This window comes from uncultured Aquimarina sp. (genome assembly GCF_947492405.1).
Classification (GTDB): Bacteria; Bacteroidota; Bacteroidia; order Flavobacteriales; family Flavobacteriaceae; genus Aquimarina.
Genome location: NZ_CANLMP010000004.1, coordinates 403,700 through 519,042, shown reverse-complemented (window position 1 = coordinate 519,042; position 115,343 = coordinate 403,700). Strand labels below are relative to the sequence as shown.

The 115,343-nt window shown below is 33.4% G+C and carries 82 protein-coding genes, 1 tRNA gene and 1 riboswitch (2 of these 84 running past the window's edge); of the genes, 61 read left to right on the top strand and 22 right to left on the bottom strand.

All coding sequences use genetic code 11. The features are described 5' to 3' along the window. The 3 genes from Q0829_RS16840 to Q0829_RS16830 all read left to right on the top strand — a co-directional run. Nucleotides 1-1,990: the 3' portion of a glycoside hydrolase family 3 N-terminal domain-containing protein gene (locus Q0829_RS16840; protein ID WP_298545326.1), read on the top strand. Its footprint begins 284 nt before the window's first position; 1,990 of the gene's 2,274 nt are visible here — the last part of the coding sequence; the start codon falls outside the window, past its left edge; the stop codon is at nucleotides 1,988-1,990. Between the two features lie 137 nt (nucleotides 1,991-2,127). Further along, on the top strand, nucleotides 2,128-4,914 hold the full coding sequence (locus Q0829_RS16835) for a LuxR C-terminal-related transcriptional regulator (protein ID WP_298545324.1): 2,787 nt from the start codon (nucleotides 2,128-2,130) through the stop codon (nucleotides 4,912-4,914). 21 nt (nucleotides 4,915-4,935) lie between these two features. After that, nucleotides 4,936-5,949, top strand: coding sequence for a LacI family DNA-binding transcriptional regulator (locus Q0829_RS16830; RefSeq protein WP_298545321.1), 1,014 nt, complete (start codon nucleotides 4,936-4,938; stop codon nucleotides 5,947-5,949). A gap of 24 nt (nucleotides 5,950-5,973) precedes the next feature. On the opposite strand, the gene Q0829_RS16825 is transcribed toward Q0829_RS16830, so the two are convergent. Then, the gene (locus Q0829_RS16825) at nucleotides 5,974-7,005 is read right to left on the bottom strand and encodes a LacI family DNA-binding transcriptional regulator (RefSeq protein WP_298545319.1); all 1,032 of its coding nucleotides are present in this window, start codon (nucleotides 7,003-7,005) and stop codon (nucleotides 5,974-5,976) included. Between the two features lie 708 nt (nucleotides 7,006-7,713). On the opposite strand from Q0829_RS16825, the gene Q0829_RS16820 reads away from it, so the two are divergent. From Q0829_RS16820 to Q0829_RS16785, 8 genes are all read left to right on the top strand, one after another. Continuing rightward, on the top strand, nucleotides 7,714-9,384 hold the full coding sequence (locus Q0829_RS16820) for an alpha-glucosidase (protein WP_298545316.1): 1,671 nt from the start codon (nucleotides 7,714-7,716) through the stop codon (nucleotides 9,382-9,384). A 295-nt stretch (nucleotides 9,385-9,679) separates the two neighbouring features. After that, on the top strand, nucleotides 9,680-12,643 hold the full coding sequence (locus tag Q0829_RS16815) for a TonB-dependent receptor (protein ID WP_298545313.1): 2,964 nt from the start codon (nucleotides 9,680-9,682) through the stop codon (nucleotides 12,641-12,643). Between the two features lie 22 nt (nucleotides 12,644-12,665). Then, complete coding sequence (locus Q0829_RS16810; RefSeq protein WP_298545310.1) at nucleotides 12,666-14,147, top strand: RagB/SusD family nutrient uptake outer membrane protein; 1,482 nt, start codon at nucleotides 12,666-12,668, stop codon at nucleotides 14,145-14,147. Between the two features lie 87 nt (nucleotides 14,148-14,234). Continuing rightward, a complete protein-coding gene (locus tag Q0829_RS16805; protein ID WP_298545308.1) occupies nucleotides 14,235-17,555 on the top strand; it encodes a VCBS repeat-containing protein in 3,321 nt (1,106 codons plus the stop codon). Then, nucleotides 17,548-20,874 carry a VCBS repeat-containing protein gene (locus Q0829_RS16800; RefSeq protein WP_298545305.1) on the top strand — a complete coding sequence of 1,109 codons (3,327 nt, stop codon included), beginning with the start codon at nucleotides 17,548-17,550 and terminating at the stop codon, nucleotides 20,872-20,874. The genes Q0829_RS16805 and Q0829_RS16800 overlap by 8 nt, the downstream gene beginning before the upstream one ends. A gap of 25 nt (nucleotides 20,875-20,899) precedes the next feature. Continuing rightward, a complete protein-coding gene (locus Q0829_RS16795) occupies nucleotides 20,900-24,169 on the top strand; it encodes a VCBS repeat-containing protein (RefSeq protein WP_298545302.1) in 3,270 nt (1,089 codons plus the stop codon). Nucleotides 24,170-24,209: 40 nt separating this feature from the next. After that, a complete protein-coding gene (locus Q0829_RS16790; protein ID WP_298545300.1) occupies nucleotides 24,210-25,553 on the top strand; it encodes a vanadium-dependent haloperoxidase in 1,344 nt (447 codons plus the stop codon). A gap of 1 nt (nucleotide 25,554) precedes the next feature. Continuing rightward, nucleotides 25,555-26,454: a hypothetical protein gene (locus Q0829_RS16785; RefSeq protein WP_298545296.1), complete on the top strand. Its 900-nt coding sequence runs from the start codon at nucleotides 25,555-25,557 to the stop codon at nucleotides 26,452-26,454. Nucleotides 26,455-26,478: 24 nt separating this feature from the next. Here Q0829_RS16785 and Q0829_RS16780 read toward each other — a convergent pair whose 3' ends face one another. After that, nucleotides 26,479-27,393, bottom strand: coding sequence for a phosphatase PAP2 family protein (locus Q0829_RS16780; RefSeq protein ID WP_298545293.1), 915 nt, complete (start codon nucleotides 27,391-27,393; stop codon nucleotides 26,479-26,481). Between the two features lie 196 nt (nucleotides 27,394-27,589). Here Q0829_RS16780 and Q0829_RS16775 point away from each other — a divergent pair, with 196 nt between their 5' ends. The 28 genes from Q0829_RS16775 to cobN all read left to right on the top strand — a co-directional run bounded on the left by Q0829_RS16775 (nucleotide 27,590) and on the right by cobN (nucleotide 58,408). Beyond that, on the top strand, nucleotides 27,590-28,006 hold the full coding sequence (locus Q0829_RS16775) for a RidA family protein (RefSeq protein ID WP_298545291.1): 417 nt from the start codon (nucleotides 27,590-27,592) through the stop codon (nucleotides 28,004-28,006). 49 nt (nucleotides 28,007-28,055) lie between these two features. Then, entirely contained in the window at nucleotides 28,056-28,892 is an 837-nt protein-coding gene (locus tag Q0829_RS16770) for a rhodanese-like domain-containing protein (protein WP_298545289.1), read from the top strand. A 126-nt stretch (nucleotides 28,893-29,018) separates the two neighbouring features. Then, nucleotides 29,019-29,816, top strand: a complete 798-nt coding sequence (locus Q0829_RS16765; RefSeq protein WP_298545288.1) for an AraC family transcriptional regulator — start codon at nucleotides 29,019-29,021, stop codon at nucleotides 29,814-29,816. Nucleotides 29,817-29,898: 82 nt separating this feature from the next. Further along, on the top strand, nucleotides 29,899-30,873 hold the full coding sequence (locus Q0829_RS16760; protein ID WP_298545285.1) for a YpdA family putative bacillithiol disulfide reductase: 975 nt from the start codon (nucleotides 29,899-29,901) through the stop codon (nucleotides 30,871-30,873). Nucleotides 30,874-31,025: 152 nt separating this feature from the next. Continuing rightward, complete coding sequence (locus tag Q0829_RS16755) at nucleotides 31,026-31,475, top strand: YHS domain-containing (seleno)protein (RefSeq protein ID WP_298545283.1); 450 nt, start codon at nucleotides 31,026-31,028, stop codon at nucleotides 31,473-31,475. 151 nt (nucleotides 31,476-31,626) lie between these two features. Then, entirely contained in the window at nucleotides 31,627-32,013 is a 387-nt protein-coding gene (locus Q0829_RS16750; protein ID WP_298545281.1) for a hypothetical protein, read from the top strand. Nucleotide 32,014: 1 nt separating this feature from the next. Further along, nucleotides 32,015-32,557, top strand: a complete 543-nt coding sequence (locus Q0829_RS16745; protein WP_298545278.1) for an NAD(P)H-dependent oxidoreductase — start codon at nucleotides 32,015-32,017, stop codon at nucleotides 32,555-32,557. 33 nt (nucleotides 32,558-32,590) lie between these two features. Next, complete coding sequence (locus tag Q0829_RS16740) at nucleotides 32,591-33,409, top strand: class I SAM-dependent methyltransferase (RefSeq protein WP_298545276.1); 819 nt, start codon at nucleotides 32,591-32,593, stop codon at nucleotides 33,407-33,409. A gap of 464 nt (nucleotides 33,410-33,873) precedes the next feature. Continuing rightward, the gene (locus Q0829_RS16735) at nucleotides 33,874-35,337 is read left to right on the top strand and encodes a cobyric acid synthase (RefSeq protein ID WP_298545274.1); all 1,464 of its coding nucleotides are present in this window, start codon (nucleotides 33,874-33,876) and stop codon (nucleotides 35,335-35,337) included. Then, complete coding sequence (locus Q0829_RS16730; protein ID WP_298545272.1) at nucleotides 35,331-36,338, top strand: aminotransferase class I/II-fold pyridoxal phosphate-dependent enzyme; 1,008 nt, start codon at nucleotides 35,331-35,333, stop codon at nucleotides 36,336-36,338. Before Q0829_RS16735 ends, Q0829_RS16730 begins: the two co-directional genes overlap by 7 nt. Beyond that, the gene (cbiB, locus tag Q0829_RS16725; protein ID WP_298545269.1) at nucleotides 36,329-37,270 is read left to right on the top strand and encodes an adenosylcobinamide-phosphate synthase CbiB; all 942 of its coding nucleotides are present in this window, start codon (nucleotides 36,329-36,331) and stop codon (nucleotides 37,268-37,270) included. Before Q0829_RS16730 ends, cbiB begins: the two co-directional genes overlap by 10 nt. Beyond that, on the top strand, nucleotides 37,263-37,793 hold the full coding sequence (locus tag Q0829_RS16720) for an ATP-binding protein (RefSeq protein ID WP_298545266.1): 531 nt from the start codon (nucleotides 37,263-37,265) through the stop codon (nucleotides 37,791-37,793). The genes cbiB and Q0829_RS16720 overlap by 8 nt, the downstream gene beginning before the upstream one ends. Before the next feature lie 15 nt (nucleotides 37,794-37,808). Then, a riboswitch (cobalamin riboswitch) is annotated at nucleotides 37,809-38,016 on the top strand. 82 nt (nucleotides 38,017-38,098) lie between these two features. After that, complete coding sequence (locus tag Q0829_RS16715) at nucleotides 38,099-38,899, top strand: (2Fe-2S) ferredoxin domain-containing protein (protein ID WP_298545264.1); 801 nt, start codon at nucleotides 38,099-38,101, stop codon at nucleotides 38,897-38,899. A 2-nt stretch (nucleotides 38,900-38,901) separates the two neighbouring features. After that, entirely contained in the window at nucleotides 38,902-40,443 is a 1,542-nt protein-coding gene (gene cobA / locus Q0829_RS16710; protein ID WP_298545261.1) for a uroporphyrinogen-III C-methyltransferase, read from the top strand. Nucleotides 40,444-40,553: 110 nt separating this feature from the next. Continuing rightward, nucleotides 40,554-41,492, top strand: coding sequence for a sirohydrochlorin chelatase (locus tag Q0829_RS16705; protein ID WP_298545258.1), 939 nt, complete (start codon nucleotides 40,554-40,556; stop codon nucleotides 41,490-41,492). A gap of 2 nt (nucleotides 41,493-41,494) precedes the next feature. After that, entirely contained in the window at nucleotides 41,495-42,199 is a 705-nt protein-coding gene (gene cobI, locus Q0829_RS16700) for a precorrin-2 C(20)-methyltransferase (protein WP_298545256.1), read from the top strand. After that, nucleotides 42,196-43,572, top strand: a complete 1,377-nt coding sequence (gene cobJ / locus Q0829_RS16695; RefSeq protein ID WP_298545254.1) for a precorrin-3B C(17)-methyltransferase — start codon at nucleotides 42,196-42,198, stop codon at nucleotides 43,570-43,572. The genes cobI and cobJ overlap by 4 nt, the downstream gene beginning before the upstream one ends. Nucleotide 43,573: 1 nt before the next feature. After that, nucleotides 43,574-44,215 carry a 5,6-dimethylbenzimidazole synthase gene (bluB, locus tag Q0829_RS16690; protein ID WP_298545252.1) on the top strand — a complete coding sequence of 214 codons (642 nt, stop codon included), beginning with the start codon at nucleotides 43,574-43,576 and terminating at the stop codon, nucleotides 44,213-44,215. After that, nucleotides 44,216-45,412: a precorrin-6y C5,15-methyltransferase (decarboxylating) subunit CbiE gene (gene cbiE / locus Q0829_RS16685; protein ID WP_298545250.1), complete on the top strand. Its 1,197-nt coding sequence runs from the start codon at nucleotides 44,216-44,218 to the stop codon at nucleotides 45,410-45,412. A 3-nt stretch (nucleotides 45,413-45,415) separates the two neighbouring features. Next, nucleotides 45,416-47,257: a precorrin-4 C(11)-methyltransferase gene (gene cobM, locus Q0829_RS16680; protein WP_298545248.1), complete on the top strand. Its 1,842-nt coding sequence runs from the start codon at nucleotides 45,416-45,418 to the stop codon at nucleotides 47,255-47,257. 15 nt (nucleotides 47,258-47,272) lie between these two features. Then, a complete protein-coding gene (locus Q0829_RS16675) occupies nucleotides 47,273-48,028 on the top strand; it encodes a precorrin-6A/cobalt-precorrin-6A reductase (protein WP_298545246.1) in 756 nt (251 codons plus the stop codon). Continuing rightward, complete coding sequence (gene cbiD / locus Q0829_RS16670; RefSeq protein ID WP_298545243.1) at nucleotides 48,025-49,110, top strand: cobalt-precorrin-5B (C(1))-methyltransferase CbiD; 1,086 nt, start codon at nucleotides 48,025-48,027, stop codon at nucleotides 49,108-49,110. The genes Q0829_RS16675 and cbiD overlap by 4 nt, the downstream gene beginning before the upstream one ends. Further along, the gene (locus Q0829_RS16665) at nucleotides 49,107-49,823 is read left to right on the top strand and encodes a hypothetical protein (protein WP_298545241.1); all 717 of its coding nucleotides are present in this window, start codon (nucleotides 49,107-49,109) and stop codon (nucleotides 49,821-49,823) included. Before cbiD ends, Q0829_RS16665 begins: the two co-directional genes overlap by 4 nt. Beyond that, the gene (locus tag Q0829_RS16660) at nucleotides 49,820-51,490 is read left to right on the top strand and encodes an AAA family ATPase (RefSeq protein ID WP_298545239.1); all 1,671 of its coding nucleotides are present in this window, start codon (nucleotides 49,820-49,822) and stop codon (nucleotides 51,488-51,490) included. The genes Q0829_RS16665 and Q0829_RS16660 overlap by 4 nt, the downstream gene beginning before the upstream one ends. Further along, the gene (locus Q0829_RS16655; protein ID WP_298545237.1) at nucleotides 51,487-52,797 is read left to right on the top strand and encodes a cobyrinate a,c-diamide synthase; all 1,311 of its coding nucleotides are present in this window, start codon (nucleotides 51,487-51,489) and stop codon (nucleotides 52,795-52,797) included. Before Q0829_RS16660 ends, Q0829_RS16655 begins: the two co-directional genes overlap by 4 nt. A 3-nt stretch (nucleotides 52,798-52,800) precedes the next feature. Next, nucleotides 52,801-53,385, top strand: coding sequence for a cob(I)yrinic acid a,c-diamide adenosyltransferase (locus Q0829_RS16650; RefSeq protein ID WP_298545235.1), 585 nt, complete (start codon nucleotides 52,801-52,803; stop codon nucleotides 53,383-53,385). A 178-nt stretch (nucleotides 53,386-53,563) separates the two neighbouring features. Continuing rightward, the gene (gene cobW, locus Q0829_RS16645; protein WP_298545233.1) at nucleotides 53,564-54,643 is read left to right on the top strand and encodes a cobalamin biosynthesis protein CobW; all 1,080 of its coding nucleotides are present in this window, start codon (nucleotides 53,564-53,566) and stop codon (nucleotides 54,641-54,643) included. An 18-nt stretch (nucleotides 54,644-54,661) separates the two neighbouring features. Beyond that, nucleotides 54,662-58,408 (top strand): cobaltochelatase subunit CobN, encoded by a 3,747-nt coding sequence (gene cobN, locus Q0829_RS16640; RefSeq protein ID WP_298545231.1) that lies wholly within the window; start codon nucleotides 54,662-54,664, stop codon nucleotides 58,406-58,408. Nucleotides 58,409-58,528: 120 nt separating this feature from the next. Here the strand turns inward: cobN and Q0829_RS16635 are convergent. Next, nucleotides 58,529-58,601, bottom strand: a tRNA-Phe gene (locus tag Q0829_RS16635). 187 nt (nucleotides 58,602-58,788) lie between these two features. Between Q0829_RS16635 and Q0829_RS16630 the strand changes: the two genes are divergently transcribed. The 6 genes from Q0829_RS16630 (at nucleotide 58,789) to Q0829_RS16605 (ending at nucleotide 66,543) form a co-directional block, all read left to right on the top strand. Beyond that, nucleotides 58,789-59,520, top strand: a complete 732-nt coding sequence (locus Q0829_RS16630) for a type III pantothenate kinase (RefSeq protein WP_298545228.1) — start codon at nucleotides 58,789-58,791, stop codon at nucleotides 59,518-59,520. Continuing rightward, nucleotides 59,517-60,761, top strand: coding sequence for a hypothetical protein (locus tag Q0829_RS16625; protein ID WP_298545227.1), 1,245 nt, complete (start codon nucleotides 59,517-59,519; stop codon nucleotides 60,759-60,761). The genes Q0829_RS16630 and Q0829_RS16625 overlap by 4 nt, the downstream gene beginning before the upstream one ends. Nucleotides 60,762-60,777: 16 nt before the next feature. Beyond that, entirely contained in the window at nucleotides 60,778-62,148 is a 1,371-nt protein-coding gene (locus tag Q0829_RS16620; RefSeq protein ID WP_298545226.1) for a tetratricopeptide repeat protein, read from the top strand. Beyond that, nucleotides 62,148-62,705 carry an LPS export ABC transporter periplasmic protein LptC gene (lptC, locus tag Q0829_RS16615; RefSeq protein WP_298545225.1) on the top strand — a complete coding sequence of 186 codons (558 nt, stop codon included), beginning with the start codon at nucleotides 62,148-62,150 and terminating at the stop codon, nucleotides 62,703-62,705. Before Q0829_RS16620 ends, lptC begins: the two co-directional genes overlap by 1 nt. A gap of 203 nt (nucleotides 62,706-62,908) precedes the next feature. Next, nucleotides 62,909-64,177, top strand: coding sequence for a hemolysin family protein (locus Q0829_RS16610; RefSeq protein ID WP_298545224.1), 1,269 nt, complete (start codon nucleotides 62,909-62,911; stop codon nucleotides 64,175-64,177). 290 nt (nucleotides 64,178-64,467) lie between these two features. Then, nucleotides 64,468-66,543: a peptidylprolyl isomerase gene (locus Q0829_RS16605; RefSeq protein WP_298545223.1), complete on the top strand. Its 2,076-nt coding sequence runs from the start codon at nucleotides 64,468-64,470 to the stop codon at nucleotides 66,541-66,543. Nucleotides 66,544-66,628: 85 nt separating this feature from the next. Here the strand turns inward: Q0829_RS16605 and galE are convergent, their stop codons facing one another. The 9 genes from galE to Q0829_RS16560 form a co-directional block, all read right to left on the bottom strand. Then, the gene (gene galE, locus Q0829_RS16600; protein WP_298545222.1) at nucleotides 66,629-67,651 is read right to left on the bottom strand and encodes a UDP-glucose 4-epimerase GalE; all 1,023 of its coding nucleotides are present in this window, start codon (nucleotides 67,649-67,651) and stop codon (nucleotides 66,629-66,631) included. 95 nt (nucleotides 67,652-67,746) lie between these two features. Next, entirely contained in the window at nucleotides 67,747-69,393 is a 1,647-nt protein-coding gene (locus tag Q0829_RS16595) for a solute:sodium symporter family transporter (protein ID WP_298545221.1), read from the bottom strand. A gap of 52 nt (nucleotides 69,394-69,445) precedes the next feature. Continuing rightward, the gene (glpK, locus tag Q0829_RS16590; RefSeq protein WP_298545220.1) at nucleotides 69,446-72,625 is read right to left on the bottom strand and encodes a glycerol kinase GlpK; all 3,180 of its coding nucleotides are present in this window, start codon (nucleotides 72,623-72,625) and stop codon (nucleotides 69,446-69,448) included. A 224-nt stretch (nucleotides 72,626-72,849) separates the two neighbouring features. After that, nucleotides 72,850-74,616 carry a glycoside hydrolase family 36 protein gene (locus tag Q0829_RS16585; RefSeq protein WP_298545219.1) on the bottom strand — a complete coding sequence of 589 codons (1,767 nt, stop codon included), beginning with the start codon at nucleotides 74,614-74,616 and terminating at the stop codon, nucleotides 72,850-72,852. 30 nt (nucleotides 74,617-74,646) lie between these two features. Continuing rightward, nucleotides 74,647-78,006, bottom strand: a complete 3,360-nt coding sequence (locus tag Q0829_RS16580) for a VCBS repeat-containing protein (RefSeq protein WP_298545218.1) — start codon at nucleotides 78,004-78,006, stop codon at nucleotides 74,647-74,649. A gap of 106 nt (nucleotides 78,007-78,112) precedes the next feature. After that, complete coding sequence (locus tag Q0829_RS16575; protein ID WP_298545215.1) at nucleotides 78,113-79,702, bottom strand: RagB/SusD family nutrient uptake outer membrane protein; 1,590 nt, start codon at nucleotides 79,700-79,702, stop codon at nucleotides 78,113-78,115. Nucleotides 79,703-79,723: 21 nt separating this feature from the next. Then, complete coding sequence (locus tag Q0829_RS16570) at nucleotides 79,724-82,795, bottom strand: TonB-dependent receptor (protein WP_298545212.1); 3,072 nt, start codon at nucleotides 82,793-82,795, stop codon at nucleotides 79,724-79,726. A 280-nt stretch (nucleotides 82,796-83,075) separates the two neighbouring features. Next, entirely contained in the window at nucleotides 83,076-84,092 is a 1,017-nt protein-coding gene (locus Q0829_RS16565) for a GntR family transcriptional regulator (RefSeq protein ID WP_298545210.1), read from the bottom strand. A 43-nt stretch (nucleotides 84,093-84,135) separates the two neighbouring features. Beyond that, entirely contained in the window at nucleotides 84,136-84,822 is a 687-nt protein-coding gene (locus tag Q0829_RS16560) for an NUDIX domain-containing protein (RefSeq protein WP_298545208.1), read from the bottom strand. A 167-nt stretch (nucleotides 84,823-84,989) separates the two neighbouring features. Between Q0829_RS16560 and galK the strand changes: the two genes are divergently transcribed. Both galK and Q0829_RS16550 read left to right on the top strand, forming a co-directional pair. Further along, nucleotides 84,990-86,150, top strand: a complete 1,161-nt coding sequence (gene galK / locus Q0829_RS16555) for a galactokinase (RefSeq protein WP_298545206.1) — start codon at nucleotides 84,990-84,992, stop codon at nucleotides 86,148-86,150. Beyond that, nucleotides 86,131-87,177, top strand: a complete 1,047-nt coding sequence (locus Q0829_RS16550; RefSeq protein WP_298545203.1) for a UDP-glucose--hexose-1-phosphate uridylyltransferase — start codon at nucleotides 86,131-86,133, stop codon at nucleotides 87,175-87,177. Before galK ends, Q0829_RS16550 begins: the two co-directional genes overlap by 20 nt. 15 nt (nucleotides 87,178-87,192) lie before the next feature. Here Q0829_RS16550 and Q0829_RS16545 read toward each other — a convergent pair whose 3' ends face one another. Next, nucleotides 87,193-87,648: a GAF domain-containing protein gene (locus Q0829_RS16545; protein ID WP_298545202.1), complete on the bottom strand. Its 456-nt coding sequence runs from the start codon at nucleotides 87,646-87,648 to the stop codon at nucleotides 87,193-87,195. A 90-nt stretch (nucleotides 87,649-87,738) separates the two neighbouring features. Here Q0829_RS16545 and Q0829_RS16540 point away from each other — a divergent pair, with 90 nt between their 5' ends. The 8 genes from Q0829_RS16540 to Q0829_RS16505 all read left to right on the top strand — a co-directional run bounded on the left by Q0829_RS16540 (nucleotide 87,739) and on the right by Q0829_RS16505 (nucleotide 98,144). Then, on the top strand, nucleotides 87,739-88,203 hold the full coding sequence (locus tag Q0829_RS16540; RefSeq protein ID WP_298545200.1) for a hypothetical protein: 465 nt from the start codon (nucleotides 87,739-87,741) through the stop codon (nucleotides 88,201-88,203). 122 nt (nucleotides 88,204-88,325) lie between these two features. After that, nucleotides 88,326-92,006: an efflux RND transporter permease subunit gene (locus tag Q0829_RS16535; protein WP_298545198.1), complete on the top strand. Its 3,681-nt coding sequence runs from the start codon at nucleotides 88,326-88,328 to the stop codon at nucleotides 92,004-92,006. 77 nt (nucleotides 92,007-92,083) lie between these two features. Beyond that, the gene (locus Q0829_RS16530; protein WP_298545197.1) at nucleotides 92,084-93,352 is read left to right on the top strand and encodes a TolC family protein; all 1,269 of its coding nucleotides are present in this window, start codon (nucleotides 92,084-92,086) and stop codon (nucleotides 93,350-93,352) included. 79 nt (nucleotides 93,353-93,431) lie between these two features. Beyond that, nucleotides 93,432-93,995: a DUF3347 domain-containing protein gene (locus Q0829_RS16525; RefSeq protein ID WP_298545195.1), complete on the top strand. Its 564-nt coding sequence runs from the start codon at nucleotides 93,432-93,434 to the stop codon at nucleotides 93,993-93,995. Then, entirely contained in the window at nucleotides 93,992-94,714 is a 723-nt protein-coding gene (locus tag Q0829_RS16520; protein ID WP_298545192.1) for a MauE/DoxX family redox-associated membrane protein, read from the top strand. Before Q0829_RS16525 ends, Q0829_RS16520 begins: the two co-directional genes overlap by 4 nt. Nucleotides 94,715-94,729: 15 nt before the next feature. Beyond that, complete coding sequence (locus Q0829_RS16515; RefSeq protein ID WP_298545190.1) at nucleotides 94,730-95,428, top strand: PepSY domain-containing protein; 699 nt, start codon at nucleotides 94,730-94,732, stop codon at nucleotides 95,426-95,428. A 5-nt stretch (nucleotides 95,429-95,433) separates the two neighbouring features. Then, the gene (locus Q0829_RS16510) at nucleotides 95,434-97,155 is read left to right on the top strand and encodes an efflux RND transporter periplasmic adaptor subunit (protein ID WP_298545188.1); all 1,722 of its coding nucleotides are present in this window, start codon (nucleotides 95,434-95,436) and stop codon (nucleotides 97,153-97,155) included. Nucleotides 97,156-97,385: 230 nt separating this feature from the next. Then, on the top strand, nucleotides 97,386-98,144 hold the full coding sequence (locus Q0829_RS16505; RefSeq protein ID WP_298545186.1) for a M15 family metallopeptidase: 759 nt from the start codon (nucleotides 97,386-97,388) through the stop codon (nucleotides 98,142-98,144). A 166-nt stretch (nucleotides 98,145-98,310) separates the two neighbouring features. On the opposite strand, the gene aceB is transcribed toward Q0829_RS16505, so the two are convergent. Further along, on the bottom strand, nucleotides 98,311-99,909 hold the full coding sequence (gene aceB, locus Q0829_RS16500; protein WP_298545183.1) for a malate synthase A: 1,599 nt from the start codon (nucleotides 99,907-99,909) through the stop codon (nucleotides 98,311-98,313). Between the two features lie 180 nt (nucleotides 99,910-100,089). Between aceB and Q0829_RS16495 the strand changes: the two genes are divergently transcribed. Both Q0829_RS16495 and Q0829_RS16490 read left to right on the top strand, forming a co-directional pair. Then, nucleotides 100,090-101,601: a helix-turn-helix domain-containing protein gene (locus Q0829_RS16495; protein ID WP_298545181.1), complete on the top strand. Its 1,512-nt coding sequence runs from the start codon at nucleotides 100,090-100,092 to the stop codon at nucleotides 101,599-101,601. A gap of 18 nt (nucleotides 101,602-101,619) precedes the next feature. Further along, the gene (locus Q0829_RS16490) at nucleotides 101,620-102,483 is read left to right on the top strand and encodes an alpha/beta hydrolase (protein WP_298545178.1); all 864 of its coding nucleotides are present in this window, start codon (nucleotides 101,620-101,622) and stop codon (nucleotides 102,481-102,483) included. 12 nt (nucleotides 102,484-102,495) lie between these two features. On the opposite strand, the gene Q0829_RS16485 is transcribed toward Q0829_RS16490, so the two are convergent. From Q0829_RS16485 to miaB, 8 genes are all read right to left on the bottom strand, one after another. After that, complete coding sequence (locus Q0829_RS16485; protein ID WP_298545176.1) at nucleotides 102,496-103,269, bottom strand: hypothetical protein; 774 nt, start codon at nucleotides 103,267-103,269, stop codon at nucleotides 102,496-102,498. A 237-nt stretch (nucleotides 103,270-103,506) separates the two neighbouring features. Next, nucleotides 103,507-105,144, bottom strand: coding sequence for a chaperonin GroEL (gene groL, locus Q0829_RS16480; protein WP_298545174.1), 1,638 nt, complete (start codon nucleotides 105,142-105,144; stop codon nucleotides 103,507-103,509). 35 nt (nucleotides 105,145-105,179) lie between these two features. Beyond that, nucleotides 105,180-105,455, bottom strand: a complete 276-nt coding sequence (locus Q0829_RS16475) for a co-chaperone GroES (RefSeq protein ID WP_219007873.1) — start codon at nucleotides 105,453-105,455, stop codon at nucleotides 105,180-105,182. Between the two features lie 147 nt (nucleotides 105,456-105,602). Then, nucleotides 105,603-105,938, bottom strand: a complete 336-nt coding sequence (secG, locus tag Q0829_RS16470; protein WP_298545169.1) for a preprotein translocase subunit SecG — start codon at nucleotides 105,936-105,938, stop codon at nucleotides 105,603-105,605. A 9-nt stretch (nucleotides 105,939-105,947) separates the two neighbouring features. Beyond that, the gene (locus Q0829_RS16465) at nucleotides 105,948-106,913 is read right to left on the bottom strand and encodes a hypothetical protein (RefSeq protein ID WP_298545168.1); all 966 of its coding nucleotides are present in this window, start codon (nucleotides 106,911-106,913) and stop codon (nucleotides 105,948-105,950) included. Nucleotides 106,914-106,933: 20 nt separating this feature from the next. Further along, nucleotides 106,934-107,434, bottom strand: coding sequence for an LptE family protein (locus Q0829_RS16460; RefSeq protein ID WP_298545166.1), 501 nt, complete (start codon nucleotides 107,432-107,434; stop codon nucleotides 106,934-106,936). Nucleotides 107,435-107,489: 55 nt separating this feature from the next. After that, a complete protein-coding gene (locus tag Q0829_RS16455; protein ID WP_298545164.1) occupies nucleotides 107,490-108,752 on the bottom strand; it encodes a sigma-54 dependent transcriptional regulator in 1,263 nt (420 codons plus the stop codon). Nucleotides 108,753-108,789: 37 nt separating this feature from the next. After that, nucleotides 108,790-110,235 (bottom strand): tRNA (N6-isopentenyl adenosine(37)-C2)-methylthiotransferase MiaB, encoded by a 1,446-nt coding sequence (gene miaB, locus Q0829_RS16450; protein ID WP_298545162.1) that lies wholly within the window; start codon nucleotides 110,233-110,235, stop codon nucleotides 108,790-108,792. 138 nt (nucleotides 110,236-110,373) lie between these two features. Between miaB and Q0829_RS16445 the strand changes: the two genes are divergently transcribed. From Q0829_RS16445 to gldK, 4 genes are all read left to right on the top strand, one after another. Then, nucleotides 110,374-111,156: a hypothetical protein gene (locus Q0829_RS16445; protein WP_298545160.1), complete on the top strand. Its 783-nt coding sequence runs from the start codon at nucleotides 110,374-110,376 to the stop codon at nucleotides 111,154-111,156. Nucleotides 111,157-111,357: 201 nt separating this feature from the next. Next, nucleotides 111,358-113,859, top strand: a complete 2,502-nt coding sequence (gene topA / locus Q0829_RS16440; protein WP_298545156.1) for a type I DNA topoisomerase — start codon at nucleotides 111,358-111,360, stop codon at nucleotides 113,857-113,859. 12 nt (nucleotides 113,860-113,871) lie between these two features. Then, complete coding sequence (locus Q0829_RS16435; RefSeq protein WP_298545154.1) at nucleotides 113,872-115,035, top strand: formimidoylglutamase; 1,164 nt, start codon at nucleotides 113,872-113,874, stop codon at nucleotides 115,033-115,035. A gap of 110 nt (nucleotides 115,036-115,145) precedes the next feature. Next, nucleotides 115,146-115,343, top strand: the beginning of a protein-coding gene (gene gldK, locus Q0829_RS16430; RefSeq protein WP_298545152.1) for a gliding motility lipoprotein GldK. Its footprint extends 1,176 nt past the window's final position; 198 of the gene's 1,374 nt are visible here — the first part of the coding sequence; the start codon lies at nucleotides 115,146-115,148; the stop codon falls past the right edge of the window.

Below are 115,343 nucleotides of genomic sequence, written 5' to 3'. Positions count from 1 at the left end.
TGGTTCAATACTTAACACTCCAGGAGTGCCTTTGTCAAGACAGGATTGGTATAAAACTATTAAAACCTTTCAAGATGAGGCGGCAAAAACACCAAGGCAGATTCCAATTATTTATGGAATAGATGCCATTCACGGAGTAAACTATACTATCGGAGCCACATTATTTCCGCAACAAATAGGATTGGCGGCAACTTTTAATAAAGATCTGGTAAAAGAAGCAGCAAAAATATCTGCTTATGAAACCAGAGCTTCTTCGATTCCTTGGAATTTTTCTCCTGTTTTAGGTTTAGGGAGAAATCCGTTATGGCCAAGATTGTGGGAAACATTTGGAGAAGATGTGTACTTAGGGAAAACCATGGGTGTTGCTATGGTAGAAGGGTATCAGGGAACATTAGGAGATCCGAATACCGTTGCTTCCTGTATGAAACACTATTTAGGGTATAGCGTTCCACTTTCTGGTAAAGATCGAACGCCAGCATGGATACCAGAGAGAGAGCTAAGACAATATTTTTTACCAGCATTTAAAGAAGCAGTAGATGCAGGGTCGGTAACTTTAATGATTAATTCTGGAGAAATTAATGGCGTTCCCGTGCACGCAAGTAAGTTTTTGCTAACAGATGTATTAAGAGGCGAATTAGGTTTTGATGGCATAGCGGTTACAGATTGGGCAGATATAAATTACCTTCATACACGACATAAAGTAGCAGAAACTATTAAAGACGCAATTAAAATGTCTGTTAATGCAGGAATAGATATGAGTATGGTGCCTCATGATTTTGAATTCGCAGAATTATTGGTGGAACTTGTAAAAGAAGGAAGTGTTTCTGAAGAAAGAATCAATAGTGCAGTTTCTAGAATCTTAAAAGTTAAAATGCAATTAGGATTGTTCGAAAATCCAGTAACAGATCCAAAAAAATATCCAGATTTTGGTTCGGATAAATTTGCTGCCGTGAGTAAGAAAGCAGCAGTAGAATCGTTTACATTATTAAAAAATAAGGACAATATCCTTCCTCTAGAAAAGAGTGCTAAAATATTAGTAACAGGTCCAACTGCTAATACTATGAGATCGCTTAATGGAGGCTGGTCTTATAATTGGCAAGGTAGCGAAGCTGATAATTATGCAAAAGATAAGAATACAATTGCAGAAGCTTTTACGAATTTAGGTAATGCTACATTTATACAAGGAGTTTCTTTTGAAGGAGAAAGTAATATTGATGCAGCAGTAAAAGCTGCAAAACAAAGTGATGTAATAGTATTATGCTTAGGAGAGAACTCATATACGGAAACTCCAGGAAATATAAATTCCATCTTGATGCCGAAGGATCAAATCAACTTGGCAAAAGCACTGTCTAAAACTGGGAAAAAAATAATACTTGTTCTATTAGAAGGAAGGCCAATTATTTTTAATGAAATAGAACCGTTAGTTGATGCAGTTTTTATGGGATATTTACCAGGTAATCATGGAGCAGATGCTTTAGTAGATTTATTATTTGGGATGGAAAATCCATCAGGAAGGTTACCTATTAATTATCCAAAACATCCGCACGCGTTTGTGAATTATAATCATAAACACTCGGATAATATTTCTGTGCCTAATTATTATGAATCTGATTACGATCAGCAATATGAATTTGGAGATGGATTATCTTATACTAGTTTTGAATATACCAATTTATCGATTAGTTCTGCAGAAATGGATCAGAAGGGATCAATTGAAGTTTCTGTAGATATTACTAATACAGGAAGTAGAAAAGGAAAAGAAACTGTGTTACTTTTTATAAGTGATCTATATGCCAGCATTACACCAGAAGTTCGTGCACTAAAAGGATATGATAAGATAGCATTGAATAAAGGAGAATCTAAAAAAGTTTCATTTACAATCACAAAAGATGAATTATCCTTTGTTAATGAAAATTTAGAAACAGTTGCGGAACCAGGTGATTTTGAAATTAGAATCGGAGATTTAAAGAAAAAAATTAAGCTTAAATAACTGCCTAGACTTAGTGTCTGTCTTTTTGGTAAATTAGCATTGATGACTTATTAATATTTTATAAACAAGTAGTTTGTAAAATGTGTTAAGATTTTAATGGTATATTTGATAAGCTTACTTATGTAAAAACTCATCTAATGTATCGTTTTTTTATTATACTTTGTTGTTTGTCCTTTTCGGTTTATTCCCAATCTATAAAGAATAAAACACTTCCTAAAATTACCCATTATGATACTAAAAACATGGGGTTTAATGCTCAGTCTTGGGATATTAAGCAGGATGAGAATGGCTTGATTTATATTGCGAATGGTAATGAGGTTTTGATATTTGACGGAACCGATTGGACTTCTGTAGCGACTAATCCGGAAATGGTTAATAGAAGTCTACTTGTTAAGAATAAAGATACAGTTTATTTTGGGGCAGATGGGCATCATGGTATGTTAATTAAAAATGGTTACGATAACTACCATGTACAGCCATTAAGGAATAGCAAAAAAGATGTTGTAGCCGATATTGAAGAATATTGGAGGACTCATTTTATTAATAACGAAATCGTTTTTCAAACCTTCAGAAATTTATATGTTAATCAAGATAATATCATTACTAAAATACCGGCTCCTTATCGGTTTAAATGGAGCTATAAGGTAGATGATCAAATATATGTAAACGACCTTAAGTATGGTGTTTTTAGATTGCAGGAAACTAACCTGATCCCAGTAATTAGTGACTCTAATTTAAATGAGAATATTATTGGAGTTACTAAGGTTAATGAAGATCTAATTATTATAACGGATACCAAAGGGGTATATAAACTTGTTGGGAATAGTTTGATTCCTCTTGATTTTTTAATGTCTGATGAAGTAGAGAAAGCTCAGATCTTTTCTTTTCTAAAACTTAGTGATAATAGAATAGCGCTTGGAACTGTTTCTAATGGCTTGTATATAATAGATCTTAAAACAGGAGAAATAAATAATATTAATAAGCGAAATGGATTACAAAATAACACGATACTTTCTATATATCAAGATGACGAAGATAATCTTTGGCTTGCATTAGATTACGGTGTAGATTATGTGAAATTGAACTCTCCTCTTACTTATTATTATGATTATTATGGGGATCTGGGATCCACTTATGCTGTAGTTAAGGAACAAAATCTAACTTATTTAGGAACTAATCAGGGACTCTATGTTACAGATAATATCTCAGGAAATTCTAATGATGCATTAGAATTATTACTTAACGGACAAGTCTGGAATATTGAAAGAGTTGAAGATGAAATTTATGTTGGACACGATAAAGGTGCTTATGCTTTAAATGGAAAGGTCCTGGCAAGAATGGGAGAAGATTTGGGTGCTTGGAATTTTCGAAAATTTGAAGTGCCAGGAAAGAATAATGTTATCGTTTCTGGAAATTATAACGGAATCTCCTTGTACCAAAGAATTGATGATAAATGGGAAGGATATAAATTAAAAGGTTTTGAGAAATCAGGTAGATATTTAGAAGTTGATGAAGAAAACAATCTTTGGGTGGCTCTAGGAACTGATGGTGTATTTAAGTATCGTTTGGATTACGATAGTAAGGAATTAAAAACCCTTGAGTTTTATCCGGTAAGTGATTTTGACGGAAAAAGGATATCCCTTTCAAAAGTTGAAAATAAGATTGTTATAACATCAAACTTTCATTCTTATACCTATTCTAGTGATGAAAATGCTTTTGCAAAATCTGAAATCGGTTTAAACAAAGGATACGCTCCGAGAATACTTAAAAAAGAAGATGAAACCTGGTATGTAGATAATGATAAAGTGGTGGTAGAGGATCAAGATGGTCTTACCGCTCTACCGGAACTAAAAGATCAGTTGATACCTGACGTTCTTAATGTTTTTTCATTGAGTAAAAAGAATAAAATCATTCCTGTTTTTAATGGTTACGCCATGTATTCCAAAGGTAAAAAGACGATAACCAGAAATATTAAAAGTGATGTGTTAATCAGAGATTTCGTTTCAGTGAATAGTGGGAAATCATACGTGTTTGATTCTGAAATACCATTTTCCGATAATGATCTTAAGATTAATTATGCACTACCCATATATGGTCAGGAAATAGCATATCAAACTCGTCTAAATGATAATGAATGGAGTGAGAAAACTACTGCAACAGAACAAACCTTGTTTAATCTCAAAGAAGGAAAATATACGTTTAAAATAAGAGCTAAATACAATGGTGATTTTAGGGAAAGTACTTTTAGTTTCAGTATAAAACCTCCTATTTATAGAACACATTGGGCATATGTTTTGTATCTGCTATTATTGTTGCTATTGATTATTTCGGTAATCGGGATTAATCGATATAAAATGAAGAAGCAAGAACGAATTTTGTTAGAACAAAAAGCAGAAAAACTTCAAAAACAGGAGGAGGAACATAGAGCTCAGAAATTAGAACAGGAGCATAAAATTATTGAGTTAAATAATTCTAAATTACAAGATGAGATAAAAGCAAAAAGTAGAGAGCTTACTCAGATTGCCTATGTTAACTTAAATAAAAATAAGATTCTTAAGAAGATAAAGGACAAAATTGTCAAAGTGCAAGGTTCTTCTGCTCAGAAATTGCCAACTAATAGCTATAATGAGTTGGTAAGATTAGTGGATTATTATATTACTGATAAAGAAAGTAAGTTGTTTGAGATTAATTTTGATAAGTCACATCAAGAGTTTTATGAAAAACTTTCTAAAAATTACCCTAACCTTACTTCCAAGGATTTAAGGTTATGTGCATACCTTAAAATGAATCTTTCTTCAAAAGAAATAGCTCCACTATTAGGAATAAGTTCACAAAGTGTCGATGTTAGCAGACATAGATTAAGAAAAAAGCTTAATTTAGGCTCCAAAGATAATTTGACTAATATTCTTATAAGTCTAAAATAAGAAATTTCTAATAGTAAGGTCATGAGGAAAAAGGTTACCCTAAAACAGCTTGCAAAAGAATTGAACCTATCCATTTCTACAGTTTCTAAATCATTAAAGAATGATTCAGAAATTAGTCAGAAAACCATTAATAGAGTTCATGAATTAGCCAATTTTTATAATTATAAGCCTAACGCGTTAGCCGTAAGTTTAAAAAGTAATAAGACAAATACCATCGGAGTTCTATTGCCCGAAATTCTAAATCATTTTTATGCAAAAGTTTTATATGGTATCGAACAGGAAGCTTCTAAAAATGGATATAAGATCGTTACCTGCATAACTAATGAGTCTTATGAAAAGGAGGTTGAATATGTAGAAATGCTTAATTATAGCAGTGTAGATGGATTTATTCTCGCATTGAGTAAAGAGACACAAATGCTTAATAAGCTAGATCATTTTAAAGATTTAAAAAGGGATAATGTTCCTTTGATCATGTTTGATAGGGTAAGTGGAGAGATAGATTGCGATAAAGTAATTGTTGATGATAAAGATGCATCAAAAACGGCCATACAACATTTAATAAAAACTGGATGTAAAAAAATAGCAGTGATTTCTACCATTTTTGATCTTAGTGTGGGGAAATTAAGGTTAGAGGGGGCTCTAGAAGAAGTTTCACTACACGATAATGTATCATTGATTCAATTGCCTATAAATAATGTAGAGACCGAAGAAAATGAAATAGAATCATTTCTTAAGAATAATGAAATAGATGCAGTACTTGGGTTGGATGAGACTGCAGCGGCTATAGCAATAAATATGGCTAATAAATTGGGATATAGTATACCGAAGGAGATTTCGGTAATAGGTTTTACAGATGGTTTACTATCAAAACACTCTTATCCTAAACTAACTACAGTGTCCCAGCACGCAGAAGATTTGGGTGCAAAAGCAGCAAAAATGTTACTCGACAGATTATCTAATACATCAGATACTAATTATCAAACAAATACAGAGGTTGTAAAAACTTCTTTAATACTTAGAGATTCTACGAATTGATAATATTCAATTACAAATGATTTTTTAAGTACTTTCTCTTTCAGTTAATCTAGTTTCTAGTCGAACTATTGTTTTCTTATGATCCATCTCATCAGGTTCGTTAAGTTGATTGATAAGAAGTTCTGCAGCTTTTTGACCCATTTCAAAACTTGGTTGAGATACGCATGTCAAAGTTGGAACAAATACTTCTCCAAGGCCTAAGTCTCCAAAGCCGATTACAGCAACTTCTTCAGGTATTTTTTTACCTGTTTTAAGTAAAGTTTTCATAGTTAGTAAGCCGTAATTGTCTGTACATGCAAAAACTGCGTCAGGCGTAATAGATAAATGCCTAAAAAAATCAAGGATTTCTTTATCTTCAAATTCTCTATGAAGAGAGTTGCAATGCAAAATTAGTTCTTTGTGGATTGGAATGTTATATTTAGTTAACGCTGCAATAAAACCTTTATATCGATCTTGGAATACCTTCTTTTCCTTTATGCCACCAATGAAAGCAATTTTTTTCTTTCCTTTTTTTATTAAGAATTCTACAGCTTTAAAAGAAGCTCTCTTGTCATCTATTATGACATGGTCCGCTCCAGAAACCTGTTCTCTAATATTGTCAAATAATACCATTGGCATTCCTTTATTGATCAAGTCGTTTAGGTGAGCTACATTTTCAGTTTCATGTGTAGGTGATAAAATAATGCCATCTACCAAACCTCTTTCAAAGGAGATCAGGTTTTCTTTTTCGAATTGATATGAGTTTCTAGAAGAGCTAATTAGTATTTTATAATTATGATTTCTGGCATATTGGTCAATCCCTCTGCACACTTCAATAAAAAAAGGTTCATCGTATCGAGGAATCAGAACCCCGATAATATTAGTTTTTCCCGAACTAAGACTTTTAGCGATTTGATTAGGCATATACCCCATCGATTTCGCTGTATTAAATACTTTTTCCCGAGTGCTTGGTTTTACTCTTGGGTTTTCATCTAAAGCACGAGACACTGTTGCAATAGAAACATTAAGTTTTCTTGCGATATCCTCAAGCTTTACTCTTCTTTTTTTAAAACCCATTAAAATTAATATTAAAAAATTATCAATAAATCTCTTATTTTGATAAAAAAACAATAATACAAACGTTTGTATTTTTTTTAGTAGAAGATTTACTTTTCTAGGATGCTATTTGTTATGTAATTTGTAGTAATATGAATTAGCACAAAATAATACAGTATTAAGATTGATTAAACATAAGTATATAAAACCTTCCCCAAAATAAAATATTCAAATCTCGGTATTTGAATCACCTACGCTAATTTATGATAAATAATGTTATGACCTGTGTTTTTTTAAGAAATTGAAAAATGGTTTGATAAGAAGTTTATTGGTTGTTTTTTTATGATTGTATAGAAAAAAATTAAAGATGTGTCTATATAAAATCTATACTTAATCGTTTACATTCTTTATATGTACCTTCTTTATACATCTTATTGATATTGATTAATTGTTTGATTATCAGATTTTTAAAGTACATAAATAACCATTTAAGCTGTATTGTATAGTTAATGTAAAGATTTAGATATTTGAAATTCTATGTGAATAATATTGTAGTTTTGATAAAAAAAGAACTTAACATGTATCGATATTGATATATTTTAACTTTTTTTTTATTAATTCAGTTGTATGTACTGTTTTTTGAGAAAAAACTAATTAAAATTGATTTAATAGTATCTGAATCCTTTTATAAGTAAGAATTATTATTGTTTAAAAAATAAAATTTATTAAGTGGAGCTTACTTGGTTTAAAAAAGGAACAATCTATCAAATATACCCTAGGAGTTTTAATGATAGTAATGATGATGGTATAGGAGATTTAAGAGGGATTATCCAAAAGTTGGATTACATAAATAGTTTACATATCGATATTATATGGTTGAGTCCGATTTTTAGTTCGCCAAATGACGATAACGGATATGATATAAATGACTATTGTTCTATTATGCCAGAATTTGGTACAATGGATGATTTTGATGAGTTATTAGAAGAAACTCACAAAAGAGGAATGAGACTGATTTTGGATCTGGTAGCTAATCACTGTTCTGACGAGCATAAATGGTTTGAAGAGGCTAAGAAATCAAAGGATAATCCATATAGAAATTATTTTCATTGGAAAAAACCTTCAATAAATGGTGGTCCTCCAAATAATTGGAAATCTTTTTTTGGTGGAAGTGCTTGGGAATTAGATGAAGTTTCAGGAGAATATTATTTACATCTTTTTACTAAAAAACAACCTGATCTAAATTGGGAAAATTCTAAAGTAAGAGAAGAGATATATGATGCAATGCGTTTTTGGTTAGATAAAGGGGTTGATGGATTTAGAATGGATGTTATTCCTTTGATATCTAAACCTGAAGGTTATCCAGATGCACCTGAAGTGGGTTTTAGAAAAATTATTGAAAATGTGTATGCTAATGGACCTACGGTACATCAGTATCTTAAAGAAATGAATGAAGAAGTGATCAGTAAATATGATGCTTTTTCATTGGCAGAAGGAGTTGGGATTAACGAGGACAATGTTGGTCTTTATGTGAACAATGATAGAAATGAATTAGACATGTTGTATCATTTCGATATTCTGGAATGTACAATAGTAAATGGGAAATTTGAAGAAGTTTCTCCGTTTGACCTAGTCCAAATGAAACAGATATTTAAAAAATGGAGGGATGCAATACACGAAACAGGCTGGATTGCTAATGCCTTGGGGAATCATGATTTTGCACGTATGGTATCTAGGTTTGGAGATGATAAAAAATACCATAAAGAATCTGCTAAGATGTTAATGACTATGCTATCGACTCAAAACGGCACATTAAATATATATCAGGGAGATGAGATAGGAATGACTAATATATCATTACTTAATATTGAAGAAGTAAGAGATATACAGTCATTAAATTTTTATAAAGAAAATAAAATAACTCATAAGTACACAGAGGAATTGGCTTTAGAGATGATTAATAAGGAAGGTCGTGATAATGCAAGAACTCCGGTGCAGTGGAATAGTGATGATATAAATGGAGGTTTTTCTAAAAAAGAACCTTGGTTAAAAGCTAATCCTAACTATAAAGATATTAATGTAAAGGATCAGGACGAAGATCCTAATTCTATATTAAATTTTTATAGAAGTTTATTGAAAATAAGAAAAGAACACGATGTATTCGTGCATGGTGATTTCCAAGAAATAGAATTTAATAACCCTAAGTTGTATATATACAAAAAGAACCTTGGCAAAGAGAAAATTATGGTAATGCTTAACTTCAATAACTCTGAAGAGTCATTTGATGCTAGTAGTATAAATGAAGTTGAGATTCTTGCAAATAATTATGAAAACTTAGACATCGAAAGCAATAAAGTTGTCTTGAAGCCATATCAAGGGGTAATATTAGATTTAAAATAAAATTGAATTATAACAAAGATGAATCAAGTAGAAAGTGAAATTAGTTTTTGTTTGTTAGCGAAGGAGTTTTTCTGATAGGAACTCCTTTAGAAGAGGTAACATAGGGGCATCTTAAAATTGTAACTTTTGTTTTCAAATATTTATTTGTAGTTACTAACGTGTCGATTGTTCTAGTAAGACAAAGGCGCCCCTGTTACTTGTTTTTCTTAAGAAAAAACTAATTTTTTAACGGTAAAAGTATTAATAATTAACAACTAAATATTTAAATTTAATCAAACTCTAAATTATGAAAAGTATGATACTCAAAAAACTCTTGTTTCTTTTGGTATTTATTTCGGGGAATATGATGTTTGCACAAATCACGGTTACAGGGGTGACTTCTGATGCAAATGGTCCAATACCTGGGGTAAATGTCTTAGTAAAGGGAACCTCGAATGGGGCGGTTTCAGATTTCGATGGGAACTATACACTAAATAATGTGGCAGAAGACGCTGTTTTAGTTTTTAGCTATATCGGATTCGAAACTCAGGAAACGGTAGTTAATGGACAAACAGTTATTAACGTTACTTTAAAAGAAGACGCCGCTAAACTAGACGAGGTGATAGTGGTAGGATATGGATCAATTAGATCTAAAGACGCTACAGGGGCAGTAGCTACGGTAAAATCCGAAGATTTCAATCAAGGTATTATTACCTCTCCAGAACAATTAATTCAAGGAAAAACAGCTGGGGTTCAGATCACACAAACCAGTGGGGAGCCTGGAGCAGGTGTTAATTTAAGAATACGAGGAACATCCTCAGTAAGAGCAAATAACAATCCACTTTATGTGGTAGATGGTTTTCCTTTGAACGGAGCAGATACTTCTGCAGGAGCTTCAGGTTCTGATATTGGGGCTTCAGCAGCTACAAACCCTTTAAGTTTTCTAAATCCAAATGATATAGCAAGTATAGATATACTTAAAGACGCATCAGCAACCGCAATATATGGTTCACGTGGTGCGAATGGAGTTGTTTTAATAAGTACTAAGAGAGCAAAACAAGGAGTACAACTTTTAGAATTTAATACATCCGTTTCTTCTAGTTCAGTAAGTAATACATTAGATATATTGGATAGAGACCAATTTCTGGATGCTCAATCAAGATTAGGAGCTGATTTATCGGTATTGGATTTAGGAGGAGATACAGATTGGCAAGATTTTATATATAGAAATGGTTTTAGTTCAGAATACCATGCTGCTTTTGGAGGTGGTGGTGAGAATGGAGGGTACCGTTTTTCTGTAGGATATATTAATCAAGAAGGGGTTGTAGAAAAATCTGGATTAGAAAGATTGACGGCTAGATTTAATGCAAAATATAATTTTTTCGATGATAAATTGAAAATGAATGTTCAGTTAAACGTTTCTAATGTTGATATTGATAAAGTACCAATTACAGATGATGCAAATGCGAGAGGAGATTTAATTTCTGCGGTGTACTATTCAAATCCTACATTATCACCTTTTGATGAGAATGGAAACCCATCATCAACAGGATCTCTAGAACAATTGAATCCAGCAGCAATTTTAGGGTTTTCCAGAATTAATACAAAAACCTTAAGAACTCTTAGCAACTTTTCGCTAGAGTACTTCTTTATCCCAGAGCTTTCTTTTAAAACGGCGATAGGAGTAGATAGGTCAATCTCTAAAACAGGTTCGGCTTTTTCATCTGAATTCGAATTGACGAATACACAAGGACTTGGTAGAGCAAGAGTTGATGATCTAAGTTTAACTTCTGTGCTTTGGGAAAACTATTTTACTTATCAAAAGGACTTTGAAAATAGTAGTCTTAATGCATTATTAGGATATTCTTATCAACAATTTAGTACTGATGTAGATGCATTGATTGCTGCGAATTTTAGAGAAACAGATCCAGGTTTAATGCTTAATAACATTGGATCAGCACAGGTTTTTGGAGGAAATTCTGGTAACTTTACAGATGAATTACAATCTTTTTATGGAAGAATAAATTATTCTTTATACGATAAGTATCTGTTTACGGGAACATTAAGAGCAGATGGATCTACCCGATTTGGTCCTAATGAAAAGTATGGGTATTTCCCATCCTTTGCATTTGCTTGGAGATTATCTGAAGAAGACTTTATTCCAGATGCTTTTTCTGATCTAAAATTACGACTAGGATATGGTATAACTGGTAACCAGGAGATTCCTTCTAATCTTTATGTAGAAAGAGTACGTTTTGATGAAGGAACTATAGATAATGATGGTAATTTTGTGCCAGGAGGCCAGTCTACAGTGGCATTTAGAAATCCTGATTTAAAATGGGAGGAATCTACTCAACTTAACTTCGGTTTAGATTTTGGTTTTTTTGGAAATAGATTATCTGGATCTTTAGACGTATTTAGAAAAGAGACCACAGATTTATTAACACAAATTACTAGTGCACAACCAGCAGTAAATCCTTTTGTTTGGAAAAATATTGATGCTACTATAATCAATCAAGGTGTAGAATTATCTCTTAATTATAGAGTAATAAGTAATGAAAATTTTAGCTGGGATACGAGTTTTAATATTGCATTTCTTGAGAATGAAGTAACTGATTTCAATGAAGCTCCTATTAATACAGGTCAAATAGATGGTCCAGGTTTAACCGGAGCATTTGCACAACAGATAGCCGATGGGCAACCTTTATATGCATTTTTCCTAAGAGAATTTATCGGATTTGATGAAAATGGAATTGCACAATATGAAGGAGGAGATGTTCAAAAATTTACAGGGGATAGTCCACTTCCTAAGTATAACTTAGGTTTTTCAAGTAATATGACCTATAAGAACTTTGATTTAAATTTATTCTTTACAGGGCAATTTGGACACAAGATTTATAACAATACTGAGAATGCTTTGTTTTCTGTAGCAAATCTTTCACAAGGTAGAAATGCTACCACGGATACTGCAGCCCTTATTGGTACAGAAGATCCTTTTAATGCTGCAGATGTTTCAACTAGATACCTGGAAAGTGGTGATTTTTTGAGACTACAAACAGCAACGTTAGGTTACACGTTAAATCTAGATAAGTATAAATGGATTAATAAGGCAAGGCTATTTGTAAATGCTCAGAATTTATTTGTAATCACTAGTTACAGCGGTCAGGATCCGGAAGTGTCTATTAATAAGCAGATTAACGGAGTGCCATCAATAGGAATTGATTATACAGCATTTCCACGAGCAAGAACGTTTACGTTAGGATTAAACGTGACTTTTTAATATATTTAGAATAAAAACGATCATGAAAAATTTAAAAACAAAAAATGTTGTAAAACTCATCTTGAGTGTTGCAATTTTATCGATAGGTTCTTGTACAGATTTAGAACCTGTTTTTGACGATTCTGTAGCTGTAGAAGATGCTTCTGGAGCTTTTGCAGGGGTTGATCCAGCTAATTTCTTGGAATCAGCATATAATGACATCGAAGGTATGGGAGATCAGGCAAATACTTACGCTTTATTAGAAGTGTCTTCTGATGAATTAGTAGTGCCAACCCGTGGAGCCGATTGGGGTGATAATGGTGTTTGGAGAACCATGCATCAACATAATTGGGATGCTAATCACGTTCATGTATTAGCAGCTTGGAATAATCGTAATGCAGCTGTTTTCAGATGTAATCAGATTATAGCACCAGAATCAAATGCATCACCAGAACAATTAGCACAAGCAAAAGCATTACGTGCATTGAACATGTTCTATGTGATGGATTTCTTTGGTCAAGTTCCTTTTAGAGGAGTAAATGATGGTGTAGATGTCGATCCTGTTGTATTTACAAGAGCAGAAGCTTTTGATTTTATTGTTCAGGATCTTACCGAAGCATTACCTGATTTAGCAGATGCTAATTTATCTGACATTTATACAGTGAATAAAGCTTTTGCTCATTTCCTGTTAGCAAAATTATACATAAATAAACAAGTGTATACAGGTAGTGCCGACGCAACGGATTATACCAAAGTAATTGAAAATAGTGATGCAGTTACCGCTCAAGGATATACCTTGGATTCAGATTATTTCGGGATATTCATACCGGGTCATACAAATCAAGAAATTATATTAGCTTTAGATACTTGGACTGGAAATAGAGTATGGAATATATTGCAGTCTTCTCAAGGAGGATGGAATGGTTTTGCTACATTGGGTGAAGTGTATGATTCATTTGAAAGTAGTGACATTCGTTTAGGAGATACAGGTACTGCAGGTGTAGGAAGAGGGATGCTTATTGGTCAACAATTTGCTCCCGATGGAACAAAACTAACGGACAGGAGTGGAGCTGATTTAGTTTTTACCAAAGACTTTCCTAATGGAATTAGTGGTAATAATGAAAGAACAGGTGTAAGGCCAATGAAGTATTCAAATACTACCGATGGAGTGCCATCACCAGGGAATGGTACAGTAGTAGCAAGATATGCTGATGTACTTCTTATGAAAGCAGAAGCAATTATGAGAGGTGGTACTTCTGGAGAAACTGCAGAGAGTATTCTTGATGATTTGAGAACACTACGTGGAGCAACTGCCGCTGGAAGTTATACTATGGAAGAATTACTGGATGAGAGAAGAAGAGAATTATGGATTGAGGGATGGAGACGAAATGATCAAATACGCTTTGGTACATTTAATGGTACTTGGGATATGAAAACAAATACAGAAGAGTTTAGAGTATTGTTTCCGATACCAGCATCTGCTGTAGCAACAAATCCAAATTTATCTCAAAATACTGGTTATTAAGCAGGTTTATAGAATTTTTTAAAATAGAACAGAGCCCTTCAATATTGAAGGGCTCTACTAATTATTATATTGCACAAAAAATCAAAATTGATTACTCTACTTAAGAATATTAGCACTTGCATATTTCTAATTACTCTACTTACATCTTGCAAAAGTGATGAGAAGACTTATTTTTTTGAACTTTTATCAAATAAAAAAACAGGGATCAATTTCCAAAATCAGTTAAAAGATACTCCAGAGCTTAATATACTTACATACTTATATTACTATAATGGAGGTGGTATTGGGGTAGGAGATTTTAATAATGATGGTTGGGAGGATTTATATTTTGTTTCTAATCAAAATGAGAATGAGCTGTATATCAATCAAAAGAATTTTAGCTTTAAAGAAGCTACTCCAAGTATTCTGAAAGATAAAGAAGGATGGTCTACCGGTGTTACTGTAATCGATATTAATCACGATGGGTTACAAGATATATATCTATGCAAAGTAGGAAATTATAAGGAGCTAAAAGGAAAGAATAAGTTGTTCGTAAATCAGGGATTAGATGATAATGGGATTCCGATTTTTAAAGAAGAAGCATCTTTATATAATCTTGATATTTCTAGTTTTTCTACACAAGTTAGTTTTTTTGATTATGACCTTGATGGTGATTTAGATATGTATCTCTTAAACCATTCGGTGCATCCTAATCGAACTTATGGAAGAGGCACTAAAAGAAAACAAATAGATTCATTATCGGGTGATCGATTATATCGAAATGATGATAATAGGTATGTAGATGTCTCTAAAGAGGCAGGCATTTTTCAAGGAGCTATAGGATATGGTTTGGGGATTGCTACAAGTGATATTAATAATGATGGATATCCGGATATTTATGTTGGGAATGATTTTTTTGAAAACGACTATTTATATGTTAATCAAAGCGATGGTACTTTTAAAGAAGTTATTACTTCAAATTTAAATACAATACAGCATACATCTCACTTCTCCATGGGTACTGATATTGCTGATATTAATAACGATGGATGGTCTGATATTCTATCACTAGATATGTTACCAGAAGATTTAACAACTTATAAATCATCGGGGGCCGAATATGGATTCACAATATATAATCAATATCTTAAAAATGGATATCAACCACAGTATATGCAAAATGCGTTACAGTTAAACAGAGGTAATAATAACTTTAGTGAAATTGCTTTTTTTTCTGGGATTGCTGCCACAGAATGGAGCTGGGCGCCCTTAATAGGAGATTATGATAATGATGGTTATAAAGACATTTTTATTTCTAACGGAATAAAAGGAGCAACCAATGATATGGATTTTATAAGTTTTATTGCTAATGATAATATTCAGAAACGTGTCAATAAAGGAATGACAAAAGAAGACTTAGCATTGGTTAAAGAATTGCCTGATAAGAAAACTGTAAATTACTTCTATCGTAATAATGGAGATTTGACTTTTGAAGATGTTTCTGATGTGTGGTCAGAGAATATAACATCGTATAGTAATGGGACAGTGTACACTGATTTAGATAATGATGGGGATTTAGATATTGTCACTAATAACATTAATGAGAATGCTTTTGTGTACGAGAATCATGTAGATACTTTAGAAAACAATAATTATATAAAGCTAAAATTAAAAGGAATAGCACAAAATCTACACGCTATAGGAGCTAAAGCAACAATTTATACAGATAAAGGTTTGCAAGTCTCAGAGGTGTATACAACAAGAGGTTACTTATCATCCGTTTCACCGATATTGCATTTTGGATTAGGAGATAGTTCAGGTGTAGATTCTATAGGAATTAGATGGTCTGATGGAGATAGATCTGTGTATAAAAACATTTCAATAAATACGACAACTACCTTAAGTAAAGTTGATGTTTACGCTGGTATCTCTAATCTTAGCGAACCTCCATATACTTTTAAAAATGATTCTATACGCATAAAGTTTAGACATCAGGATTATGAAACTAAGGATTTTAGTACAGAGCCTTTAGCACCTTATGCAATATCTAATGAAGGTCCTCATATATCCATAGAAGATATAAATAAAGATGGCTTAGAAGATGTTTTTGTTCCAGGAGGAAGATTTAAAGCAGGAAAATTGTTTTTACAAGAAATATCCGGAAAATTCAATGAAATTGAACAACCCGATTTGGAGCTATATAAGAAATATGAAGATGTAGATCAATGTTTTTTTGATGTAGATGCAGATGGTGATTTAGATCTAATTACAATTTATGGAGGTAATGAAAAACATTCTGGATATGAGACGAGCCCAAAACTTTTTATTAACGAAAATGGTGAATTTAAAGTAAACCCAAGCGCTTTTCCAGATATCAGAATAAATGCTTCGGTAATTGTTACATCTGATTTTGATCAAGATGGTGATCAAGATGTTTTTATAGGAAGTAATAGTATAGCCGGATCTTATGGGAAGTCTCCAAAAAATTATCTTTTTCAGAATAATGGAAAAGGAAGTTTTAAAGAAATCACTTCGGAAATAGCTCCGGATTTATATACTATCGGACAAGTGTTTGACGCAAAGTTTATCGATGTCAATAATGACAACTATCAAGATTTAGTAGTAGCAGGACACTATATGCCAATAACAATTCTAATCAATAATGGAAAAGGAAGCTTTAAAAAAGAGGTAATATCTTCTTTAGAAAAAACAAACGGTTGGTGGAATTGTATTGCAGTTCATGATATGGATCAAGATGGAGATGTAGATATTATTGCGGGTAATTGGGGACTTAATAGTCGCTTAAAAGCTTCAGAAAATGAACCAATACAATTATATCTTAATGATTTTGATGCTAATGGTAAGATAGATCCAATTGTGACCTACTTTTATCAAGGGAGAGAAACACCAATTGCCACCAAAGATGAATTAACTAAACAGATACCACAACTTAATAAGAAGTTTTTATCATATAAAGCATTTTCCGAGGCCAATTTCAAAGATTATTTTTTAAAAGAAAAAGTTGATCAGGCAGAAAAAAAACAAGTATTTACACTTAAGACGATATATTTTGAAAACAAAGGCAATCTAGATTTCATACAGCACGATTTGCCTTGGGATTCACAAGTGTCTTCTGTTCATGACATATTGATTCATGATATAAATGATGATCAATATCCTGATATAATTCTCGGTGGTAATACCTATGAGATCAGCACACAATTAAGTAGATTAGATGCATCTTATGGAGTTGTGCTTTTAAATGATAAAAAAGGAAGCTTTGTAAGCTATAAAAACACAGATTTGAAGGTTAATGGAGCCGTTAGATCCATTAAAACAATCAAGATTAAAGAAGAGGAATATTTTCTATTTGGTATTAATAACGACAGTGTCCAAGTTGTAAAAAAAATAAAGAAGAAACATGAATAAGTTCCTATATAGCGGTCTTATAGTGCTACTATTTTTTTCTTGTTCAGAAGAAAAAATAGAACAGAAACCAGTAGAACAAAGGAATACTTTGTTTACCAAACTCACTCCTGAAAAGACAAATATTGATTTTGTTAATCAGGTTAATAATGAAAAAGACCTCAATATCTTTACCTACAGAAATTTCTATAATGGAGGTGGCGTAGCTATTGGTGATATTAATAATGACGGTTTGCCTGATGTATATTTAACCGCTAATCGAAAAGAAAATAAACTATATCTCAATAAAGGAGATTTCACTTTTGAAGATATTTCTAAATCTTCAGGTACTACAGGAAAGAATTCTTGGTCTACAGGAGTAGTCATGGTGGATATCAATGCAGATGGATTATTGGATATTTATGTTTGTAATGCAGGTAATGTAAAAGGAGATGATCAAAAAAATGAACTTTTTATAAACAATGGTCCTTCGGCAAGTTCTGGGGCTATAACATTTACAGAAAGAGCAGCAGAATATAATTTGGCTGATAGTGGATTTACTACCCATGCTGCATTTTTTGATTATGATAAAGATGGAGATCTGGATGTATATATACTTAACAATAGTTTTATCCCAGTAAGTAGTTTAGGGTATGTAAACAAACGTAACCTTAGAGCAAAAGATTGGGATGTTCCAGAAATTCTAAAAGGAGGAGGAGATAAACTACTAAGAAATGATGATGGAGTGTTTACAGATGTAAGTAATACTTCAGGAATATTAGGAAGCCTAATTGGTTTTGGATTAGGAGTAACGATAGGAGACGTTAATAAAGATCTACTTCCAGATATTTATGTGTCGAATGATTTTTACGAAAGAGATTACCTCTATATCAATAAAGGTGATGGGACATTTAGTGAAGAAATTAAGGATTGGGTCAAACATCTTAGCCTCTCTTCGATGGGAGCGGATATGGCAGATATAAATAACGACGGACATCCAGAGATTTTTGTAACTGATATGCTACCTGAAGGTGATAAACGATTAAAAGAGACAAGTTCTTTCGAAAATTATGATTTGTATAAACTAAAGAAAAGCAGAGATTTTTATAATCAATATATGCAAAACTCACTGCAGCTAAATAATGGAGACAATACATTTTCGGAAATCGCTTTTTATAGTGGAGTAGCAAAAACAGATTGGAGTTGGGGAGCTTTATTATTTGATATGGATAATGATGGTTATCGTGATATTTATGTAAGTAATGGAATCTATCATGATCTAACCAATATGGATTTCATGAACTTTTTTGCCAATGATATCATACAGAAAATGACTTTAACTGGTAAAAAAGAAGAAGTAGATTCTATTATTAATAAAATGCCTTCCACGCCAGTTTCTAATTATGCTTTCAAGAATAATGGAGATCTAAGTTTTTCTGATGCTACAAAAACTTGGGGTTTCGAAGAACCAACTTTTTCTAATGGATCTGCTTATGGAGATCTGGATAATGACGGTGATTTAGATCTTATAGTTAACAATTTAAACATGCCAGTCGCTATTTATAAGAATAATAGCGAGCAAAAAAGTAATAACTATCTAAAAATCAAGATTAATGGAAGTGGTAAAAATACTTTTGGAATTGGTAGTGTTGTTGAAGTATATACAGACAACGAGATCTTAAGACACGAATTAATCCCCACAAGAGGTTTTCAATCATCGATAGACTATATAATGACTATTGGTCTTGGTAAAAGGAATAAAATCGATTCTTTGCGAGTTATTTTTCCAGATGGAAAATCTCAATTAATCAAGGATATTACAGTAAATAAACAAATAACCTTAAGTTATAAAGATACCGATGAGAATTATAAATACGTCTCAGGAAAAAATAACACCTACTTTGAAGAAATAGAAAATACTCTAGATGCTCATAAAGAAGATCCATATATAGATTTCGATTATGAAGGATTGATATATAAAATGCAATCCAGAGAAGGTCCGGCGATGGCAATTGCAGACGTTAATGGAGACGGCAATGACGATGTTTTTATCGGAGGTGCATATAATCAACCTGGTAAGTTATATTATCAGAACGGAAGAGGTAAACTAACATTGTCCAAATTCGAAACAGAAACCTTTTTCGAAGATACTGTAGCTATTTTCGAAGATATAGATGGAGATAATGATCTAGATCTTGTAGTAGGATCAGGTGGTAATTTTAAAGGAGCTAGAACTGGTGTTAGAAGCTATGTTAATGATGGCAGAGGATACTTTTCCAGAGGCGCAATTATTCTGCCTACGATTACCAATATCTCCACATTAGCAGCATACGATTATGATCAGGATGGAGACATTGATATATTCGCAGGAAGTCATAGCGTTGTAGGAACCTATGGAGTTTCTCCACAAAGTTATTTTCTGGAAAACGATGGGCGAGGTAATTTCATAGATGTAACTAGTAACAAAGTAGCTGAAGCTAAAAACATTGGAATGATCACCGATGCTACTTGGCAAGACATTGATGGAGATCGTAAAAAGGATTTAATCGTTGTAGGAGAATGGATGTCTCCAAAAGTTTTTATTAATGACGGTAAAACATTAAATCTGATAAAAACGAATCTAGATGAAGTTTCAGGTTGGTTTAATGCAGTAGAAGCAACAGATTTAGATCAGGATGGAGATACGGATTTAGTTTTGGGTAATAGAGGGTTAAATTCTATCTACCAATCTACTAAAGAAACTCCATCTAAGATGTATATCAATGATTTTGATAACAACGGAACTATAGAACAAATTGTTACGCAGACCATCAATGGTAAAGACGTACCCATACATTTAAAGAGTGAAATAACGGCACAAATTAATGTTCTAAAGAAACAAAATCTTAAATTTTCTGAATATGCTACCAAGTCCATCGATGAGTTGTTTTCTAAAGAAATCTTAGATAATACAACCGTTAAAACAGTAAATAACTTTGCAAGTTTTGTAGCATATAATAATGGAAATAATACTTTTGAGATCAAAGAACTTCCTAAAGAAGCACAATTATCGTGTATCTGTGATATCGAAACAGGAGATATAAATAATGATGGTCATTTAGATTTGATTTTAGGAGGTAACAATTACAATTTTAAACCTCAGTTTTCTAGGTTGGATGCTAGTCGTGGAAATGTTTTGCTAGGAGATGGACAAGGAAATTATAAAGATCAAAAAGCCTCAGGATTTTTGGTTGAAGATGAGGTACGAGTTATGCGCTGGATGAAAAATAAATCTGGAGAGAAGTACTTACTTATTGGTGTTAATAATAATGCGCCAAAAATATTTAAGGTAGATAATAAATAATAGCCTAAGTTTAGATTTTATAAGAATGATCAAAAATATAGTCATAGTAACTTTAGGGCTGTTGCTTTTATTTGGGTGCAAAAAAGAAAAAGCACATAAGGATCAAGGAGAATTATTTGATAAAATTACTTCAGAGATTACTAATGTAACGTTTCAGAATACATTGAATCCAACTGAAGAATTAAATATTCTTGATTACCTGTATTATTATAATGGAGCAGGAGTTGCAGTGGGAGATATTAATAAAGATGATTTAGTAGATGTGTTTTTTACTTCTAATCAGGGTAAGAATAAGCTTTATCTCAATAAAGGCAACTTTCAATTCGAAGATATTTCCGCTAAGGCGAGAATAGAAGGAAATTCTGATTGGAACACAGGAGTTGTTATGGCAGACGTTAATGGAGATGGATATCTGGATATTTACGTTTGCGCAGTTGTTGGTCTTCAAGGGTTAGAAGGTAAAAATGAATTATTTATTAATAATGGTGATAATACATTTACCGAGAAAGCGTCTGAGTATGGATTAGATTTTCAAAATTATACCACTTCGGCAGCATTCTTTGATTACGATAATGATGGAGATTTGGACATGTATTTATTAAATCACGCAATCCATACTCAGAACTCTTTTGGTAAGGCCGCACTTAGAAATAAAAGAAGTTTGGAAAGTGGTGATAAATTACTTCGTAATGATGGAAATGTATTTACGGATGTTAGTGCAGCAGCAGGTATTTTTGGTGGAGGAAACGGATATGGTCTTGGAATAGGCACAGCAGATTTTAATAATGATGGATATACAGATATTTATGTAAGTAATGATTTTCATGAAGATGATTACTACTATATCAATAATGGTGATGGTACTTTTAGTGAATCTCTAAAAGAAAGTTTTGGTCATACGAGTCGTTTCTCAATGGGTAATGATATCGCTGATATTAATCACGATGGATATGCAGATATAATTACGTTGGATATGACGCCCGATGATGAAACTGTTCTAAAAGCTTCTGCTGGAGATGAAACGATAGATATGCTACAAATGCGTATCGATCGATTGGGATACCATTATCAGTATGCCCGAAATATGCTCCAGATCAATCAAGGGGATTATTTTGCCGAAACCGCATTACTAAGCGGTGTGTCTGCTACAGATTGGAGTTGGTCTGCATTGTTTGCAGATTATGATCAAGATGGAGAACAAGATCTATTTATATCTAATGGAATTCCAAAACGCCCTAATGACTTAGACTACATTAAATATATTTCTAATGAAAAAATTCAGGAAAAACTAAATACTAGAAAGTTAGTAGATAATGAAGCGCTAAATATCATGCCTTCTGGTGAGGTGCAGAATTGTATTTTTAGGGGAGATAAAGAGATGAGTTTTGTAGATAAATCTTCCAGCTGGCTGCCGATAGAAAATACAGCTTCTACAGGAAGTGCTTATGCCGATTTTGATAACGATGGAGATCTGGATATCGTAACCAATAATATCAATGCACCAGCTTCTTTTTATCAAAATAAAACAAATCAAAAAAATAAGTTTTTAAAACTTAAATTTGATTTCAAAGACAAAAATAAACTAGGAATAGGAACTAAGGTAATATCCTATCATCAAGGAATAGCGCAGTATAAGCAATTATTTACTTCTAAAGGTTTCCAGTCTTCTTCAGAACCTATAATTCATTTTGGGTATGATACTATAGCAACTATAGATTCGCTAAAAATAATATGGCCTGATAACACTATACAAATAGCAGAAAATATAACAACAAATCAGACCTTATTGATCAAATTATTGCACAAAAGAAATGCAGTTAATTATAAAGAGCTATTTTCTGAAAATAAAGGTTGGTTTAAAAAGGTAGACTCCATACCCGGATTACAATATGTGCATAAAGAGAATAATTATACAGATTTTAATCGTCAAAAATTGATTCCATATAAAATTTCTGATAGAGGACCTGCTACGGCAATAGGAGATCTAAATGGAGATGGGAAAGATGATATTTTCTTCGGTAGTTCTAAGCTAGAGGCTTCTCAAATATATATCCAAACAGATTCAGGTTTTAGACAAAGTAAACCAGAATTTCTTGATACAGATAAAAAGAAAGAAGAAGTAACTGCTATTATAGAAGATTTAAATAATGATGGTAAAAAAGACTTACTAGTTGCGTCTTCTGGAGGAGAATTTTTCGGAAATTCTAAGGAATTGATAGATAGATTGTATCTAAACTCTGATGCTGGTTTGTCAAGAAGTAATTTTCCTGAGTTATACGAGCATGAATCGATAATCAAACCTTATGATATAGATGCTGATGGAGACCTTGATCTTTTCGTTGGCGGTTATACCGTTTCTAATGATTTTGGTAAAATCCCCAATTCGTATCTCTTGATCAACAATAATGGAAATTTCACCATAAAAGAAAACCAAGAAATTCAACAAGTGGGAATGGTTACGGATGCTCTTTGGAGTGATTTTGATAATGATAAAGTAAAAGATCTAATTGTTATAGGAGAATGGATGTCACCCCATTTTTTTAGAAATAATAATGGTAATCTAATGGATGTTACAGATAAAATTTCTGAAACAGAATTAAAGGGTCTTTGGCAATCCATTATCAATTTTGATATAGATAATGATGGTGATATTGATTATCTATTAGGAAACTTCGGGTTGAACTCTAAATTTACTGCTTCTTCAGATTTTCCTTTAAAAATGTATTATTCGGATTTTGATAAGAATAATAAAACAGAAACAATTTTAGCATTACCCAAAAACGGAAAGTACTATACCGCTTTGGGTTTAGATGAATTATCAGGTCAGTTAAATTATCTTAAGAAAAAGTTTACAACATACAACAGTTTTGCTGGTAAAACTGTAGAAGAGGTTTTTGGAAAAAGTGAACTGCAGAAAGCTGAGCTGCTCGAAGTACATCAATTAGCTTCTGGATATTTGAAAAATGAAAAAGGAAAATTCGTGTTTGTTCCTTTTGGGAATTCACTTCAGTTATCACCAATTATGACCATGCTAAAATATGATTTTAACAAAGACGGAAAAGAAGAAGTATTTATGGCAGGTAATTATTTTGGGGTGATTCCTTATCATGGAAGATTTGATGGTTTTGCGGGTGCTATGATAGAAGGAGATACTTCTTTAATTGAAGCGCAAGAACTGCATATTAATTTGAGTCAGAAATCCGTTAGAGGATTAAATATTATTAATTTTGTAAATAAGGATTATTTACTAATCACATTAAACAATGGAAAGGCAGAGATTTATGAAATGCTTTAATAAATTAAATGAAATACCTTTATTGGTTAAGAGTAAAAACATGTTTTTATTCACCTCTTTACTATTGCTTTTGAATGCATGTCAAAAAGAAGAGAAAGAGATTGAAATCACTTCTGATGATTACCACCAAGCTGTGGATAAAATCACAGAAGTAATGGTACATGATATTTTTTCACCGCCTGTAGCCAGCAGAATATATAACTATGCCAATATTGCTGCTTACGAAGTGGTAAGACAAGAAGGCCACGATTATAAAACGTTATCAAATCAGTTGCATGGTTTAAGGTCTATTCCTGTTGTTGATACAACCAAAAACATTAATTATAAACTTTCTGCATTAGTAGCATATCTTGAAGTAGGTAAATCATTGCTTTTCTCAGAAGATCGCGTAGAAATATATCGTGATAGTATATATAATGCTTGGAAATTGCAAAACGAAGTAACTTTTAATGACTCTAAAACTTATGGATTAGCAGTCGCAGAGCATATAAAAAAATGGTATGCTACAGATAATTATGCGCAAACCAGAACAATGCCTAAGTTTTCTGTAAATACAGAAGACCCTTCTAGGTGGCAACCGACTCCACCAGATTATATGGATGGTATTGAGCCTCATTGGAAAGAAATCAGACCATCGATTATAGACTCTTCCTCACAGTTTAAGCCTGCGAAATATCCTGATTTTTCATTAGAAAAGGATACACCATTTTATAAAGAATTAATGGAGACTTATGAAGTTGGTCAGAAGATTAAGGAAGAAGGAGAAGGTTCAGAAAAATTAGAAATTGCACAATTCTGGGATTGCAATCCATATGTTTCAACGCATAAAGGGCATTTAATGTTTGCGACCAAAAAAATTACACCAGGAGCACATTGGATAGGAATCTGTAAAATAGCTAGTAAAAAAACCAATGCGGATTTTGCGAAAACTGTTTTTGCCTATACCAAAACCTCTATCGCGATAGCAGATGCATTTATAAGTTGTTGGGATGAGAAATATAGAAGTAATCTAATTCGTCCTGAAACCTTGATCAATCAGCATATTGATGAAAATTGGACTCCAGTTTTACAGACGCCACCGTTTCCAGAATATACTAGCGGTCATTCTGTGGTTTCTGGAGCAGCTTCTACGGTGCTAACAGCAATCTATGGAGATAACTTTGCTTTTGATGATGATACAGAATTGCAATATGGTTTGCCTGTTCGTTCTTTTAAGTCTTTTAACCAAGCAGCTGATGAAGCTGCAATAAGCAGATTATATGGAGGAATTCATTATAGAGCAGCCATCGATTTAGGATTAGACCAGGGACGTGCATTAGGAAGTTTTGTGGTTAGTAAATTAGAAATGAACACATCAAATGCCGGAGTAGCAAGTTCTAACTAATATGAGGAGAATTGTAGTTTTAATCTTGGTAGTATTATCCTGTTTGTCCATTTGGTATTTATTTATAAAAGAATATGATTATCAGATAACGTTTAAGGTTAAAATGGCGCCTGGTAGTTTGTATTACGAATTGTGCGAACTGAAATCTTGGGGAGATCAGGGTGATAACAAGATTGAAGTGTTGGATACAATATTGTTTAAAAAAGTTGTTCAAAAAGTGGGTATTGAGAATACCGGTTTCGTTTTAGATTGGAATTTCAAAGCCATTAATGATAGTGTCACAAAAATTACTGTTGGTATCGTTTCAGAACAAAAATCAATAAAAAACAGACTGCAAGTGCTTACAGGTTCTTCGGATTTTGTCGATTCGTATAAAAACCAAATGATTAAATTTAATAATAAACTTATTGATTATACCAATAGCTTTAAGGTTTATATCAATGGAGAAAGTACGATTCCCGAAGTAAAGTATGTAAGTACTTTTATGAAAGCTAAACGATCAGAAAAAGCCAGTAAAATGATTATGGCTAACAGTGACCTTTATTTAAGCATTCCCAGAAATAGTATAAAACAAGAAGGCCATCCTGTAATTAAAGTAAAACATTGGGATTTTAAATCTGATTCTATTCAGTTTGATTTTGGATTTCCAGTAAAAAATAAAGATGCTATTGTCTCGAATTCAATCACTAACTATAACGAACAAGTCTCCCAAAAAGCTCTGAAGGCTACTTATTATGGAAATTATAAAAACAGTGACCAGGCTTGGTTTGCATTAATCGAATACGCCAGAATTAATGCTATCGAAATAGAAAAAAAACCATTCGAAATTTTTTATAATAACCCTATGCAAGGTGGTGATGAATTGCAATGGAAAGCAGAAGTCTTTCTCCCAATAAAATAAAGACCTAATAAAATTTTCTTTTTGTTAAAATGTACCTACTACGCCTAGTTGACCTGCACCTAATTTAAGATCCCATTTTACCCTAAACTTTTTACTATCATAAACATACCTTTCTTTCTTATATAGATAGTTGTCTATACCATCGACAATAACCACACTTAATGCTACACCAAGAACTACATCGGTTAACCAATGAGCACCACTCCATAAACGAGAAATAGGGCTAATTAAGCCTACTGCATAAAGACCTCCTTTGATATAAGGGCTGTCGAATTGTTTTGCTATTGCATAAGCTGTAGTAAAAGACAGGATAGCATGTCCAGAAGGGAAAGAATGATAGTCAGCTTCACTAGCATTAAAACGGAAACTCCAATTACCCTCTCCAGCAGTAGGTCTTGCACGACCAACGAGTGTTTTGCTTACCGTCTGAAGAATTCCTCCGGCAGTGGCAGAAGCAATAAGTAAGACTCCAGTCTTTCTTATTTTTTCATCTTTTGTGATCAATCCCAAAGCATAAATACTCGTTGTCAATCCATAGTTAAAAAGAGGTTTCCCAAAGCGAAAACCACTTTCCTTAATTATTTGTGGAACTCCTTCACTTTGTTTAGTGAAATAATCATTAGCAGGCTCATCAGCAGCTAGTAATATTGCGCTTCCCGCAATAATTCCTCCAAATCTTGCCCAATCATCACCTTTCCATCTTAGAGGTTGTGTGTATGCATTTTTGACTCCACCAAAAGCAGAAACGCCATCGTACTTCAGCATTTGCCATCGAGTCATTTCATGTTGCGATTTTTCCGTTTTTTCTTCGGAGATTGATTCTGATTGTTCTTCCTCTAATTTTTTTTCAGGCTGTTCTTCTGATTTTTCTTGCGAATAAGTAATAACAGAAAAAAGAAATAACAATAAAAAAACTGGTCGGATATTAAAATGTCTCATAAGCAGAATTTGGAAAGTAAAAATAACAACTTATTCGCAAACATAAGTTAAATATGTTGGTACGATCTAAATAATAAGCTTTTTTAAACTAAAGTTCCTAATTGTACTAGTCAAGTACCCTTTTGTCCATTCTCTAATACGGATGATCAATTTATTTTTGATTTGTCAAGTTTAAAACCTAAAAAAAAGCAATACAATGGAGCAAGAAGCAACAAACTATAATGAACCTGAATACTTTCAACTGAGATCACCAAATACCGAAAATGGTTTTGGATATTCATTTGCTGTAAAAATAGGAAACCATATTAAAGCTTCCGGTGCAGTAAGTATGGACGAACAAGGAAAACCAACTGCTGCTGGAGATTATAAGCAACAAATGAAAAACTGTTATGCCGATATCAAAAAAATGTTAACATATTACGATTGTACTTTTGATGATGTTATTGTAGAAAATGTGTATACTACACACATGTCTTTATTTCTGGAAAATTTAGAATATAGAAAATCGTTATATAATGAAAACCGCTACCCAAAATCAACCTGGTTAGGTGTTAAAGAATTGGCTATGCCAGAGCTTATGATCGAAATTGAAGTAGAAGTTTATAAGCCATAAATAAGGGTAAAAGATTTATGTAAAGGCTATGTATAAAAATATAAATACTATGAAACAAGCATCTCTCATATCGTCAAAGGAACTCAATAATGTATTAACAAAGCCTAATGTCAAAGTTTTTGATGTAAGAGGTACTTGGGGAACAGACCCCAGATCATTACGTAATGATTATGTCTGGGAGCACATTCCCGGAGCAATTTTTTTGGATTGGAGAAAAGAATTTATTCAGCAAAATATAGCTCCTAATTTAGCCCAGGTATCTTCTTTTGAAGAAGCTAAAGAGTCCTTTAAAAATTTAGGAATTCACAAAGAAGATACAGTTATACTTTATGATGATTATTATCATATGTTTGCTGGTAGAATCTGGTGGGCTATGAGATATTGGGGGTTTAAAAATGTAAAGGTTCTTAATGGTGGGTTCAAATACTGGAAATCACAAGGTTTGCCAATTTCTCAAGAAATACCGAAAGTTTCACCTGGTACTTTCGAACCAGTATGTCAGAAATCTCTACGAATATCTCTAGAGGATTTCTTAGTTGAAAAAAACCATGCTTGTGTTTTGGATGGTCGCGGAATTGCAGCGCATAAAGGAAACCCTGACGATCCTCGCACGGGCCATATACCAGGAGCGATTAGTGCCGCTTATAATTCACTAGTAGATAAAACAACAGGACTTTTTCTCGAAGAGGAGAAAATAGTAACATTGTTTAATAATACAATTCCAAATTGGCGTACCGAAAAGATAATTTCTTCTTGCGGAGCAGGATATTCCGGAACTGTAGTTATGCTGGCACTGGCTAATTTAGGAATTGATTCCAGTTTGTTTGACGGATCATTTTCTGTATGGAAACAAGATCCTGCACGTCCTGTGGAGCAATCCAACTAAGAGTGGAGTATAAAAAAATAGAGTTCTATTCTAATAATATCAATCAATCATAATATCTTTATAAAATTAGATAAAGATATATCATCTTGCTATAAGCATTAAATAATAATACTTAACAATTTCTCTATGAACAGTAATCATTTTAGAATAGAAACTGATATTGATTATATAGATTCAAGAGATAGAATATTTAGAATGGTTTTTGTCGATTCGGGTAATGCAACATTCAAAATAGATTTTTCTACCTATGATATTACAGGCCCGACATTAGTTTTTATCTCAGAAAATCAATTGCTTAGTATTCAGAAAAAATCTGTTGAATTCAGCTGGAGAACCGTGTGTTTTTCGAATGATTTTTTCTGTATTAAATTAAACCGAAGTGAAACCTTTTGCGATGCTGTAATCTTCAATACGACAAAACCACCATACATTCCATTGCAGGATACAGAGCTAAAAAAAGTAGACTATCTCATTACAGCGATGAACAATGAGTTAGAAGAAGCAAATGATTTTCAGGAAGAAATAATAATTTCACAATTGAAAACACTGTTATTATATTCTTCAAAAATTAAGTTAAAACAATTCGGAGAAGTAAATTTATCAGTATTATCGCCAGTAGTAACGGATTTTCAAAATCTTTTGGACACAGCATACGAACGTCAACATACTGTTCAGTTTTATGCAGATGAATTGAATATTTCACCAAAAGGGTTAAATAAAGCAGTCAAAAAAGAATTAGGGAGAACAGTAAGCGAATTAATTAAAGAAAAACTTATTGTAGAAGCCAAAAGAGAACTCTACACAAAAGAACTGTCTATTAAAGAAATTGGTTACAAATTAGGCTTTGAAGATCCCGCTTATTTTAGTCGATTCTTTAGAAAGGAAACCTCTCATAGTCCAAAAGAGTACGCAGAATTACTATAATTTCCTAAAAACACCATACAAGGAGTTATTTGTCCTACGAACAAAACAGTAAAGCAGGGTACGTTTGTATAAAAGATTACAAATGACTCATTATAGTATACTTATTATTGGTGCAGGTCCTATCGGCCTTAGTTGTGGGATAGCTGCCCAAAATGAAAACATTTCGTATAAAATTATTGAAAAGGGGACACTTGTAAATTCACTTCATAATTTTCCGACCGATATGACATTCTTTTCCAGTTCTGAGAAACTAGAAATAGGAAATCTTCCTTTTACGTCACTTTCAGTACGTCCTACAAAACAGGAAGGATTAGAATATTACAGACGAGTTACGCAATATTACCAGTTACATGTTGAGCTTTATGAATCTTTCGAATCTGTGGAACGGTTACCAAATGAATCTGGTAAAAATTGTTTTAAAATAACAACCTCAAAAGAAACATATACGTGTAATTATATTATAAACTCTACAGGGTTTTACGATACACCTGTGTCATTACAGATTCCAGGAGAACAACTTAAAAAAGTAAAACATTATTTCACTTCTGCTCATCATCTTTTTAATCAAAGAGTAGCCATTATTGGTGCTTCAAACTCAGCAATTGATGTCGCTTTAGAGGCATACAGAAAAGGAGCAGATGTAACTCTCTTAATACGAGGAAAAGCCATCGGAGATAGTGTGAAGTATTGGATTAGACCCGATATTGAAGCTCGAATCGAAGAAGGACATGTTAAAGTGTATTATGAAGCTAATGTTTCTGAAATCACCCAAAATCGTATTGCTTTTATGGCAAAAAATGAGCATATAGAAATCGATAATGACTTTGTATATGCTATGACTGGATATCGACCTAATATTGAGCTTTCGGAGGCACTGGGAATCGAAATCGATGCAACTACAGGATATCCAAAATACAATAAAACAACATTGGAGACCACTTCTTCTAATGTATATCTGGCAGGAGTAGTTATAGGAGGTTTAAACACACGAGAATGGTTTATAGAAAACTCTAGAGATCATGGAGATAAAATTATCAATCATATAAGAAACAAATAAGACCATTTAATGTGATACATAAATAGTGACTGGAAAATAATACAAGTCTAGTTCCTTTTTATCCATTTTATAGCTTGTTTTATCAATATATCTTTGAAATGTGAACGGGTTAAAAAATCCACAAATAACAATAATATAAAAAAATAAAAATCATGAAAAATGTAGTTCTTGCACTTACGGTACTAATTTCAACAATCAGTTTTGCTCAAAACGTTAACACAAAATCAGTAGCCCTTGAAGGATATGATCTTGTGGGATATTTCACCAAAAATCAAGCGATTCAAGGTTCTGATAAATTAGCTGTAGAGGTAGATGGTATCCACTATTATTTTAGCAGTGTAGAAAATCAGCAGTTATTTAAAGCAAATCCTACTAAATATATGCCAGAAATGGGAGGGTTTTGCGCAACAGCTGTTGCAACATCAAACGCTAAGTTTCCTGTTGATCCAGAAACGTTTCAAATAACAGATGGTAAATTATACCTTTTCTACAATGGACCGTACAAAGGAGCTAACTTCAATGGAAAAGAACCTTGGTTGAAAGACGAAAAAGCACTAATCAAAAAAGCAGAAGTAAACTGGAAAACACTTAAAAACAGTTAGTGAAGTTTCAAATAAAGCCATTGTTCTTTATTATTAATTTTCAATGGCTTTTAACACTCTTATTTTTTTAAACCCCATTGTATTTATAGCAGGAGAAAAGACAATCTACCTCATAAAAAGAAGACAAAAAATTAAATAAAGAATCATAAAAATGAAAAAATATATTTTTTTGACATTGATTATTATAGTAGCTACACTTAGTGTAAATGCCCAAAACAATCAGAATTCCTTTGCAGGAAAAACATTTAGAATCGATAATTATATAGGTGACAAATTTGATAACTCTGAGGATTTAGTGTTTACGGATACTGATGTAGAAGGTTCTATTTGCATACAATATGGCTTTAAAAAAGCAAAGTATACTACGAAAATCAATAAAAACGGGCTTCATGAATTTTCATGTACAATGAGTAGCAAGGAGCACGGAAAAATGATATGGATAGGTGAAAAAACAGGAAGTAAAATTTCTGGAGAATACCTGTGGACTAAGGAAGGGCAAGACCCAATACAATATACGTTTAAAGGAAAAATTAAATAAAATGAAAAATACGCTTATTATAATTGCTCATCCAAATTATAAAGATTCTCTTGCCAATAAAACTATAGTAGAGGCACTGGAAGAAGAAGTAGAAAACTGTACTATTCGTAATTTGTCTGAGTTATATCCCGATTTTAATATTGATGTAAAAAAAGAGCAAGACGCTCTGTTAACAGCGGATCATGTTATTTTTCAATTCCCGTTTTATTGGTATAGTGTACCCCCAATATTAAAACAGTGGATCGATGTTGTGTTGACATATGGTTTTGCTTATGGAGATGGTGGAGATAAGTTAAAAGGGAAAAGTTTCATTGTAAGCACCACCACAGGTACTCCTGTAGAAGCTTATAAAAGTAATGGCATGAATCGTCATACTATGGAAGAATTTTTATATCCGGTTAAACAAACGGCAACTTTATGTCTAATGGATTATAAAAACCCTGTATATTCACATGCAATGATTGCCTGGAAAGACGAGGATCGAATAACGGTGATCAATAAGGCAAAAGATCAAGCTAATCGATTATTGTTATTGGTATCATAATAAAAAGTAATCAGAATAATTAACTAGAAGATAATGAGTGAGGATATAAAATTCGATTTTGCAGACGATTCAATAGCACAAGCTTATGACGATGTACTTGTTCCCTTGCTTTTTGATCCCTGGACTACAAAACTTATACATGAAAATGAGCCCTGGTCTAGTAGATACGTTTTAGATTTAGCTTGTGGGACTGGGGCGGTTACAAAGCAACTATTAAATCAGGTCACTTGCACGGGAAAAGTATTTGCATTAGACCTCAATGAAGAAATGTTGGCTATCAATAAGGCTAAATTCGAAGAATTAGGATGTGATGATGTGATTGAATTTATTCATGCATCAGCAGAAGCCATACCCATTGAAAATAACACATTGGATATTGTAGTATGTCAGCAAGGTTTTCAGTTTTTCCCTGATAAACTCAAAGCAGCCGAAGAAATATATAGAGTACTTAACAAAGATGGAAAATTGATTATTTCTACCTGGTTGCCTGTCTCTGAATGTGAAATTTTTGGAACATTGTGCGAAACGCTAGAAACCATTGAAGAAGAAGAATTATCCCAGTTAATACGTCTGCCTTTTGATTATATGCCAAAAGAAGAACTGAAACAAATTTTTACAAAAGCTGGATTTAATATTATCGAAATAGAAAAGCAGAAAATGGACCTTTATTTACAAGGAGGTATGGAAGAAGCCATAGCATTTATACATAGCACACCTATTGGATTAAAAATAAAGGGATTGCCTAAAGAAAAACAAGAAGCCCTTAAACGAATCTTTAAAGAAAATGTAAAAATAATAAACGGAACTAATTTTGGTAAAATGGTTACGTATGTCTTGAAAGCTCGAAAATAGTAATAAAAAAAACAAGAGTAACCTGTTGTGCATTTTGATTTTTTTATTCCAAATTCTTCGATTCGAGTGCTTCGAATAAAAGAAGAAGTGTATAATCCAGAGGCGTACAGGTCGAGAATAAGATTTTGGATCAAAAAAGCTATTCTCGATACTCTCCAGAGGCGAGAGGCTGATTTCCCTTCTGTCATCTCGAGCGTAGTGGAGAGATCATTTTGGAAAATTACTCGAATGGACGCTTTTCTTTAACATTTCCTTCAAAATGCACAACAGGTAAGAGTATTTAATATATAGTTGATAAAAGCTTTTGACATAAAATTGGTGGCAGCCATAGTAAGAGAATCCTGGTTGATCTTCAAACTTTTTTTACATAAAATAACATAAAAGTTTAGTTGTAATAACTTTATCATTAACCCTATATAAACTCTATATAATTCAATATTTTTGTGCTGAGAAAAATATTGAATATGCAAAAATTACAGCCTATAATGTTAGTTGGTACTGGCTCTGATGTCGGTAAAAGCTGGATAACAACAGGTATTTGCAGATGGCTGAAGCAGAAAGGATACAATCCTGCACCTTTTAAAGCTCAAAACATGTCATTAAATAGTTTTTCTACACCTGATAATCTAGAAATAGGAAGAGCGCAAGCTGTGCAAGCCGAAGCTTGTGGTATTCCACCAACGGTAGAAATGAACCCCGTTTTATTAAAACCCTCATCGGTAAATAAATCACAAATTGTTTTACACGGAAAACCAATTGGTGACCAAACTGCTAAGGAATATTTTTTAGGAGACAATAAAAAAAAGTTGTTTGAAGAAGCTAAAAAATCATTTAAACAATTAGCATCAAAACACAATCCTATTGTAATGGAAGGTGCTGGAAGTATTAGTGAACTTAATTTAAAACATAGGGATATTGTAAACATGCGAATGGCAGCTGCTGCAAATGCATGTGTTTATTTAGTAGCAGATATCGATAAAGGTGGAGTGTTTGGAAGTGTATATGGAACTATTGAATTGCTAGAGGATTGGGAGCGTAAATTGGTGAAGGGAATCATCATTAATAAGTTTAGAGGAGATCCAACTTTATTCATTGATGGGAAAAAGAAATTAGAAGCACTTACGGATATTCCTGTTTTAGGTGTTTTACCTTATGCCAAAGATATTATTATTGAAGAAGAAGACTCTGTTGCATTAAGCCGAAGAGCTACAACAGCCTCGGATGATACATTAAATATTGCTGTTGTCAAACTTCATTACATGTCTAATTATACAGATTTTCAGGTGTTAGAGCAAGAGCCATTAATCAATCTATATTTTACAAGAGACATAGAAGAACTAAATAAAGCAGATGTAATTATTATTCCAGGTACTAAAAATACCATTGAAGATTTAGTAGCCTTAAAAAAAGACGGTTTAGATTCGATTATTAAAAAGCAATACAAACACATTCCAATTTTAGGGATTTGTGGGGGATATCAAATGTTAGGTAAAGTGGTTAACGACCCTTTTTCGGTAGAGAGTATGATTAATTCAGAAGAAGGTTTAGGGTTGTTTGATATCGAGACAACACTTTCACAAACAAAACAAACAGTGCAACGTAGCTTTCAGTTTAAAGATTTTGCAACACCTTGTGAAGGGTATGAAATTCATATGGGAGAAACTATAGTGCCAAAAAATAAAGGTTTAAACCTCGTTGATGGTGCGGAAGAAGGCTATTTTGATGGAAATAAAAGTTGGGGAACGTATTTTCATGGAATATTTGATAATCAAGAAGTAGTTACAGAATTATTACGCTTAAAATATCAGGATGCCACTGCAAAAGATTATAAAGCATTTAAGGCAGCACAATTTGATAAATTAGCTGATTGGATAGATGAAAATTTGGAAATGTCAACCATCTTAAAAAACAGCAGACAAGAATGTTAAACGGACACGGGGATGACCTGCATTTAGTAGAAAGTGAAATTTTGTATAACTTTAGTTCAAATGTGTATTATAAAGGATGTCCTAAAACATTACTTACTCATATTTCAAAGAATGTTTCTCTGATTCAAAATTATCCTTCACCTGCTGCAAGTGAATTAAATGAATTGGCGGCTCATAAATTTCAACTCGATAGCGAACAGTTTTTATTTACAAATGGAGCAACAGAAGCTTTCTATCTTATTGCTCAATTATTTTCTATTAAAAAAGCAGCTATTGTAGCTCCTACTTTTTCAGAATATGAAGATGCTTGTAGAATTTTTCAGTTAGATTTTCAATTAATTTCCAGAACCGAAATAAAAGATATTAATGTCGATCTGGTCTTTATATGTAATCCTAACAATCCTGATGGAGCTATTTTTTCTAAAAATGATTTAGAACTTCTTTACCAACAAAAACCAGAGACTACCTTTGTTATTGATGAAGCATACATAGAGTTTACTAATAGTATTGAATCTATCATTTCATTGACAAAAAAATACGATAACTTAATAGTGGTTCGTTCATTAACCAAAACATTTACAATTCCGGGATTGCGTTTGGGATATATCGTTTCAAACAACTTAATCATTAAAGAACTCTTAACTTTAAAAATGCCTTGGAGTGTTAATTCATTAGCGATAAAAGCGGGTGAATATATTTTCAAAAATTATGAAGCATTTCAATTTGACGCGGCTGAATTAATAGAAGAAACAGTTATTTTTAAAGAACAACTTGAGCAATTAAAAGGTGTAAAAATTTGTAAAAGTAATACTTCTTATTTTTTAGTTGAACTGTTACAGAAATCTGCAAGAGAACTAAAAGAATATTTAATTGTAAAACATCAAATCCTTATTAGAGATGCTACAAACTTTAAAGGATTAAAAGGCGAATATATTAGACTTTCTACTCAAAGTAAAGAAGCTAATAATGCATTAATTCAAGCTATAAAGGAATGGATGTAAACCAAATTTATATAGTTGTTTTTGCTTTTGGTTTGGACTTGCTTCTGGGAGATCCTAGAAAATTACCACATCTTATTGTTGGTTATGGAAAGAGTATTGCTTTTGGAGAAAAATGGTTGAATAGAGGATCTTATAAATTCTTAAAAGGTGCATTGCTAACAAGTGTATTAGTTGGGGTTTCTTTTACTATCCCTTTTCTAATTATTAGATCATTAAATGCCTATGGTTTTGAAATTTCAGCACTTGTATTTTCAATATTGATGTTGTTTTATTGTTTGGCGAATAAAACATTGATAAAAGAAGGGTATGCGGTATTTAATATCCTAAAAGATGAAGGATTAGAAGCGGGACGTAAACGTCTGTCTTGGATTGTAGGACGAGAAACTAATAATTTAAATGAACAGCAAATTAGAGTTGCTACTTTCGAAACCATGTCAGAAAATTTAAGTGATGGTGTTATTGCTCCGTTGTTTTATTTTTTGATCTTAGGAGTTCCAGGAGCAATGGCGTATAAAATGATCAATACCTTAGACTCTATGATCGGGTATAAAAGTGATCGGTATATGAAGTTTGGTAAATTTGCGGCAAAGTTAGATGATGTTGCTAATTATATTCCTGCTCGAATTACTGCGCTGTTAATATTAGTTGTGCAAAATAAATTGAGCGGACTTTCTTTTCTGTTTAGAGAAGGAAAAAAGCATAGTAGTCCTAATGCTGGCTATCCAGAAGCTGCTCTGGCATATGTGTTAAACTGCCAATTCGGAGGGCCAAATTATTATCACGGAAAATTGGTTAAAAAGCCATTTATAGGCACTAATAATCGTGAAATTAAACACGAAGAAATTAAAACAGTAAGCCAAATTAATTATACGGTAAGTATTGTTTTTTGTCTTTTAATTATTGGAGTTTTAGTATTATTTCGATATGCATAGTTTTCAAAAAAAATACATTATTACGGGCGCTCCTGGAACAGGGAAAACAACATTAATAAACCATCTAAAAAACACCATGCCGTGTATGGATGAGGTTTCTAGAAAGGTAATTATTGATGAACAGAAAAGTAACAAAAAAGGAACACCTTGGGGAGATATTGATCGATTTACTAACCTTGTATTTAAGCTAACAAAGCTAGAGTTGTTAAATCCTAATACGCTAATTTGTGATAGATCTTTATTAGATTTAGAAGCTTATTTGATGGTAGAAAATAAAATGATTCCTAAGTACTTAAGTGACTTTCCTTATCAAGAAACATATCATAAAATTGTTTTTTTTGCACCAACCTGGTTTGAGATATATTGTAAAGACGGACAACGATTACAAGAATTTGAATATTGTTTAAAATTAGAAAAAACGTTGTTAAAACAGTATGAAAATAAGGGGTTTGAAATAATTACTTTGCCTAAATCTTCTCCTCTAAATAGAACAAAATTGATTTTAGAAACTATTTGCATATAAATCAAAAATTAACGATACATTTGTGAGGCTTTTGGTTTCTTATTCTTTTACTTTAAAAAGAATATAGAATTAAAAGGGAATTTGGTGAGAATCCAAAACTGTTCCCGCAGCTGTAAACTCTGCAAAAAGCTTTTAACATATTGGCCACTGTACGCCTTAGGCGGATGGGAAGGCGTTAAAAGTAGAGTGAGTCAGAATACCTGCCTAAAGCAAAACATAATATTAACTTTCGGGAATAAAAGTTTAAGTGTTAGGTAGCCGGTCTTTTTTGGCTTCTTACCCTACTTTCCCCCATAATAAAAAAAATGGGTAAAAACATAGCAAATACAAAAGATACTTTTTTCTTTTGTGATGGAGGTTCTTGTCAAAAAGCAGGATCTGAGCAAGTTGTAAGAGCAGCAAGAGCTTATTTACGTAATAACGAAGTTTGGGATACTACCCATACTATTAAAACAAGATGTAATGGAAGATGTGAAGATGCACCTACTTGTATTGTACATCCTGGAGAATTTTGGTATAAAGAATTAACAGTAGAAAAAATAATTCCAATTGTAAGAAGATATCTCAATAACGAAAACCCTATCAAAGAAGAGTTATTGTACCAAAAAGGATGGGAACAACAATTTTCTAACAATGAAAGAACTCCTGTAAAACCAAAACCTTTTGAATTAAAAGATGACATAGAGTTAGGAGAATGTTATATCACCAAAGGATTTAGTTCTGACCAATATTTATACCCGTTATTTTTATATCTGTTAGAAAACCCAAAAGGAGTGATGCTTTATATGGCTGATAGAAGTCCCATTTCGTTTGAAGAAATAGATACGATAGCATATACAAAAGCGTACACACTAGAATTACATACCAAAACGGAAAGTATTGGATTAACGATTGCAGCCGTTCCTAAAGAAAATATGGAATTGCAAAAATCAAAAATTTCTAGTACAGAATATTTTCATCAGAAAGGAACACAACAAACAGGTATTCGTTTCAAAAATAAATTTGGAGAAGTTTTAGGGAAAATTGAATTTGATTCTGCCAAGAGCAAAGCTTGGGAGTATTGTAAAAAAATTCAATTACAGAATACAAGCTTAGTTTTAGCGTAGTTATGAATACGCATATCTCTATATTAGGCTTAGGTTGGTTGGGGTTGCCGCTTGCGTTGCAACTTCAAAAAAGAGGGTATTCAATTAATGGGAGCACCGCTGAATTAGATGCGCTAAAATCACTATGTAAGTATTCGTTCCCCACAAGCAGAATAAAAATTGAATCCGATACTATTATAGGAGATTGGGAATCTTTTATAAATGAAACATCGACGCTTATTATCAATTTTCCTCCAAAACGTATTGATTACATAGAAGTCGCACATCCACTTCAGATCGAACAGATTATAAAACATACACCTAGATCAACTAAGGTTATTTTTGTAAGCTCTACGTCAGTATACCAAGATAGTAATAATCTCATCAATGAAACTGAAGATTGCATTCCAGAAAAAGCATCAGGAAGAGCTTTACTAAAAGCAGAACAATTATTGCAGCAACATTTTGGGGATAATCTAACTATTTTGAGATTAGCAGGACTAATTGGACCGCAACGTAATCCAGGAAGATTGCTAGCAGATAAGAAACAATTAAAAAACCCTAATGTCCCTGTAAATCTTATTCATCAAAAAGATGCTATAGGACTAGTCGAAGCAATTTTAGAACAAAATTGTTTTGGCGAAATTATTAATGGGTGTGCAGATATGCACCCAAAACGGAAAGAATTTTATGAAAATGCAGCTATTCAATTAAGTCTGCCAACACCGGTTTTTCATACAACAACAAAAGAAAACTTTAAAATAGTTGATAATTCAAAATCAAAGGCACTGCTTAATTTTGAGTATCAATTTTCAAACCCAGAATGGATTTTTACAAAAAAACACTTACCAGAAATTAATATTATTGGTGCAGGGCCAGGGAATAAAAATTTATTAACGTTAAAAGCTTTAGAAGCTATTGAAAAAGCTGATGTTATTTTACATGATAATTTAATTTCTGATGAGATATTAGATATCAATACACAGGCTAAACGTATGTATGTAGGTCGGAAATTCGGTGATTCAGAAAACCAAGAAACTAGACAAAATAAGATAAATACGTTGATGAAAAATCATTGTGAGCGTGGAGATAAAGTAGTTAGATTAAAATCTGGAGACCCATATGTGTATGGTAGAGCAGCAGAAGAAGCCCGTTTTTTGAAGAAACATAAGCTGCCTTTTACAGTTGTACCGGGAATTTCGGCAGCCCTAGCAGCAGCTAATATTTGCAATATTCCTATTACGGAACGTAACCAGTCGAATGCTATGTTAATATGTACTGCACATACTGCTGATTATTCGTTTGAGCAGCTCAATGGAATCGCGCATATGCTAAAAGCAGGAAATACAATTTCTATTTACATGGGGTTAAAAAACTTGCATAGAATTGTTCCTAAATTATTAGAAGTATGCAAAGATGATAGGATTCCTGTAAACGCTATTTCAAGTGTTTCTAGAAAACAGCAATCCATCGTTACTGGGAACTTAGGAAATATAGAAGAAAAAATAACGAATGCTACGATACAAATGCCGGTAGTTTTTATTATTGGCGCAACACCTATTTAATTTAAAAATGAATAGTAAATGAAACATCCAAGTTTAATTTCTAAAACACATGGCGGCATGAGTTGTTGGATGTTACATATGACTGATAAAAAAACAATAAAAACGAATAGATGAAAGAAGGAGTTTTATTGTGTGGACATGGTACACGAAGAGAAGCTGGTGTAAAATCATTTAAACGATTGGTGGCTATTCTCAAAGAACGTTATCAAGATGCATATGAAGTAGATTATGGTTTTTTAGAATTTAATCACCCCACTTATGAAGCAGCTGTGGAGCGTATGTATGCAAATGGTATCCGTAAAATTTATGCTTTACCTGTTATTTTATTTGCAGGTTCTCACGCCAAAAATGACATTCCTTATGAATTAAATACACTACAGACGTATCACGATGATTTAACCATTTCTATGGGAAAACATATTGGAGTAAGTTCTTTTTTACTCGATTTGTCATTAAAACGTATTGAGGAAACAGAAAAAAACCTACCTAAGATAGATAGAAAAGATACCTGTTTGGTGGTAGTTGGAAGAGGAACTACAGATCCTGATGCTAACAGTGATGTTGCTAAATTAACCAGTATGCTTTGGGATGGAATGGGATTTGGTTTTGCTACCACAGCGTATAGCGGAACAGCATATCCTAAAATTGATGAAGGTTTGCAGTTAGTAGAAAAGTTGGGTTTTAAACGTACCATCGTCATTCCTTTTTTCTTTTTTACGGGTGTTTTATTAGAAAGAATTTATAAGAATGTTTCTGAAATGAATGCTAATTCTGATTTAGAATATGTGTATACAGATCCATTTGGTGCGGATGAATTGATTTTACAAGCCTTTGATGAGCGTTTACATGAAGCTAAAAATGGAATTGCCAATATGAATTGTCAACTGTGTAAGTACAGAAAACAAGTGATTGGTTTTGAAGAATTTCAAGGGAAAGAACAAATGGGACACCACTTAAATGTGAAAGGAATTTTGTTTGAAGAAGATGAAAAACCTAATGAAAAACAAAACAGTTTGGGGAATAAGGTTAAAAAGATGTTAGGTATATGACGATGGGTCGAATATATGGAGTGTCTTTAGGACCTGGCGATGCTGATTTAATAACATTAAAAGGTCTAAAAACCTTGCAGCAAGCTGATAAAATATATTATCCAGGTTCGTTGTTTAAAGATGGTAGAAAATCGAGTTATTCGTTATCTATTTTAAATCAATATGATTTAGATGTAGAGAAACTGCAAGGTTTTTATCTAAAAATGGATTTAGAAAGAGCCCAGGCAAAAACGATGTACGAGACTACATTTCAACAAATAGTGAAGGATTATAATAAAGGTTTATCTGTTGCTATTGTTAGCGAAGGCGATATTAGCACCTTTAGTTCTTTTTCATATGTATTAGAAAAAATAAAGGAGCATAAATTACCTATAAATTTAATTCCTGGTATTACATCGTATCTGCATTTAGCTTCAGAAAGTGAAATACCATTGTGCCTACAAAACGAAAAAGTGGTAGTAATTCCTAGAGTACAAACAAGAGGAGAATTACAAGAAGCTATTGATAATTTTGATACTGTGGTTTTGATGAAGATAAAATCGGTTATGGATAGTATTACTGAGGTAATCGATACAAAAAAACATAGTATTACTTATGCGGAGTGTTTGGGGACGGATAAACAATTTATTACCAGTAATTGGGCAATAGCAAATAAAAGAGAGATCCCTTATTTTTCTCTGCTCATTATTAAAAAACAAGCCTTATGAAAATAACAGTTGCAGGCTTAGGTCCTGGAGATATAAATTATATGTTGCCTGTAGTTAAGAATGCCTTAGAAAAAGCAGACGTAGTTATTGGGTACGATTATTATTTTCAGTTTGGAGCATCTCTTTTTAGAGAAGATGCAGAACTCATTTCAATGCCTTTAGGTAAGGAAGAAGCAAGAGCACATAAAGCCATTGAAAAAGCGAATGAAGACAAATATGTAGTCGTTATTGGTTCTGGTGATGCTAGTATTTATGCTATGGCAGCTATTGTTTATGAAGTGGTGTCAAAAGAAAAGCATACGGATATTGAACTAGAAACCTTACCAGGCGTTTCTGCTTTCTTAGCATCTGGTAGTAAATTAGGTGCACCTTTAGGTCATGATTTTTGTTGTATTTCTTTATCAGATTTAATGACGCCTTGGAACAAAATAGAGCAAAGAATTAAAGCTGCTGCTACTGGGGATTTTGTGACAAGCTTATATAATCCAAGGAGTAAAAAAAGACATTGGCAACTAGGTAGATTACAAAAAATATTTTTAGAAGAGCGCTCTCCTAATACACCTGTTGCGATTATAAGACATGTTACACGACCAGAAGAAGAACTTAAAATTACCACTTTGGGAGATTTTAATCCTGAAGATGTAGATATGTTTTGTTTGGTGATGATTGGGAATTCGCAAACCTATCGTTTTAAAGACTATTTGGTAACGCCACGAGGGTATTTGAACAGAAAACCACATACTGGGAAAGAAATCCAACAAGAGAGTTTTAGAATTGTTACGGAGCATATTACCGATTTACCCTTTTCTATTTCTGATAAATGGGCAATAACGAGAGTGATTCATACCACAGGAATATTAGAAGATCATGGTCATTATGTAGCTACTGAAAATGCTATTCAAAATTGGCACAATCACCTTAAGAACGGAGGAGAGATTGTTACCGATGTTACCATGGTAAAAGCTGGAATCACGAAAGCTTTTACTGCAGCATACGGAAATCAAATACATTGTTTATTAAATGATGAAGATGCGCAGTTATTAGCAAAATCAGCAAACATTACACGTTCCCAAGCGGGAATTAGAAAAGCTATTGAAAAGCACCCAACTGCTTTATATGTTGTTGGAAATGCACCTACCGCATTATTCGAAATTGTAGAACAATTAAGAGAAAATACAACTTTTAAACCTGTAGGAGTTATTGGTGTACCCGTTGGTTTTGTAAATGTGTTAGAAGCAAAAGAACAGTTGTCTCAAATTACAACTACCGATTGGGTAATTGTAAAAGGGAACAGAGGTGGTAGCAATGTTGCCGCTGCTATTGTAAATGCCGCTTTTACACTACCCGAAGCTTCAAACTATTTTAAATCTTAAGATGAGCAAATTTACTTCAGAACATATAGAAACTCTAGAAAAGATAATTCTTGCACGTAGAGATGTGAGAGGAAACCGTTTTATAGATACACCCGTTTCTCAAAAAGATTTAGATAAGATTCTATTTGCAGGAGTAAATGCACCTTCGGTTGGGTTTTCGCAACCTTGGGAGTTTGTTATTATTAAAGATGTAGTCACTAGAACTAAAATAAAAGAAAGTTTTTTTGAAGAAAATGAAAAGGCAAAAGAACTTTTTAAAGAAAAAAAGGCAGATGCCTATACTCTATTAAAATTGGAAGGCATTATAGAATCTCCATTGAACATTGCTGTTTTCTATAAACCAAGCACCGATCCTACTTTAGGACAAACGACTATGAAGGAAGCAGGAGTGTATTCTGTGGTTTGTGCCATTCAAAATATGTGGTTAATGGCTAGAGCTTTAGACATTGGTTTAGGTTGGGTAAGTATTTTGGACCCAAACAAAATTAAAGCAATTTTAAACGCTCCTGAGGATAGACAACTCATAGGTTATTTATGTTTAGGACACGTAGATAAGTTCTATGAAAATCCGGAATTAGAGCGTTTACAATGGGAAAAACGCAAGAACATAAGCGATGTGGTAATAAAAGAATCTTATCAATAAATGATAAAAACCACAGAACATATTGATTATTATTTGATTGGTATTAGTAATCATCCTACTCCTGTTTGGAATAACGAAGTGCTACAATTAATTAAAGAATCATCTGTTTTTTCTGGTGGAAAACGTCATTATGAATTGGTGAAATCATACTTACCTAAAAATCATAGGTGGATTGAGATTTCGGGAAAAATGGATGCTTTAATTGAACAATACAAAATGGTTGAAGTTGCTATTATTGTCTTTGCTTCGGGTGACCCTTTTTTCTATGGTTTCGGAAATACGTTACAACGTTTATTACCCAATGCAAAACTAAAAGCATTTCCTTATTTCAATAGCATTCAGTTATTGTGTCATAAAACACAAACCAATTGTAATAACTTAATAGCAGTATCTGTTCACGGTAGAGATTGGTCAGCTTTAGATGAAGCATTAATCAACCGAAATGAATTGATTGGTATTTTAACAGATCATAAAAAAACACCAGCAGTAATAGCGAAACGGATGTTGCAATATGGTTTTGACAATTACTCTATTGTTATAGGAGAATCTTTAGACAGTGATACAGAACATATTGAAGAACTCGATGTATCAACTTGTACTACCAAAACGCATCATAGATTAAATTGTGTGTTATTAAAACGGATAAGATCTAAGGAAAAACTGTTTGGTATTCCTGATGCTGCTTTTATTCCTTTAGAGAATCGAGTGAATATGATTACCAAAATGCCCATTCGTTTAAGTACCATTAATGCATTAGCATTACAAGGTAAAAGTGTTTTTTGGGATATGGGTTCTTGCACGGGCTCTGTAGCTATTGAAGCAAAACAACAGTTTCCGCGTGTAAAGATAGTAGCTTTCGAAAAACGAGCTGAATGCAGGACTATTATCCAACAGAATACAGAACGTATAGGAACTCCAGGTATTGAAATTGTTATTGATGATTTCTTTAACCTCAACTTAAAAAACTTTCCTACACCAGATGTTGTTTTTATTGGTGGACACGGAGGTCGTTTAAAAGAATTAATCCAAATCGTTCATCAATTAAATCCGGAGGTTCGCTTTGTAACCAATGCCGTAAGAGAAACTAGCAGTAAAATATTCATTTCAGCGCTTACGAAATTAAAATATACAATTAGCACGAATACCATACAGTTAAACGAACACAATACAATTAGCATTCACACAGCAGAAAAATAATACATGAAAAAAATAGCCGTCATAGCAGTTACTGAAAAAGGCCTTGAAAAAGCCCTTGTTATTCAAAAAGAATTTCCAAAATCGGTGGTTATAACTACCTTATCATCAACTAATGGAAACGTGTCTACCATTAACTCTATTTCTGATTATTTGAAAGATAATTTTGTAAAATTAGATGGTATTTGTTTTGTTGCTGCCTTAGGTATTTGTGTACGACTAATTGCTCCATATATTCAGGATAAAAATACAGACCCTGCGGTAGTCTCTGTAGACGATTTAGGATTAAATGTACAATCAGTATTGAGTGGTCATAAAGGTGGTGCAAATGATTTTACTTCGAAAATTGCAGCAGTTCTAGGAGCAAAACCTATTATATCTACTTCGAGTGATGTACAAAACATTTGGGCATTAGATACGCTAGGTACTCAATTTGATTGGCAAGTGAAAAGTTCATTGTCTATGAACAAAACGATGGCGCTTTTTGTAAATAATAAGCCCACGGCTTTATTGTTAGATATTAAAGATAAAGGTACTCAGCATTTAGAAAAAACACTGCCCAATTTTGTCACTGTTTTTTATAGTGAAGCAGATATTGATTACGCACAGTTTGAATTATTGATAGTTGTAAGTTACAAAGTGTATGAATCAATAATTCCAAGTTTGTTTTTTATTCCGAAAGTACTCTCCATAGGTTCAGGATGTTCTAAAGAGTTAGATTCAAGGATGTTTGATACTACTTTGAAAGAAGAATTACAACGTAGAAACATTCAGGTTGAAGCCATTAAAAACTTTGGTTCCATTGATATCAAAGCAGGACAACAAGCGTATTTGGACTTCAGTAACAATAACAAGATTCCTTTTAGCACATTTACGGCAGATGAAATAAATACGATTACAGTACCTAATCCAAGTGAAGTAGTGCGATCTAAAATTGGTGTACAGGGTGTTTCAGAATCTACAGCAATGTTACTTTCTGGAAATAAAAATGTAGTAATTGAAAAGCAGAAAATCCATTTAGATAACGGTGAGAAGTTTACATTTTCTGTAGCATTAGATACTAAAGTCGAACGTAGCACTGCTATTGCTATTATTGGTGCTGGACCTGGAGATGAGGAATTAATAACGGTAAAAGGAAAACAATATTTAGAAGAAGCCGATTGTGTATTATATGCAGGTAGTTTAGTGCCCGAAGAAATGACCAGTTGGTGTAAATCAAGTGCTGTAGTTAGAAATTCTGCAATGATGACCTTAGAAGAGCAAGTGTCTATCATGCAAGAACATTATAAAAAAGGAAATTCAATTGTACGTTTACAATCTGGTGACCCTTCTTTATATGGCGCTATCCAAGAACAGATGACCATTTTTGACGAGTTGGGGATGGATTATTTTATTGTACCAGGAATTTCTGCATTTAGCGCAGCAGCAGCAGTTTTAAAATCAGAATTTACGATTCCTGAAGTCGTACAATCCATTGTATTAACGCGTGGTGAAGGCAAAACACCAATGCCTTCTAAAGAAAGTATTTCGGCATTTGCAGCAACGAATGCCACTATGTGTATCTTTTTAAGTGCTGGAATTGCTAAAAAAGTAGAAGCACAATTATTAGAACATTTTGATGCAGATACTCCTGTAGCTGTAATGTATAGAATATCATGGAAGGATGAAGAAATTTTTCAGGGAAAATTAGAAAACCTGGCAGAAATTGTGAAGAAAAGCAAGAAAACGAGAACCGTATTAATTGTCGTAGGTCATGCCATTGGCGCACGTAAGAACAGGTCACAATTATACAGTCCGGAATGGAAGCATATTTTTAGAACCAATAAGAAATTTGTAGTTACAGAATAATATATAAGAAGCAAAATGATATTAGTTTTTGGAGGCACAACAGAAGGTAAAAAAACAGCCACTTTATTAGAAAGTATGGCCTTGCCTTTTGTGTATTCTACAAAAACAAATATCCCTTTTAAAACAACTAAGATTGCTAGTTACAGATACGGTGCGTTAGATGAGCAACAATTAGAAAAATACATCATTAAGAATGATATAGAAATGATTGTAAATGCTTCTCATCCATTTGCAGAACTATTGCACGATACTATAGCTAAAGTGGCAGAATGTTTACAAATTCCTGTTATACGATTTGGGCGACAATTACTTCAAAAAACAGCACATTCATTAGTGTCTTATGTCAATACATATGATGAAGGTGTAGCCTTATTAAAAGAAAATCAAAGGGTATTAGCCTTAACCGGAGTACAATCGATTAAAAGATTAGCACCTTGGTGGCAAAAAAACACTACGTATTTCAGAATATTAAACAGACCAGAATCACTAGCGATTGCGGAAGAAAGTGATTTCCCTAAAGAACAATTGATTTTAGGATTGCCATCTTCCAATTTGAAAAAAGAAATTGAGGTGATTAAAACGCATCAGATCGATGTTGTTTTAACTAAAGAAACAGGAAATAGTGGGTTTTTAAGCACAAAAATTGAAGCGGCTTTAAAAACAGATGTGCAAATCATTATTATCAAGCAACCAAAAATACCAATATATTTTAAGGTGGTATATACTACTGAAGAGTTGGAATTATTAATATCTAAAACGATTGTGGTATGAGTTTGAGAAAAATTCCAAAAGGACCTTTAAGAGATGGATTTACCACTGGTACTTGTGCTACTGCTGCTGCTAAATCAGGTTTGAAGGCTATTATTCATCAGAAAAAAAATAAAGCTGTTAACGTATACTTACCTATAGATAAAATACTCGAAATACCTATTCACCATTGCGAGTTTACAGAAAGTACATCCAATTGCTCAGTAATTAAAGATGCGGGAGATGATCCTGATGTTACCAATGGGGCAGAGATAGGTTGTATGCTAAAATTAACGCAAGAAAAAGGTATTCAGTTTATTGCAGGAGAAGGTGTTGGCACGGTTACACTGAAAGGTTTAGAACTTGCTATTGGAGAACCTGCTATCAACCCTGTTCCAAGAAAAATGATAACGAGCGCTCTTCAAAAATTATTACACGATTACGATTTAGAGTGCGGTGTATCGGTTACTGTGTATGTTACTGATGGAAAAAAATTAGCCAAACGAACCCTTAATGAGCGGGTTGGTATCATGAATGGGATTTCTATTTTAGGAACCACCGGAATTGTAAAACCCTATTCCGCTTCATCTTATATAGCAAGTATAGAGCAAGGAATTGATGTTGCAGTGGCAAATAAGGTAACAGAGTTGGTTATTAATTCTGGTGCCAGAAGCGAAAAGTTCCTGTCAAAAAAATTTAATCATTTACCAGAGCAAGCTTTTATTCATTATGGTAATTGGATAGGAGAAACTCTCAATAAAATTAATCAATCACCAATAGAAAAGGTAAGTATTGGGATTATGCTAGGCAAGGCTGTAAAACTAGCTGGTGGAGTTACCGATACCCATAGTTGTGTTTCTAGTTGGAACAAAGATTTTGTAGTGGAGTTAGCCCAAAAAGTTGGTTATAAGGATGTAGATAAAATCAAATCTTTAAATATGGCTGGAAGGTTGATTGAATTATTTGATTTTGAGCAAGACGCTCCTTTTTTTCAGTTGCTATTAAAACATTGTTATCAACATACGCATGTGAAAATTAAACAGGTGATACTCGATATTTACCTTATTCATAAAAACGGAACATTTATTAAATATAATAAAAAATGACTTTTACTTCTTTGATTAGACCTTTGATGGCGGGAATTTTACACTCTTTTGAGCCAGATCATGTAACAGCGGTTTCTGTGCTAGCTACGGAGAATGCCATTAATAAAAAAAAGGTAAGCTTTAAATCGGTATTCAAAGCTTCTCAATGGGCATTTGGTCATTCCGTAACCTTGTTACTGTTTGGAGGAGTTGCATTATTTTTTAAGAGTATAACTTCTTTAGTAATAAATGATATTTCTTTTTATGCAGAATTAGCTGTTGGTCCAATTATGATTTGGTTAGGGATAGTTGCAATCAGAAGGAATCATGCTATTAATGAAATGGTAAAAGTTCATAAAAAAATTGAACCTCACGAACATGAACTTTCGAATCCAATTCATTTACACGGAACCCAAGGAGAAGAAATTGCTGTAAATCCAATGAATAAATCTTTTTGGATTGGCATGTTGCATGGGTTGGCAGGCACAGGAGGGGCATTAACATCTGCACTAGTTTTAAGTAGCGCAACTATAACTGATGCTCTTTTTATACTAGCTGTAGAATCTTTAGGAATTATTGTAGCAATGGCGGTATATAGTTATGTTTTGATTGTTGTGATGAGTCGTTTTTTAGAACGTAATCTAGCAATTTTCAAGTGGATGAATGGTCTTGCAGGAGTAGCTTCGATAGTTATAGGATTGATATGGATCTATAATAATAGTATGGTATTATGATACAAGACGAAAAACAAATCAATTTTCCTTTTTCAGCTATTGTTGGCCAAGATGATTTTAAGCTAGCACTTATATTAAATTTGGTTGATCCTCTTATTGGAGGAGTATTAGCTATTGGTGATAAAGGAACCGGAAAAACTACACTCATTAGATCGCTAACAAATCTAATGAGTACTCAACAATCTTTTCCTTTTATTAATTTACCTATAGGTGTTTCTGAAGATAGACTTATTGGAAGCATTGATTTAGAACAATTGATTAATGCTAAGAAAGAAGTTGTTAACTTAGGTTTAATGGCACAAGCACACCAAGGTGTTTTGTATGTGGATGAGGTGAACTTACTACAAGATTACCTTACAGATATTTTATTAGATGCAGCTGCTTCTGGTAGTTATTATGTGGAGCGCGAAGGCATCTCTCGTTATTTTAAAAGTCAGTTTTGTTTGGTCGGCTCTATGAATCCTGAAGAAGGAAATTTAAGGCCTCAATTAAAAGATCGTTTTGGATTAAGTGTTCGTATAACAACACCTACAGATCCTAAAGTACGTCAGCAAATCATAAAACAACGTTTCGAGTTTGATGATAACCCTATAGAGTTTGTCGCTAATTATAAAAATAAAGATGAAGACATCGCGATACAAATAGAAAGAGCTAAAAAGAATTTAAAATCCATAAAAATAAGTGATTCAATTATAGAATATTGTAGTGTATTAGCTGTTCAGCATCAAGTAGAAGGTTTGCGTGCAGATATTTTATTACTGAAATCGGCTAGAGCTTATGCCTCTTATTTGAATCAATCAGAAGTAACTACAGAAGCCGTAGATAAAATTGCCGATTTTGTATTGAATCATAGAAGTTTACATCAAAATCCAAATCAACAAAATCCATCTCAAAACGAAAATGAGCAACCAAAAGAATCTCCTGTTGATGGAAATACTTCAAAAGAAGAAAAGATACATATTCTAATTCCACAAAATGAATTTAATAAGCCAAAAGAAGTAACTACAAATACAATTGATAACGGAGCGAATTCAATTCACAATAACAAAGGAAATATTACTACTACCGACACAAAAAAGACCGTAAGTCAATATATAGCAACAGATAAATTTGAATTAAAAACCAAACGGAAGAGCAACCTTTTGAAGCAGCATCATATCTTTTTGATAGATTCTAGTGGCTCTATGATGAAAGATGAAATTATAACATATGCTAAAGGCGCTGTACATAAAATTGCAGAACAATCAAAAAAACAACATACGCAATTCTCTGTGGTTTCTTTATTTGATGGAGAAGCGCAACATATTTTAAATCAAACAGGAGTTTTAAAAGAAATTGAAACGGCATTAACAAATCTTAAAACTGGAGGGAAGACTAATTTAGCTGCCGGATTTAAAAAAATAAAAGGAATTTGTTCGGATATAGCGTTTCATCACCACCTTCATATTATTACAGATGGGAAATTAAATGCGGAACATACTTTAGAAGATATAGTACTCGCTTTTCAGACGTATTGCAAAGGAATACATACCACTCAAATAATTGATGCAGAAAAAGGGGTGGTAAAAATTGGAGTTGCTCAAGAATTTGCAAATCGTATTCAAGCTAATTATGAAATTTTAATGAGAGCAACAGTTTCTGAAACTCCAACACCTATCAAAAGATGAGTAAGCAATTTATCATAGCTGCTCCAAGCAGTAATGCAGGCAAAACCACTGTTACTTTAGGATTATTACGGTTGTTTAAACAGAAGGACATAGCTGTACAGCCTTTTAAAGTTGGTCCGGATTATATTGATCCAAAATTTCATGAATTAGCTAGCGGAAAAGTAGGTGTCAATTTAGATCTATTTATGATGGATCAAAATGAAATCAACACTAGTTTAAATTTCTATGGCCAGCATGCTGAAATTAATTGCATAGAAGGCGTTATGGGATTGTTTGATGGCGCAAAAAAAGACAAAGGTAGCACCGCCGAAATGTCAAAAAAACTACAAATACCTGTTTTATTAGTAGTCGATGCAAAAGCAGTTGCTTATTCTGTGGCTCCGTTGATTCAAGGTTTTGTAAATTTTGATAAGGAGGTGAAAATCATGGGAGTTGTTTTTAATCGAGTAGGCTCCGAAAGACATTATACAATGCTTAAAGAAGCTTGCGAAGACATCAACGTAAAATGCTTTGGGTATGTATCGAATTTAAAAAATATTGAAATTCCTTCAAGGCATTTAGGATTAAACATACGCGACATTGAAAAATTTGATAGTGTTATTGACCGAATTGCTACTGAATTGGATAAAACAGTTGATTGGAAAGCGATTTTAGAAGCTTCAAAAGAAGTGAAACCAAGAGTTATTTCAGAAAAGAAATTAACAACAAACAATAACATAAAATTTGCAGTAGCTAAAGACGAAGCTTTTAATTTTATATATCCTCAGAATATAGCGGCAATGCAAGCCTTAGGTGAAGTAACGTATTTTAGTCCTTTAAACGATGCTATGCTTCCTGATTGTGATTTTGTCTATGTACCAGGTGGCTATCCAGAATCTTATTTAAAAGAGCTGTCTAATAACACAGAAATGCTTCTTAATATTAAAGAATTTGCTCAAAATAATGGGCAGATTTATGCGGAATGTGGAGGCATGATGTACTTAGGAAAGGCCATTATATCTGAAGATAATGAAGCCTTTAAAATGGTTAATTATTTTGATTTTGAATCGACAATAGCTAATAAAAAATTGCATTTAGGGTATCGTGTTTCCAAAATTAATGGTCATACTTTTAAAGGACATGAGTTTCATTATTCTAGTTTAATACATGATAATGAAACGGGTATACCTGCCACGATTTTAAACGCTAGAGATGGCGAAACCAATACCAAAATTCATAAAAAAAATAAAGTAATGGGTTCTTATGTACATCACTATTTTGGTACATCAGGAATACTTTTACAATTGATTAATGAAATAAATAAGTAACGCATGAAGATTTACACAAGAAAAGGAGACAAAGGAACTACTGGGGTTTTTGGAGGAAAAAGAACCTATAAAAATTCCGCACGAATTGAATGTATCGGAACCTTGGATGAGGTAAATTCTACCATTGGATTACTGCGAGCTAAATTAGGAAATGATCACGAATGGCAACCTAATTTACATCGTATTCAAAAAGATATGATGAATATGATGTCGCATTTGGCACGTCCATCAGATTCTAAAAAAGAAAATCCTAATCCAGAACCTAAAGATGGCGCTGAATTTTGTGAGCAGTGGTTAGACCAAATGGAAGATAGTATCAGTTCGCCATCGGATTATTTTTTATTACCAGGAGGTAACGAAATCTCTGCACTTTGTCATGTTTGTAGAACACAAATACGACGAGGAGAAAGAACGTTGGTTACCCTAATGCAAGAAGATCCTGACTGTGTGCACGATTACATTATGAGTTATGTAAACAGAATGTCTGATTTGTTTTTCACAATGGCAAGAGCAGAAATGGACAAACACGGTGTTGCCGAAGAAAAGTGGAACTTGTTTTTATATAAAAGAAAGAAGAAGAAAAGTTAAGATGAAGTTTAGTGTAAAAAGCTATAAACAATTAAAAAACATCCTTCCCCAACCCTTCCTTCGAAGGAAGGGAGCTAATAAGTCTCCCTTTGAAGGGAGATTTAGAGGGATGTTCAGTGTTATTATGATAACAGCTATAAAAAAATAATTCAGTATTAATACAATAGAATTTAAAGAAATGAATAAAATACCAATTACAATAGTTACCGGATTTTTAGGCGTAGGAAAAACGACCTTAGTACATAACATGTTAAAGAATGCCAACGGAAAACGCATTGCTGTTTTGGTAAATGAATTTGGAGAAGTAGATGTAGATGGACAATTGATAGCTTCATCAGAATGTGGCGATGAGGATTGCAACTTAGTACAATTACCTAACGGATGTATTTGTTGTACCGTACAAGAAGAGTTTTTACCGTCTATGCTACAACTGTTAGAACGCAAAGAAGAAATTGACCATATTGTGATAGAGACCTCAGGTTTGTCTATGCCAAAACCTTTAGTAAAAGCCGTGAACTGGCCAGATTTAAAACCTCATATTACGATAGATTCTGTAATTACTGTGGTCGATGCGGTAGGAATTGCTACAGGAGAAATTTGTGATAGAGAGCGTGTGCAAGCGCAACGCTTAGCGGATGACACGTTAGACCACGAAACACCTATTGAAGAATTGTTTTTGGACCAATTATCGTGTGCTGATTTAGTTTTGGTAAGTAAAAGAGATTTGGTTGATGATGAAAATTTTTCAACCATTACTAAAATAGTAACTGAGAAGGCAAGACCAAATACTAAAATTGTTCCTGTTGTAAAAGGAGAATTAGACAATGCTATTTTATTGGGTATTGGAGCTTCTGCAGAAGATGATGTAGATAACCGTCATTCTATTCACGAAGAGCATCATAAACACGGAAACCATCACCATCATAATGATGACGTTAAAACGGTTTTATTAGAATATGCTGAAACTACAGATATTAAAAACCTCGTAAAAGATTTAAAAGCATTAGTAGCGCAACACGAAATTTATAGAATTAAAGGTTTTGTAAATATTCCTAACAAATCAATGCGTATGGTGTTACAAGGTGTAGGCGCACGTTTTGATTATTATTTCGAAAGACCGTGGGGAGCTAATGAAGCTCGTAAAACAAGTTTAGTGGTTATTGGTAAAAATATAGAACTTACCGAAAATAACGAAATCAACACCCATGCGCATAGTCATCACCACCATGATCATGAGCACGGACATTCTCATTTATAATTTAACATTCTTAAAAAAGTGCATTTAATTTCTACTATACCGGGCGGTTGGAATCCTAATGATGAAGGTGTATTTTATATAGACCAATCTCCTGGAGATATTGTTTTTTTGTCTTCAGCAGATTCTGATTTGTTTATGATGCATAATGCTTATAAATTAATTCATAACGCAGTAGAAAATGCACCTTCATTTCGGTTTGCAAACCTTAGTTATTTTAAACAAGAATTAACTATTGACAACTATATTGATGAGGTTATTTCATCAGCAAAAATTGTGGTGTTAAAATTGTTAGGAGGAAAAGCCTATTATAATTATTTATGTGAAGCGGTTACCGAATGTTGCGAAGAAAACGATATTCAATTATTGTTTTTACCTGGTGATAATAAACCGGATTTAGAATTGATGCAATCTTCTAATATTCCGTTAAAAGATGTAGATTTAATATGGAAGTACATACAAGCTGGTGGTATTGAAAATTGCCAAGCTGCTTTACAATTAATTAGCAATAGAATTACAGATGCTACAGTAATACCTAATGCTATTAGAACCATTCCTGATTTATTTTTATATCACCCTGCAGCAGGAATTTACAATACACAAACACTACCAGCAACAAAAAAGCAAGCCATTATTTTTGGGTATCGCAGTTATTATCTATCCAATAATTTAGCACCTATTCATAATATTATTGATGCTTTAGAATCACAAGATATTTCAACCGTTGTTTTAATGTCCGCTGGCTATCGTGAACACGATATTAAGCAACAAATATTTGATTTGCTAAAAATGCATCAAACAGAAAAACCTCAAATTATTATTAATACTACAGGTTTTAGTGTGCAAGGTTTTCATGACACTACGCAAAGTTTGTTTGATGTGTTTAACGTACCCATTATTCAAGCTATTATGGGAAGCTGTAATCGCGAAAGTTGGCTCGAAGGAAATTTTGGACTACCACCTACCGATATCGCAATGAATATAGCTTTGCCAGAAGTGGATGGTAAAATTATATCGAAAGTCATTTCGTTTAAAGAATCCAAAGAAAAGGATACACTTACAGATTCTGAAATAGTTTCTTATGTGCCTAATGTAGAGGGTTGCCAGTTTGTTGCCGAAATGGCCAAAGCTTGGATAAATTTGCAACAAAAGACAAATGCAGAGAAAAGAATTGCATTAGTTTTACCTAATTATCCTAATAATAATAGCCGTTTGGCTAATGGTGTGGGGTTAGATACTCCACAAAGCACCTTACAAATTTTAGCGCAATTGGCTCGTGAAAACTATACGTTAGCACCTGATTTTCCTAAAACAACCAAAGAGTTAATAGATAAATTAACGAACTCGGTTACCAATAGTTTAGAGACGATTAATACGTTAAATGAGCGCCATGCTATAAAATTAGAAGAAGTTGTTTTTTATCAATATTATAATCAACTATCAAAAACACTTCGAGATACTATAGAAGCACAATGGGGAAATCCAAATGAATCTCCTAATTATCAAAAAGGATATTTTTTAATTCCAGGATTTATTTCTGAAAACGTATTGGTAAGTATTCAACCAAGTAGAGGTTATAATCTAGACTTACAAGCCTGTTATCATTCACCAGATTTACCGCCACCGCCGGCATATTTAGCCTATTATTTTTGGTTACAACATGATTTTAAAGCGGATGCTTTAGTGCATATTGGTAAACATGGAAACTTAGAATGGTTACCAGGAAAAAGTGTAGCCTTAAGTAAAGAAACCTGTTTTCCTGCAGCTATTCTGGGAGCGATTCCTCACTTTTATCCTTTTATTATTAATGATCCTGGAGAAGGAACGCAGGCAAAAAGAAGAAATCAAGCGATTATATTGGATCATTTGATACCGCCAATGACACGCGCAGAAAATTATGGTGACTTGCTAAAATTAGAACTTTTAATTGATGAGTTTTATGAATCAGCTTTAGTAGATAAAAAAAGAGCTTCACTGATTAAAACCAAAATAGAAACAATAGTTAATGAAACCCATCTTAAAAGTGATTTAAATCAAGACGGAAAAGACATCGATGCTTTATTAGAAGTTATTGATGGATATTTATGTGAACTCAAGGAATCTCAAATTAGAGGTGGATTACATATTTTAGGAAAATTACCTAAGCAAGAAAAATTAGTGGATTTAATTGTTGCTTTACATCGATTGCCACAAGGTAATTTAAAAGGAATTACACAATGTTTAGCAGAGGATTTGCAACTGAATTTTGATCCGATAGATGTTTCTTATTCAGATCTTTTTGAAAAAGAAATTTTGGGTATTTCATGTCGTACATATGGGCAAGCAGTAGAGCTTTTGGAGAACAAAGCTAAAAACATTGTTAGTCAATTATTAAGTAATAATCAAAATGAAAACATAGGTGAATATACACAAGAAATATTAGCCTATATACAACAACATACATTGCCTGTTTTACACAAAACAAGCAACGAAATAAACCATTTGATCAAAGGGTTAAATGGGGAGTATATTCCTGCTGGTGGATCCGGTGCTCCAACGCGAGGACGTTTAGATATTTTGCCTACAGGAAGAAATTTTTATTCTGTAGATGTTCGTACTGTTCCTTCTGAAGCTGCTTATGAATTAGGGACAAAGAGTGCTCAGAATATAATTGACCGCTATTTGCAAGAAAATGGAGAATACCCTACTTCTATTGGTTTATCTGTTTGGGGGACTTCTACAATGCGTACTAGTGGTGATGATATTGCTCAAGCTTTGGCATTAATTGGTGTAAAACCAATTTGGCAAGGAAGCAATCGAAGAGTTAAAGATTTTATAGTACTTTCTACCCTAGAATTGAAACGACCCAGAGTAGATGTCATGTTACGTGTTTCTGGTTTTTTTAGGGATGCTTTTCCAGATTTAATCTCCTTATTTAATTCCGCTGTTGAAAAAGTAGCTTCTTTAGATGAAACTGATGAACAAAACCCTATAAAAAAACGTTTTGAGGAGGAAAAACAACAATGGCAAAAAGAAGGTTTAGATGAAAAGCAGGCTAATGAAAGAGCTTTGTATCGTGTGTTCGGTTCAAAACCAGGTGCGTATGGCGCTGGATTGCAAGGGTTAATTGACGGAAAAAACTGGACAACCTCAGATGATTTAGCGCAAGCATACATCAATTGGAGTGGTTATGCGTATTACGGAAAAAATAATAGTGGAAAATCTGCACACGAAACCTTTAAAAGGCGATTATCTTCTATTGAAGTGGTGATGCAAAATCAGGATAATAGAGAACACGATATTTTAGATTCTGATGATTATTACCAATTTCAAGGTGGAATGACAGCTGCTGTTTATACGGTAAAAGGAAGTCAGCCAGAAACTTATTTTGGAGACCATTCAAGACCTGAAAACCCGAAGGTAAAATCATTAAAAGAAGAGTTGCTAAAAGTATTTCGCTCAAGAGTCGTAAATCCTAAATGGATGCAAGGTATGCAAGAACATGGTTACAAAGGTGCTTTCGAAATGGCAGCTACTATGGATTATCTTTTTGCCTATGATGCCACTACCAACTTGATAGAAGATTTTATGTACGAACAAATTACAGATAAGTATTTGTTTGATGAGCAAAACAAATCTTTTATATCAGTACATAATCCTTGGGCATTAAAAGATATGTCAGAGCGTATGTTAGAAGCTATTCAACGAGGTATGTGGGAGAATCCTTCAGAAGAAACTATAGATCAATTAAAAGAAATCTATAAAAATTCGGATGCCATTACAGAATAAAATTCAATGAAAAAAAGTAAAAAATGTAGTTAGTAATTGAACTTTATTAAAAGTCAAATAATTGAAAATCATTTTTTTACGCATTAAAAAAGCCCAAACAATTTGTTTGGGCTTTTAAGGTGGTGCCTCCAGGAATCGAACCAGGGACACAAGGATTTTCAGTCCTTTGCTCTACCAACTGAGCTAAGGCACCTTGCTGTAAGCGGATGCAAATATAGAACGCTTTTTTTAATACTCAAAAGAAAAATTTAAAAAAATCGTTTTGTACTTTTGCAACCTCATAAATAAAAGTACGTAACCTACTGTAATTGTGAGGTTATAATTAATAGGTCAGTATCGCAAATTTTTATCTGCCCTCTTAAAATAGTAAATACTAGTAAATGAATCTGGTTATTGATGTTGGTAATACTTCGATTAAGATAGGCGTCTTTGATAAATCTTCAATGATTTATAAAGAAACTTTGAAACCTGAAAGTTTTCTGAAAGTGATTCAGAAAATTAATCGAGACTACCCTTTACTTAATCGTGCACTGCTTTCTTCGGTGTCCAACATTAAAGAAGAGGAAGTAGATTTTTTGAAAAACCTGTTTCACACAATTGTTCTAGATCATACCATACAGATGCCTTTTAAAAACTTATATGCTACACCAACAACGCTCGGTGTAGATAGATTAGCTTTAGTAGCTGCATCTGTTCATCAGTTTCCTGCAAAGGATACGTTAATAATAGATGCAGGAACGTGCATTACTTATGATTTTAAAAATAAAAAAGAAGAATATTTAGGTGGAGCCATTGCGCCTGGTCTCAGATTAAGATATGCAAGTTTAAATAGTTTTACTTCAAAACTACCACTATTAGACCTTGAATCTCCAAAAAACCATATTGGAGATACTACAAATGAAGCCATACATTCTGGAGTTGTGAACGGTGTTTTGTACGAAATTGAAGGAGCAATTACCGAATATTGCAACACTTACCCCAATTTAACAGTTATTTTAACCGGAGGAGATGCACATTTTTTGTCTAAAAGATTAAAAAATAGCATATTTGCCACCTCTAATTTTTTATTGGAGGGACTAAATTACATTTTAGCTTTTAATAATAGTCAATGATAAAGAAGATTTTAGTAGTAATTCTGGTAATAGTTACCAGCGTATCGTATGCTCAGGAAGGTACCTCTTCACCCTATTCTTTTTTTGGGATAGGATTGCAGAAGTTTAAAGGAACAGTAGAAAATAGGTCGATGGGGGGATTAGGTATACTTACGGATAGTATTCACTTAAATCTTCAAAACCCCGCATCATATGGAGAATTGGCATTAACAACGTATACATTAGGTGCGAATTATAACGGATTGAATCTTGACAATGCAGCAGGAGATGATTCTTATAAAGATAATGCATCATTGGATTACCTAGCTATTGGTATTCCTGCAGGTAAATTCGGTTTTGGTTTTGGAGTTATTCCGATCAGTTCTGTTGGGTATCAGACAAACTCTTTTAATAGTGATGGTTCTGAAAATCAGTTCTTTGGAACAGGAGGGTTAAATAAGGTATTCGTTGCAGCAGGGTTCAAAGTTAACGAGAATTTAAGTGTAGGTTTGGATATTAATTATAACTTTGGTAATATAGAGAACAAGTCTATCAGACGAACCGATTTAGAATTTGAAAGTAGAAGAATTGATAATTCTGATCTATCAGGTGTAAGTCTGTCGTTTGGTATTGCATATAATAAGATGATTTCAGAAAAATTGAAGTTGACTACGTCACTTGTATCGACTCCTTCATTTAATTTAAATTCTGAAAACTCCGTAGAATTAGCTACGGTTACTATATTGCCGAATGGGGCGGAAATTGTTAATAGTAGGACAGAAGAAAATACTGAAGATCAGAAACTAGACCTTCCGGCTGAGTTAAAAGTTGGAGCAGGAATTGGAGAGCCAAAAAAATGGTTCATTGGGGCGGAGTATATCTATCTTAATGCAAATAGTTTTGAGAATAGGTCATTTGCTGCTGATAATGCAGTATTTGAGAATGCGTCAAAAGTAAAATTAGGAGGATATTATATCCCTAAATATAATTCGCTTACCAGCTATCTTAGTAGGATTGTATATAGAGGAGGAGTAAGGTATGAAGAGACAGGTTTAAATATTAATGGGCAAGCTATTAATGAGTTTGGCATATCTTTTGGAGTAGGGTTACCAGTCGGCAGATTATTTTCTAATGCTAATATAGGTTTTGAGTTCGGTACAAGAGGAACAACAGATGCAGGTTTAGTAAAAGAAGAATTTTTTAATATATCATTAGGTCTATCTTTAAATGATAGATGGTTTAGAAAAGTGAAATTTAATTAACTACAATTATACAGCTATGAATACTAAAGTTTTATATACAATAGCGGCAGGATTAGTTTTAAGCGCTACAAGTGTTAGTGCTCAGGCTACTGACTGTGCGACAACGGCTTCAATAGCCTATGAGCATGCTAAAGTAAAAAATTACGAGGCAGCAGAAGAGCCTTTATGGAAAGTAAGAAAAGAATGTCCTACACACAGTGTTGCAACTTTTCAGTTTGGAAAAAAATTACTAGAAAGTAAGTATAAAAAAGCAACTGGAGCAGAAAAAGCAACTCTTGCAAACGAATTGATTGCATTGTGGAAAGAACGTTTTCAGTATTTTCCTGCTAAAACTAAAGTAGGAGATATGTATTCTGATATAGGTCAGATTATGTATGATAACAAAATAGGAACTGCAGAGACTCAATTTGCAGAATTTCATAAAGCATATACAGACGACAAAAAGAACTTTAAGCGTCCTAAGAAATTATATACATATTTTTCTTTGTTAGTTGATCTACAAGCAGAAGGTAAAAAAGAACTTCAGGATGTATTCGATTTATATGACGATATCACAGAAAAGATCGAAGACGAAGAGAGTAAAAAAGCAAAAACAATTGCTACACTTTCTGAAAAAGAAGAATCAGGAGCTGCTTTGAGTTCTAAAGAAAAAAGAAACCTAAAAAATGCAGGTATAAACTTAAGAGCTTATAGTAAAGTAAAAGGTGGAATTAATCAAAAGCTAGGGGAATTGGCAGATTGTAAAAACTTAATACCTCTTTATAATGGTCAGTTCGAAGGTAAAAAGAATGATATTAATTGGTTAAAAGGTGCTGCAGGTAGAATGTCAGCAAAAGAATGTACTGATGATCCTTTGTTCTTTAAGCTAGTAGAGGCGTTGCACAAGGCGGATCCATCAGCAAAATCGGCTTACTATTTAGGAATATTAGCTCTTAAGGATAAGAAAACATCTAAAGCCTTAGAGTATTTTAATCAATCGGCACAGTTAGAAACAAAAGCTAGTGATAAAGCTAAAGTGTACTTTAGAATTGGAGAAGTAGTAAAAAAACAAGGTAATTATAGTAAAGCTAGATCTTACTATAAGAAAGCATTAGCGAATAAGCCTTCGTATGGAACTGCATACCTTAGAATAGCAGCAATGATTGCTAAAAGCGCTAATAGTTGTGGAACTGATGTGTTTAGTAAAAGAGCCGTATATTGGTTGGCAGAGCGATATGCACGAAAAGCTGGTAAGGTAGATCCAAGTCTTAAAAAGACTGCTGCGGCTACTGCTGCTAATTACAAAGCAAAAGCACCATCTAAAACAGATATCTTTAATAACCCTGGAATTACTTCAGTGAAAATAGGATGTTGGATAGGTGAAACGGTAAAAGTACCGAAGCTATAATGCAAAAAAAGAATTTACATATATTATTAAACTTTGTCACAGCGTTTGCTGTGACATTGTTTTTTTCATGTCAATCAAATGTATCAAAAACCAATAACCACCTCATAACAGAAGATGCTCCAATGGCTGAAGGCTACGAGCTAAACCTAAAATATACTGACTCAGGTAGACTTACTGCGATTCTTAAAACGCCCAAGGTAAAAGATTATACTAATAAAAATTTCGGGTATCAAGAATTTCCAGAAGGTATTGTTCTGGATATCATTGATAAAGATGGTAAGATTAGTGTTGTTAAATCAGACTATGCTATTTATTATAAAGTAACTGGGCTTATTGATATGAGAGGAAATGTGGATATAAAGACAGCAGATAGCACTCATCTTATAGCGCGTCAACTTTACTGGGATCAGAGTATAAACTGGGTGTTTACCGATCAGCCTTATAAGAGTATTCTTCCTGATGGCACGGTTAACGAAGCAGATGGTTTTGATGCTAATCAGGATTTTACTATATTGAATTCTCGGGTCAATGAAGGAATAATGTTCATCGAGGAATAACTTTGTATGATGAAAATTTTTAGATTTTTTGAACTAGCTTACCTTGCAATTATGTGTTTTTTCTTGTATCAGGCGTATGAGGAGTGGGGTAAGGAAGATAGTAGAAGTATTTTATACTTATGTTTTGCAGGAGTAGCAATTTTTATGTATTTCTTCAAAAGGAATTTCCGGAAAAGATTCGATGCCAATAACAAGGATAATTGATGGAGCTACAGATTATTGTGATTGTGCTTTCTGTTATTCTCTCCGCTTTTTTTTCTGGGATGGAGATCGCCTATATATCCTCCAATAAAATCCATATCGAAATAGAAAAAAAACAAGATGGATTTCTTTCAGGTATCTTATCTCGACTAACTAAAAAACCTTCAAAATTTATTGCTACTATGTTAGTAGGCAATAATATTGCTTTGGTGGTTTACGGGTTTTATATGGGTGAACTGTTAATGGGGTTTATTGAAGGCTATTATCCAGGTATGGCCGGAAGTTTTAACTTATTACTGCAAACAATTATTTCTACATTAGTAATATTACTTACTGCGGAGTTTCTTCCTAAAGTTTTTTTTCAAATTTATGCAAACACATTACTGAAGTTTTTTTCATTTCCTGCCTATATTTTTTATGTTATTTTCTGGCCTATTTCATTTTTCGTTATTCGGATATCTGATTTTGTGCTAAAGAAGTTCCTTAAAACAGATGGAGATGAGGTTCAGTTGGCATTTACAAAAACTGAATTAGGAGACTATATCAATGAACAAATGGAAACGGTTGAGGAACATGATGAGATTGATAGTGAGATTCAGATTTTTCAGAATGCACTTGATTTTTCTGATGTAAAATCTCGTGAAGTTATGATCCCACGTACTGAGATTATTGCCATTGAAAAATCTCAATCTTTAGAAGAATTAAGTCAGCTTTTTATTGATACAGGGTTGTCTAAAGTATTAGTGTATAATGGAACTATTGATGATATAATAGGGTATGTGCATTCTTTTGAATTGTTTAAAAAACCAAAGTCGATAAGATCTATTTTGCTTCCAGTGGTTTTTGTCCCTGAAACAATGTATGTAAAAGATGTGCTTAACCTTTTGACAAAAAAACACAAAAGTATTGCCGTAGTTATCGATGAATATGGAGGGACTAGTGGAATTATTACAGTAGAGGATATAGTGGAAGAGCTCTTCGGTGAGATAGAAGATGAACATGATTCTATTGATCTCATTGAGGAAAAATTAGAAGAAAATCATTATCGTTTTTCTGCTAGAATGGAAGTAGATTATATTAATGAAACCTATAAGTTAAACCTTCCTGAAAGCGAATATTATGAAACGCTTGGTGGAATGATTGTTAACCATACCGAGGAAATTCCGGAACAGGGAGATATTGTAAAAATAGATATGGCAACAATCAATATTATTGAAACGTCTAATACTAAAATTGAGATTGTAGAGATACAGATATTATCAGAACATTGATGTTTATATTCATCAATTGTTTTAGGACATACTTTTGGGTTCAGGTTTGCTCTAAATAGTTGTTTCGAGAAAAATATAGTCTATATGGTTAATTGGTTCAAAGTATTGTATTCTATTTTAAATCAATAAGATACGGGTTTTGGATTGGTTTAAATATCAATGAATTTGAGCTTCTGAATATCTTCAAAAATAAAAAGTAAAAAAAGTTGTAAAGACTTTCTGTCTTTAATTGGTAATATTCTAATAAAATGGTATTTTCGCCCACTATATTTCAATAAATTAAACTTATAATGGCAGTTTTAAATAAAATCAGACAACGATCCGTTTTCTTAATTGTGATTATCGCGTTAGCGCTTTTCTCATTTGTATTAGCGGATTTGATTCGAAATGGAGGAGCGATTTCTCAAAAAGCAGCAAATACAATTGCTACGATTAATGGGAAAGAAATTGATAGAACTGATTTTGCAAAAAAAGTTGAAGCAGCATCTAGAAACTTTGGAGGCAATGGATCTAATCTTCGTACAGTTAACTTAGTTTGGGATCAAGAGGTAAGACAGATAGTTTTTGATGGACAATTCGAAGAACTTGGAATTAGAGCCGGTGCTGATGAAGTAAATAACTTATTAAAAGAAGGATTGGCTAATAATCCAACTTTTCAGAATGAAGCAGGTGTATTTGACAATGCAAAAATGCAGGAATATGTGGCTAGTATTAAATCGAATCCTGTTGCTTATCAGCAATGGACAGATTATAAAATTTCTTTAGGTAAAGGAGCGTTAGAGCAAACATACCTTAACATGATCAAAGCAGGGGTTGGTGTTACACTTAAAGAAGGTGAGTTAGCTTATAAAATGGAAAATGATGTGGTTGATATTAAGTATGTACAACTTCCATTTTCTTCTATTGAAGATGCTGATGTGAATGTGACGGATGCAGAAATCCAGGCATACGTGGATAAGCACTCGGAGTTATATAAGGCTGATGCTTCAAGAAATATGAGATATGTATTCTTTAAGGAAGAGCCAAGCCAAGAAGATGAAGATGCATTAACAGCTGATGTAGCTAAAGTTATACCAGAGTTAAAAACTGCTGAAAACATTGAAGAATTCGTAAATGTAGATCAAAGTTCTGCATTAAAATACAATGATCGTTTTGTGTTTAAAAAAGATTTGCCGTCAACTGTAGCAGATACTTTATACAATGTGCCAGTAGGAGAAGTATTTGGACCTTATAAAGACGGAAAATTCATAAAAATCTCTAAGGTCGTTGCTCAGACACAATTACACGATTCTTTGAAAGCTAGCCATATTCTTGTTTCCTGGAAAGGATTAGGTACAGCTGGTGATACTGAAAGAACAAAAGAAGAGGCTAAAACATTAGCAGATAGTATACTTACTGTTATTAAGTCTGATAAAGCGCAATTTGTAACGCTAGCTAAGGATTTTTCTGCGGATACTTCCAATAAAGATAAAGGTGGAGATTTAGGGTATTTTCCTCCAGGAAGAATGGTACCTGCATTTAATGATTATATCGTTGATAACAATGTTGGAGATATGGGAGTTGTAGAGACTTCTTTTGGATATCACGTAATTGCGATAGAGGACAAGAAAAATGAGCAGAAAGCTGTAAAAGTAGCTACTGTAGCTCAGGAGATTGAGGCTAGTGAAAAAACAATAAATACTATTTTTACTGAAACTACAAAATTTCAGATCGCAACGAAGGATGCTGATTTTGCAGAAAAAGCTAAAGAAAGTGAATATACTATTCGTCCGGTAAATAAAATTAGTGAATTAGCAGAAAACATTCCTGGATTAGGAACTCAGAGATCTATTGTACAATGGTCGTTTAATGAAGAAACTAAGGTTGGAGATGTAAAACGTTTTGACGTAACTGATGGATATGCTGTGGTACAATTAACATCTAAAGCTTCTAAGGGTATACAAAAAGTAGAAGATGCTAGTGCTTCAGTAAAACCAATTCTAATTAAAGAGAAAAAAGCAGAAATGCTTAAAAAGAAAATTTCTGGAAGTACGTTAGCTGATATTGCTAAAAATCAATCTCAGACAGTAAAAACAGCATCTGCTTTGAATATGAAAACACCAACTATAAGTGGTGCTGGAACAGAGCCTAAAGTGGTTGGAGCGGCATTTGCTTTAGAAACTGGTGGAATTTCCGAGCCAATTGTAGGTAATAATGGAGTGTATGTAGTAGAAGTTACTAAGAAAACTCCAGCAAGTGGATTGGATACGTATATGAGTTATGCAGCTCAGGAGTCTAAGACACAAGCTAATGCAGTTAATACTAGAGTGTTCAATGCACTTAAGGAAGCTGCGGAAATAGAAGATAAAAGAGCTAATTTCTACTAGAAAACTAGTTTTCCAAAATATAAAAAGACCTGAAGAACATACGTTCTTCAGGTCTTTTTTATTGTAATCGTTATAATATGATGTTCTAGTTCTTTTCTCTCACCTTTTGCTCCCATTTCCAAGCAGAAGATAGCGCTTCATCCAAAGTGCTTTTAGCTTTCCATCCAAGTTCTTTATTAGCTTTGTCTGTATTAGCATAAGCAGAGATAATATCCCCTTCTCTTCTATCCACAATTTTATAATTCAATTTTTGGTTAGATACTTTTTCAAAAGAGTTTATAACTTCTAATACAGAACTACCGGTTCCAGTTCCAACATTAAATACTTCGTAATTAGAGGTATTGGTATTATTTAGGAGACGTTGTAAGGCAATTACATGAGCTTTAGCAAGATCAACGACGTGAATGTAATCCCTAATACACGTTCCATCTTCTGTTGGGTAATCATCTCCAAAGACAGAAAGTTCTTCTCTAAGTCCAATACCTGTCTGCGTAATAAACGGAATAAGGTTCTGAGGAACTCCGATTGGTAGTTCACCAATCTCAGCTGATGGATGAGCACCAATAGGATTAAAATAACGCAATGCAATTGCGTTCAGATTTGGTTTTACCTTACAGATATCTTTTATAATTTCTTCACCAATCTGCTTTGTATTTCCATAAGGCGATTCTGCGATTTTTACAGGTGCATTTTCGGTAATCGGTAGTTCATCTGCTTGACCGTATACCGTACAAGAAGAACTGAAAATAAAATTGGTTTTATCTTTTTTCTGTAGTTCTTGAAGAATATATACAAGTACGCCGATATTGTTTTCATAGTATAAAAGAGGTTTTTCTACACTTTCTCCAACAGCTTTAGATGCTGCAAAATGAATAACGCCTTCAATATCAGTATGACGTGTAAAAAAATCTTGAACTTTATCTTTTTCTCTAAGATCGAAGTTTTCAAAAATTGGCGTTTTTCCTGTAATTGCCTTAATTCCTTTTAGAACATCAGTAGAGGAGTTAGAACAGTTATCAACGATAACTACATCATATCCTTCAGTTTGTAGTTCTACTACTGTATGTGATCCGATAAACCCCAATCCACCGGTAACTAGTATTTTCATTTTTTTGTTTTCAAGAGTTTTATTGTAATAGAGTGTAAAGTTAATATAATACTGGTTATAACTAAAAATAGATCGTGATTTAGTTTTAGTAGTTGTCAGAAAATCAAATAAGTGCTAATAACTAAAACTGTAATTATTGCACCAACTATAAAAGCATATTTCCAAGGAGTTGTATCTATCACGTCTGTTGTAGCAGGTACATAAATATCTGTTTTTGGTTTAAGAATGCCAATGATAAGCATAATTGCTGTATTAATTACAAATAAAATCCCCATAATATGCAGAAAATGTGGATATGCTTCAGCTTTAATAACGGCTAATTGGTCTGGGTCTGTAATACTATTAGAGGTTGCTTCAGATAATGCTTCGTTTGTAAAATAAGGACCTAAGATAAGTAGGCTTACGAGGTACATAATAACTCCAGCAATTAATACTACTTTAGCTCCAAGGGCAGGTACTTTTTTAGTAAGTATTCCAATAATAACGACTGCTAAAATAGGGACGCTTAAACTTCCTAAAGCTTGTTGGATATATGAAAATAATCCTTCTGGAGCATTCGCAATAAATGGTGCGATTGTCATAGAGATCAGTGCAACAATAAGCCCAAATAATTTTCCTGCTTTTACCGTCTGAATATCACTGGCATCAGGTTTAAAGAATTTTTTATAGAGGTCAAATCCAAAAAGCGTCGCGCTACTATTTAATAAACTATTAAATGAACTTAATACAGCACCAAAAAGGACCGCTGCAAAAAAGCCAAGCAATGCAGGCGGAAGTACTTTACGAACAAGTTCTGGATATGCTTGATCTGCAGAATCAAGGTCTCCATTAAATACATTCCAAGCTATAATACCAGGAAGTACAACTATTATAGGGATAAGGAATTTTACAAAAGCTGCAAGCATCATTCCTTTTTGACCTTCTTTTAAACTTTTTGCACCAAAAACGCGCTGCAGAATAGATTGGTTAGTCCCCCAATAATACATCTGTGCGATCATCATTCCGGTAAAAATAGTTCCTACAGGAATAGACGAAGTAACTCCTCCTGTAACATTAAACTTATCTTGATTCTCTGTCCATAAGGTATTGATGCCATCCATCATACTTCCGTTGCCAACTAATTTTAACCCAAAGTATGGAATTAACAGTCCGCCTATCAATAATCCTATAGCGTTTATAAGATCTGATACAGCAACCGCTTTTAATCCACCAAAAATGGCATATATTACTCCTATGAGTCCGATACTCCATACACAAAGCCAAATAGTAGAAGAGTTAGACCAACTTAATAACTCTGGTAAGTCAAACATAGTACTAAAGGCTAGTGATCCAGAATAGAGAATTGTAGGTAATAACACAATACTAAATGCTACTAGAAATAAAACAGATAATATTGCTTTTGTGTTTTCGTCGAAACGTTTTTCTATAAACTCCGGAATTGTAGTGATACCACCTTTCATGTATTTAGGAAGTAGCCATATAGCGGTAAGTACCATGGCAATCGCAGCTAATGTTTCCCAAGCCATAACCAGTACTCCTTCTGTAAAAGCTTGCCCATTAAGTCCTACAATCTGTTCTGCAGACAAATTCGTTAATAATAATGAGCCTGCAATGGTTATGGCGCCAAGACTTCTACCTCCTAGATAATAACCGTCAGCAGATTTTTCGTCAGTGCTTCTCGTTTTCCACCAAGCGTATATTGCTACTAGTAATGTAAACCCAATAAAAGATAATATTCCCATTTGTGTGATGTATTAATGAATTTAGAAAATCTAATGATTTATCATTTTAAATTTAAGTGATTTCGTGTTCATAATAAGTAGATGCATCTTGCAGCAACAAATCCAAATAATTGTTTTCATTTTCCAGACGTTGTTCATCCCACTTTAAATATTTTATGAGATCTTCTTGCACCATAGATCTATACTTGCGGACGCTATTAATGTCAAAGTATAATCGTCCAGTTCGTCGTACAAAAAAATCAGCTAATCCATTAATCATCTCATGATGTACTCCATACCATACTTCTGACCGTATTAATTTTTCTTCAATAGAATCATTTAAAAAATAGCCTACTTTATCAATAATAGTATTCGCTTGTTTGCCGTATGTGGTGGCTAGATACCAGCCGTAATATTCATCTTGTATATTTAATTCTTTTAGGCGTTGATTAATTTCCAAAAGATATTTCTCTACTTCTTCGGTATCTTTTAGAGGATCACTGGTAAGAGGAAGGTTTTGAGTAAACGATTTTGAAAACTGTTCTCTTTTCTTAGAACTCATTGTTTTTAGAACGGTATCGATTACACGTTGTGCCATTTTTCGATATCCGGTTAGCTTTCCTCCGGCAATCGAAATTAAACCTGTTTTAGAAACAAATATTTCATCTTTTCTGGATAATTCTGAAGGGTCTTTTCCATCTTCGTGTATAAGTGGTCTTAGTCCAGCCCAATTAGATTCTATGTCTTGTAGGGTTAGTTGGACAGTTGGGAACATGTTATTTACTGCGTCTAACAAATATTGAGCATCTTTTTGTGTAGCTACTACACGATTTAGATTGGCTTTGTAGTTAGTGTCTGTAGTACCCAAATATGTTGCTCGACCCCTTGGAATCGCAAAAATCATTCTTCCATCTGATACATCGAAGTATACAGATTGAGTAAGCGGAAAGCGTTCTCTGGAAAAAACAATGTGTACTCCTTTAGTTAGGTGCAAGTGTTTGTTATTCATAGAATGATCCTTTTCTCGTAATAAATCTACCCAAGGACCAGCTGCCGAAACATAATTTCGCGCTTTGATCATAAATCTTTTTTGGGAATTATGATCTAAACATTCTAAGCTTTTAATTTTTCCTTCGTCATCATAATTAAAAGTTGTCATTTCACAATAATTGATGATATTGGCTCCATAAGAAGCTGCTTTTTTCAGAAGTTCTACAGTAAGTCTTGCATCATCCGTTCGATACTCTGCATAATAACCTCCCCCAGTAAGTCCATTTTTATTTAATAACGGTTCTTTGGTGACCGTTTCTTCTACACTGAGCATTTTTCGTTTATCGTCTCCCTCTACATTTGCTAAAAAATCATATACTTTTAACCCTATGGCGGTCATCATTTTTCCATATGTTCCCCCTTCTATTAGTGGTAACAACATTTTTTCTGGTACTACCAAATGAGGGGCAAGCTTATGGACAGTAGCTCGTTCGCTTCCAGATTCTTTTACAAGTGCGATTTCCATTTGTTTTAGATATCGCAATCCACCGTGAATAAGTTTTGTAGATTTATTACTTGTTCCTGAAGCAAAATCGTTTTTTTCTACTAAACACACTTTTAATCCTCTAGAAGCAGCATCCAAAGCAATTCCCGCTCCTGTGACTCCCCCACCAATAATGATAAGGTCATATTTAGTTGTCTGAGCTTTTTGTAATTGTATGTGTCTATCAAGTATAGAAAAACGAATTGGACCTTCTTCTTTAATAGAAAGCATTTTTGTATTAGAAGATTTTGTGCGTTCTATCGCTTCTTTCCATCCGCTGTATTTTCTATTTCGTTCATGCTCTGTAATCTGGGGTTTGAACCTGGTATCTACAATTCTAATTTTTGAAATATCCTTTTTCGTCCAAACCCCAGCTTTTATTCCTGCCAGGAATGCAGCACCAAGTGCTGTTACTTCTAACATTGCGGGCCGATCAACTTCTACGTTTAGAATATCGGCCTGAAATTGCATTAAATAGTTATTCGCAGATGCTCCACCATCTACTTTAAGTTCTTTCATGAGTTTACCACTGTCTTCTATCATTGCATCCAATACATCACGAGTCTGATAGGCTAAAGCATCTATAGTGGCTTTTATGATTTCATTTTTTCCTGAATCCAGTGTTAATCCATAAACGGCTCCTTTTGCATTCATGTCCCAATGAGGAGCACCTAAACCTGCAAATGCTGGAACTACGTATAAGCCTTCTGAAGATGGAGTGGATTTACAGATTTCTTCGGTTTCTGAAGCTTTTGTAATTACTTGCAATTTATCACGTAGCCATTGCACAGAAGCTCCTCCAACAAAAACACTACCTTCCAAGGCATATTTTATATTATCTTCTGGCAGACTACAGCATAAAGTAGTTAATAATCCATTCTTAGATTGATAGGCTTTTTTTCCTGTATTTAACAATAAAAAACAGCCTGTTCCATAGGTGTTTTTAGCGATTCCTGATTTATATCCACCTTGTCCAAATAACGAAGCTTGTTGATCTCCGGCAACACCGTATATCGGGATTTCTTTTCCTTGATAAGAAATGACACCAAAATCGGATGACGAATGCTGAACTTCGGGGAGCATGTTATTCGGGACATTTAAAGCATTTAGCATAGTTTTATCCCATTTCAGCTGTATAATATTGTACAACATCGTCCTTGATGCATTAGAGTGATCTGTAACATGCTTAGCACCATTGGTAAATTTCCAAATCAGCCAAGTGTCAATTGTTCCAAATAATAAATCTCCTCTTTCAGCTTTTTCTCTGGCACCTTCTATAGTATCTAATATCCATTTTAATTTTGTGCCAGAAAAATAAGAGTCAATTACTAAGCCTGTATTTTTAGATACATAATCTTCCAGTCCAACTGCTTTTAGATTTTTGCAAATAGTCGATGTTCTTTTATCTAGCCATACGATAGCGTTATAAATGGGCTTTCCTGTTGTTTTATCCCAGACTACAGTAGTTTCCCTTTGATTAGTAATGCCTACCCCTGCAATCTGATCAATACTTATTTTAGATGTAGATAATACTTCTTTAAATACTTCTTGTTGATGCCTGAAAATTTCAAGAGGATCGTGTTCTACCCAACCAGATTGCGGATAATGTTGTGTTAGTTCTTTTTGAGCTATACCACAAATCATACCTTTGTTATCAAAAATAATTGCTCTGGTACTTGTAGTTCCTTGATCAAATGCAATGATATATTTTTTATTCATCAGAAGATATTTGACTTTATTTTTATATACTTTAGTTAGGTGTTGATTTTTTGTAATTATCTTAAAAAACAGTAAATATTCTAAGCTATTAATCAATTAATTATAAATATCTAAATTATTTAGGCAATGAAAAAGATAATTGATAATTAAAAAAAATGTAATCGTTTGTATTATTTTTTATACTGAGTATGATCATTTTTATTGATTATTTTTAACTAGTGTACTTAGGTATCAGTGTTCTTTTCTAATATAATTAATCCGCAAACGGGGACTTTTATCTGAATGGCACCTATGAGAATCATTATGTCGTACTCATCTACTTTTTTTCCAGTACAGTCATAGGTAATACAGTGATATGCTCCATAATTTTGATCACTGCTTAATATGATCTTAGTGTTTAGCTGACCATTGATGATATCAACTCTATTGGTTTTTTCTTGGAAATCGATTATGTAATTATCAAATAACCCAATGATTGTATGTTTCCCTAAAGAAGATTTAAGTACTGGATAGTTTGCTAAGGGTTTTTGTGGTGTAAATTTTCCTTTTAAGAAGATATCGGACTGATTTCTCCAATAATGAGTGTAAAAATGAATCATGGATAACTCATCTGGTGTTGCTTTCTGGAGTAAAATAGAAAGTTGAGGCACTCCAAATAAAGTATTCACTAATTGTAACGCTTTTATTTCTAACGGTTCTTGTTCATGATACGTAAACATATCACTGTGTACAGCAGTTTCTCTACAAAGCATTTTTATATCGACAATACGTACTCTATTCATCGTAGAATCACCTGGGCAGTCAAATGCTCTAAACATATTACCATATTTGCGCATGGCCGGACCTGTATATTTTTGACGAAATTCGATAACAACCTCTGGATTGATGGCGTGTAACGAACTCATAATATCTGTCATCAATCGATCAACTGCCAGATTTACTGAGGAAAAGTCCCTTCCTTCTTCTTTAGTTAGTTTGGTGCTGGGATACACTTTAAATTCATCGATAAAATCCAGTTTAAAACCATCAATTTTCCAGGTTTTTAATGCATTTACATATAAGCTTACCAGATATTCTCTTACTTCAGGATACCTAGGGTCAAATACAGGAGCCCAACGATGTTCTTCTGTAAGAAATTTTCCTTTGAATTTTTTATAGGCTTTTGATTTTTTGCCACAGAAAGGAACAGAATACCATAAAGCTAGTTTCATTCCTGTTGCGTGAATTCTGCTGACAAAATTTTTCATTTCAGGAATTCTTTCAGGATACCAGTCACCTGTATAATCATATCCTCTGTTTTCGTCATTGGTTTGCCAACCATCATCAAGAATAATCAATTCATATCCTAATGTAGAGGCAATTTTACATTCTTCAATAAGGTTTTCTATGTCTAGTTTTTGATGAAACTGATACCATGTAGAATATACTGGGACTTTTGCTAAATCAGGTACCATTGCTGGAGTTAGATTTTCAAAACTCTCCCACCATTTTCCTACGTTTTTTAAAGATTCCGAAAAAGGTTGATGACTTTGATCAATTCTTAGTTGTGCGTTATAATCTGTAATTACATGATATCTTTCTGTAAAGAATGAAATATGACAATAAATGCAATTATCTTCTTCTCGATATAATGCATTTAGTTTTTTGGTGTTTATCGCATCAGAACATGCAAAGGTAATTATGTTATGATCATCATGACCAAATAAAGAAATAACAGGAGAATCAACAGAAATTCTGGATTCCATATGGTCCAGTTCCCAATCATCCATGATTCTTTTTGCAAAGTCTGTTGTAGGTTTCCAAACTCCTTTTACATTAATAACAGGAATTTTCCATTTAAAAGTCACTTGTTGTGGTAGAAATTTAGTTTCAGATGAAAAATTAATATTATATATAGTAACTCCATTTTGTTCTTCAAGTAGGGTTATATCAACTTGAAAATCCTTGGACTTCTGTATTACCTCTATATTGTGAGTAACTACTTCTTTCATGTGTTTTTTATCCTTTAATGTTTTGCAAAATCAGTCTTTTGCTAAAACATTTCTTTTTTTGATTATACGATGTACCACGATACTGTCATTGTTTTGTGGGGCAAGAACTAATGTTTCTTTATTTTTCTTTTGGACAGAAATGATATGATTGGATTGCTTGGCAACCAAAAAACCACTTTTGTTATTTTCTACTGGAATAAAACCTTTTTTTGATCCTTTTAGGTATATTCCTATCATCGCATCATGCCTGCCGTAATTGGCTTCTGCGGAATAATTATTACCCACGATCAAAACATCTTTAAAACCATCTTGGTCTATATCTTTTATAAGAAAATCATTGATAGGGGATCGTTGACAAACTTGAGGTAAATAGGATACTTTAAAAATGTTGTTTCCTAAATTCTCTGCGTAAATTGATTGAAATATATAAGCACTAAGAGTTTCTTCGTCTAAATTCTTGATATTTAATAATTCTTCAAAGTTGACTTTGGCAAATTCGTTATAGGTAGGGTATCGTTTTTTTAAGCCCACTAATTGTTTCATAATGTCATCTCGAGTATGGATAGGTTGAAGAGATAATCCATCAGCTGTTTCGAAATACTGAGCTAATACAGGGTCGATACTTCCGTTATTATCAAAATCCTTTTTGTAAATATATACTGCTTGTTCAAACATTGGCTGTATATATCCATTGGTTCCTTGATTACCAGCAATTATATCCTGATCACCATCATTATCGAAATCTGCTAGTGTTATACTATTCCACCAACCAGACATTTTTATTTTTTTTCCATTTGTATCTTGCCATTGTACAGGGATTTCTTTTGCACCGTTTTCATTGATATTATAGATGGAAATAGGCATCCACTGTCCTACGACAATTAGTTCTTTTGTTTTGTCATTATTAATATCTGCCCAGCTCGCATCAGTAACGATACCAGGTTTAGAGAAGGAAATTTTATCATTTAGAGATAAATTACCTTGTTGATTATTTAGTATATAACTTGGTGTGTGAAGAGGATACTTACCAGGTAAAACACCACCACCAATGAAAATATTTTGTGATCCATTATTATCTACATCATTAGCAACGACACAAGTGGTATTTGTTTTAATTTTAGAAAGAACTTTGTTATTTGATACAGAAAAGTGCCCTTTACCATCGTTAATATATATTCTGTCTTTTAATAGTTCTTTGCTATTTCCTGCATCACTTCCTCCGCTTCCGATATATAAATCCTTATCTCCATCTTGATCGATGTCAATAAACAATGAGGCAGTATCTTCATATTTCATATCTAATTTTTGAATAGGTCTATAAACTCCATTCACGTCTTCGGCAAAAAGAGTGCCTGGAACATTTTTACTACCTCCTATAAAAATCTCGTCGCCGTTTTGATTGTCAATGTCTCCTTTTGTAATACAAGGACCTAGAGCATTAAACTGATGACTTAGTAATGATTGTTGTATGTAATCATTTGAATAGTTTTCTTTATGTAGGTAAGAAAACGAAGTGTGCTCTTTTTCTAAAATTAATTCAGTCTCTTTTTTTCTATCCTTGTTTGGAGAGACCGAATAGTTAATGGTTAAACATTGGTTCGTTGATACAATTTTTTTTGTGCTAATATTTCCATCTGGCCATATCACTTCTAACGAATCTACTCTTTCTGAGTGAACGCCGAAATGGATAATTGGTTCTACAGATGATAAATACCCTTTAACTATAGATTGATATTGAGTTTGTTTACTGCCGCTTTCCCATAAAGTAATTTTCGCTCCGATTCCATTTTTATTTTTGTAAGTCCCTTTTAGCTGTATTCTCAAAAACTTTTTATCTTTTTCTGAAGTGTGATTTTCTAAAATAAATGCCGGACTATTGATATTGTTTACAATCAAATCCAAATCTCCATCAAGATCTAAATCAGCATAGGCAGAGCCATTAGAGTAAGATTTTTGACTCCCTGTCCAATGAGAAGAAACATCAGTAAATCGAGTCTTTCCATTATTTTTATAAATTACATTAGGAAGATGAATTCCCGGAAGTTGTTCGACAAGACTTTTAAATTTCTCTTTTCTAGCAGAAGGAGTTCCAAAGATGTTGTTGTATTCTGAGTAGTTGATAAAATCCAGATCGGTAATGTCTTTTACGTAGCCATTAGTAATATAGATGTCTTTATTACCATCATTATCATAATCTCCAATTAATGGAGCCCAACTCCAATCTGTACTGGCTATACCTGAAGCAAATCCAATTTCTGAAGCTGGAAGCATTTGATCTTTTATAAACCCATTATGAATTTGAAGTGTATTGTGGACGTATTGAGGTGTATATCCATTTCTTTGTGATAATAAATATTTATCATAGTTATTAGAGCCCAGCATTTTCTTTTGTCTCTCATAATTATTAGGTAGCATATCTACAACCATAATGTCCGGTAATATATCGTTGTTGATATCTGCCACATCAACCCCCATCGCATTGTATGTTTGTTTAGATAAAACTTTTTGATTGATTTCGTCAAATCCAAGATGAACGCCCATAGTATCAATCCCTTTGTTTATATACATTAAATCATTGGTTATAAAATCATTACTGATGTATATATCAGGTAAATTATCATTATTAAAATCATTAATGGCAATTCCTAATCCGAATCCTTTATGAATGATTCCTAAACTATCAGATACATTGGTGAAGTATATTTGATTTGTATCTTCTATAGTTTTGTTTTCTAACAAATAATCTGATAAATGTTTGGGTTGGTATTTTTTCGGAATAGGGGTGTTCCTGTCTTTATTTGTATTTCCGTTATGGACAATATATGCGTCTAAATCACCATCCAGATCATAGTCAAAAAAAACAGTTTGTTGACTGTAGTTTCCATCGTCTAGTCCGTAAATTGAGGCTTGTTCTTCAAAATAGGGGATGCCTTTTTCATTTAGTCCCTTGTTTATGAACAACAAATTGTTACAATCATTGTCACAGTGAGCTCCACCAACATTAAGGTAAATATCATCTAATCCATCTGTGTTTATGTCTATAATACTTACTCCGGTAATCCAAGAATCGGTTTGGAAATGTGATTTGGCAGAAATATCTTGAAATTTCAGATCACCCTGATTTAAGTACAATTTGCTAGATGTTTGATTTGCAGTAAAAACTATGTCAGGTAAATTATCATTGTTGAAATCACCAATGCCAACACCTCCGCCGTTATAACAATATTGAAAGTCAATAACATTGATAGAGTCATTTTCAATAATAGTATTTTGAAAAGCGACGCCACTATGCGAAGAGGGAACTAGTGTAAATAAAAAATCTTCTGATGGTTGTTTTTTGCAACCAAAAAGTAATAGAATTAGAGCGATATGAATTAGATTTTTTTTCAAAAAAAGTGTTATAAAATTTTCAAAACCAAGCAAACTTTCCCCTTAGTTTGCTTGGTTGACTAAAACAACTAAATATTACAATCAAACAATTACTTATACTATACGTTTAGTATCCATCATTCTGATCTAAGTTAGGGTTGGCCTGTAATTCTGGTAATGGAATCCATAAAAGTTCATCTTGTCCAGTAGTAAATACAGCTGCTGGTCCTGCAAGAGATTTAGGATGACGCCCTCCTGCTACAGTAGAGCCAGGGCCTAATATATCATCTGCTAATTCCCAACGTACTAAATCGAAAAATCGATGCCCTTCACCGGTTAATTCCATAACTCGTTCATCTATAATAGCTTGTTCTACTTCTTCTTTGGATAATGTATTAGGTAATAGCGAAATCTGTGCACGTTCTCTAACTTGATTGATGAATGGTATAGCATTTGGCGTGGCGCCATTTTCATTAAGAGCTTCGGCTAACATTAATAATACGTCAGCATACCGAATGATTCTCCAGTTAGTTCCTAATGTATGTCCAAAACCAGGAATTTCTGAGCTAGATAAACCCTCATCTAAACCTGCATATTTCCTAGAAAATAGAGCTGGAACTCCTAGGTTTTCTGCTGTTTCTATACTTGGAGCGAAATCTTCTGCAAACGGAGCTCCTCCGTATCCCGTAGCTCCAGGATAATCAAAGGCAATGGTCGCATTTCTTCTTACCATATCTCCGTTATCTTCAAAAACTTGAAGAATATGTGGATTTATGACATGTCCTTGATCTAGGCTGATATGTGGAGGAGAGTAATCAATGTACCAATTGGATTGAGATCCTGTAAGTGGCGAGTCTGCTCCCCAAACAAAATTATCTTGTTCTACATATTGTAGTTCGTATACAGATTCTGTATTATTTTCTAAAGACGAATTAGATGAAAAATTATTCCTATAATTTTCAGAAGGAAGTAAGGAATACCCCAGTGTAGTTACTTCTGTAAAATCCGTAACAGCATTTGCCCAGTCTTCCATATATAAATAGGTTTTTCCTCGTAATGCAAGTGCTGACCCTCTGGTAGGACGTCCTACGTCGTTTGACCCCCAAGATTGCGGAAGTCTGTTCACAGCCTCTGTCAGATCTGCTATGATCGCTTCGTTAAACATTGCCGGTGTGGCGTTAGAAGGGAAAAACTCTTCTGGGTTTTCAGTGTTCGGTGTTTGCATAACAAGTGGAGCAGTTCCAAAAAGATTTAGTAAATACCAATTACAGAATGCACGTTGAAAATGTGCTTGTCCTAAAATTTCATTTTGAACTTCTCCTGATAGCACTCCGTTTTCTGCATCTTCTTCAATAATTTTATTAGCTCTAGCGATAGATTGATATAATTGAGGATATAAGTCTACTGCCCATCTAGAGATGCCAGGCTGTCCTTCTAAAGTAGACATTGTCGTATTTTGTTGGAACGGAATTACGTTGTAGGCGTCTGATCGCAACATAGCACCAGTATGGATAACTCGTCCCCAAAATAAAACAGCAGTTATAGGATGATACATACCATTTACAGCAAGTCTAAAGTCGTTTTCCGTTTGGAAGAATTCAGGTTCTGCTACATTATTTGGATTCGAAATATTAAGGTCTTCTTCATTACAGCTATAATACATTACTAGAAAAAGTAATAGCGTTATAAAAGGAAATAGTTTTTTAATTGTTTTCATATCGTATTCTTTTGTGTGTTTTTAAAATGACATTTGTATCCCAATCATAAAGGTACGAGGCCTAGGTTGCGATCTTACATCAAGTCCTCTGTCAAAAACAGAATCAGCACTAGTTAATGGAGTAAAACCAAAGAAACCGCGATTAGTTCCTAATCCACTATTGTTGGATCCTATTTCAGGGTCATATCCAGAATAATTTGTAATAGTAAATACATTCTGAACATTTGCAAATAATCTAGCATTAGAGACCCATTCTTTTCCTATAAAATCATTAAAGTTATATCCTATTTCTAGTGTTTTTAGACGGAAAAAAGAACCGTCTTCTACAAAGAAATCTGATGGAAGCTGATTTCCAGCAGTATCTTGTGTTGTTACACGAGGAAGATTAGTATTTGGATTCTCTGGCGTATATGCATCTCTTACAATTCCAAATTTGTTATCATCTAAGAAGAAATACCCAAAGAATTTGGTAACATTATAAATTTCGTTTCCTTGAACTCCATTAAAAAAGGCACCAAGATCCCAGTTTTTATAATTTACAGAAAAGTTGAGACCATATGTGAAATCTGGTGTTGGATCACCTAAAGAAGTCTGATCTTCGTCATTTATTCTACCATCATTATTAATATCTACTCTTCTAAAATCTCCCGGTTGTAGCAATGCTCTTCGATCTGGGTCATTAGCCAGAAAAGGATCGTTGTCGATTTCTGCTTGATCATTATAGATTCCATCTGTCCTAAATCCAAAGAAAAATCCTAAAGGTTGTCCAACTTCAAAACGATTGGCTCTTAATCCTTCTTCATTATATGAAGGACCTACAATTGGGTTTGGAGAATCTGTTAATTCATTTTGGATGGCAGAAATATTAAACCCTACATTGAAGGTCAGATCACCACCTTTATCATAGGTGTAAGCTGCTTCAAATTCAAAACCTTTATTATTAATAGATGAAGCATTTTGAAATACAGGGTTTACAGATCCATTAGAATCTGGAATAGCGACAGCTTGAATCACATCTTCGTTATCTCTGTTAAAATAATCTAAACTTAGCTTTAAATTATTGTCTAATAATGAAGTGTCTACACCAAAATTAATGGTTTTTGATGTTTCAAAACTTAGTGTAGGATCCACTAAGCTTGTAATGGCAAATCCCGGAATCTGACCTGAAGCACCACCAACAGTGATGGGTGAATTGGGTTCTACTACGGATTGATTTGAAAAAGGATCAACATTTTGAGATCCTAATTCTCCATATCCAGCTCTAAGTTTTAGTGAATTAAATAGTCCATCTTGATTAAAAAAACTTTCGTCACTGATTACCCATCCGACAGAAAAAGAAGGAAATGTACCGGTATTAAATCCATCTGCAAAAAGAGAGGTCTTATCACGGCGTACTATAGCGGTAAACAAATATTTTTGCTTGTAATTGTAGTTTACACGTCCAAAAGTTGAGAAAAGTTTGTTGTCAAAACGTCCTCCACCTGAATTTATAATATTATCGGTAAACTGCGCTATATTGGTTATGTTATTACTAGGAAGTCCTTCTGCATAAATGGCAAGCGTATTTGTGGTAATATCTTGGCGAGCACCTCCTATGAGAACATCAAAATTATGTTCTCCAAAGCTTTTTTTATAATTAAGAGTAGGTTCGACATTTGTGGCATAGCGTTCTCCCCTTACTTCAGTAAGATCGTTGAGTGGATTTGCATTTGTTTCACTATCTATATTACTTTGAAAGAATGTGGGTTGAAATGTATTTCTATAAAAATTAGTGTATTCGGTCCCTATATTGAGTTTAGCGGTAAGCCCTTGAATAATTTCATAAGAAAAATTCATATTTCCTAGAAAATTACGTTCTGTATTTTGATCATTAACTAATTGTGCATTTGCAAATTTGTTAGTTCCTCCAATTCCAAAAATGGGATCATTAATAGCTTCAAATCCTCCTTCATTTTCAGGAGCAAAAGGACGAATAATAGGAACAGTGCCTCCTTGGTTTCCAAAAGCGTTATTACGTGTAAATCGATTTTCAGAAAACCCAAAAGATTCCTGGATTTTAAGCTTTCCTATTTTAAATTCACTATTTAGACGTATATTTTTACGGTTGAATTCTTCACTGATTAATAGTCCTTCTTCATCGTAATAGTTAGCACTAAAAAAGTATTTTGAGTTTTCACCACCACCAGATATATTAAATCCATAATCTTGAATTGTACCTGAGTTTATACTTAAATCTTGGAAATCTGTGTCAATTCCTGGATCAGGAATGTTTCCAGCAAGACCATCATTAATTCTACGTTGGTTTAGAAATGCGACATACTCTGAGCCATTAAGTAAATCAAGTTTTTTCGGTTGTGTATTAACTCCACTTCGTATATCAATATTTACAGTAGGAGAAGAGTTTTGTTTACCTCTATTGGTAGTAACTATAATTACTCCATTTGCAGCACGAGAACCATATATTGCTGCGGATGTTGCATCTTTTAATACTTGAAGGTTTACAATGTCTTTTGCATTCAAGAAATTTATATTATCAGAAATAGCACCGTCAACTACGTATAGAGGGAAAGAATTAGTTAAAGAACTTACCCCACGTACAAAAACATTTGCGGGACTACCCGGTGCCCCACCTGCTGTTTCTACCTGAACTCCTGCAAGTTTACCTTGTAAAGCTGAGGTTGGGTTTGCTGTAACTACTTGTGCAATATCTTCAGTCTTTATCTGGGATATAGCACCGGTAACATCTCTCTTAGATTGTGAACCATACCCTACAATAACTATTTCATCTAATGCTGCAGCATCTTCCTCAAGTGTTATATCTATAGTAGTTCGACCATTTGTCGGTATTTCTGCAGTTATAAAGCCTACATAACTAAATATTAAAATAGCATTATCGGCTACGTTATTTAAGGTATACCTACCATCGAAATCTGTAGTGGTACCATTATCAGTCCCTTTTACTAAGATGTTAACTCCGGGCAAGGGACCATTAGGTTCGTTTACCGTTCCCGAAACAGTTTGTTGTGCGCTAGCCATGGTGGTTGTTAGGCCAATGAGTAACATCATGACACGATTAAATATTTTTCGCTTCATATGATTTGTGTTTGTTAATAGTTCTTTTCTGAGTTGAAGTTAGATAAGAGTATTTAATTATGCTATGATACTCTATGCTACTAAGCAAAAATAAAATATTTATTTTGATTTCAAGAAATAAAATCATAATTTTTTGAAATATGTGTAATTAATTAATCAAATAAATAAGAATATTCAATAGTGTTCCTTTGCTGCCAATAAGTGTGTAACCTAGTTTTGTGCAGAAAAAAAAGAGTGATTTAGATGATATCAATTTGTAGCATCTAAAAGAGAAAAATATCTATAGAGAATTACGTTGTCGGAGATAAGTAGGAACTATTTCTTGAATAGATTTTCCTTCTTTAACAAAATGAGCTGCTTTTTTTGCAATATATGCGAAATCAGTAGAAATTGTCGTTATACCACCAAAGGCAATTTCTTTTATAATATTATCATCATGAGCCAAAATACCTATATCTGATCCAATTCTATATTCCATCTTTCGGGCATCTTTTAGAACCTTCCAAAGTTGCGTGTCACTAATGGAAAAATATGCAGTACTTTTTGTCAATGTATTAGGTTCATAACTATCTACTACTTCACCATTAATGTCGTAATCTGATATGTAACGGTTAAAAGCATGTAGAATTCCAGGAGGGAAATCAGAGTATTTCTTAAAGAACAATACAAATCTTTTATATTTTTTTATTTGGGTGGTAAGCTCTACCAGTTTTTGATAGGTTACTTCCTCAAATTCTTGAGAAATATAAGAATAATCTTTAGGCATTTTTAAATACCGGTCTACAATTAATAGTCGGTCAGAGGATATTTGTTTCATCATAGATGAAACTTCTTTTTCTTGGATTGGCGCTATAACATACATGCCGTATTTACGGGATATATTGTCTATTATTGTCTTAAGTAAAGTAAGGTTATTGTGGTGAAAGAAAATATCAATATGGTATTTTTTACCAAGTTCTTTTCTGAAAGTATTGTAAAAATCTTCCTGAAAACTATGGAATGCAAATAAAATCAATGCCACCTTTAGTTTCACATTGGTTTCTTCACTAATAATATAATATCCTTTAAGATTTTTGGATTCTACCAGTCCACGTTCTTTTAATTCGGTATATGCTTTTACAAAAGTTTTTCTGGCATATCCTACTTCTGCTACCATTTCGTTAATAGAAGGTAGTTTATCTCCTACTTTTAAAACTCCAGAATCAATTGCACTTATAATCCCGTTAACAATTTGCTCGTGCTTCGATAACGAATTTATATCCTGAAGGTCGTATATTTTTTGAAGTAACGATGACATATATAATTGTGAATTCTAAGATTTATAAATTTAAGCTTAAATACTAGATTTCAAAATTATATCCTGATTCTTGTAGTTTTTGATATCGGGTACGGTCAAATTTATATAGATAAGCACCTTTTTTAGAACTGCTTTTATCTTTTTCTTCAAGTTTGATGATTACATCAAAAGAAAGTATTTTTTTACGAAAATTTCTAGGATCTAATGATTTTCTATAAATAGCCTCATACAATGCTTGTAGTTGAGGTATCGTAAATTTTTCCGGTAAAAGTTCAAAACCAATAGGCTTATATCTTGCAACTTCTTTAATTCTCTGTAAAGCATCGGATACCATAAGATTGTGATCTAGAATTAATTTTGGGATGATATCGATGTCAAACCATGTAGCTTGATTTTCTTTAACCGTGTTTTTTATATATTCATTAATACGTATTAAGGCATATTGAGCAATTGATACACAACGGAATCCAGGGTCTCTATCTACAGAACTATAGGTTTTTAATTCTTTCATGTACACATTTTGAAGGCCAGTAGATTCTTTTAGAATCCTTTTTGAGGCATCAGAAACGCTTTCTCCGATTTTCACAAAACTTCCGATAAGAGATAATGAGTTCTTGAAAGGATTTATTTTTCGATTAAAAACTAATAACTTTAGTTTTCCGTCTTCAAACCCAAAAATGATACAATCAACGGCAACATAAAATTTATCTTTTTCTTGGTACGAGTTCATGTTATTATTTAACAGATTTTATTATCCAGAAATGGATTTAGCTGCAAATTAGTAAAAAATACAGCATTAACAATAAATGTAAAAAATACATTTATTATATTTGTTTCGTTTTCAGAATTAAAATAGGTGTTTGCTTCAGACTTATTCATCATATTATATTAAAAAAAATGGCAATACATAAGAGTTTTGTAAAAGGCTTTAAGTCAGAATTGGTTGTTCACTCTCCAGGAAGAATTAATTTTATTGGCGAGCATACCGATTATAACAATGGATTTGTACTGCCAACTGCCATAGATAAAAAAATAGTATTCTCTTTTCAGAAAAATGACTCTGAGCACGAGTGTAAAATTTATAGTTCATCTTACGATAAAATGCTTGATGTAAATCTATCTGAACTGAAACCAAGTAAAGAAGAATGGGAGAATTATATACTAGGGGTACTTAGTGAAATCTCTAAAATTTCGAATGGTGTAAAAGGTTTTGATTGTATTATTGAGAGCCAATTACCAATTGGTGCTGGAATTAGTTCTTCTGCCGCTCTAGAATGCGGGTTAGCTTATGGTCTTAATGAACTATTTAATCTTAACCTTTCTAAAATAGAACTTGTTGAGCTTTCACAACGTGCAGAACATAACTATGTGGGAACCAAGTGCGGGATTATGGATCAATTTGCATCTGTGATGAGTGAGGATAAGAAAGTTATTCTTCTGGATTGTAGATCAAAACATTATCGATTAATTGGGGCGAATTTTGAACCGTATAAAATTTTATTACTTAATACGAATGTCTCACATAATCTGGCATCAAGTGAATATAACACGCGTCGTGAAGAGTGTGAGAAGGTAAAAGAAATAATTTCTAAAACATATAATAAAGTCAAATCCCTTAGAGAAGTAACTAAAAGTATGTTAGATGAGTTTAGAAACAAACTTACTGATGTTCTTTATAGGAGAGCCTATTATGTAATTGAAGAAAATAATCGAGTGCTTCAGGCCTCAGAATTACTAGAAAAAGAAGATGTACAAGGTTTTGGGAAATTAATGTATCAGTCCCATAGAGGGTTGCAGCATTTGTATGAGGTAAGTTGCCCTGAATTAGATTTTTTGGTAGATTTTTCTGAAAATTACAATGAGATTGTTGGTTCCAGAATGATGGGCGGTGGTTTTGGAGGGTGCACCATTAATTTAATACATGCTGATCACGTTAATGATTATATTATAAATGTCAAAGAAGCATATAGAAAAGAATTTGATATAGAGTTAACCTCTTTTGTAACAGTTCCGAGTCATGGAACAATAATACGAACCAATGGAACAAAAAAGCATTAATCAAAACCCGCATAGAAGATTTAATATCTTAACAGGAAAATGGGTGTTAGTATCACCTCATAGAACCAAAAGGCCATGGCAAGGAAAAACAGAAGAGATTTCTAAGATTTCTAATATATCCTATGATCAAGAGTGCTACTTATGTCCTGGAAATAAAAGAGCTAGTGGCGATGTCAATCCCAATTATAAAAAACCATTTTCATTTATTAATGATTTTTCAGCATTATTGTCTGAGGTTCCTAATGAAAAGGTTGAGATAGGATTACTTCGAGCAGAAGCAGAAATAGGTATATGTAAAGTAGTTTGTTTTTCACCTAATCACGGGTTGACACTCCCTATCATGAAAGTAGAGGAAATAGCATCAGTAATCGAACTATGGAAACATGAATTTAGTGTTTTGGGAAGTATGAAGGACATAAATTACGTGCAAATATTTGAGAATAAAGGAGCAATTATGGGGTGTAGTAACCCACATCCTCACGGACAAATATGGGCTCAAAAATCGATACCAGAAGAGGTTAAAAAGAAAACAATACGGCAGAAAGAATATTGGGATACACATAAAAAATCACTTTTGTTGACGTATTTAGATCAAGAGTTAGAGCATAAAGAAAGAATTTTAATAGAAAATAATCATTTTGTAGCATTGGTTCCATATTGGGCAATCTGGCCCTATGAAACAATGATTATACCCAAAAGAAATATTCAGCGTATAGATCAATTAACTAAAGAAGAGGTGGTTAGTTATGCGGAGATTATAAAACAATTAACTACAAAATATGATAATATTTTTAAAACCTCATTTCCTTATTCCGCGGGAATACACCAGGCTCCAACAGATGGTTTAAACCACGAGGAGTGGCAAATGCATATGGCATTCTATCCTCCGTTACTTAGATCATCGAGTATAAAAAAGTTTATGGTAGGGTATGAAATGTTTGCAAATCCTCAGCGTGATGTTACTGCAGAGCAAGCCGCTAAGACAATTAAAGAGCAGCCAATAGAACATTACTCTTTACAGTTATAGATTAGATTCTAATAACTATAAAATCTTAGCAACCTCTTGGTTTACAAATTCAAGAAACCTTTCATCTTTTTCTGTAAATGGATCAGGAGTTTCAGAGTCAATATCTATTTGTCCGATATTCTCTCCATCTTTAAATAGTGGAATAACAATTTCGGATTTTACAGTAAAACTACAAGCGATATAATTGTCCTGAGCCTGAACATCAGGGACTATGAAGTTCTCATTAGAAACTGCGACCTGACCGCAAATCCCTTTTCCAAATGGTATGATAATATGATCAGTTTCCTCACCAACGTATGTTCTTAGTTTTAGCTCTTCTTTATCACCATTTTTGAAATAAAAACCAACCCAATCGTAGTATTCAATAGTATCATTAAGCAATTGACAAATTTGATGTAATCTATCAGTAACAGGATTGTCTTCATTTTTAAGTATGTCAACAACCTTGGGTTTTAAATTTTCAAATAGCATTCCTTACAATTTTCCGGCAAAAGTATTTAAAATATTTAAAAGTGTGGGTTTTTTAGAATGGTATTGTTTTGTTAAAAAATTCTAAGGAAAATGCAAAAAAATAGCGATTCTGTAAATATTACGTATTTTTGCTTATACATGAAAAAAGGTTTTCAGAAAATAACAGCAACATTATTAACTTGTTTGGTATTGCTCTCTACATTCTCATTTACTGTAGAAAAGCATTACTGTGGACGTTTCTTGGTTGATGTTGCGGTATTTTCCAAAGCCAAAGATTGTGGGATGAAAATGATGAGACATTCTGATAATCAAAACATGCAAACGAATAAAAAATCGTGCTGCAAAGACGAGATCATTGTGCTGGAAGGACAGGATGAACTTAAAGTTTCTTTTGATCAAGTAGATTTTTCTCAACAAGTATTCATCATATCCTACGTACATTCTTATATGAATCTCTTTTCTCTGCCAGAAGAAAAGCATTTGATTTCTAAGGAATATTCTCCACCCGAACGGGTTACAGATATCCTCATTCTTTATGAGACTTTTTTGATTTGATTTAGTTTATAATTTTTAATTGACAAAAATGATCCATTTGGTTATTTGTGTCATAGAAATGTTGTTTCTATTAGAAAGAATGCAACTGGTTTCAATTAATAGTTGACTAAATCTTACTATATATGCTCAATAAAAGCATTAAATTTTTAATCGAAAACAAATTCATAGCAGTTTTATTGCTAATGGTTTTAATAGGTTGGGGTCTTATTCATTCGCCTTTTCAATCAGATCTGTTTTTCTTACCGAATCACCCTGTAGCGGTCGATGCAATTCCAGATATTGGAGAAAATCAACAAATAGTTTTTACGAAATGGTCAGGAAGGTCTCCTCAGGATATTGAAGATCAAATTACTTACCCGCTTACTACATCGTTATTAGGAGTTCCGGGAGTGAAAACTATTCGTAGTTCCTCTATGTTTGGGTTTTCTAGTATTTATATCATTTTTGAAGAAGATGTAGAGTTCTATTGGAGTCGTAGTCGCATCCTGGAAAAACTAAATTCATTACCCAATGGATTACTGCCTAATGGAATAACACCATCATTGGGACCAGATGCTACAGGCTTGGGTCAAATATTCTGGTATACACTAGAAGGTCGTGATGAAAACGGAAAAGTGACTGGTGGTTGGGATCTGAATGAGTTAAGAAGTATTCAGGATTATTATGTTAAATATGGTTTATCCTCAGCCAGTGGAGTTTCAGAAGTAGCATCGATTGGAGGATATGTTCAGGAATACCAGGTAGATGTAAACCCTGAATTAATGAAGCAATACAATATTGGGTTGCATCAAGTTGTACAAGCAGTAAAAGAGAGTAATCGTGATATCGGAGCTCAAACTCTGGAGATTAATCAGACGGAGTACCTAGTTCGTGGTTTAGGATATGTTAAATCCATTGCTGATATAGAAAATGCCACTGTAGGCGCCGAAGAGTATACTACGATTAGGATAAAAGATATTGCAAAAGTCTCTCTAGGACCAGCAGCCCGACGTGGTATTTTGGATAAAGAAGGGGCGGAGGTTGTAGGTGGAGTGGTAGTCGCTCGATATGGAGCAAACCCAATGGAAGTGATCGCCAATGTAAAGGATAAAATCAATGAACTGAGTTCAGGATTACCTTCTAAAATTCTTAAGGATGGCCGTACTTCTCAGTTAACAATAGTTCCTTTTTACGATAGAACTGAATTGATTCAGGAAACCTTAGGAACGTTAAAAGAAGCGTTAACTCTAGAGATATTGATTACTATTTTGGTGATTGTTATTATGGTTTTTAATCTTCGAGCTTCTATTTTAATTTCTGGATTATTACCAGTAGCAGTTTTGATGGTTTTTATAGCCATGAAAATGTTTGGAGTAGATGCGAACATAGTAGCACTATCTGGTATTGCCATTGCTATTGGTACTATGGTTGATGTAGGCGTTATACTTTCAGAAAATATCATACGACATCTTGATGAAAACAATGAAGAGTTGCCTGTTAACACGGTGGTATATAATGCTACCGCAGAGGTTTCTGGAGCTATTCTAACAGCTGTTTTAACGACTATCATAAGTTTTGTTCCCGTTTTTACGATGATTGGGGCTGAGGGGAAACTTTTTCGTCCATTAGCATTTACTAAGACTATGGCATTAACAGCATCTATTATTGTAGCCTTGTTTTTAATACCTCCTTTTGCTGCATATTTATTTAAAAAACGATCTGTTAAAAAAACAATAAGTTATACAATCAATAGTACACTGATAGTAGCTGGAGTGATAGCGATTTCCTATGGTATTTTATTAGGTCTTATTCTTATTGCATTTGGTGCTTCCAGAATTTTACAACGTACTAATAAACTTTCTATGAAGAAAGTAAATCTAATTAATATTATAATCTCTGCAATAACTATTGTTTTTCTGCTTGCAGAGTATTGGAGACCTTTGGGAGTTGATAAAAGTATTTTTTGGAATTTGATCTTTGTAGGATGTATATGTTTTGGATTGTTAGGAATATTTTCTTTATTCAGAAGATATTATGTTATCATTTTAAACTGGGCACTTGATCATAAATTGTTATTTATGTCATTACCTATAGGAATAGTAATTTGTGGTGTGTTTATTTTCCAAAATACAGGAAAGGAATTTATGCCATCCCTTAATGAGGGTTCTTTTCTATTGATGCCCACTTCACTACCACATGCTGGAGTTGAGGAAAATAAAAGAGTATTACAGCAGTTGGATATGGCCGTAGCTACTATTCCAGAGATAGAAACTGTTGTCGGTAAAGCAGGAAGAACAGCATCTGCATTGGATCCTGCTCCATTATCCATGTATGAAAATATCATCCTTTATAAACCAGAATACATCTTAAATGATAAAGGTGAACGTCAACGTTTTAAGACGAACAATAATGGATTATTCCAGTTGAAGGATGGAAATTTTGTTTCTGATGCTAAAGCTAGGAAAAATCAATTAATTCCTGACAAAGATGGTGAGTATTATAGAAATTGGCGGTCTGATATTAAATCTCCCAATGATATTTGGAAAGAAATAGTAAGAGTTACCAGACTACCAGGAGTAACCTCTGCTCCAAAATTACAACCTATAGAGACCAGGCTAATTATGCTTCAAACCGGAATGAGAGCTCCAATGGGGATCAAGGTAAAAGGACAAGATTTGGCGTCTATTGAAGCTTTCGGGATACAATTAGAAGGTGTTTTAAAGCAAGTAGAAGGGGTTAAATCTGAAGCTGTTTTTGCGGATAGAATTGTAGGGAAACCTTATTTATTGATTGATATTGATCGCGATCGTATTGCACGTTATGGAGTTTCCATCGAAAAAGTTCAACAAATACTAGAAGTAGCTCTAGGAGGGATGACACTGACAGAAACCGTTGAAGGAAGGGAGCGATACGGAATAAGGGTACGATACCCTCGTGAGTTGCGTTCTAATCCAGAGGATATTAAGAATATTTATATTCCTGTAGCACAAGGAAATCCAATTCCTCTAAGTGAATTGGTAACAATTAGATACGAACAAGGGCCACAAGTGATAAAAAGTGAAGATACATTTCTTGTGGGGTATGTGTTGTTTGATAAATTAGATAATTATGCAGAAGTTGATGTAGTAGAAAATGCTCAGAAATTGATCAAAGAGAATATAGATGCTGGAGAATTAAGAGTTCCTAAAGGAATCAATTATCAATTTACTGGTACCTATGAGAATCAATTACGAGCTGAGAAAACACTCTCCTTAGTCGTTCCTTTTGCGTTACTTATTATTTTTTTGATATTGTATTTTCAGTTTAAATCAGTGACTACATCTTTGATGGTTTTTACCGGAATTGCGGTAGCTTTTGCAGGTGGATTTTTGATGATTTGGTTGTATGGACAAGATTGGTTTTTAAATATTAGTTTCTTTGGAGAGAATTTGAGAGATTTATTCCAAATACATAAAATAAACCTAAGTGTAGCCGTTTGGGTAGGATTCATAGCATTATTTGGTATTGCTACAGATGATGGAGTTGTTATGGCTACCTATTTATCACAAACTTTTAAAAGAAATAAACCAAAAACATTAAAAGGAATCAGGACCTCAGTTGTAGAGGCAGGTGTAAAAAGAATACGTCCTTGTCTAATGACTACAGCTACTACAATTCTGGCGTTGTTACCTATATTAACATCGACCGGAAGAGGAAGTGATATTATGATACCCATGGCAATACCTAGTTTTGGAGGAATGCTAATTGCCCTGATCACATTGTTTGTGGTGCCTGTATTATTTAGTTGGAGGGAAGAGATTATTTTAAAAAATGAAAAGTTATAAGCTAAAAAACTTTTAAAGAATATCAAATAAAGATAAAAGAACAAAGAATAAGGAAAATAGGTGAAATGTATAGTGATATGAAAATAAAAATGATTTGGTTTGAAAAATTTGTAAATCAAGAATTTGGAAGCATTAGGAGAAATATTTTTATTCTCTTTTCTTTATTCTCTTCTCTTTTTTTAAGCGGTCAAACCTTACAGGAATATATAAAAGAGGCAAAAGAAAATAATCCAGAACTCAAAGCATATCAGAATGGATTAGATGCTAGTATCGAAAAAGTAAATGAAGCAGGAAGCTTACCTAACACTAAGATCGGTACAGGATATTTCATCAGTGAACCAGAAACTAGAACAGGTGCGCAAAAAGCTAAGTTTACAGCCCAACAGAATATCCCATGGTTTGGTACTATAAAAGCAAGAAAAGAAACGGCGTCCACAGAAAGTGATGTACATAAAAATGAATTAGAAATCGCAAAAAGAAAGATCACGCTACAAGTGGAGCAAACCTATTATAAACTATATGAGCTTAAAGCCAGTCAGAATGTATTGGATGAACAAGATATATTATTAGATACATATATTGAGATTGCACTTAAAGAAGTAGAAAATAATAGAGCTTCTACCGTAGATGTTTTAAAGTTGAATATCGCAAAAAACAATCTTGAAAATCAAAAGGAAATTCTAAAAGGAGAAATTCTTACTGCAGAAACAGCTTTGAATCAATTATTGCATAGAGATGGTTTTGATCCTTTAGCTGTTCCTGATAATTTATTTATTCCCGAAGAAGAGCCAACCATGATGTTGGATGACATCACCTATCACCCTGAATTAATTACCTATGATCACCTGAACGATTTGCTGGACAAAAAAGAGAATGTGAATGCTAAAGAAGCGTTACCATCTATTGGTTTAGGACTGGATTATGTAATTGTTCAGGAACGTCCTGATGTAAGTTTCTCTGATAACGGTAAAGATATTATTATGCCTATGGTCTCTCTTTCGGTACCACTTTTTTCTAAAAAACATAAATCTCGTTCTAAACAATATGAACTTCAAAAAGAAGAAGTGTTTCAGAAAAGAGAAGCTTCTCAGAATAATCTGGAAAACCTCATGGAGAAGGCTATAAACAATAGGATTACCGCTCGAATTAATTATGATACACAACAGAAAAATATAGAACAAGCAAAGCAAGCAGAGAAGATACTATTGTCTCAATACCAAACCGCTCAATTAAATTTTGAAGAGATATTGGATATTCAGCAAATGGTACTGGCTTTTGAAAACAAAAAAATTCAAGCTATTGCAATGTATTTTATGCAAACTGCAATTTTAAATTATTTGAGATAATAAACAACAAGCCAATATCACACCAAACCTGTCTAAGTATTATGAAATATAAAATGAAGAACGCAAAAAAATGAATATGATGAATAAAACAATTTTTAAAATTACAGCCCTAGCAATACTATTATCAATAGTATCTTGTGGAAAAGATAAAAAGGAGCAAGTAAAGTCCGTTCCAACAAAAGAAGAGACTATCAGTATAAGTGATGTAGATCTCAATATCACAGATTCTAGAAGTGAAGTTGTTTTTACTGATGAAAATATTGATAAAATATACAATCAATATTTGATGATAAAAAGAGGTTTAGTAAACTCTGATTATCAAGTTGTACGTCAGGAAGCAAAAAAACTGGATGAACTTATTACAGATGCCGAAGAAACTAAACAATTAAAGGCGACCGCAAAGCTGATTTCACTTACTAAAGAGGTTAAAAAACAAAGAGATTTTTTTGTTACTCTTACTGCAGAAACCGAAAAACTGATTAGCTCCGCAGATATTACTTCTGGAGAGGTCTATAAGCAGTTCTGTCCAATGGCTTTCGAAGGTAATGGAGGGTATTGGTTGTCTGACTCTAAAGAAGTTCGTAATCCTTATTATGGAAATAAAATGTTGAAATGTGGTAGTGTGAACCAAACGATAAAATGAAAAAGAAATATCATATAGAAGGAATGACTTGCCAAGGTTGCAGATCCGGTGTAGAAAATATATTAAATGCAATTCCGGAAGTTACAAGTGCAACCGTAAATCTCGAAAACAAAGAAGCCATTGTCGTGTCTAAAGAGCAGTTGAGCATTGAAGTTTTCAAAAAAGCAGTACCGGATAAATATACAATTACGGAAAAAGGAGATAACCCTATTGGTAATGACCAAATTTCAAAAGAGAAAAGTGAATTACAACAACTGTATCCGCTTTTCTTGATTTTTGGATATATCACAATCGCTTCGTTTTTAATTAATTACAACACTTGGCATGCTGATAATTTTATGCTGGATTTTATGGGGTTATTTTATGTAGTATTTAGCTTTTTTAAACTTCTTGATTTAAAAGGCTTTCCAGAATCCTTCAAGATGTATGATCCCTTGGCAAAAGTATTGCCAATCTATGGTTGGGTCTATCCTTTTATAGAAGTTGGATTAGGACTTATGTTTTTAATGCGTTTTAAGATTAACATTGCTTTAGGTGTAACTGTTCTGATATTAGGTATTACAACTATAGGCGTTACCAAAGTATTGGTTGATAAAAAAAGTATCCAATGTGCGTGTTTAGGAACAGCTCTTAAATTACCAATGACCAAAGCTACTTTTATAGAAAATACAATTATGCTAATAATGGCTATATCAATGCTTATAAAGATATATTCTTAAGAAAAACACACAATAATGGTTAAAAGAAAAACAGCAATAGTTATCAGAAAAGCACATCGCTATCTCGGTATATTTTTAGGAATACAATTCCTGATGTGGACTATTAGTGGTTTATATTTCAGTTGGACCGATATTGATGAAATACATGGGGATCAGTTTAAGAAAGAAGTAAAGCCGACCGTTCATAATGATTTATCCAGGTTAGATGTAGTTTCATCAAAGTTTGATATTTCTTCTTTGGAATTAAGAACGATTGCAAGCGAGCCATACTATTGGATTAATGATAGTGTTTTAGTGCATGCGCAATCTGGTGCTGTGAAGTCTAAAATTTCTGAAGAGGAAGCGTTGACCGTAGCCTCAGAGTATATATTAGAAGATTTGCAGGTTTTGTATGTTGATTATATAACAGAAGTTGGAAAACATCATGAATACAGAGGAAGAGCTTTACCGGCTTATGTGATTAATTATGACCATCCAGAAAATGTGAAGGCATATATTTCGGCTACAGATGGATCTTTTCAGCGAGTTCGTCATCAATCTTGGAGATGGTTTGATTTTTTATGGATGACACATACTATGGATTATGAAGGAAGAGATGATTTTAATACAATCGTACTAAGAGTCTTTTCTTTGCTTGGATTGATAACGGTGCTTAGTGGTTTTGTGCTTTGGTATATTTCCTCACCGACACTTAGAAAATTTTTTAAAAGATGAGTAAGATGAAGAAGAACGTTGTATATATCGGTATTGCATTATTAACAGGACTATTGTTAGGGTATTTTGTTTTTGGAAGAAATGTTAGTACAGAAGCTGATGTAGCACACGATCATAGTGAGGAAGTTTTCGATCAGACTTGGACCTGCTCTATGCATCCACAGATTAAGAAATCAGAACAAGGAGATTGTCCAATATGTGGTATGGATTTAATACCAACTGAAACTAACAATTCTGGGCTAAGTATAGATCAATTTAAGATGACCGAAAACGCTATGGCTTTAGCCAATATCCAAACTTCTATTGTAGGAGGAGCTATTAAGAATTCTGAAGATTTAAAACTTTCTGGTAAAATCAAAGAAAATGAAGAAGCCAATACAGCTCAAGTAACTCATTTTTCAGGTCGTATAGAACAACTTTTTGTAAATTCAGTAGGAGAGCAGGTATATAAAGGGCAGGCAATTGCTACCATTTATTCACCTGAGTTAGTTGCCGCTCAGCAAGAATTATTAACAGCTGCAAAACTTAAAAAAGACCAGCCGGAATTGTATAAAGCAGTTAGAAATAAATTAAAACTTAGAAAACTTTCCGAAAAGCAAATCAATAAGATAGAATCTTCTGAAGAAATTAAAGAGACTTTTACCATATATTCTCACGTTTCAGGAGTAGTTTCTCAAAAAATGGTAGAGGAAGGAAATCATATAGATAGAGGGCAAATACTCTATAGAATGACAAACCTAAGTACTGTATGGGCTTCTTTTGATGTTTATGAAAATCAAATTGGATTGATAAAGAAAGGGCAAAATATCAAAGTCACAACAAATGCATATCCTAATAAAAGTTTTGATGCTACAATTTCATTTATAGATCCAATTTTAAATACGACTACAAGAACAATTACCGTACGAACAGTATTAAAAAATAATAATTCAATTTTTAAACCCGGAATGTTTGTTGAGGGAATTATTTCAGTTATTAATACAGAATTGGATACTACTATTATAGTTCCCAAAAGTAGTATACTATGGACTGGAGAACGCTCAGTTGTATATGTTAAGATGCAATCTGATCAGCCAGTTTTTGAGATGAGAGAAGTAACTCTTGGTGATGCTAAAGGAGATTCTTATTTGATTCTTGATGGGCTTAAAAAAGGAGAAGAAATCGTAACTAATGGAACTTTTACAGTAGATGCTGCCGCTCAATTACAAGGAAAAAAATCCATGATGAAGCGGAATAAGATGACAGATACGATTAATAATGGAGAAAGAATTGGCAAAATGTATTTATCTAGTAGTTTTCAAAAAGAGTTTATTACTAATTTATCTACATATTTTCTTTTAAAAAATGCATTAGTAGCAAGTGATGCTAATAACGCTTCTCTGTTTTCGGAACAGATGTTAAGAGGGTTAAAAACCATAAATACTTCTGAATTACGGAAAACAGAATTAGATTATGTTGATGTGATTATTCAAAAGCTAGAAGGAATGATCAATAAAGAAAATTTAAAAGATCAACGAGAGTATTTTGTAATGCTCAACGAAAGTTTGGAAGCATTAGTTAAAAATTTTGATAACCTTTCAGATACAATCTATATCCAAAAATGCCCTATGGCAGATAGTAATAAAGGAGCTATTTGGTTAAGCAAAGAAGAAGAAATTAGAAACCCGTATTTTGGAGACCAAATGCTTACTTGTGGCAGTATAATTGATACTTTAGACAAAAATTAATATTTATTTCATTAACAAATTTATTATTGTAAATGTTAAAATATTAACTTTTTTTATTAATTGTAAACTAAAAGAACGTATCTTTAATATAGGGAAATATTGGATTACGTTTTTTAATAGATTACTATAGCTAGAGCTGTATGGTATTTTTTTGTGGAGAAAAAAACCGTATGGACACTTTTTATTATGCTTAAGCTATTCTAATAAATGTAATCAGAAACGAAAGGGATATGGTAAAAAAACTACTTTTTATTACATTTTTAGCCTTACTTTTTTCTTGTAAGGAAACTTCAGTAGCTACAATGACTAGTGCAAGTACATTGGCTTTGCTAGAGAAATCTAAATCCATTCAGTTGCGTGCAGAAAAGGTGGAAAAGCACATGCAGAAATGGCAGGACTCCTTGGATAGACACGACAATCAAGCGGTTAGTAAAAATCAGATAAAGGATGATGAATTTGTAAACATAGAAAAGTTGTCAAACTATTTCGTCTTAGACATGAAATATGCTACAAAAGATAATTTTTTAAAAAAGGCCGTGTATTCTTGTGCTAAGTGTTATGTGAGAGGTGTGGTGGCAAAAGCACTAATTAAGGCAAATAAGGATTTCATTAAAAAGGGGTATCGGATAAAACTGTTTGATTGTTACCGACCTCATAGTGTGCAGAAAAAAATGTGGAAAATCTTTCCGAATCCAGGTTACGTAGCAAACCCAAAAGGAGGGTCTATTCATAATAAAGGTGCTGCGGTAGATATTACACTTACAGATTTAGAAGGGAATCAATTGGATATGGGGACTGATTTTGATCATTTCGGAAAAGAAGCACATCATTCCTATAAAGAACTATCGGATAAGGTCATAGCTAATCGTAAATTACTTAGAGAAATTATGGAAAAGCATGGATTCTCTATCATAAGAACTGAATGGTGGCATTATAACTTTAAGAGCAAAAAGTTTAAAATTTCTGATTTTAGGTGGAAGTGTAGTTAGTTTTTATTCGATGATTTTTTTATCATCTATTGGTTAAATTGATAAAAGTATCTTTTGACCAATAATCGGTTTGTTTTTTTATAAAAAAAACAGCATTCACAATTTGTGAATGCTGTAAGAGCACAATTATAAAATCGGAAAAAATTAGAATTGTTTCTGTGTTTGTTTATAAATATTTATAAGCTAGTGTTGTTAAAAATTCATCAAACTCTTCAGAAGTAACTAAGTTATAGAAAACCTGAATAGCATTCTGATAATTTTTGCTTTCGAAAAGAGCTTTTCCTGCCTGTTTTTCAACAGTTTTCAGTTCATCCTCAAAAAGCATATGAAACATATTTTCATTAAGAGTTAAACCATTATCCATTTTAACCTCATTCTTAAGCCATTGCCAGATCTGAGTTCTACTAATTTCGGCAGTTGCAGCATCTTCCATAAGATCATATAAGGCAACTGCACCATTTCCTCCTAACCAAGTGGCGATATAGTGAATTCCTACATTGATGTTTTTTCGAATTCCACTTTCAGTAATGGTTCCTTGAGGGATTTCGAGAAGATTTTCTTCTGTTACGACAACGTCACTTCTTTTTACATCTAATTGATTAGGCTCTTGCATGTGCATATCAAAAACATGCATTGCTAATGGTACTAATCCAGGGTGAGCTACCCAAGTGCCATCGTGACCATTCTTTACTTCACGCTCTTTGTCTGCTTTTACTTTTGCAAAGGCAAGTTTATTACGTTCTTCATCACCTTTTATTGGAATCTGAGCAGCCATACCACCTATAGCTAGAATATTTCGCTTATGACATCTTTGGATTACACGTTTACTATATGCATCCATAAAAGGACTAGTCATTGTTACCTGATCACGATCTGGAACTACAAATCCTTTATGGTTTCTTAGTTTTTTAATGTAACTAAAGATATAATCCCATCTTCCACAATTAAGCCCCACAATATGTTCTTTTAATGCATAGATAATTTCATCTAATTGGAAACTTGCGGTAATAGTCTCAACTAGCACAGTCACCTTAATAGTGGCATGTTCGATGCCTAAGTACTCTTCAGAGAAATCAATTACATCATTCCACCATATAGCTTCTGTAAAATGTTCTAATTTTGGTATGTAATAATAAGGAGCAGTTCCATTTTCTTTTAATTGTTCATTGTTATGAAATACATATAGTGCAAAATCAAATAAGGAAGCACTGATCTCTTCTTCCTCAATTAAAAGGTGCTTTTCGTTAAGGTGTAACCCTCTTGGACGTACAATTAATGTAGCTACTTCTTCATTAAGTTGGTACGTTTTATCCTTTTTAGGATTGTAGAACGAAATAGTTTTATTGACAGCATCCGTAAGGTTTTTTTGTCCTTGTAGGCAGTTTTCCCATAAAGGAGCATTGCTGTCTTCAAAATCTGCCATAAACGTCTTTGCACCAGAATTTAATGCATTAATGACCATTTTTCTATCGACAGGACCAGTGATCTCGACTCTGCGATCCTGAAGATCCGCAGGAATTGGAGCTGCTGACCATTCGCTGTTGCGAATCTCTTTAGTGTTTTCAGGAAATGATGGATAGGTTTCCAGATCAAACAGCTGTTGCTGTTGTTCCCTGTTTCTTAAAAGTGTCAACCGTCTTGCGTCAAAACGATTGTGCAACGCTTCGAGAAAAGCTAAAGCACCATCCGTAAGAATCTCTGGATGATAATTTTTCACCTCTTTCGTAAAGCTAATTTTTTGATTTAGGTTTGTTTGAATCTCCATCGTTTTAAAGTTTAAAATAGTTAGTTAATCCGACCTTTTGAATTGCCTTCCAATAGTAATTTTTTCCTAAATGCCCATTATGGGCTTCCATAACTATATCGTTTGAGTGAACAATATTAAAAAAAAGTTTTTTATAAAACAAGCGAACGTTCGCTAAATGTGAATTTTTTGTTTTTGAAAATGTTCGCAGAAATTGCTACTTTTGGTTTTATGGCAATAGCAGAAGAATATATTAGATTGATTTTCGGTCTGAAAATCAAGCAGATACGAACAGATAAGGATTTGTCTCTTTTTGGATTATCCAAGCTAAGTGGTTTGTCTAAGTCGTATTTGAATGAGATAGAAAAAGGAAAAAAGTATCCTAAAACTGATAAAATTATTAAGCTTGCAGAAACTTTAGAGGTTCCATATGATAGTTTAGTTTCTTTAAAACTAGACAAAAACCTAGCTCCAATTGGTGAGATTCTGCAATCGGGAATCCTTGATGAAATCCCACTCGAACTCTTTGGAATACAACAAAGTGATCTTATCGATATCATTGCAAATGCACCTTCTAAGGTAAATGCATTTATCAGTACGATTATAGAGATTGCTCAGCATTACAATATGAGTAGAGAAGGGTTTTATTTAGCTTCTTTACGATCGTATCAAGAGGCGCATAACAACTTTTTCAAGGATCTTGAAGATACTGCTATACGTTTTGCAAACTCCTATCAACTAGATTTGTCGGGTAATATAACTGCTGCAGAATTAGAAGAGATTTTGATCGAGGAATATGGATATACTATTAATACAGCTGGAATACCACATCACGAAGAACTTGATAATTTAAGATCTGTATTTGTTCCATCAACAAAAACGCTGCTTTTATCCGATAGAGTAGATGAACCTCAGAAAACATTCATTTATGCAAAGGAATTGGGGTATCAGTATATGGAAACTAAACAGAGACCTTATACTTTTACTTGGATACGCTATGATAATTTTGAAGAGGTTTTACATAATTTTTACGCATCTTATTTTGCGGGTGCTTTAATTATACCAAGAAACCATCTGAAAGAGCATCTGAAAGATCTCTTTAGCGAGAAACGATTTTCTGAGAAAGCTTTTCATAAAATAATGAAGTTGTATAATGCTTCTCCGGAGTCCTTTTATCAACGTCTTACAAATATTTTACCGAAGGATTTTGGGATGCAGAATGTATTCTTTTTAAGATTTACACATAAAAAAGGAATAGAGCGATTTAATTTGGTGAAGGAGTTGCATATCACACACCAACAACAACCCCATGCCAATGAAATAAATGAACATTATTGCAGAAGATGGATGGCTATTAAGACATTACAGCGAACTGCGAATGAAGATATACCCTATTCTTTTGATATTCAGATTTCTGATTATGCGGATACAGATCAACAATACCTGGTGTTTACATCGGCAACTAAGGATCCGTTTAGAAATGATTATTATCGCAGTATAGGAATTGGATTTTTGATTTCATCAGCTTTGGAAAAAAAGATCAATTTTGTAAATGATTCTAAAATACCAAAAGTAAAAGTTGGTGTTACTTGCGAATCTTGTTCTATTATGGATTGCGAAGTTAGAAAAGCACCACCTAAGCGATTATTGGCAAAAGAAAAGTATAAAAGAACTTCTCAGTTAGTAGCGGATATTGTTAAGGAGTATTCATAATCTTATTACCAACAAGACATGAATAAGTCTCTCTTTGAACAACATAAAAAACAGGGGAACTATATACAACTATCTGATACAAAAGCTTTTGTTTTTGATAAAGGAGAAGGGGTTCCCATTGTTTTCTTCCATGGTGTTCCTGCATCATCGTTTTTGTATAGAAAAATTATCAATACTATTTCCATAAGTGGAGTAAGAGGCATTTCTTTTGATTTAGTGGGAACTGGTTTGTCTGAAAGACCAACTGATTATAATTATAGTTGGACCGGTCTTGGGAACTGGTCCGTAGAGGTTATTGAAAAGTTGGGTCTAAAGAAATTTCATATAGTGCTTCATGATATTGGAGGTCCTGTTGGTTGTGAGGTGATCTCTAAAATGCAAGACCGAATTTTATCAGTAACCATTTTGAATACACTTTTGGTCAACTTACCGAAATTTAGGAAGCCTTTTCCAATGGGATTCTTCCCTTTGCTCGGGATTGGGGAATTATTTGTAGCCACAACGACTCCCTTTTTATTGCAAAAGTTGATGCATCTTAGAGGGATTCATAAAAAAGAAGTTTTTGGAATTGAAGTGGCTAAAGCGTATCTACAATTTTTAAAGGGAAAAGATAATGCAAAGTCTTTTCTAAAAATAATGAGAGGTTTTGAACCTACTGCAGAAAAGGAAAATTTATATATATCATCATTAAAAAATCTTAATGTTCCGAAACAACTAATTTGGGGTATGAACGATAAAGGACTTACTTACGAAAAATATGGTGTTCCGATTAAAGATGCTTTAAGGATTGAAAAAGTTATACAAACTAAGGGTTCTCATTTTTTGCAAGAAGATTACTCTAAAGTTATAGTTGAAAAACTTCTTGAGCTTATCAACGAATAACTTTTGAATAGGCTATCTAATAAATACAGTGCTTAATTTATCTAAATATTGTGATGTGGTTTCTTTTAAGTACACGCCCATCGCGATAGCTGTTTTGTCTAGTAGATTCATTTTAAAAAATGAATAATCAAATTGATGTAGTTGCCCACTGGTTAGGGAAATTCGTTTTTGTGCTAAAATTTCGCATTCAGAACTCGAGATGTTATTGATTCCTCCTGCATCAATATATGTACGTAGCCGATTTTCTGTATTGCTCAAAGCTTCTTCTAAAATTGCTAAGCTTGTCGCTGCATCTGCAAGAATTTTTCGTTGGATATTAATGTGATTAATGGCTATTTCTTTATCTGATTGTATCTGCTTATCGGTCTTTTCAATAGAATAATAATCTTTGTCAATATCGCGATTAAACTGTTTAATGGTTTCTAGATGTATGCTTCCCAGATCTCTCATTAAAGGAATGATTGCTTCAAACTTAGTCTGAAGCATACCATAATATTTGCGCTCTTTAGCTAAAGTTCCTTGATCATGTTTATCTTTTGCAATCAGGAAAAAATCAAGTATTCCTTTTTCTACTTCGTGATCGATTGCTCTTGTGCGTGTAAGTAATTGAGAAAATGGTTCTGCTTTTGAACTAAATTGTTTAATTAGTGTTAGTATCTCATCTAGGGATTCTTTTCCTGTTTCTTGAAAACGATCATTGTCTAAGTTTATAGGTTCAGGTTTGTGATCAGTAGGCTTGTTTTTCTTTTCATTATCCTCAAATAAGTCATCATATAAACTAGGCATGCTGCTATTAAAAGTTAAAGTTGGTTATTTTTATTAGTTCAAAGATACAGTTTTTAGAAGAGGATTGTATCATGCTGTACTGAGGCTATTATTAATTACAAACCCCGTTTCGAATTCTCGAAACGGGGTTTTATCTTTTTTAGCAATGATTTTATTCTTAATGAATTTGCTAAATAACTTCGCTGTCGTCGTGCAACCCACAAACAAGCTAAATAAATAGCCTGCGGTGGCTCACCGTTACATCATTCCAGGCATTCCTCCGCCCATTGGTGGCATTCCACCTCCAGCAGGAGCGTCTTCTTTAATGTCTATTAAAGCACACTCTGTAGTTAGGATCATTCCTGAAACAGAAGCTGCATTTTCTAAGGCGATACGAGTCACTTTCTTAGGATCTATGATACCAGCTTTTAGCATGTCTACATAATCTTCTGATTTAGCGTCATATCCAAAATCACCTTTTCCTTCTAGTACTTTAGAGATTACTACAGAACCCTCTCCACCTGCATTTTCTACAATAGTTCTTAGCGGAGCTTCTACAGCACGATTCACAATTTGTACACCAGTAGCTTCGTCTGCATTTTCGGTTTTTACTTTTTCTAGTACAGATTTAGCTCTTACTAATGCTACACCACCACCAGCAACGATACCTTCTTCTACTGCTGCACGAGTAGCGTGAAGTGCATCATCTACACGGTCTTTCTTTTCTTTCATTTCTACTTCAGAAGCAGCACCAACATATAGTACAGCAACACCACCAGCTAGTTTAGCTAAACGTTCCTGTAACTTTTCTCTGTCATAATCAGAAGTAGTGGTTTCGATCTGTGATTTGATCTGATTTACTCTGTTTTTGATTAAATCTTCTCCGCCAGCTCCATTAACAACAGTAGTGTTATCTTTATCGATAGCAACTTTTTCTGCAGTACCTAGGTGTTCTATAGTAGTGTTTTCTAAAGTAAATCCACGCTCTTCAGAGATAACAGTACCTCCAGTTAAGATGGCGATATCTTCTAGCATAGCTTTACGTCTGTCTCCAAAACCTGGAGCTTTTACAGCAGCAATTTTTAATGCACCACGCAGTTTATTTACTACAAGTGTTGCTAATGCTTCTCCATCTACATCTTCTGCAATAATTAAAAGAGGTTTTCCTGTTTGAGCAACAGGCTCAAGTACAGGTAATAAATCTTTCATTGCAGAGATCTTTTTGTCAAACAATAAAATGTATGGACTCTCTAGATCTGCAGTCATTTTTTCGCTATTGGTAACGAAGTATGGAGAAAGGTATCCTCGGTCAAACTGCATTCCTTCTACGACATCTACGTGCGTATCAGTTCCTTTAGCTTCTTCTACAGTAATAACTCCTTCTTTTCCTACTTTACCAAAAGCTTTAGCAATTAGATCTCCAATTGTTTCATCATTATTAGCAGAAATTGCTGCAACTTGTTTGATTTTATCAGAAGAACTTCCAACTTCTTTGGTTTGCTTTTCTAAATCCTCAGTAATAGCAAGAACAGCTTTGTCAATACCACGTTTAAGATCCATTGGATTGGCACCTGCTGCTACATTTTTAAGACCTTCTTTTACGATAGCCTGTGCTAATACAGTAGCTGTAGTAGTACCGTCTCCAGCAAGATCATTAGTTTTAGAAGCAACTTCTTTTACCATTTGTGCTCCCATATTTTCAAGAGCATCTTCTAATTCTACTTCTTTGGCTACAGAAACACCATCTTTGGTTACTTGAGGTGCTCCAAATGATTTACTAATAATTACATTACGACCTTTAGGTCCTAGAGTTACTTTTACTGCATTTGCTAATGCGTCCACACCGCGTTTGATTCCGTCACGTGCTTCTATGTCAAATTTTATGTCTTTAGCCATAATATTTTTTAATTTGTGTTTTTTGATTCAGTTTTTTAAACAATCGCTAGGATATCATCCTCACGCATAATTAAATAGTCTTTTCCATCTAATTTTAATTCAGTGCCGGAATACTTACCATAAAGAACAGTATCACCAACTTTAACAGTCATTTCGTGATCCTTCTTACCGCTACCTACTGCAGCTACCTTACCTTTTTGTTGCTTTTCTTGTGCTGAATCAGGGATGTATAATCCTGAAGCTGTTTGCGTTTCAGCTGGAAGTGGTTCAATAACCACACGATCTGAAAGAGGTTTAATATTTACTCCCATTATAATTAGTTTTATATTTTAAAATTAAAATGAATTATTTGATGCTATGCATTTCAGAAATTATGCCAGTGGTGTGATACTGACAAATTGAAATAAAAAATGCCGACTGTATGACAAGTCGGCATTTTATTTTTTGTTCTACAAGAATTAATCTTGTGGCGTGTCATCTGTTGTTGGTTCTGGTGTTACAGGTGTATCGATTTGTTGTACATCATTAGTGTCCACTGTAGGATCTTGATTTGATGTTGCATCCATAAGATCTACATTAGATAAAAGAATCAGTGCTAGTAGCAAAGTAGCTAATGCCCAAGTACTTTTATCTAGGAAATCTGTAGTTTTTTTCACACCACCTAATTGCTGTGTTCCACCGCCACCAAAAGAAGATGATAAACCTCCTCCTTTAGGATTCTGAACCATGATTACTACAACCAGTAAAAATGATACGATTACGATTAATATTAAAAAGATTGAAAACGTTGTCATTATATATTGTTATTTATTTTCTTGTAATTTTTTTATCGCTCGAATTTGGTCTGCAAAGAAACCACTTTTTTCGGGATTTTTCAAAATTAATATTTTATATGCTTGAATTGCCTTTTTATACTTTTTTTGAGCTAAATATACTCTGGCTAAAGTTTCTGTCATTAACTCATCTGGAGCAACCATATGTTTATCGGCTAAGTTGCGTGTAGGGGCGTTTTTTTCAGCAGGTTTAATCTTCGGGTTACTGGCTATAAACTCATCAATTAAATTAAATTTATGCCTTTGATCTGATTGCTTTTCAGTTTGAGTTTCTTTTGTAATTTCCCGGTTTTCATCCTTAATACTTTCTTTTTCTTCTTCTTCAGTGTTTCGATTTATAGGTTGTAAGGATGAAAGTTTTAGCCATTCGGCGAAAGAGTGTGCTTCTTTTTTATTAAAATCAAGAGGTTTGTCAACTTCTAGCTCTTTTTCGAGGTCTTCAGTAGACTTCGATACTTCAGTAGAATTAGTTTTTTCGGATTGTTCAATTATAGTTTCGGCGATAGTAATATTTCTCGAAGAGTCTTCTTCTTTAGATGAAAACAGAGCAGGATCAAGTACTTCTTCTGCCTCTTCTATTTTCATGGATACCGCATCATCTAATGAAATTCTAGAAAGTACTTTCACTTCTTGTGCATCTACTACGTCTATATCTGTTTTGCTTTTCTTTGATGTTACAGGATCTTCGATATCTTTATCAAAGAGTTTAGATGTAATAAAATCAAATAAAACGCCTCTATCTGTAGTATGTGCGGCTGTGGTTTTTAACTCTTGATTGTATCTAAAGCTTTCATCATCTTTTAAGCCTTTTAGTATCAAAGCTCTTACAGATTGAAAATATGGAAACTCTCGAATGATTCTTTCCAGATTTTCCGTTTGCTCCTTATTGATAGAAGAAGGTTTTTGAAATAGATATGTAAGTTCTTTAGTATTCAAAAAAAATAATGATTAAATTTTTACCACTTGGCTAAAGTAGCATTAAGTATATCCTGTGTAATTCTTTCAAAAATTATATCCACAGCTTCAGCTCTTACGGCAGTTTCGGATTGCGTGGCAGGAAAGTCAAAAAAGAAAGAAAAACGTTGTTCTAAATCTTCTTTAGGGTTTTTAGTATCATAAAAACGAACATTAACTGCGATAGTAAGTCGGTTTTGAGCAGCTGTGTTTTGTGAGGTAGCATTCGTTGGTATTACAACATCCTGAACAATTTCGCCTTCATACGCAATATCTCCATTAGACGTAACGAGATCCAGATTAGTTTGGTTTAGAATTAAATCTTGTAGCTGATTCGTAAAATTTTGATCAGTCCCTGGATTAATAATAGCTGCTTGGTTTTGGAAAAAAGCTACCTGAAACGTGGTAGCGTCTGTATTAATACCGCTAAAAGAGTATGCACCACAACCTTGAAGTACCGTGATGGCTATCAATCCAATTAAAATGTATTTTATTTTTTTCATCTGAATAAAGATTCGCATAAGTTTTAAGATTTATCTGTCCTATGATAGTAAGGATTTATAAATCATATTGCTTTATTTTTCGATATAAAGTTCGTTCACTAATTCCTAATTCTTCCGCAGCGGCTTTACGTTTTCCACGATGACGTTCTAAGGATTTTTTTATCAACTCTAGTTCTTTATCGTGTAATGACAGTGTTTCTTCTTCCTCAATTTCCTCTGCAAAATGATATTTGTCATCCTCTTTTTTGGTGGTCTCCGCAGGTGTTATCTGTAGAACCTCTGTTGTTGGCGCTATGGGTTCTTCAAATGGGATTTCTTCTTCCTCTTTATCATCGCGATAGATCTTTCTTATTAATCCCTCGTGTTCCTTTTGTACTTGTTGCGAATTTCCACTCTGCATCAATTCCATAGTTAACTTTTTGAGGTCGTTCAGATCGTTTTTCATGTCAAAAAGCACCTTGTATAAAATCTCTCTCTCGTTACTAAAGTCGCTATCTTTTTTGTCCGAAGAAATTACAGCAGGTAGATTACTTCCTATGTTAGGTAAATATCCTCGCAAAGTATTAGCTGATATGGTTCTGTTTTGTTCAAGGACTGATATTTGCTCTGCAATGTTGCGTAATTGTCTGATATTACCACTCCAATGATACTTCTCTAGTAATAGAGCAGCATCTTCTTCTAATCTAATAGTGGGCATCTTATACTTTGTGGCAAAGTCAGAAGCAAATTTCCTAAATAACAGATGTATATCTTCTTTACGATCTCGTAAAGGAGGTAATAGAATTTCTACCGTACTTAAACGATAATATAGGTCTTCACGGAATTTTTCTTTTTTGATGGCTTCAAACATATTCACATTTGTAGCTGCGACAATACGGACATCTGTTTTTTGTACTTTTGAAGAACCTACTTTAATGAACTCTCCATTTTCTAGTACTCTAAGTAGTCTAACTTGTGTCGTTAAAGGTAGTTCTCCCACTTCATCAAGAAATATCGTTCCGCCATCTGCTACTTCAAAATACCCGCTTCTTGTGGAAGTAGCGCCTGTAAAAGCTCCTTTTTCGTGGCCAAACAATTCACTATCAATAGTTCCTTCTGGTATAGCACCGCAATTAACAGCAATGTACTTTCCATGTTTTCTATGTGATAGCGAATGAACAATTTTAGGAATACTTTCTTTACCAACACCACTTTCTCCTGTAACCAGAACAGAGATGTCTGTAGGAGCAACCTGAATAGTTTTTTCTATAGCACGATTTAGTTTAGAATCATTTCCTATGATTCCGAATCGTTGTTTTGTGGCTTGAACTGATTCCATTTAATAGAACTATATTAATGTGTTTTCTATGTTAAACTTAATTATTGTCAGAATACCCTACTGCTTCTCCAAGTAAAGTTGCACTTGTGCATTCGTCGATGCGAACCATAACAAAATCTCCTATTTTATAATCGTCTTTAGGGAAAATTGCAACTATATTTTTTGTTGTTCTTCCGCTCCAATGTTTGTCTGATTTTTTAGATTCTTTCTCTATTAAGACTTCAAAAGTTTGTCCAATATAAGATTCATGTCTATAAGCACAATGTTTGCGTTGTAATGCAATTACCTCTGCAAGTCTTCTTTTTTTAACTTCTTCAGGAACATCATCTTCTAGTTTTCTTTCGGCTAATGTTCCCGGTCTTTCAGAATAGGCATACATATAACCGTGTTCATATTTAATGCCTTCTAATAGCGATAATGTATCCTGATGATCTTCCTCTGTTTCTGTTGGAAAACCAATAATCATATCTTGGGTTATGGAACAATCAGGAATGATTTGTTTTATGTTATCTACTAGCTCAATATATTCTTGGCGGGTATGTAAGCGATTCATAGCTTTAAGAATGCGATCGCTGCCACTTTGTATAGGTAGATGAATGTGTTTACAGATGTTCTTGTGTTTTGCCATTACTTCAATAACATCTAATGTCATGTCCTGAGGATTGGATGTAGAGAAACGAATACGTAATTTAGGATGCTTTTTAGCTACCAGGTCTAAAAGTTTTGCAAAATCTGTGGCAGTAGCTTTTTGTAAATCACTAGCCTTGTCAAAATCTTTTTTTAGTCCTCCACCATACCATAAATAACTATCAACATTTTGACCTAATAATGTAATTTCCTTAAAATTATTAATAACCAGATCATCAATTTCTTTCAGAATACTTTGCGGATCACGACTTCGTTCTCTTCCTCTGGTAAAAGGTACTACGCAAAAAGTACACATATTATCACAACCTCTGGTGATAGAAACAAATGCAGAAACTCCATTGCTTTGTAAGCGAACTGGAGAGATATCTCCATAGGTTTCTTCTTTTGATAAAACTACATTTACCGCATTGCGTCCTGCATCAACCTCTTCTATCAAATTAGGTAAATCTTTATAGGCATCAGGTCCTACTACGAGGTCAACAATCTTTTCTTCTTCTAAGAATTTACTTTTTAAGCGTTCTGCCATACAACCTAGAACACCCACTTTCATGCTTGGATTTATTCTTTTTACTGCGTTATATTTTTCCAGGCGTTTTCTAACTGTTAATTCTGCTTTTTCACGAATAGAACAGGTGTTTACCAGAACCAAATCAGCATCTTCAAGGTTTTGAGTAGTATTAAAACCTTCTTTAGCTAAAATTGAAGCTACAATTTCGCTGTCGCTAAAATTCATTTGGCATCCATAGCTTTCAATAAAAAGCTTTCTGGTATTTCCTTCTTTTTTGTCCAGAGACAATGCTTGCCCTTGGATGTTTTCATCAATAATCTTCTCCATGTATAATAATATCCTTGTCTATTCAACTCAAATAGTGTGCAAAGATACTCTTTAAAACGACATATGACAAAGTGGCAGGATTATATTTGTTTAAATATTTATATTTGAGAAAACTAATCAACTAAATCAATCCTGTGTATGAATGCTAGTCAACTCTTTGATAAAATAGAAAACAGTAGTCCAATAGATTTTGGGAATATTTTTAATAAAAGTATAGAGCTTTTTAAAAAAGTATGGTTGCAAGGATTTATTCATTTACTTATTTCCTTGGTTGTTATTATTCCACTGATCATTGTAATGTATATTCCTATTATTGCATTAGCGAGTATTGGAGGTTTAGAAAACGGTTATGGAGAATATGGGTATGTCCAGGAAGAGTTATCTGTTGGTATGGGTATATTGTTTGTAGTATTGGTGATAATAGTTTCCTTGATAGCTTCTGCATTTCAAATAGGTATAAATGCTCATTTTTATAAAGTTTGTAAACAAGTAGATATGCAGCTTCCTGAAACGAATAGTTATTTTATGTTTTTTAAAGGAAAATATTTAGGGAAAATTCTAACGTTAGCAATAGCGACTTTTGGAATTGCATTATTGGCAACTTTATTATGTTATCTTCCTATTTTTTATGTAATGGTCCCTTTACAGTTGTTGGGTGTTATTTTTGCATTTAATCCTGACATAAGCGTTTCAGATCTGATTAAAGCAAGTTTTAAATTTGGAAATAAAGTTTGGTTGATAGCATTTGGGTTAATTTTTATTTCATCTATATTGGCTCAATTCGTTGGAATGATATTATGTTTTGTAGGTGTCTTTTTTACAGCTTATTTTGTGTATTTACCTATATATTATATGTATAAAGATGGGATAGGTTTCGAAAATGAAACAGAATCCGAGGAATGGAATGCGATTGTTGAATAAAAAAGTAAAATAAAACCTGCTGATTTTGCAGGTTTTTTTAGTATAATTTTTGAGAAAAAATTTTGATCTCGAAAAATTGATATACTTTTGCTTCCAGAAATAAGTCATCAACGCTGGGTTATTACCAACTGAAAATATTTATTGGCGATTCCATCTGTCAACCAATAAATAGTATTTATCAACAGATGAAAAAAAAGGATTATGGCTAAGAATTTAGTGATTGTGGAGTCACCAGCTAAGGCAAAGACAATAGAAAAGTTTCTAGGAAAAGATTATAAAGTAGCTTCTAGTTTTGGACATATTGCAGATTTGCCCGCAAAAGAACTTGGTGTGGATGTTGAAGAAGGGTTTAAACCAAAATATATTGTCTCAAAAGATAAGAAAGATGTGGTGAAAAAGCTGAAAGATCTTTCTAAGAAAGCAGAGATGGTATGGTTAGCTAGTGATGAGGATCGAGAGGGAGAAGCTATTGCTTGGCATTTGGCAGAAGAGTTAAAACTAGATAAAGATAAGACACGTAGAATTGTTTTTCACGAGATTACTAAAAAAGCAATACTTAAGGCAATTGAAAACCCGAGAAGTATAGATTATAATTTAGTAAATGCGCAGCAAGCTAGACGAGTGCTTGATCGATTAGTAGGATATGAATTATCTCCTGTTTTATGGAGAAAAGTAAAAGGAGGATTGTCTGCAGGAAGGGTACAGTCTGTATCTGTGAGGTTGATTGTAGAGAGAGAACGTGAGATACTTGGTTTTACTCCTGTTGCTTCTTATCGAATTGATGCAGAGTTTGCTAATGAAAAAGGAAAATCTTTTAAAGCGAAACTACCTAAGAATTTTTCGACAAAAGAAGAAGCGCAAGCATTTTTAAAGAAGAACTTAGGAGTTGGTTTTAATGTTGCTGATCTTACTACCAAGCCAGCAAAAAAATCACCTGCACCACCATTTACAACATCTACCTTGCAACAGGAAGCATCCAGGAAATTATATTTTTCTGTTAGTAAGACAATGACAATGGCGCAACGTTTGTATGAGGCTGGATTGATTACCTATATGAGAACAGATAGTGTAAATCTTTCTACAGAAGCTCAGAATGGTGCAAAAGCAGAAATTATTTCTGCGTATGGAGAAGAATACAGCAATCCAAAACAATATAAAGGAAAAGCTAAAGGAGCTCAGGAAGCACACGAAGCAATAAGACCAACTGATTTTTCAAGACATACCGTGCCGGTTGATTATGATCAACAACGACTTTATGAATTAATCTGGAAAAGAGCGATTGCTTCGCAAATGAGTGATGCAAAATTAGAAAGAACCAATGTGAAAATTGGATCTACTTCTCATAATGAACAATTTGTTGCAAACGGAGAGGTAATAAAATTTGAAGGTTTCCTTAAAGTATATCTAGAAGGAAATGATGATGAAGATGAAGAGCAAAGCGGTATCTTACCCGCTATGAAGGTTGGTGAGAATTTGTTTAATAATTACATTGCCGCTACTGAGAGATTTACAAGACCACCAAGCCGATATTCTGAAGCTGCTTTAGTAAAAAAGTTAGAAGAACTAGGTATCGGTCGTCCGTCTACATATGCGCCAACGATTTCTACAATACAAAATAGGAACTATATAGAAAAAGGTTCTAAAGAAGGAGAAGAAAGAGGGTATGTGCAGATTACACTTTCTGGTGATGCAATCAAAGAAAAAAACCTAAAGGAAAAAGTAGGAAGTGATAAAGGTAAATTAATCCCAACTGATGTAGGGATGGTTGTTAATGATTTTTTAGTAAATCATTTCTCTTCTATTTTGGATTATAATTTCACAGCAAAAGTAGAGCGGGACTTTGATGAGATTGCCGAAGGTGGAGAAGATTGGACTCAGGTAATGAAAGAGTTTTATGATGAGTTTCATCCTAGAGTAGAGGATGTTGCTCAAAATGCAGAACGCGAAGTAGGAGAAAGGATTCTAGGAGAAGATCCGGATTCGGGCAAACCTGTAAGTGTTCGTTTAGGGAAATTTGGACCAATGGTGCAGATTGGTACTGCAGAAGACGAGGATAAGCCAAGATTTGCTAGTTTGGCGCCAGGACAAACATTGGGTAGTATAACTTTTGAGCAGGCAATGGATTTATTTCAATTGCCAAAAGAGCTTGGTGATTATAAAGGAGAAACGGTGACAGTGAATAATGGGCGCTTTGGTCCTTATGTAAAATTCGGTGCTAAATTTGTTTCTTTGGATAAAGGAGAAGATCCATTAAGTACTTCTCTAGAAAGAGCAATTGAACTTATTGATGCTAAGGAAAAAGCAGATGCTCCTATATATACATATGAAAATTTACCGGTACAAAAAGGAACTGGTAGGTTTGGTCCATTTATTAAATGGAATGGGATGTTTATTAATGTGAATAAAAAATATGATTTTGATAATCTTTCTGATGAAGATATAATTCAACTTATAGAAGAGAAGAAGCAGAAAGAGATTGATAAGGTAATTCATAATTGGGAGGAAGAAGGTATTCGAGTTGAAAAAGCAAGATGGGGTCGAAGTAATATTATAAAAGGTAAAGTTAAAATAGAACTGCCTAAAACGGTAGATGCTACTAAGCTTACTTTAGAAAAGGTGAAAGATCTCATCGAAAAGAATGCTCCCAAAAAGAAGACTGCTGCAAAGAAGAAAACAGCAAAAAAGACTACTAAAAAGAAATAAGTATATAATAATATGTCTTTAGAGTTTCTTTCTCCGGTCAGCGAAATAGTGGCAGCTCATGTTGCGTTGCTGCCGGATCAATCGTTGGGTAAGCATATTAAAGTCCATACTTCTGACTATGGAGTTCCTGATCTTGATAAAATTGATATTGCAATAATTGGAGTTAGAGAAAATAGGAATGATATTAATTTCCTAGGTGAAGATCTTTATTTTGATACTATACGGAAATCTTTATATGATCTCTTTCCAGGTAATTGGGATGCTTCTATAGTAGATCTTGGAGATATTATTCCAGGAGAAGAAGTCAGTGATACATATTTTTTAATGAAGGATATTCTTGCCACACTTCTTCAAAAAAATGTGATACCCCTGATTATTGGAGGTAGTCAAGATTTGGTCTACGGTCAGTATCGTGCTTTTGATATTTTGGAGAGAATGGTTAACCTTGTCAATGTAGATAGTAGGTTTGATTTAGGAAATACTTCGCAACCAATAACAAATACTTCCTTTGTAGGTAAAATTATTGTAGAACAGCCATATAATCTTTTTAACTATAGTAATATAGGATATCAAACTTATTTTAATTCACAGGAAGAAATAGATTTAATAGAGAAATTATATTTTGACGCATATCGATTAGGAGAAGTGACATCAGATGTTACAATTGTAGAGCCAATTATGCGTGATGCAGATATTGTAGCGATTGATCTTGGGGCTATGAACTCTACATATCTTAATTATAAGTATGCTTCACCGAATGGTTTCGATGGGAGAGAGATATGTGCTATCGCAAGATATGCAGGTATTAGTGATAAGGTGAAAAGTTTTGGAGTTTATGAATTCAAAAACTTTAAACACGAAGAAACAACCGCAATGTTAATTGCACAAATATTTTGGTATTTTATAGAAGGAGTTAATTATAGGTCTAATGAGTTAGATATTAAAAACCAGACGGGCACACTGCACTATAATGTGCCTATAGAAGATGAAGTTCTTTCATTTTATAAAAGTGATAAAACAGAAAGATGGTGGATAGAAATACCTTTTATTTCATCTGGAAATAATAAATTGAAAAGACACACGTTATTACCTTGCACATACAACGATTATGAGCGTGCTTGTAATCAAGAAATACCTGAAAGATGGTATAAGGCAAAACGAAAAAACGAAGTTTAACATTTTTATTAGGGAGAATTAAGGTTTTTTTTAGAAAAAAATTGTTTTTCTGGAAATAAATAAATAGGTTTACCACCTTAAATCTCGAAGATCTTAACCTAAAACACGTTATGAAGAAATTTGTATCACTCTTTGCTATTGTAGCAATACTATATAGTTGTGGCGGAGGAAACCGCGGAGAACTAGTTGGAGTAAAGGGTAAAAAATGGCATCCGGAGAAACCTTACGGAATGGCCCTCATCCCCGGAGGATCATTTATTATGGGTAAATCTGATGATGACAAGGCAGCATTAGCCAATGCGCCTACC

Bases quoted from the DNA above. Each gene is read 5' to 3' on its own strand.
- Q0829_RS16625 (WP_298545227.1), top strand. From the start codon at position 59,517: ATGATAAAGAAGATTTTAGTAGTAATTCTGGTAATAGTTACCAGCGTA.
- Q0829_RS16750 (WP_298545281.1), top strand. From the start codon at position 31,627: ATGAAAAAATATATTTTTTTGACATTGATTATTATAGTAGCTACACTT.
- cobA (WP_298545261.1), top strand. From the start codon at position 38,902: ATGAATACGCATATCTCTATATTAGGCTTAGGTTGGTTGGGGTTGCCG.
- Q0829_RS16550 (WP_298545203.1), top strand. From the start codon at position 86,131: ATGGAACAAAAAAGCATTAATCAAAACCCGCATAGAAGATTTAATATC.
- cobW (WP_298545233.1), top strand. From the start codon at position 53,564: ATGAATAAAATACCAATTACAATAGTTACCGGATTTTTAGGCGTAGGA.
- cbiD (WP_298545243.1), top strand. From the start codon at position 48,025: ATGAGTTTGAGAAAAATTCCAAAAGGACCTTTAAGAGATGGATTTACC.
- Q0829_RS16735 (WP_298545274.1), top strand. From the start codon at position 33,874: ATGCAAAAATTACAGCCTATAATGTTAGTTGGTACTGGCTCTGATGTC.
- Q0829_RS16660 (WP_298545239.1), top strand. From the start codon at position 49,820: ATGATACAAGACGAAAAACAAATCAATTTTCCTTTTTCAGCTATTGTT.
- Q0829_RS16730 (WP_298545272.1), top strand. From the start codon at position 35,331: ATGTTAAACGGACACGGGGATGACCTGCATTTAGTAGAAAGTGAAATT.
- Q0829_RS16740 (WP_298545276.1), top strand. From the start codon at position 32,591: ATGAGTGAGGATATAAAATTCGATTTTGCAGACGATTCAATAGCACAA.
- Q0829_RS16770 (WP_298545289.1), top strand. From the start codon at position 28,056: ATGAAACAAGCATCTCTCATATCGTCAAAGGAACTCAATAATGTATTA.
- Q0829_RS16800 (WP_298545305.1), top strand. From the start codon at position 17,548: ATGAATAAGTTCCTATATAGCGGTCTTATAGTGCTACTATTTTTTTCT.
- Q0829_RS16745 (WP_298545278.1), top strand. From the start codon at position 32,015: ATGAAAAATACGCTTATTATAATTGCTCATCCAAATTATAAAGATTCT.
- Q0829_RS16610 (WP_298545224.1), top strand. From the start codon at position 62,909: ATGGAGCTACAGATTATTGTGATTGTGCTTTCTGTTATTCTCTCCGCT.
- Q0829_RS16595 (WP_298545221.1), bottom strand. From the start codon at position 69,393: ATGGGAATATTATCTTTTATTGGGTTTACATTACTAGTAGCAATATAC.
- cbiB (WP_298545269.1), top strand. From the start codon at position 36,329: ATGGATGTAAACCAAATTTATATAGTTGTTTTTGCTTTTGGTTTGGAC.
- Q0829_RS16825 (WP_298545319.1), bottom strand. From the start codon at position 7,005: ATGGGTTTTAAAAAAAGAAGAGTAAAGCTTGAGGATATCGCAAGAAAA.
- Q0829_RS16435 (WP_298545154.1), top strand. From the start codon at position 113,872: ATGTCTTTAGAGTTTCTTTCTCCGGTCAGCGAAATAGTGGCAGCTCAT.
- groL (WP_298545174.1), bottom strand. From the start codon at position 105,144: ATGGCTAAAGACATAAAATTTGACATAGAAGCACGTGACGGAATCAAA.
- cobI (WP_298545256.1), top strand. From the start codon at position 41,495: ATGGGTCGAATATATGGAGTGTCTTTAGGACCTGGCGATGCTGATTTA.
- galE (WP_298545222.1), bottom strand. From the start codon at position 67,651: ATGAAAATACTAGTTACCGGTGGATTGGGGTTTATCGGATCACATACA.
- Q0829_RS16530 (WP_298545197.1), top strand. From the start codon at position 92,084: ATGAAAATAAAAATGATTTGGTTTGAAAAATTTGTAAATCAAGAATTT.
- Q0829_RS16585 (WP_298545219.1), bottom strand. From the start codon at position 74,616: ATGAAAGAAGTAGTTACTCACAATATAGAGGTAATACAGAAGTCCAAG.
- Q0829_RS16760 (WP_298545285.1), top strand. From the start codon at position 29,899: ATGACTCATTATAGTATACTTATTATTGGTGCAGGTCCTATCGGCCTT.
- lptC (WP_298545225.1), top strand. From the start codon at position 62,148: ATGCAAAAAAAGAATTTACATATATTATTAAACTTTGTCACAGCGTTT.
- Q0829_RS16495 (WP_298545181.1), top strand. From the start codon at position 100,090: ATGTTCGCAGAAATTGCTACTTTTGGTTTTATGGCAATAGCAGAAGAA.
- Q0829_RS16475 (WP_219007873.1), bottom strand. From the start codon at position 105,455: ATGGGAGTAAATATTAAACCTCTTTCAGATCGTGTGGTTATTGAACCA.
- Q0829_RS16705 (WP_298545258.1), top strand. From the start codon at position 40,554: ATGAAAGAAGGAGTTTTATTGTGTGGACATGGTACACGAAGAGAAGCT.
- Q0829_RS16570 (WP_298545212.1), bottom strand. From the start codon at position 82,795: ATGAAGCGAAAAATATTTAATCGTGTCATGATGTTACTCATTGGCCTA.
- cbiE (WP_298545250.1), top strand. From the start codon at position 44,216: ATGATAAAAACCACAGAACATATTGATTATTATTTGATTGGTATTAGT.
- Q0829_RS16520 (WP_298545192.1), top strand. From the start codon at position 93,992: ATGAAAAAGAAATATCATATAGAAGGAATGACTTGCCAAGGTTGCAGA.
- glpK (WP_298545220.1), bottom strand. From the start codon at position 72,625: ATGAATAAAAAATATATCATTGCATTTGATCAAGGAACTACAAGTACC.
- Q0829_RS16445 (WP_298545160.1), top strand. From the start codon at position 110,374: ATGAATGCTAGTCAACTCTTTGATAAAATAGAAAACAGTAGTCCAATA.
- Q0829_RS16655 (WP_298545237.1), top strand. From the start codon at position 51,487: ATGAGTAAGCAATTTATCATAGCTGCTCCAAGCAGTAATGCAGGCAAA.
- Q0829_RS16630 (WP_298545228.1), top strand. From the start codon at position 58,789: ATGAATCTGGTTATTGATGTTGGTAATACTTCGATTAAGATAGGCGTC.
- secG (WP_298545169.1), bottom strand. From the start codon at position 105,938: ATGACAACGTTTTCAATCTTTTTAATATTAATCGTAATCGTATCATTT.
- Q0829_RS16795 (WP_298545302.1), top strand. From the start codon at position 20,900: ATGATCAAAAATATAGTCATAGTAACTTTAGGGCTGTTGCTTTTATTT.
- topA (WP_298545156.1), top strand. From the start codon at position 111,358: ATGGCTAAGAATTTAGTGATTGTGGAGTCACCAGCTAAGGCAAAGACA.
- Q0829_RS16620 (WP_298545226.1), top strand. From the start codon at position 60,778: ATGAATACTAAAGTTTTATATACAATAGCGGCAGGATTAGTTTTAAGC.
- miaB (WP_298545162.1), bottom strand. From the start codon at position 110,235: ATGGAGAAGATTATTGATGAAAACATCCAAGGGCAAGCATTGTCTCTG.
- Q0829_RS16510 (WP_298545188.1), top strand. From the start codon at position 95,434: ATGAAGAAGAACGTTGTATATATCGGTATTGCATTATTAACAGGACTA.
- Q0829_RS16505 (WP_298545186.1), top strand. From the start codon at position 97,386: ATGGTAAAAAAACTACTTTTTATTACATTTTTAGCCTTACTTTTTTCT.
- Q0829_RS16780 (WP_298545293.1), bottom strand. From the start codon at position 27,393: ATGAGACATTTTAATATCCGACCAGTTTTTTTATTGTTATTTCTTTTT.
- Q0829_RS16765 (WP_298545288.1), top strand. From the start codon at position 29,019: ATGAACAGTAATCATTTTAGAATAGAAACTGATATTGATTATATAGAT.
- aceB (WP_298545183.1), bottom strand. From the start codon at position 99,909: ATGGAGATTCAAACAAACCTAAATCAAAAAATTAGCTTTACGAAAGAG.
- Q0829_RS16715 (WP_298545264.1), top strand. From the start codon at position 38,099: ATGGGTAAAAACATAGCAAATACAAAAGATACTTTTTTCTTTTGTGAT.
- Q0829_RS16785 (WP_298545296.1), top strand. From the start codon at position 25,555: ATGAGGAGAATTGTAGTTTTAATCTTGGTAGTATTATCCTGTTTGTCC.
- Q0829_RS16830 (WP_298545321.1), top strand. From the start codon at position 4,936: ATGAGGAAAAAGGTTACCCTAAAACAGCTTGCAAAAGAATTGAACCTA.
- Q0829_RS16455 (WP_298545164.1), bottom strand. From the start codon at position 108,752: ATGGAATCAGTTCAAGCCACAAAACAACGATTCGGAATCATAGGAAAT.
- Q0829_RS16525 (WP_298545195.1), top strand. From the start codon at position 93,432: ATGAATAAAACAATTTTTAAAATTACAGCCCTAGCAATACTATTATCA.
- Q0829_RS16515 (WP_298545190.1), top strand. From the start codon at position 94,730: ATGGTTAAAAGAAAAACAGCAATAGTTATCAGAAAAGCACATCGCTAT.
- Q0829_RS16485 (WP_298545176.1), bottom strand. From the start codon at position 103,269: ATGCCTAGTTTATATGATGACTTATTTGAGGATAATGAAAAGAAAAAC.
- Q0829_RS16575 (WP_298545215.1), bottom strand. From the start codon at position 79,702: ATGAAAACAATTAAAAAACTATTTCCTTTTATAACGCTATTACTTTTT.
- Q0829_RS16535 (WP_298545198.1), top strand. From the start codon at position 88,326: ATGCTCAATAAAAGCATTAAATTTTTAATCGAAAACAAATTCATAGCA.
- Q0829_RS16565 (WP_298545210.1), bottom strand. From the start codon at position 84,092: ATGTCATCGTTACTTCAAAAAATATACGACCTTCAGGATATAAATTCG.
- galK (WP_298545206.1), top strand. From the start codon at position 84,990: ATGGCAATACATAAGAGTTTTGTAAAAGGCTTTAAGTCAGAATTGGTT.
- Q0829_RS16775 (WP_298545291.1), top strand. From the start codon at position 27,590: ATGGAGCAAGAAGCAACAAACTATAATGAACCTGAATACTTTCAACTG.
- Q0829_RS16790 (WP_298545300.1), top strand. From the start codon at position 24,210: ATGTTTTTATTCACCTCTTTACTATTGCTTTTGAATGCATGTCAAAAA.
- cobM (WP_298545248.1), top strand. From the start codon at position 45,416: ATGAAAAAAATAGCCGTCATAGCAGTTACTGAAAAAGGCCTTGAAAAA.
- Q0829_RS16675 (WP_298545246.1), top strand. From the start codon at position 47,273: ATGATATTAGTTTTTGGAGGCACAACAGAAGGTAAAAAAACAGCCACT.
- cobJ (WP_298545254.1), top strand. From the start codon at position 42,196: ATGAAAATAACAGTTGCAGGCTTAGGTCCTGGAGATATAAATTATATG.
- bluB (WP_298545252.1), top strand. From the start codon at position 43,574: ATGAGCAAATTTACTTCAGAACATATAGAAACTCTAGAAAAGATAATT.
- Q0829_RS16545 (WP_298545202.1), bottom strand. From the start codon at position 87,648: ATGCTATTTGAAAATTTAAAACCCAAGGTTGTTGACATACTTAAAAAT.
- Q0829_RS16650 (WP_298545235.1), top strand. From the start codon at position 52,801: ATGAAGATTTACACAAGAAAAGGAGACAAAGGAACTACTGGGGTTTTT.
- Q0829_RS16815 (WP_298545313.1), top strand. From the start codon at position 9,680: ATGATACTCAAAAAACTCTTGTTTCTTTTGGTATTTATTTCGGGGAAT.
- Q0829_RS16720 (WP_298545266.1), top strand. From the start codon at position 37,263: ATGCATAGTTTTCAAAAAAAATACATTATTACGGGCGCTCCTGGAACA.
- Q0829_RS16460 (WP_298545166.1), bottom strand. From the start codon at position 107,434: ATGAAAAAAATAAAATACATTTTAATTGGATTGATAGCCATCACGGTA.
- Q0829_RS16810 (WP_298545310.1), top strand. From the start codon at position 12,666: ATGAAAAATTTAAAAACAAAAAATGTTGTAAAACTCATCTTGAGTGTT.
- Q0829_RS16490 (WP_298545178.1), top strand. From the start codon at position 101,620: ATGAATAAGTCTCTCTTTGAACAACATAAAAAACAGGGGAACTATATA.
- Q0829_RS16560 (WP_298545208.1), bottom strand. From the start codon at position 84,822: ATGAACTCGTACCAAGAAAAAGATAAATTTTATGTTGCCGTTGATTGT.
- Q0829_RS16665 (WP_298545241.1), top strand. From the start codon at position 49,107: ATGACTTTTACTTCTTTGATTAGACCTTTGATGGCGGGAATTTTACAC.
- Q0829_RS16755 (WP_298545283.1), top strand. From the start codon at position 31,026: ATGAAAAATGTAGTTCTTGCACTTACGGTACTAATTTCAACAATCAGT.
- Q0829_RS16835 (WP_298545324.1), top strand. From the start codon at position 2,128: ATGTATCGTTTTTTTATTATACTTTGTTGTTTGTCCTTTTCGGTTTAT.
- Q0829_RS16605 (WP_298545223.1), top strand. From the start codon at position 64,468: ATGGCAGTTTTAAATAAAATCAGACAACGATCCGTTTTCTTAATTGTG.
- Q0829_RS16540 (WP_298545200.1), top strand. From the start codon at position 87,739: ATGCAAAAAAATAGCGATTCTGTAAATATTACGTATTTTTGCTTATAC.